We start from the raw sequence: 113609 nt of genomic DNA on the forward strand, positions 1-113609 counted from the left end.
ATATCGCGGGCACTGTCGGCCGCGTAACTGCGGCAGTCGGCACCGTGCTCGGCGCGCTGACCAGTCTGGTGATGATCATCGTGCTCGGCATCTTCATCGCCATCGAACCGCGGCTTTACGAGCGCGGTGTCGCGTGGATGCTGCCGATGAAGAGCCGCGAGAATTTCTACATCGTGACCGCGCGCATGGGATTTACCCTCCGCCGCCTGATGGCCGGCCGCCTGCTCGGCATGATTGTCGAGGGCGTGGGGACATGGCTCGCCTGCCTGGCGGTCGGCATTCCGATGGCGGCGCTGATGGGCCTGCTCACTGGCCTGCTCGCCTTCATCCCTAATATCGGCGCGATCGTGTCGGGCGTCCTGCTGGTGCTCGTCGGTTTCTCGGCGGGGACCGATGCGGGGCTATGGGCGATCGCCATCTATTTCATTGTCCAGACCGTCGACGGCTATCTGATTGTCCCGATGGTCGCGAAGCAGACCGTCGATCTGGCCCCTGCCCTCGTCCTCGGCGCGCAGATATTGTTCGGCGCGCTACTCGGCATCATGGGGCTGTTCCTTGCCGACCCGATCGTCGCGATGATCAAGGTCGCGCTGGAGCGCGAGGCCGAGCGCAATGCCGGCGCCGCCAAAACGAAAGCGGCGGCGAGCACCTAAGCCCGCCGCCGCCCGTTTCTTCAGATATACCTGGTTAAGGCTGCGGCGCCGGAACCGGGGCGCCGGGGGCACCGCCAGGCGCGCCCTGCTGCTGCATCTGTTGCTGCATCATCTGCTGCTGCTGCATTTGCATCCGCAGCTGTGCGATTTCAGCTTCTGTCTTGTAGTCGATCAATTCGACATCGAAATGCAGATTGCTCTTGGCCGGAATGGGGCCGCGCGCAGTTTCGCCATAACCGAGCTGCCATGGGATGACGATCTTGTAGCGGCCGCCCTTCTGCATGCGGGTCAACGCTTCTGAAAAGCCCGGAACAACGCCGGCGACTTCCATCGGTGTCTGTTCATTCTTGTCGAAGACAGTGCCGTCGTCGAGCCTGCCTTCATATTTGATCAAAACGACGTCGCCGAGGACGGGCTTGTTGCCCGTGCCCGCCTTGACGGTTTCGAAGCTGATACGTGGCGTGCCGGTGAACGCGAAGGCCGCGCCCGCGACGAGCAGTGCGATGAGGCCGATCCACATCAGCCAGAGGCCGCCCTTGCTGACCGGGCGCAGCGGAACCGTCGTGACGCTCATTCTCTTGTCCTTCCCCTGCCCCCGTCAAAAGATGTCCGATCGGGGCGAAAATGTCGGGCCCGCCTATAGGCGGTGCGGCGCGGGACGGTCCAGAGACAATATTCCGGCGCGAACAACGAAAAAGGGCGCCGCGTTGCCGCAGCGCCCTTTTCTCGAATCAGGATCCCGAACGGGAAACGGTCTTACTTGATACCGTCGCGCTCCATCCGCTTGCGCTCCATCTTGCGGGCGCGGCGGACAGCGGCAGCACGCTCACGTGCACGCTTTTCGCTGGGCTTCTCGTAGTGACGGCGCAGCTTCATTTCGCGATACACGCCCTCACGCTGCAGCTTCTTCTTGAGCGCGCGAAGGGCCTGGTCGACATTATTGTCGCGAACGATGATCTGCATACGCCGTGTCGTCTCCTGTTCGTCAAAACGATCCAGGCCACCGGGTGCTCCGGTTTGCCGTAAACCGCCGATATTCGGGCAATAAAAAGAGCGCCGCGATCACGCGACGTTCCGATGCGCCGCCAACTAGAGAGATTCGCCGCAAAATGCAAGCCCCTGCGCGGCGAACCGCGCCCGTCGCGCCGTGGGACCGCCTGCCCGCTCTCGGGATTGTGCCGGGGCGGTGCCTTATGGCATAGGTAGCAGGACGAAACCCATAGAGGAAGAGGACTGCCCATGGCGACCCAGCTGAAGCGTAACAGCAAATATAGCGAAGCCGAATGGACGGCGCGGCAGGAACTCGCCGCCTGCTATCGCATCTTCGCGATGATGGGGTGGGACGAGATGATCTTCAACCACATCACGGTGAAGGTGCCCGACGAGGACGGCAGCTATCTCATCAACCCCTATGGCATGCACTTCAGCGAAGTGACGGCGTCGACGCTGATCAAGATCGACATCGACGGCAACAAGGTCGACGAGGACAATCCCTGGCACGTCAACAAGGCGGGCTTCGTCCAGCACAGCCTGTTCCATCGCGTGCTGCCCGACGCGCACGCGATCATCCACACGCACACGACCGCAACCGTGTCGGTCTGCGCGCTCGAAGGCGGGCTTCAGCCGGTCAATTTCTATGCCTGCAACTTCGCGGGCCAGCTTGCCTATCATGATTTTGAGGGCGTGACGGTGCGCGAGGACGAAGGCGAGCGCCTCGTCCAGAACCTCGGCGACAAGCGCATCCTGATGCTCAAGAACCATGGCCCCGTCGTGATGGGCAAGACGCTGACCGAAGCTTTCATCAAATATTGGGCGCTGCAGCGCGCCTGCGAGATACAGCTCGCGACGATGAGCATGGGCAAGCCGATCACCGTCCCGCAAGAGGTGATTGCGGTCCACCAGCGCGACCTGTTCATGGCCTCGATCCCCGGACAGGCCGGCAAGGCCGAATTCGACGCGATGGTGCGCAAGGTCGACAAGATCGACACGAGCTGGCGTGACTAATCCTACGGGCGCGCTAACAGAGGCGGCATGACCCGTTTTTCCGTCAACGACCGCCCGGTCGAATATCGCATGGACCCGGAGACGCCCCTGCTGTGGGCGCTTCGCGACGCGTCCAATCTGACCGGCACCAAATATGGCTGCGGCACCGGCGACTGCGGCTCGTGCACCGTCGATATCGACGGCGAGGCGATCCGCAGCTGCATGGTCACTATCGCCGAGTGCGAAGGCCGTTTCGTCACGACGATCGAAGGACTGACGCGCGACCGCAGCCATCCGGTGCAGCAGGCGTGGGTCGCCGAACAGGTGCCGCAATGCGGTTTCTGCCAGTCGGGGATGATCATGGCGGCCGCCGCCCTGCTACGGAAGAACAGCAATCCCAGCGATGCGGAGATCGACGCGGCGATGACGAACATCTGCCGCTGCGGCACCTATCCTCGCATCCGCACCGCCATCCGCCGCGCCGGACGCGTTCTGCGCGGCGAGGAACGCATCGCCGCCGCCCCGCCGCCGGGCATCCGCCCGACCGACGCCGCGCGCGCGGTGCCCGCATTGAAGGCACCGCACGAGCAGTAAGCGTTCATCTAGGTGAACCGCAGGCAACAATCGGGTTCAGCCATGATGCATCTTGTCTCCGGTAACTTTCGATTCATCTTCCCGATCGGCTGGGTGCCGGATGGGACTTTGGAGAATGCCGAGATGAAAAAGATGTTCGGAGGGTTGTTGATCGCAGCGACGGTCCTGACCCCGATCGCACCCGCCGCCGCGCAGGCGAACGGTGAGCGCATCCAGATAGCGCAGCGCGAGCGCGGCGATCGTGGCGACCGCGGACCGCGCGGTCCCGAAGTGCGCCGCGGTGGCGGCGGCGACTGGAACGGTGGCGGCCAGCGCGGCCAGCGTCAGCAGCCGCAGCCGCGGACCGAACAGGTCCAGCAGCCGCAACAGCAGCGCGCGCCGCGCGGCGATACGCAGCGCCAGTGGCAAGGTCAGCGCAGCAATGACCAGGGTCAGCGTGGCGACGGTCAGCGCCAGTGGCAGGGCCAAGGCCAGCGTCAGCAGCAGGGGCAGCGTCCGACCGCACCCCAGCAGCAGCAGCGTCAGGATCAGCGCGGCGGCACCTATGATCGCAACCGCGACGGCCGGGTCGACCGTCAGTGGGATCGCAACCGCAACGGTCAGGTCGATCGCCAGTGGGACCGGAACCGCAATGGTCAGGTCGACCGGCGTTACGACCGCAATCGCAACGGCGACCTTGATCGCCGCTGGGATCGCAACAACGACAATCGCGTCGATCGCCGCTATCGCGACAATCGCGGTAACAACAACAACTGGAATCGTCAGTGGCGCAACGATCGCCGCTACGACTGGCGCGGATATCGCGATAATAACCGCAGCCACTACCGGATGCCGCGCTATTACAACCCGTATCGCGGGCGCAGCTACACGCGGTTCAGCATCGGCTTCAGCCTGAACTCGCTCTTCTATAGCCAGCGTTATTGGATCAACGATCCCTGGTATTATCGCCTGCCGCCAGCCTACGGCGACTATCGCTGGATCCGCTATTACGACGATGCCCTGCTCGTCGACGTCTACAGCGGACAGGTGGTCGACGTGATCTACGACTTCTTCTGGTAATAGCCCTTTCGGTTACCGGAAGCCAAACTGAGGGGCCGGACATCCGGCCCCTCTTTTTATGGCCTTGCCCTCCCCTGTCCGCCGCGCCACGATGGCGGTGCAACAGGGGAGATTTCATGCGTAAACTGGGTCTGGTCGCCGCCGCGACGCTCGCGCTGCTGGGCGGCACCGCTTATGCGAAAACCACCGTCATCTATGCGGGCCGGGTGATAGCCGACGCCGACAAGCCGGCGACAGGGCCATCGACCGTGACCGTCACCGACGACCGTATCGTCTCGATCGAGCCCGGCCGCGCCGCAGCGCCTGCCGGCGCAGAGGTCGTCGATCTCGGCGCGAAGACGCTGCTCCCCGGCCTGATCGACCTGCACGTCCACCTGACCGGCGATCCCGGCGGCGATTTTCGTAGCGAGGCCGTCGATCCCGACGAATGGGGCGTCGTTGTCGGCGCCAAGAATGCGCGCATCACGCTGCGCGCTGGCTTCACCACGGTGCGCGAGGCGGGATCGGCGCAATATACCGCTTTCTCGCTGCGGCGTGGGACCGCCGAGGGCCTGATCGAAGGTCCGCGCATCATCGCGGCCGGTCCCGCGCTGTCGATCATCGGCGGGCACGGCGACGTCACCGGCTTTCGCGAAGACATCCACGCGGTGCTCGATCAGGGCTATACCTGCACCGGCGCGGTCGAATGCGCCGAAAAGGTTCGCAAGGCATCGCGCGCGGGCGCCGATGTCATCAAGATCACGGCGACCGGCGGCGTGCTGTCGCAGCAGGGCCGCGGCCTCGAAGGCCATTTCACGTCGGCCGAGCTTTTGAGCATCGCCGATACCGCCCATTCGCTGGGGTTGAAGGTCATGGCGCACGCGCATGGCGCGCGCGGAGTCGAGGCGGCCGCCGCCGCCGGGATCGACAGCATCGAACATGGCACCTTCGCCGACGATGCGGCGCTGAAAGTGATGAAGGCGAAAGGCACCTATATGGTGCCGACGCTGATGGCGTTTGAGGGCGTGCGCGAGCGGCTTGGCAAGGGCATCTACACACCGACGGTCGAGGAAAAGGTCCGCATGACGATGGGCCGCGTCGGACAGGCGGTAACCCGCGCAAAGGCGCTTGGCGTTCCCGTCGCTTTCGGCACCGACGCCGGCGTGTTCGAGCATGGCCGCAACGCCGGCGAGTTTGCGCTGCTCGTCAAGGCAGGGCTGACCCCGCGCGAGGCGCTGGCCAGCGCGACGACGATCGCCGCGCGCGTCCTTTCGATGGAGGGCGAGATCGGCCGGATCGCGCCGGGCATGTCGGCCGACATGATTGCCGTCGAGGGCGATCCGCTGACCGATGTGCGCGTACTCGAAAAGGTCGACTGGGTGATGGCGCGCGGGCGCGTCGCCGACTGAAGAAGAGCCCGACTGCGCGTCAGGCGGCGCGATCACGCCAGGCGCGCGTCCGCAATATTCTGGGCGGGGCCGGCGAGCCCGCGAAGGCGGCCATGTCGACAGCCTCCGCAAAACTGACCCCGACACGATTTCCCGCCGACCAACGCGCCTCGGCATCGAGGTGGAGGTCGGGCGTGAGTTCGAGCGTCAAAGGCGTGCCTTGCGGCACGTTCCACAGACCTTCGACCAGCGCGCCCCGCGACGACATGTTGCGGATGATCGCGTCATAACGATAGCCGCCGCTGGCGATCTGGATCGTACGGAAGGTCCGCATGCGCGGCTCACGCGCGCTCTTGAAGCCTTGCGCGATAACGCGCCCCCCGCCCTCGCGCAGCAGCGCGAGCGCATCGTCAAGTTCCATAGGCTTGCCGTAGATATAGCCTTGGACATGGCTGCACCCGAGCCCGCGGATCAGCGCGAGATCGTCGTGCGTCTCGACCCCCTCCGCCGTCGTCTCCATATCGAGCGCGGTCGCGAGACCGACGATCGACGAGATGATCGCGGCGTTCATGCTGTTCGGATCGGCGGCGCCAAGTACGAAGCTCTGGTCGATCTTGATCTTGTCGAACGGCGCCTTCTTCAGATAGCCGAGCGCCGAATAGCCGGTGCCGAAATCATCGAGCGCAAGGCGGACCCCCGTGCGCTTCAACTTCTGGAACATCTCAAGATTTTCCGGGCTCTCGTCGAGGAATACCCCTTCGGTAATCTCCAACTCGAGCTGCCCGGGCTCGATGCCCGCGGCCGCCACCGCGCTCAGGATCGTCCCCGGCAGCTTTTCGTTCGCGAACTGGCGCGGTGAGACATTGACCGCGACGCGATAGCCGGGGCCAAGCCGCGCGATCGTCGCGCAGGCGGTTCGGATGATCCACTCGCCGATCGGCACGATCAGGTTCGATTCTTCGGCGATCGGGATAAACTTCGACGGACTGATGATTTCCGCCGAGTCCCGACGCCAGCGGATCAGCGCCTCGAACCCCGTAATATGTTCCTGCTTCACGTCGACGATCGGCTGATAGAGCAATTGCAGCTCGTCCTTAGCCAGCGCATCGCGCAGCGCGTCCTCGATCGCCTTTCGCTCGCTCGCCTGATTGTGCATCGCATCGGCGTAGAAGCGATAGACGCCGCGCCCCGCATCCTTGGCTGCATAGAGTGCAAGATCGGCGTTGCGAACGAGCGCCGGGACGCCCACCCCCTGCCCTTCGGACACCGCAATGCCGATCGATGATCCGATCCGCACCTGTTCGCCCTCGATCGCGAAGGGCTTGGCGAGGCTCAGAATGATCGCGTTGGCAATGCCCGCGAGCTTTTCGGGCTGGACCATCTGCGGCAACACGATCTGAAATTCATCGCCGCCGAGGCGCCCGACCTGCCCCTTGTCGCCGACGACCTGCGTGAGCCGCCCCGCAACCTGCTGGAGCAGCTGGTCACCGACGGGATGGCCCAGCGTATCGTTGACTGCCTTGAACCGGTCGAGATCCATCAGCAGCAACGCGCACGGCTGCACCTGCCCCATATGGTTCTTGAGCGCGCGTTCGAGCAGGTCGGTGATATGCAGCCGGTTCGCGAGACCGGTAAGCGTGTCATATCGCGCCAGCTGGTTGATCTCGCGTTCCGATTTCTTCTTCTCGGTCAGATCGGTCCCCGATCCCCGGAAACCCTGGAAATTGCCGAGCTCGTTGCTGATCGGATGCCCCGAGATCGACCACCAGCGTTCCTCGCCGGTAATGACGGCCTGCACCGTCAGTTCGTTGAACGGGGTGCGCGATGACAGGCTGAAGCCCAGCGTGCGCTCCTCGCTGTCATCCTGCCCGACGCGTTTGCGGATGATGTCGGTGAACGGGCGGCCGAGCAGCGCGGACTGCTCGACGCCCAGCTTCGCCGCAACGGTGGGGGAGATATAGACGAGATGGCCGTTGCGGTCGGTTTCCCAGAACCAGCCGCGCCCCGCGCGCTCGAAGTCGCGCATCAGGCCCAGCGCGCGTTGTTGCTCGCTGATCGACATCCGGCTGGCGTTGGTCGCGCGGCGCTGGTGCCGGACATCCTCACGCAGCATTGCGATCAACAGCGCGAGGAAGACCAGACCGGCAAGACCGAACGGCCAGGACGCGCTTCCGATCGCACCGCCAAGCACCATCGCGCCGGCAACCGCGAACAAGGCAGGACGGGCAATCGCGGCCGCCGACGCCGCGACGAGGACAAGCCCGAGCTTGATCGCCGGGAAGGCGAAAAAGGAAATGCGGCCATCGGGCATTGCGGTCGCGGCAAAGACCGCCGCCGAACTGAGCAGCGTTCCGGTTACCAGAAGAGCGACGCACGCCCTGACCCAGTGCCGCAGTCGCCGTCCCGTCGACGGCGGCCGAAGCCGCGATAGCTGACCGAGGACCGTCAGCGCGAGATCGCAGCCAAGGCCGACCGCCATCGCCGCCCATTCGAAGGGGCGCGACAGAAAGCCCTCGATGCCGGGAAAAAAGGCGCAGGCAAAAAAGGCCAGTGCACGCGCGATGAGCACATAGTGCCACACCTGCGCCACACGCAGCAGACGGGCCACGAATTCAGGCGTCGCGAACGGCGATTCCCCCTCAGGCAAATCCCCGGTCACTGGCCGAACGATATGTCGTTGAACCCCCAAAAATTCCGCCCGTTCCGCTTATCTGGTCGAGCCTTCTCTCTGTCGCCGGGCGGGTTACCAAATCCTTACTTTTGATTGCAGTTTGCACCCGTTCCTGTGTCAAAACGGAAGGGGTTGGGTTTCGGTTCGCAACGGGTTAGAGTGCGTCATGCCTGCCGTCCGCCTGCTACCGCCCGACCGCTTTTTCGACCGCGCCGAATGGAGCGCGATCACCTCTGCCAGCGCGTGGCGCGGAATCTGGCTGGTCGCGCACGCGTGGATTGTGAGCATCGCTGCGGTCGGCCTCGCTGCGTGGAGCGGCAATCCGGCCGCGTGGCTGCTGGCGATAACCCTTGTCGGCGGACGCCAGCTCGGCCTCGCGATCCTGATGCACGAGGCCGCGCATGGCTTGCTGCACCCCAACAGAAAAATGAATAATTTCCTCGGCCAATGGCTGACCGGCGCGGCAGTCGGATCGGACCTGATCGCTTATCGCACCTATCATCTGCAGCATCACAAATTCACGCAGCAGCCGGAAGACCCCGACCTTTCGTTGTCGAAGCCCTTCCCGACGACGCGCGCCAGCCTGTGGCGCAAAGCCGCGCGCGACCTGACCGGGCAGACCTTCTTCAAACAGCGCGCCGCCCAATTCGGATTCGCGTTCAAGGGCCTGCGGGCCATGCTGCGCGGCGAGACGGTCGACAAGGGCCGCGCCAGCACCACGGCGGGGACGCCGTTCAACAAGCAGTCTGACGACGGCATGACGTCACCGACGATCGACCTTGCTGGGACGATGGCGGTGTCGCGCGCGGTGGGCCGATTCCTGATCGTTCAGGCGGCGCTGCTGGCGGCGTCGCTGCTACTTTATGGCTGGACACCCTATCTGCTGTGGCTCGCGGGTCTCGCGACCACCTTTCAGCTCTATCTGCGCATCCGCAACATCGCCGAACATGCCTGCACGACCACCGGAAGCCAGGATCCCTTCACCCATGCGCGCACGACCTACGCGGGCTGGATCGCGCGCGCGACAGTTGCTCCATATTGGGTGAATTATCACGCCGAGCATCATTTGTTCATGGGCGTTCCCTGCTATCGCCTGCCCGCGGTTCACGCGATGCTGGGTCAGCAGGGCAAGCACGAAGCGATGACGATCGCGCCCGATTACCGTTCGGTGCTGCGTCAGGTCACCGCCAAGGGTTGACCAGCCGGCACCAGCACGCAGTCGGCGAGCCATTGCCCGAGCCAGGCTGCGAGCGTTTCCATTGCCGCCGCCTCCCCTAAAACCTCGATCATCCGGGCGCTGACGCCCGCAAAGTTCGCGCCGGCTTCGATCGCGGCGAATGTTTCGGCCTCTTCGGCGGTCAGGCTGCGGAATTGGGGCTGCAGGCCGTTCCGCCAAACCAGAACCGTCACCGGACAATCGAGCGAAGCGACCTTGGGCGGCGGCTCCGCGGCCGACAGCGCGCTCCAGATCGCCGCGCTATTGTGGTGCATCGGCAGCAATCGCGCCGAAGGATGGAGTGCCAGCGGCGCTTCGATCCATCCGTCGCCGAGCGCCCCGACCCGCTCTGCATCGAGCGGAACCGCGTCGGCCGCATCGAAGGCGTGGCGTAGCGCCCAGTCGAGCGCCGCGATCTCGGCAAGCTCGGCGTCGTTCGGAAAATGCTGCGTGAGGAAGCCGGGCAGCATATCCCCGTAGTAACGCAAATTGCGCGTCGTCGACGGATGGGCGGCGAGATAGGCCAGCGCGATAGTGTCGAACTGCTCGTCGCCGAGATACGCATGGAGCCGCTCGAAATGATCGGCGAGCACGCCGGTCAGGCTGGCGCGATAATTGTTGCGATAAATGCCGAGACGCTTCGTCGCGCCGACGCGCGGGTCGTCGACGATCAGCGCCTCGGCATCGGCATCGTCCGTCGTGACCCCGGCGAGGAAGCGCTGCTGAAGCGTACGCAGCGCCTCAGACATGCACCGGCTCCAGCACTTGCGCGGCGAGCCCGCGTGCCCGGTCGAGCTCGGCGAGCAGATCCGCGAGCGGCGGAATGTCGTCGTCGCGCTCGATCATCGTCGCGACGGGTCCGAACATGCCGATCGCGGTCGAATATAAATCCCACACGGCGTCACAGACGTCGGCGTCGTGCGTGTCGATGACATAATCGCCCATGTCGCTGTGCCCGGCGAGGTGGATCTGCTGAATGCGGTTCGCAGGCAGGCCCGCGAGATAGTCGAGCGCGTCGAACCCGTGGTTGCGCGCGCTGACGTAGATATTGTTGACGTCGAGTAGCAGCAGGCAGTCGGCGCGCTCGGCCATGTCAGCGAGGAAATCCCATTCGCTGCGATCGGAGGAGCGGAAGGTCACATAGCTCGACGGATTTTCGACAAGAATGCGGCGACCGAGATAGTCCTGCACGCGGCCGATATTGTCGACGACGCATTGCAGCGCGGGCGCATCATAGGGAAGCGGCAACAGGTCGTGGCTGTTGTGTGCGTTGATTCCGGTCCAGCAAAGATGGTCGGAGATCCACAGCGGCTCGACGCGACGTTCGAGCGCTTTCAGGGCCGCGAGATAGTCGCTGTCGAGCGGCTCGTCCGACCCGATCGACAGCGACACGCCGTGCATCACCATCGGATAGTCGGCGCGGATGCGGTCAAGCATCGCGAGCGGGCGCCCACCGGGGACCATGTAATTTTCCGAAATGATCTCCAGCCAGTCGACCGGCTGCGGCGCGGCGAGGAAATCGGGATAATGATCGGGGCGCAGGCCGAGGCCGAAACCCGGCGAGGCCGCTCTGATATCGTCTGGTCGCAAAACCCTTCTCCGTGGACGGTGCGGGCCCGGTACCGACCGGACCCGCCCGTTCGACATCAGACCGCGATCTTGCCGCCGTCGGTCAGGCATTTGCCTGCCGCCAGCTTCTTGAAGCCCTTGCCCTTGCAGCTGTTGGCGCCGGCACAGCTGTTGCCCGCAGTGCTGCAACCCGCGTCGCTGCTGCACGAGCTGGCGTCGGTCTTGCAGTCCGAGCTGCCCTTGCAGCTGTTGACGCCGTAGCATTTGACCGTGTCGCTGGCGCCGATGCGCTTGGCGTGCGGCGCCGGATCGGCCGCGATCGCGGCGCTCGACAGCGCAACGGCGGTGGCGGAGGCGGCAATGAATCCGGCGAGTTTGTTCGAGGTCATAGATCGTCCCTTCCCTTGGTTGTCCAGATAAGGTGGGGCGACGAATCGCCGCTCCCGTGCTTTTGTCACACGACCCGAAGGCCTTGTGGCATGATCTGGATCACAGGCGAAGGGGTTTCCCGCACGGCCGCTTCGACCGTGCGGGAAAGCGGCCGATCAGCCGATGTCGCCGATGACACCACCGCCGCTCAGGCACTTGGCGGCGGCGAGTGCCTTGAAACCGTGGCCCTTGCACTCGTTCTGACCCTTACACTCGTTCGAGGCGGTCTTGCAGTCGGCGGTGCCCTTGCAGGTGTTGACGCCGTAGCAATGAACGGTGTCCTTGGCGCCGACGGCGGCGCCCGAACTGCCGGCGGGAGCCGGAGCGGCCATGGCAGCGCCAGCGAGCGCGAGGGCGGTAGCCGAAGCGGCGATGGCCGCGGCGAATTTGTTGTTGCTCATATGATCCTCCGAAGACGGGATGGAAGGACAGGATGTCCGTCCATGCAGCTATATTCGGAGGCGACGGCGCAAGGTTACAGCGTCTGCAATTATCCGGCCGCGGAAACGAACCGCGCGCCCGCGCGGTCCTTCACCGTCGTTTCGGGATCGAAGATCATGCCGTTCATCGCGACATAGACGCCGGGCGGTAGCGTCTGCGCCGCCGCGAGCGCGAAGCCGACGTTGAACTCGGCGTCGCTCGCGCGCACCGACGCCGGCTGCATTGCGCCGGTCATCACGATCGTCTTGCCCGCGATTCCCGCAAGCACGCGGCCGGTAACGACCATCGTGTCGGTGCCGTGCGTCACGAGGATGCGCGACGCATCGCTCGCGGCGACCGCGGCGCGGATCGTCTCGCGATCGGTATCATCGAGTTCGAGGCTGTCCTTGCGCATCAGCTGCGTCACGCGGTGCGGCACGTGGACATTATTCTCGCGCAGCATGTCGGGGATCGCGGCGGGGCCGATCTGGAACTCCGAAAGCGCGTCGAAATAGACCTTGTCGATCGTGCCGCCGGTCGTGAAGATGTCGATCACGCCGCTCATGCCAGCGCCTCGGCGATCAGTCGCCGCGTGTTGTCGATACCGAACAGCGCGATGAAGCTGCCCATGCGCGGCCCGGCGCTCGACCCGAGCAGGGTCTCGTAAAGCGCCTTGAACCAGTCGCGCAGATTTTCAAAGCCATGGGCCTCGTTCTTGCCAATCTCGTAAACGATATTCTGGATATCGTCGGCTGAGGCATCCGCAGGCAGCGCCGCAAGCTTGTCGTCGAGTTCCCTGAGCGCCGCGCCCTCACCGCCCTGCGGCTTGCGGCGATTCAGCGTCGGCGCGACATAATCGCGGTTATAGGCCATCGCATTGTCGATCAGCCGGTCGAGTTCGGGATAGGCGTCCGCGTTGGCACCCTCGACATATTGGCCGAGGTAGCGCCAGATCTGGTCCTTCGACGCGTCGGCGCCCATTACCCCGACGAGATTGAGCAGCAACCCGAAGGTCACCGGCAGTTCGGCCGACGGCACATCCTCGCCGCGCGCGACATGGACATGATGCACGGGGTTGCCGAGCTTCTTGTCGCCTTCCTGCGCCGGATAATTGCCGCGCATCTGCAGATATTCATCAACCGCCTTCGGGATCACGCCGATGTGCAGTTGCTTCGCCGCCTTAGGCTCGCGGTACGCGAAAAAGGCGAGGCTTTCTTCGCTGCCATAAGACAGCCATTGCTCGAGGCTGAGGCCATTGCCCTTCGACTTCGAAATCTTCTCGCCCTTTTCGTCGAGGAACATTTCGTAAATCAGCCCTTCGGGCTTTTGCCCGCCGAGCGCGCGCGCAATCTTGCCCGACTGAACGCCGCTGTCGGTCAGATCCTTGCCGTACATCTCGTAGTCGACCTTGAGCGCGACCCAGCGCATCGCCCAATCGACCTTCCACTGTAACTTGGCGCCGCCGCCGAGGATAGAATGCGTGATTGTCTCGCCCTCATCCTCGAAGGAAACAAGACCTGCATCGGCATCGACGACGGTCACCGGCACCTGCAGCACGATGCCCGACTTGGGGCTGACCGGCAGGATCGGCGAATAGGTCGCGGCGCGCTCGGCGCGCAGCGTCGGCAGCATGATGTCGAGAATGTCCTGATTGTGGCGCAGGACATTCTTGAGCGCGTCGTCGAAGGCGCCCGACTTGTACCGCTCGGTCGAGCTGACGAATTCATACTGAAAGCCGAACCGGTCGAGAAACTCGCGCAGCATCGCATTGTTATGATGTGCAAAACTCTCGTACTTCCCGAACGGATCGGGAATGTCGGTCAGCGGCTTGCCGAGATGGCTCGCGAGCATGTCCTTGTTGGGAACATTGTCCGGAACCTTGCGCAGACCGTCCATATCGTCGCTGAAAGCCACGAGGCGCGTGGGCGCGCCGCCGGTCAGCGTCTCATAGGCGCGGCGGACCATCGTCGTGCGCAGCACTTCGTTGAAGGTGCCGATATGCGGCAGGCCCGATGGGCCATAGCCGGTCTCGAACAGCACCGCCTCGCCGCCGGGCTTGCCGTCGGGGTAGCGTTTCATCAGCTTGCGCGCTTCCTCGAACGGCCAGGCCTTGGACGTTTGCGCGGGTTCGCGAAGCGAAGGATGAAGGTGCAAGTCAGTCATGGCGGCGCCATAGCGCCAAGATGCGCGGATGGGAAGAAGACCGGGCGTGCCGGGACTTTGACGATCCTCCCCTCGTCGAGGAGAGGATCGCCTTCAATCACCCCGTGACTGGACCGCCGGCATGAAACTGCTCCGCCGCAGCAGCGCGGCCGATACGAGCGACACCAGCAAGGCGACCGGGAATATCTCGGTCAGCGTCAGCGCCATGCGGAAGAACGGATTTTTATACTGCTCGGCCATCGCCCCCATTTCGGACGAAAATTTCGCGATCTCGGCCGCGGATTTTCCAGCAACGCGCATATCGTCGGCCGTCTTGGCGATATATTCGGCCATGAAGGTTCCGCCCGTCTGCCACATGTAAAGCTCCCAGCCGAGAATGTAGAAGATCGAGGCGACGAACCCGATGCCGATGCCGACCCCGAAGGCTTTCCAGAAGCCGATCACGCCGCCCAGGTCGATATCGCGATATCGCTTTACTCCGACGAAAACGAACAGCAGCGCCACCAGCATCGACAGATAGCCGGCGACCATCCCCATCGTGCCATGATCCGACACGAAGCTGATATTGATAAACATGCCGATCATGACGATGACGCCTGCGATAGCGCCGTAGACCGCAATAATCCTGCCCATAGTCTGTTTTCCCCTGTGGATGAATGCCATGCGGGATGAAACGGAACAACGGCGGAAATCCATCACCCAAACGGGTGATTTAGCGCCTATCGCCCAATTTTACGGCAATATGTCGAGCGCGCGAGCCTTCTGGATCGCTTGCGTCCGGCTGGCGACCGCGAGCTTTTCATAGACCCGCGCGACATGCGTCTTCACCGTGTTTGGGGAGATATCGAGCTGGCGTGCGATCACCTTGTTGGCGTGACCCGCTGCGAGCAGTTCCAGCACTTCGCATTCGCGCGCGCTGAGCCCGAGCGCCGCGATCGCCGCATCGTTGCGCGCGAAAGCCGCGCGCGGCCGGGCGGTCAGCCGGTTCCCGGCCCATAGGCCGAGCGCGACGCAGACGACCGCGATGCAGCCAATGGTAAATTCGGTCGACCAGCGGTGTACCACATAGCGGTAGTTCAGCCACTCGAGCAGAAAGGCGGCCGCTGCCAGCGCCAGGCCATAAGGAAGGATCGAGCGGACCATCCCCCGGATAGATCATCGTCGGCGGCACCTTGCAACACCATGCCGCCAGACGGCTTATCGTTACCGGAAAATTTACCATGTCGGGCCTAGCTTCGCCCCATGACGAATTTTCGTACCCCCACGGCACGCGGCCACAAGCGAACTCCGGTCTCGATCGAGGTCATGGTCAACGGCGTCCTCAATTTTATTGACGGCCGGATCTGCGACCTGTCGGAAGGCGGCGCACGCATCGATGGCGCCAGCATGCCCGCCCGGTCGCGCTGCGAAATCCATTATGGGGGCGAGGTTACATACGCGATCGTGATGTGGTCCGAATTCGACCGCATGGGTGTTCGCTTCCCTTACGATCTGACGCACGGCGCGTTGCACAAGGCGCTTCAAAGCGCACGACAGACCGTCAGCGCAGCCACTCCGCCGCCATTTCTGACCCATCGCCCCACCATATTCGGACGCCGCGGGCTGAACTAGTTTTTCGATCCTCCCTGTGCCGAAGGCATAGGGAGGTGGCAGCGCAAAGCGCTGACGGAGGGGCTGGCGCCTATCGCGCCTCCACCATGCTGCATGGTCCCCCTCCCCACCGCTTCGCGGCAGGGAGGATCGGCATGATACCTTGCCGCGTTCGCCTTTTGTCCCTAGCGTGACACGATGCTCCCCCGCGTCGACCCCCTTGCCCTGCCCGCGCTCCATGCAAGCCATGTCGGCATCTGGATCGCGAGCGCCGATGGCCGCGTCCAGCGCGTCGGGCGCGGTGAGGCCATCGCGGCGGTCGCCGCGACGCCGCATCTGCTTCTCAACGCGACGCTGACCGGCGACCGGCTCGGCTATCCCGAATTGTCAGGCCTCGACCTGCTCGAACTTTTCGCCTTTCTCTATCCGGCGCGCTTCGCGGTGCCGACGCCGGCTGGAATCGCCGCAGCGGTCGACATCGAAGCACCAAGGGCCGAAGATGACATCGCCCTTTTCCTGCGCGAGGCAGCGGCAGCGATGCTCGCGAGCCTCGACCGGCCCGATTGGCCGGAACGCGAGGGCGCCTGGCACGGGCTGCAGTCGCTCGGCCGCCAGCGCTGGCCTTGGGCATCGCTGGTGCAGCCGCGCCTTGACCCGCCGGACAAGGCCGACCGCTGGCTCTTTGCCAGATTGCCCGAATGGGAAGAGCAGCCGCCGCGTCCGCAACCACGGCAGGTGACGGTCAATCCCGAAGACGTCCGCGCGCGGCTGGGCCGGCTGACCGGCGACGGCGCCGAACGGCGCGCGGGGCAGCAGGACTATGCCCGCGCGACCGCCGCGATCTTCGCCCCGCGCGAGCGCAAGGACATGCCGCAGATGCTTGTCGCCGAGGCGGGCACGGGCATCGGCAAGACCTTGGGCTATCTCGCACCCGCCAAGCAGTGGATCGACCAGTCGACTGGCGTCGTCTGCATCTCGACCTTCACCAAGGCGCTGCAACGGCAATTGTCGCGCGAGACCGAGAAGCTTTATCCCGACGCCGCCACACACCGCGAGAAGGTCGTGGTGCGCAAAGGGCGCGAGAATTATCTGTGCCTGCTCAATCTCGAGGACGCGTTGCAGGGCGGCTTCTCGGGCCGAGCCGCGATCCTCGCGCAGTTGGTCGCGCGCTGGGCGGCCTATACGCGCGATGGCGACATGGTCGGCGGCGACCTCCCCGGCTGGCTCCCCGCGCTGTTCCGGCGCAACGGGACGACCGCGCTCACCGACCGGCGCGGCGAGTGCATCTATGCCGGCTGCCCGCATTTCCGGAAATGCTTCATCGAGCGCTCGGCGCGCGCGGCGACGCAGGCCGATATCGTCATCGCGAACCATGCGCTGACGATGGTGCAGGCCGCGCGTCCGCGCGACGGCGGCGCGCCCGCGACGCGGCTGATCTTCGACGAAGGCCATCATCTGTGGGACGCCGCCGACAGCATGTTCGCGGCGGCGCTGACCGGACAGGAAGCGGTCGAAATCCGCCGCTGGGTCCTCGGGCCCGAGGGCAAGTCGCGCGGTCGGCGGCGCGGGCTCGCCGCGCGGCTTGCAGACGTCGCGAGCTATGACGAGGCGGGCGACAAGGCGATCCAGGCGGCGATCCACGCCGCGGGCGAACTGCCCGGCGACGGCTGGCTCGGCCGCATTGCCGAAAACGAGCCTTGGGGCGCGATCGAGCGCCTGCTCGTCGCGGTGCGTGCGATGACCTATGCTCGCAGCGTCGACACGCGTACCGGCGACAGCGGCTATGGCCTCGAGACCGAACTCGCCGATCCAGACCCCGAACTGGTCACGGCCGCCGCGAGCGCGAGCGACGCCATCGAGGCATTGCTGCGCCCGTTGCTGGCGCTCGGCAAACGGCTTGACGCGCTGGTCGAGGATCCACCCGACTGGCTTGACGGACAGGCGCGCGCGCGCGTCGACGGGGCGCGGAACAGCCTTGGCACGCGGATCGACACGCTCGGCGCGTGGCTGTCGCTGCTCGGCCGCGTTGGTGGACCCGCCGACCCTGATTTCGTCGACTGGCTCGCAGTCGATCGGTTCGACGGGCGCGAATTCGACCTCGGACTCCACCGCCACTGGCTCGACCCGGCGCGGCCGGTCGCCGACATCGTCTATCGCCCAGCGCAGGGCGTGCTGGTAACATCGGCAACGCTGCGGAACGGCGGCCATGGCCATGGCGGCTGGACCGATGCCGATATCCGCACCGGCGCGCGCCATATGGACGGCGGCGTGCAGCATTTCGCGGTGCCGAGCCCGTTCGACTATGCGCGCCAGTCCGAGGTGCTGATCGTCACCGACATTCCGCGCGGCGACTTGCCCGCGCTCGCAGGCGCCTACAGCCGGTTGATCGAGGCGGCGGGCGGCGGCGCGCTCGGGCTGTTCAGCGCGATCCGGCGACTGCGGATTGTCCATTCGCGGATCGCCGACCGGCTCGCGCGTGCCGGTCTGCCGCTCTATGCACAGCATGTCGATCCGCTCGATACCGGCACACTCGTCGATATTTTCCGCGCCGATCCGCATGCCTCGCTGCTCGGCACCGACGCGCTTCGCGACGGGGTCGATGTCCCGGGCGACTCGCTTCGGCTCGTCGTGATGGAGGGCGTGCCCTGGCCACGCCCGACGATCCTGCATGCCGCGCGGCGCGCGGCGCAGGGCGGCAGCGCCTATGACGACGGCGTCATCCGCGCGCGCATCGGCCAGGCGTTCGGCCGCCTGATCCGCCGCGCCGACGATTTCGGGCAGTTCGTGATGCTGTCGCCGAGTTTCCCTTCAAGGCTGCTCAGCGCCTTTCCCGAAGGCACCCCGATCCGCCGACTGCCGCTCGACGAGGCGGTCAATCATGTCGCGGCGGCGAATGTCCAACAGCGAAAAAGTGCCTTTCCAGCCTTTTCACCGTCATAAGTTTGCGGCAGAAGGCCCCACAACGAGGGGATATCGCGGGGAGCGATCTTGAAGACTTTGACCATATTGCGCCACGCCAAATCGGGCTGGGACGTGCAGGTCGAGCGCGATTTCGACCGCCCGATCAACGCCCGCGGCCGGCGCGGGGCCGAACTCGTCGGCCAATATGTGAAGCGACAGGCGATGCCGGTCGACCGCATCGTCGCCTCGCCGGCGGTGCGCGTGACCGAGACGCTCGACCTGTTCCAGCCCGCCGCCAACCTCGACATGATCGAACCGGTCTGGGATCGCCGCATCTATCTCGCCTCCGCCGCGACGCTGATCGACGTGCTGCGCGACACCGGCAAGGATGCCGAGAATCTGCTGATCGCCGGACATAATCCGGGGCTGGAGGATCTGGCGCTGATGCTCGTCCCCGAAGCGGGCGGCGAACTGCGCGAGCGGGTCGAGGAAAAGCTGCCGACCTCGGCGCTGGTTCGGCTGGAGCTCGACATCACTGACTGGCAGGCGCTCGACGTCAATATGGCGCGGATCGTGGACTTCATCCGCCCGCGCGACATCGATCCGGCGCTGGGCCCGGCGATGGACGACGACTGACTCCGGAGACTGATTTGGGGTGATATCCGTCACGCCGCCGTCCGTCATCGCGGCGTGAATTCCAAAGTTCAGGAACGTTCAGCCTTGTGGCACCCCCCATTTGGAGCGGGGGATGGCTAACGCCTCTCGCACACCTCGCCGCAGCCGCACCTGCAAGCAAGACGAAAACCACTTTTATCCACCGGATGAAAGAGCAGCGTGAAGGCTGACACGGCCGGATAATGTAGGAAAGGCCTATTTGAAGGCGGCGTCTGCTTTGGGGTGGGGAGCTGCCAGGCGGCTATCAGACCGCCGGACTAGCAGTTGGGACATTATTTAGTGCGCAAAAAGGATTCTTCGTAGTCTGCGATCAGCTTGGCGAACTGCCGTTTTGACCGAGCAACCCTTTGCTTATGCCAATAGGTGAATAGAAGTATCGCAACTCCAGCGACAGACGGGCCGGCGATCCCTTCAGGCTGGCGTTCACGAATGGCGAGCATAACCAAGAATGCCATCAGTGCAGCCGTGATCCATGCATATGCAGTGAAAAAGGGAACGATTTTCCACCACATGGGCGGAATAGGCCTGCCGCTTCTCGGGTCGAAGGTGATGGAATATAATGCCGCCATGCCTGTTCGTTCTCATATTTCAGTAATGTCCGCAATTGGGTCGAAAGCGGTTGCTTGCACCCTCAGGTTATAGCGGCTGCCAACCGCTGGCGCAGCGCGACCAGCGCCTCGACCGAAACACCGGATGACGCGGCCGGAACCGGCCGCGGCGCCGGGGCCGGTTCCACCCGCTGCGCACCATTCGGTTCGGACAGTGCCTTGCGCGCGCCCTCGACCGTGAAGCCCTTCACATGCAGCAAGTGATGGATGCGTTCGGCGAGCGCGACGTCGTCGGCGCGGTAATAGCGGCGGCGTCCCGACCGCTGAAGTGGGCGAAGCTGGGGAAAGCGGGTTTCCCAATAGCGCAGCACATGCGTCGGCACGCCGATGCGATCGGCAAGCTCGCCGATCGCCAGCATTGCCCCCGCCGCCTTGCCGTCACCCGCCCCGGTTTGAAAATCAGCCATGGGCCATGCCCGGACTATTTACCGGCGACGCGGGCACGCATCGTCTGGCTGGCGCGAAAGGTCATCACCCGCCGCGGCAGGATCGGCACTTCGATCCCGGTCTTCGGATTACGGCCGATCCGCTGCGCCTTGTCGCGCAGTACGAAGGTGCCGAAGCCCGAAATCTTCACATTCTGCCCGCCCGCCAGCGCGTCCGACATATGGTCCAGAATCGATTCGACGATCGCGGCCGATTCGTTGCGCGACAGGCCGATCTGCTGGTTAATTTTCGCGGCGATATCCGCCCGCGTGAGTGTCCCTGCTGTCATCTTGTTCCCTTCCCCCTCCTGAAGAGGATGCAACCAAGGTTCCCGGAAGGCCCCCACCATCACGAGTCCCGGACACATATGTAACAAAAGCGAATAAATCCTCCAAACTGAATTGGATGGAGCGAAGAGTTGATGCGGTGGATTTTGAGACAGGTTGGCCGGTACGGAAACGCCGACCGGGCGGTCAGATGCGCAGGATCGCCGCGCCCCAGGTAAAGCCGCCACCCATCGCCTCCAGCACGACCAGATCGCCGCGCTTGATCCGGCCGTCGCGGACCGCGAGGTCGAGTGCCAAAGGAACCGACGCCGCGGACGTATTGGCATGCTGATCGACAGTCAGCACGACACGTTCGGCAGGCAGCCCCAGCTTTTTGGCGGTGGCATCGATGATGCGCTTGTTCGCCTGATGCGGCACGACCCAGTCGACGTCGTCCGCCGACAGCCCCGTATCGGCGAGCACCTCGCCCAGCACCGACGCCAGATTGGTGACGGCATGGCGGAACACTTCACGCCCCTGCATGCGGACGTGGCCGACCGTGCCGGTCGTCGACGGGCCGCCATCGACATAGAGCATGTCGCAATATTTCCCCTCGGCGTGAAGCCGCGTCGCAAGGATCCCGCGGTCATCGGCGACCTCTTCAGCCGACAGTATGATCGCGCCGGCGCCGTCGCCGAACAGCACGCAGGTCGTACGGTCTTCCCAATCGAGAATGCGGCTGAAGGTCTCGCTGCCGATCACCAGCGCATGCTTGGCCGCGCCGGTCCGGAGCATCGAGTCGGCGACCGACACCGCATAGAGGAAACCCGAGCAGACCGCCGCGACGTCGAACGCAATGCAATCGGGCGCGCCGATCAGCGCCTGCACCTTGGTGGCGCTGGCGGGGAACGTATTGTCGGGGGTCGCCGTCGCGACGATGATCAGTCCGATGTCGGACGGCTCAAGGCCTGCGGCAGCGAGCGCCTGCTTCGCGGCATCGGCACCGAGCGTCGCGGTCGTCTCGTCGGGTTCGGCGATGTGGCGGAAGCGAATGCCCGTCCGCTCGACGATCCATTCATCGCTGGTGTCGACGCGCTTGGCCAGTTCGGCGTTCGAGACGCGGGTACGCGGAAGGGCCGATCCGGTGCCCGCGAGAATCGCGCGAAGCGTCATGCTGCGCCGTCTTTGCGAAAATTCGCGAGATCCTCGGTCACCTGACGCGTGATATCCTTTTCGATGAGTTCGGCGCAAAGGTGGACGCAGTTCGCGACCCCTTTCGCATCGGCGCTGCCATGGCTTTTCAGCACGACGCCGTTGAGGCCCAGGAACACCGCGCCATTGTGATTATTCGGGTCGAGATGATGCCGCAGCAGTTCGGTCGCGGGGCGCGAGATGAGGAAGCCGATCTTCGAACGCGTCGAACTGGTGAAGGCACGGCGCAGCAGGTCGGTGACGAAGCGCGCCGTTCCTTCGATCGTCTTCAGCGCGATATTGCCCGAGAAACCGTCATGGACGATCACGTCAACGTCGCCGCGCGACAATTTGTCGCCTTCGATGAACCCGGCGAACTGCATCGGCAGGCCTTGGGCATCGCGGAGCAGCGCCGCAGCATCGCGAATCTCGTCGGTGCCCTTGAGCTCTTCGGTGCCGATGTTCAGCAGCGCGACGCGCGGCTTTTCCAGCCCCATCGCGGTGCGCGCATAAGCGGCGCCCATGACCGCGAACTGGACGAGATTGTTGGCGTCGCAATCAGTGTTGGCGCCAAGGTCGAGCATCACGACGTCGTTATCGCCGAGCGTCGGCAGCAGCGCCGCCAGCGCCGGCCGGTCGATCCCCGGCATCGTGCGGAGTGCAAGCTTGGCCATCGCCATCAGCGCGCCGGTGTTGCCCGCCGAGACGGCGCCACCGGCATCGCCGCGCTTCACCGCATCGATCGCAAGCCCCATCGAGGTGCTTTTCGCTTTTCGGAGCGCCTGGCTGGGCTTGTCTTCCCCCGTCACGACACCGTCGGTGTGGATGATATCCGACGCCGCGCGCAGGTTCGGGTGGTTTTCAAGCGCAGCCTTGATCTGCCCCTCGTCGCCGACGAGGAGGAAACGCAGGCCATCATGCTTGTGGCGCGCCATAGCGGCGCCGGCGAGCATCATCCGCACGCCGACGTCACCGCCCATCGCATCGATCGCGATTCGCGGTGTAAGGCTCATTCTGGCGCCCTCCGGCTAGACTTAGGCGCCGGCCACCACTTCGCGACCGTTGTAGTGGCCGCAAGCGTTGCAAAGATTATGCGGGCGCTTCAGCTCGCCGCAATTGGGGCATTCCTGGAAGGCCTCGACCTTCAGGCTGTCGTGGCTACGACGCATGCCGCGCTTCGAGGGCGAGGTTTTTCGCTTGGGAACAGCCATTTTATTTCCTGCATTCCTAAATGTTTAATCGAATCGGCGAACCCGAACTTGTCGCTTCCGTTGCCGGAAATGACTGGCCCGCCCACCTGACCGAAGATCGGTTATCGTTGAAAAACGATCGGAAATCTTCTGCCGGAGGGTGCCTCAACGCCTGTTGGTGTCGGGTGCCGGATCGGGCGCGGCTATAGCGTTTTTGCCCGCAAAGGCAACCCCCGAGCGTCGCCGCGGCCGCCTCTTGCCGACCGGGGCCCGGAATGCCACATCTCCCGCACCGCCGGCCGGGGAAAACAGGCCGGCCAACATAATTGGGGGAAGCCATATGATTATCTTGCCGATCAGCCTGACGATTGCTGCGGGCGCCGCGCTGCTCAACCTGTGGCTCACGATGCGTGTCGGGCGTATGCGCGGACAGGAAAAGGTGTCGATCGGCGATGGAGGAAGCGAACCGCTGATCCGCCGCATGCGCGCGCACAGCAATTTCGTCGAAAACACCGCCTTCGTGCTGATCCTGCTCGCACTCGTCGAGCTCGGCGTCGGGTCGTCGGTGTGGCTGTGGGCCGTGGGCGCGCTCTATCTGGTCGGCCGCATCCTGCACGCGATCGGCATGGACGGCGCGATGTGGGGCCGCATGGCGGGAACGATCATCACGATGCTGACGCAGCTCGGCCTCGCCGGCTTCGCGATCTACGTGGTCTATGCGACGCCCGCCAGCTTCTCGTCGAAAGTGGTCGAGACCGAGGTTATCGCACCGCGCTGATCAGCCGACAACGCCGTCGGCGACATAGGGATTCGTCTGCCGTTCCTGCGCAAAGCTGCTGTGCGGGCCGTGGCCGGGGAGGAAGATCGTGTCGCCGCCGAGCGGCCACAGCTTTTGCGTGATCGAATCGAGCAATTGCTGATGATTGCCGCGGGGAAAATCGGTGCGGCCGATCGAGCCCTGAAACAGGACGTCACCGACGATCGCGAGCTTTGACGGGCCGTGATGGAAAACGACATGGCCCGGCGTATGCCCGGGGCAATGGATGACGTCGATCTCCAGATTACCGACGGTCACCTTATCGCCGTCGACGAGCCAGCGGTCAGGCTCGAAGGATTCGCCGACCATCCCGAAGCGTGCACCGTCTTCGGCGAATTGCTCGATCCAGAAGCGGTCGTCCTCGTGCGGACCTTCGATGGGCACGCCGAGTTCTTTCGCGAGCATCCCCGCCTGCCCGCAATGATCCATATGGCCGTGAGTGACGAGGATCTTCTCCACCTCGACCCCGGTCTGCTTGACTGCCGCCTTCAGCTTGTCGAGGTCGCCGCCGGGATCGACGAAGGCCGCCTTGTTGGTTTCGGTGCACCAAAGCAGGGTGCAGTTCTGCTGAAAGGCGGTGACCGGCACGATTGCGGCCTTGAGCGGAGGATTGGGAGCGTTCATGGGTCCGGATGTGGGCAAAGCGCGGCCGTTTGGCAAGTCCGCGCCTCAGCGCAGCGTCATCACATCGCCTTCGACATTCACCGCGTCGAGCTTGGCAAGGAAGCTCTGGCCGAGCAGCGAGACGCCCATGTCGGCGTCGATCACTGCCGCCTCGACCCGGCGGACCTCGATCCCCTCGACATTGACGCTGTCGAGCATGACCATCCGCATCGGAATCTGGCCGCCAGCGGTCTGCGCCATACCCCCAACCGGCAGGCTGTCTACGTCGATCCCGATCGCCTCGGCATCGGTCCGCGTCAGCGCCACCATCGAGGCGCCGCTATCGACGAGCATGCGGATCCGCCTGCCCTGCACTTCGGTCTCGGCATAGAAGTGCGAATCAGACGCGCGCCGGATCTGCACCGCACCCGGGCGCGACGCTGGCGTCCCGGTAGATGCGGCGGCAGCCTCGCGCTTCTTTGTCGTCCAGTTGTTTTCGCCGGCATAGGGATCGACCACCGGCGCTGCCGACGCCTCGGACTTTTGCCGGCCGGCGATACTCGCCATGCCGATCGAGCCCACCGCGATCATCGCGGCCAAGGTGATGAAACGCCCCAACATGGCGCGCTTGTCGCAGATCATCGTTGGAGAATGGTTAAGTCAGCCGCGCTCGATGAAGGCGCGCCAGTTCGGTGTCTCGCCGCGAATGCTGTAGGTTATGCGCGCGCAGGCATAGGGGCGCCCCGGCGCATTGTCGGCCTCCGCGGCCGTCTGAGGCCACGCCTGTTCGGGGCCGCCGGAACCCCAGCAGACGATCGCCTCGGCTTCGGGCCTCGCGGCGATGGCGGCGCGGTCGTCGGCGGTCAGTGACGCGGGCGGCTGCCACCCCAGGATCACGCGGTGCGTGAAGCCTCTCGCGAACAGGGCGTGGCGGAACGGACTGTCACGGTCGGCAAGCAGAGCCGCAACGCGGGCGCGGTCGGACGATGCGAGCCACTGTCCGCCAAGCAGCGGTGCCCACTGGCTTTCGTCGAGCGAGCGAAGCGCGGGGAGCAATTCGTCCGCCGCCGCCGCAAACCGCGCCGTCCATGGCGAGTCGGCCGAAAGCGGCACCAGCGCGGAGGGCTCGGATACCGTCTCGGCTTCGATTGGAACAAGCGGCGGCTCGGCCGCAACCGGCGTCGCGACAGCGAAAGCGGCAAACGCCGCAGCGATCAGGGAAGCGCGCATGGCAGGCAAGCTATCACGCCCGCCTGCACCTGTCATGAACTGGGATCGGGGGTCAGCGCCTCGCGCATCCATTCCGGCGCCGTCGCCGGATCGATCGCCTCTGTCCGTCGATGTTCGACCGACCAGCCGAGGTCGGGCCAGGCGATCACCTGACGCTTTTCGTCCGCCTGAGCGATCGGCACGACGACCAGACGGCGATTCACTTTTTGCCGCCAATTCATCCGCGCGGTATTTTCCTGCCCGACGTAGCAGCCCTTGGTAAAGCTGACGCCGTTCAACTCGGCAGCGTTGCATTCGAGCCACAGCGTCGTTCCGTCGCCCAGCTCTGCACGCCCCTCGGTCACGCCAAGCGACAGGCGGTGCGCTTTCCATGCCGCATCGGCGCCTTCGTCGCCGTCGGCGGGCGCTAGCCAGCGCTGGCCAAGGCCCGAGAGGCGCGGATCGACGACGCCCAAGTCGCCGCCCTCACGCGTCCAATGGACGCAAAGATCGGCCTCGCGCTCGATGGCGATCGCACGGCGCAGGCGATATAGCGTCAGCCGCCTCGCAAGGTCGCCCGCGGCGTCGCGCTCGCAGTCGATCAACAGGTCGTCACCGTCGCCCCAGATCAGAAAATCGAACAGCGCCTTGCCCTGCGGCGTCAGCAGCGCCGACCAAACCGGCAGGTTGCCCGACACATCATTGGTGACGAGGCCTTGCAGGAAGCCGCGCACATCCTCCCCCGACAGACGGATGAGTGCACGATCGACGAGGGTGGTATTGGTCATGGCGATAATCTAGGGACGCCCCAGCTAAAGCCAAGCCCCACTATCGACGAGTCTTCCGATGACCGACCGCCTGACGATCCGCCGCCCCGACGACTGGCACGTCCATCTGCGCGACGGCGCGATGCTCGATCATGTCGCGCAATATACCGCGCGTCAGTTTGCTCGGGCGATCATCATGCCGAACCTGTCTCCGCCGGTGACGACGGCGAAGGAAGGTGCGGCCTATCGCGACCGCATCCGCGCCGCGGTGCCGCGGGAGCTGGATTTCACCCCGCTGATCGTCGCCTACCTCACCGACAGCAGCGACCCCGACGAAATGGCGCGCGGCCATAATGAGGGCGTGTTCACGGCCGCCAAGCTGTATCCCGCCCATGCCACGACGGGCAGCGCGCACGGCGTCACCGACATCGCGAACATCATGCCGGTGCTGGAACGCATGGCCGAGATCGGCATGCCGCTGTTGATCCATGGCGAGGTCACCGACCATGATGTCGATATCTTCGACCGCGAAGCAGTGTTCATCGACCGCACCTTGGCGCCGCTGGTAAAAAAGCTGCCGCAGCTAAAGATCGTCTTCGAGCATATCACGACGTCCGAAGCGGTCGAGTTCGTGAAGAGCGCGCCCGCCAATGTCGGCGCGACGATTACCCCGCAGCATCTGCATATCAACCGCAACGCGATGCTCGTCGGCGGCATCCGCCCGCACGCCTACTGCCTGCCCGTCGCGAAGCGCGAGCAGCACCGCCTCGCCGTCCGCGCCGCCGCTGTGTCGGGTTCGCCGAAATTCTTCCTCGGCACCGACAGCGCGCCGCATGTCGTTCATACAAAGGAAGCCGCCTGCGGCTGCGCGGGCATCTTCAATGCCCCCTACGCCTTGGAAAGCTATGTCGCGGTGTTCGACGAGGAAGGCGCGCTCGACAAGTTCGAGGGTTTCGCCAGCGAGCATGGACCGAAATTCTATGGCCTGCCGCTGAATGGCGGAACGATTACGCTCGAGCGCGGCGAGACGGTCGTGCCCGAACGTGTCGGCGATGTCGTGCCCTTCCATGCGGGCGAGACGCTCGGCTGGAAACTCCTTTAGGCGATCTCGACGATCCGGTCGGCGCGCATCTTGCGCCACATGTCGAAGCTGAACACCGCGATACTGACCCAGATCAGCAGGAAGCAGGCGAGTTGCACGGGCTTCAGCGGCTCGTGAAAGACGAACAGGCCGAGCAGGAACTGGATCGTCGGCGCCATATATTGCACGAAGCCGAGCGCGGCATAGCTCATCCGGCGGGCCGCGGTTGCGAACAGCAAGAGCGGCACGGCGGTGACGATGCCCCCCGCCATCAGCAGCAGACTGATCGAACCGTCCGACCCGAAACCTCGCCCGTCAGCCACCCACAGATAATAGGTCGATGCTGCGAGCGCCAAGGGCATCAACAGCGTCGTCTCGATCGCGAGGCCCGGAAGCGAGCCCACGGGCACGACCTTCCGGATCAGGCCATAGAAGCCGAAGCTGAAGGCCAGCGTCAGGCTGATCCACAGCGTATCGAGCGCACCGGCGAGGAGGATCGCGACCCCGACGCCCGCGATGGCCACCGCGACCATCTGCAGCCGGCCGAGGCGCTCGCCGAGAAAGATCATCCCGAGCATCACATTGACCAGCGGGTTGAGATAATAGCCTAGGCTGGCCGCGAGGACATGGCCGGTGAAGATCGAATAGATATAGACAAGCCAGTTGACCGCGATCAGCAACGCACTCGCCAGCAGCAGCCGCAATACGCGCGGGTCGCGGAGTGCGACCAGATAATCGCCGATCTGCCGCCGGAAGAGCATGATAAGGAAGCAGAGCGGCAGCGACCAGACGATGCGCTGCGCCAGCACCTCGACCGGCGGGACGCTCGACAGCATTTTGAAGAACAGCGGGACGAAGCCCCAGATTCCATAGGCCGCGAGCGCAAAGGGCAGACCGCCCTGCTCGCTCCCCGCGGGGGCTGGTGCCTGTGCCATGATGGTCAGCCGTTCCGGATCAGATGATGCCGCCGCCGAGCATCAGGCGGATCACGCCGATGACGATGACGACGATGTTCAGATTGCGTCCGGCAGTCCGGTCGGACATCGCACCGAGCGCCAGACCGACAACCGCAATCGGAATGATCACCCAATTCGCCCAGCCCAGCAGCGGGATGAACGCGAAAACGGCGAGAATCAGAGCGATGACGCCGATGACGATCGAGGAGACGTTGAGCATAGCCTATATGTCGCATGGCGACCTCCGCCCTTCAAGACACTTTCGGTTCGTCGATGCGAACACTCGCTTCGTCTTGTTGCCTACGGTTCATGCAACGGGTCGCGGACCCGACTCGTTCTCTCCTTCGAAGTGCCCGCTCCGGCAACGGATGGAGGGCGCCGAGACCAGGAAAGGATTGAACATGCGTAATCTCACCAAAGGCCTGACGGGCCTGTTCATCGCAGCCAGCATGGTCGGCATTGCCCCGGCGCACGCGGGCATGTCGACCGCCGTCCCGACACAGGGTTATGGCAAGGCGGATACCGATGCGAACTTCTATCGCAAGAAGGACCGCCGCTACTATGCTTCGCGCGACCAGCGCGTGAACGGCAACACCCGCATCTGGCGCGGCGACGACGGCCGTTATCGCTGCAAGAAGGACAATGGCACGACCGGTCTGCTGATCGGCGGCGCGGTCGGCGGCTTGGCTGGCCACGAGATCGCGGGCAATGGCGACAAGCTGCTCGGCACGGTGCTCGGCGCCGCGGGTGGCGCACTGCTCGGCCGCGAAATCGACAAGGATAAATATCGCTGCCGCTAAGCGATAGAGACCCGTCGCGGGTGTGGGTCCGAGACCCCTCCGCCCGCACACGTGATGGCGAGGGCGCCGGCCGCGAGGTCGGCGCCCTCAATTTTTTGCGCCTTGCCCCTCCCCGGCCCCTGCCCCACAAGCGTCGGCCAATCGCGGATGGAGAGAGATATGCTGAACGGTCCCTTGCTTGTTACCGAACGGCTGATCCTGCGTCCGCCCGCAACCGAAGACTTCGACGGTTTCGCGGAGATGTGCGCCGAGGAAGAAACGATGCGCTTTATCGGCGGGGCCTGCGCGCGTTCGCAGGCCTGGCGGCTGTGGTGCACGCTGGCCGGGGCATGGCATATTCGCGGCTTTTCGATGTTTTCGGTGATCGAACGCGACACTGGCGAATGGGTCGGCCGGCTCGGCCCGTGGGAGCCCGACGGCTGGCCTGCGCCCGAGATCGCCTATGGCGTGCGAGCAAAATTCGCCGGCAAGGGCTATGCTTTCGAGGGCGCGGTCGCGGCCTGCGACTTCGCGGTCGAATTTCTCAAATGGCCCGAACTGATGCACAGCATCGATCCCGCCAACACACGGTCGCAAGCGCTCGCGAAACGGTTGGGCGCGACGAATAGCGGCCCGACGCGCCTGCCCGCTCCCTTCGAGGATGCGCCGGTCGATGCGTGGACGCAAAGTGCCGATGCCTGGCGCATCAAACGCAAGGAATTCCTGCCCTAAAAGTCCGAAATCCCGAAGCGCGGGATCCCTTGGTTGACGCCGGGCGGATCGAGCACGGTGATATCGAGGTCGATCGGCTCGCCGATCCAGTGCGCAAGGCTGGTATGATCGGCGAGATCGTCATCGGTGAGCGGATGGACGAGCGCCCGCAACCCCGTCGCCTCGATCGCCGCGACCACTGCGGCGCGATGACTGGCAAGGAAATGCACCTCATATTGCGCGACCGGATGCGGGCCGACTCCGGCATCGGTCATCGCCCCGACGAAGAGGATCGCCGGGTCGCGGCCGAAATCGTCGCGCAACGTGGCCGCAGCGGGACGCTCGGCCGGGTCGTAATAGATATGGGCGTGAAAGGGCGCGTCCGGGTTTGTCATACCCTGATATCTAGCCCCGGTTTCACCGCGCGAACACCCGTTTCAACCACGCATCGACGGTCGCGGTCGGCGCATAGGCCGGATCGCCCAGCCGCCGGTTGATTTCGGCGTGCCCTTGCAGCCCTTCGCCCGGAAAGCTGCCGAACGCGACCGCGCTGCCACCGGCCTTCAGCGCCTTGCCGAGCGCTTCGGCCTGCCGCACGCCGTCAGGACGCTGGACGTGGAGGAGCAGGAATTGCGGCGCGTTGGGCGCGGCCGCCTGCAAGGTCGGCGACAGCGTCTTCTGCCGCGCCGGATCGGTTCCGAACGCCTGCTTGTAGGTCGCCTGCATGACCTGCGGCCCGTCCGCCATCTGTGCGGGAACGTCATAAGCTGCGCCGTCGATCGGGATCACCCCTGCGATATCGGCAAAGCTCAAACCGGCAGCGCGCAGATATTTTTCGTCCGTCCCGACCAGCGCGACAAGATGCGCGCCAGCGCTATGCCCCATCAGCACGATCCGCCGCCGGTCGATGCCCAGCCCGCCGGCGCGATCAACAAGCGCCTTCACAGCGCTCGCGACGTCGGTCGCCTGCTGCTCGACCGTGGCATCCGGAACGAGGCGATAATTGATCGAGGCAAAGGCGTAGCCCTCGCCCGGATAATGGACCGGCTTGAACTGGCCGGTGGCATTGTCCTTGCTGCCGCGTTTCCACCCGCCACCATGGACGAAGACGACCAACGGGGCCGGCCCCTTCGCATCCTTCGCGCGCCAGATATCGAGATTTTGCAGCGCATGGCTGCCATAGGCGATCGTCTCGCTACCCGGCGCCTTCGCCCCTTCCTCGCCGCCGCGACGCTCGGCCAACCGCTCACGCAGGCGGTCGCGCATCTTTTCGCGCGCGTCGGCAAAGGGCGTCGTCACGCTCAAACTCGTCATCGCGAAAGCCGCGAGCGTGGCACATCCCAACCAGTTTCGTGTCGTCATTGCGTATCTCCGCTGCCCCAGCACGCCGGGTCTCGCCTGCAATTGTCGCAAAATCATCCCGCTCTGGGTTGCCTCGCCGTCCAAATCCGCTAAGGCCGCGCCGGGCCGACGCTGGTCGTTTCGGGCCTCAGTTCAGCAGGACAGTATCATGGCAAATGTCACCGTCATCGGGTCGCAATGGGGCGACGAGGGCAAGGGCAAGATCGTCGACTGGCTCGCCAGCCGGGCCGACGCGGTGGTCCGCTTCCAGGGCGGTCACAATGCCGGCCATACGCTCGTCGTTGGCGAGCAGGTCTACAAGCTGTCGCTGCTTCCCTCGGGCATCGTCACCGGCACGCTGTCGATCATCGGCAATGGTGTCGTGCTCGATCCGTGGGCGCTGCGCGACGAGATCGCCAAGCTGCGCGGCCAGGGGGTTGCCATAAACCCCGAGAATTTCGCGATCGCCGACAATTGCGCGCTGATCCTGCCGTTTCACCGCGACCTTGATGCGCTGCGCGAAACCGCGGCGGGCGCCGGCAAGATCGGCACTACCGGCCGCGGCATCGGCCCGGCCTATGAGGACAAGGTCGGTCGCCGCGCGATCCGCGTCTGCGACCTCGCGCACCTCGACAAGCTCGATCCGCAGCTCGATCGCCTGACTGCGCACCACGACGCGCTGCGCGCTGGCTTCGGCGAACCGCCGATCGACCGGGAACGCCTGATCGCCGACCTCACCGAAATCGCCGACTATGTGCTCGAATATGCGCAGCCCGTCTGGAAGCGCCTGAAGAAGGTCCGCAAGGCCGGCGCGCGCATCCTGTTCGAAGGCGCGCAGGGCGTGCTGCTCGACGTCGATCACGGCACCTATCCCTTCGTTACCAGTTCGAACACCGTCAGCGGCACCGCCGCATCGGGCTCGGGCCTTGGCCCCAGCGCCGTCGGCTTCGTGCTCGGCATCGCCAAGGCCTATACGACGCGTGTCGGCAGCGGCCCCTTCCCCACCGAGCTGGAGGATGAAATCGGCCAGCGTCTCGGCGAGCGCGGGCATGAGTTCGGCACGGTCACCGGCCGCAAGCGCCGCTGCGGCTGGTTCGACGCGGTGCTCGTGCGCCAGAGCTGCGCCGTGTCGGGCGTCACCGGCATCGCGCTGACCAAGCTCGACGTGCTCGACGGCTTCGACACGATCCGCATCTGCACGGGCTATCGCCTGCGCGGCAAGATCCTCGACTATTTCCCCGCACACGCCGCCGATCAGGCCGAGGTCGAGCCGATCTACGAGGAAATGGACGGCTGGCACGAAACCACCGCGGGCGCGCGCAGCTATGCCGACCTGCCCGCACAGGCGATCAAATATGTCCAGCGCGTGCAGGAACTGATCGAAACCCCGATCGCGCTCGTGTCGACCAGCCCCGAGCGCGAGGACACGATCCTGATCCGCGACCCGTTCAGCGACTAGTCGAGCTGCCCCTCCCCGCGCTATAGCGACGGTGTGGGAGGGCGCCGATGACGACCAGAAGAACCGGCTGGGCCGAAAACGAGCGTTTGCTGTTCGTCTTGGTCGCGGCGCTGCTCGCGATGAGCGCGATCATTGTCGCCGTCGCCGGCACGGGTATCGACGGCACGCGGATGCTGATCCGCGCGACCGCGCGCAGTTCGCTGCTGATCTTCGTCGCTGCTTTTGCCGCAAGCTCGCTGGTTCGTCTGTGGCCGACCCCGACGACGCGCTGGATGATCCGCAACCGGCGCTGGCTGGGGCTGGGCTTCGCCTTCTCGCACCTCATCCACCTGATCGCGATCCTGTGGCTGTTTGGCGTCTATAGTGGTCAGACGCCGCCACCGCCGATGCGGACGATCGTCGGGGGCGGAATCGCCTATATCTTCATTCTGTTGCTCGCCGCGACGTCCTGGAACGGCGCGGTGCGCGCGCTCGGCGCACGCAATTGGCAACGGCTGCACAAGGCCGGCGTCTGGTATATCTGGCTGATTTTCATGGTCAGCTATGGCGGTCGGGCGGCCTTAGACCCGCTCTATCTGCCGCCCGCCCTGCTATTGCTCGGCGCCGCGGCGCTGCGTTTCACAGCCGCGCACCGCCGCACTGCGTCCTAGACTTTCTGGGTCGCAACGGCGCGGATCGCCGCGACGAAACCCTCGGGATCATCCTCCTGGATGAAATGCCCGCCCTTCAGCGTCCGATGCTCCATGCCCGCGGTGCCGGGCACGCGCCCCCGGAACAACGCGTCGCCGCCGCGGGTGATGGGATCGCCGTCGGAAAAGCAGCAGAGGAAAGGCTTGTCGAAAGCCTCCAGCGCTGCCCACGCCCGTTTCTGATCGGGCACTGCGACATTGTGGCCGAGCGGAACGAAGGAGGGGTAGACACGTGCCGCGACTTTGGACGCGCGCGTCGGAAAAGGCGCGTCATAGGCGGCGATTTCCGCCTCGCTCAATTCGCGCTTTGCGCCCGCCTTCACGATCTTCCCGATCGGAAAGACCGGACTGTAGCGCGAGAAGGCCCGCCAGATCGCAAAGGCACGCGGCGCCGGCTGGCCCTCGGGCAGTCCGCCGTTGGACAGCGCGACCCCCGCAAACCGCTCGGGCATTTCGGCGACGAGCCGGAGGCCGATCAGCGAACCCCAGTCCTGGCAGGCGAGGATCATGTTCCGGAGGTCCAGCGCCTCGATCCACTGCCGCATCCAAGCGACCTGCGCGGCATAACTATAATCCGACCGGTCAAGCGGCTTGTCCGAGCGCCCGAAACCGATCAGGTCCGGCGCGACGACGCGAAAGCCCGAGTGAACGGCGGGGCCGATCATATGGCGATAGAGGTAGGACCAGGTCGGTTCGCCGTGCAGCATCAGCACCGGCTGGGCATCGGCCGCCCCCTCATCGACATAATGGACGCGCAATCCGCCCTCGATCTCCAGATATTTCGGCGCATAGGGCCAATCGGGCAGCCCCTCGAAGCGCGCGTCCGGCGTGCGATAGATCCGCATAATGTCCCCCTCTTCCCGGCGGGCAGCTTAGCGCGCGGCGACCGCTTGTCCATGCGCGGCGATCGCGTAAAGATGGCGGCATGCGCTTCGCCATCGCCCTGCCCCTGCTTTTGCTCGCCGCCTGCGGCACCGCGAATTCGCAGCCTGCCCCGCTCGCTGCGGGAACGAACGTCGACCGGTTGCTTGTCGACAAGAGCGACCGCGTGCTGATCGGCTATGCCAAGGGCCGCGAGGTGGTGCGCTATACGCACATCCGCCTCGGCGACGCGCCGGTCGGGCACAAACGTTTCGAGGGCGACGAGAAAACGCCTGAAGGCGACTATATAATCAGCGGGCGCAATCCGAAGAGCGCCTATCATCTGTCGCTCCGCATCTCCTATCCGAACGCCGCTGACCGCGCCTATGCAAAGGCGCGTGGGCGCTCGCCCGGCGGCGACATCTTCATCCACGGTCAGCCGAACGCATGGATCGGCCCGACGATCACGCGCGACTGGACCGACGGCTGCATTGCGCTGCACAATACCGAAATCAAACAGCTGTGGGACGCGGTTCCCGACGGCACGCCCATCACAATCCGACCCTAAGGAACAGATACATGCCTCGCGACATCCTCGTCTTCTACGGCAGCTACCGCCGCGACCGGCAGGGCATCAAGCTCGCGCGCTGGATCGTCGATGCGCTGGCCGCGCGCGGCGACAATGCCGAGCTGATCGACGCCAAGGTCATCGACCTGCCGATCCTCGACCGCCGCTTCAGCGATTACGCGCCGGGCGAGGCTCCGCCCGCAATGGCCGAGCTTGCCGAACGGATCGCGGCGGCCGACGGCTTCGTCTTCGTCACCGGCGAATATAATGGCGGGCTGCAGCCGGGGCTCAAGAATCTGACGGATCATTTCCTGCCCGAATATGCATGGCGCCCCGCAGCGATCGCCTCCTACTCGGCCGGCCCCTTTGCGGGAATCAAATCGGCGACCGCATGGCGCGGCACGCTGGCGGTGCTGGGAATGGTCGTGACCTCGACCGGCCTTTCGCTCGCGCGGATCGGTGGCGCGTTCGATGCCGAGGGTAAACCGGCGGGCGAGGATGGCGGGCGGCTGGAAAAGGCCTTCCCGCGCTTTGCCGACGATCTGGCATGGTGGATCGATGCCGCAAGCGCGCAGCGCGCGAAGCAGGTTACGCCCTTCTAACCCGATTTCAGCTCGGCATTCAGCCGCAGGCTGGCGCGCCAGAAGAAGAAGGCGGGAATCAGGCCAAGCCATGCGGCGCCATAAAGCACCCAGCGGACGCTCTCCTGCCCGGCGACGGGTTGCAGTGCATCGGACAAAACGCCGAACAGGAAAGGCCCGAAGCCGAGCCCGATCAGATTCTGCCCGAACAGCATGATCGAGGCGGCGACGGCCCGCGCCTGCGGCCGGACCAGTCCCTGGACGCAGGCATAGGCGGGCCCGTAATAGGCCGAATTGAGGATCGTCGGAATGATCAGCAGCGCGACCGCAACACGCCAGTCCTCCATAAAATAACCGAGGAACAGAACCGGCGCTGCGAGCGCCATGCCATAGGCGGGAAAGGTCAGGATGTGGCGTTTGTCGCGTGCCCCGAACTTGTCGGCCAGCTTGCCGCCCAGCCAAGTTCCGAACACGCCGGCGAGGCCCAGCACGACCGCCATCGACAGCCCGGCTTCGGTCGTCGAAAGCCCGTGACTGCGGATGAAGAAGCTGATCGTCCAGAGCGCCTTGCCGTAGCCGAGGAAGGCAACGACCGACGAGGCGAGGAGGATGTATACGAAGGCGCGCGAGGCGAAAATCTCGCGCATCGCTTCGCCGGTCGATAGCTGTGCAGGCTTGGCCGCCATGGCCGGTTCGGCGCGGCGCAGATGACGCGGCTCGCGCATGAAAAACAGGACGACCAACGCCAGCAGCAGCCCCGGCGCACCGACGAGCATCAGCGCGATGCGCCAGCCATAGAGGTCGTTGACGATCCCACCGATGATCAGGCCGAGCAGCGAACCGATCGGCACGCCCAGACCGTAAAAAGCGATGGCCGACGAACGCTTGGCCGGTTCGACACTGTCGGAAATCAGCGAATGCGCGGCTGGCGTGCAGCCGGCCTCGCCTATGCCGACGCCGATGCGAGCGAAGAGCAACTGGACGAAATTCTGCGCGAGCCCGCACACTGCGGTCATTGCTGACCATATGGCGAGAGAGAGAGCTATCAGGCGAACCCGGTTCGAGCCCTCCTTGTCGGCGTAACGCGCGATGGGAATACCGAGAAGGGCATAGAAAACCGCAAACGCCGGCCCCGCGAGCAGGCCCAATTCCGTGTCGCTGAGCCCGAGATCGCGTTTGATCGGCTCGGCGAGGATGTTGACGATCTGCCGGTCGAGAAAGTTGAAGATGTAAACGACGAGCAGGATCCACAGCATCGTGCGCGTATGTGCTGCGACGCTGTCGGAGGGCGGCGAGCCAATGCCGGCGGCAAGGGCAGGTTTATCCGTCATTTTTCTCTCCCGAACGACGAAGGTGCAGGTCGGGGGACAGCGTGTCAACGCCGCTGCGGCAAGTCGGAACAAGGTGCTTGCAATTGCCGCTACGGCTGCCAGCTTGCGCGCCATGCGAAAAATTTTCCTGGCGGCTTCCGCCCCGTTTCTCGTCCTCGCGCCGGCCATGGCGATGCCGCCGCCGCTGCCCGAAATCGCGGGCAAGGATGCCGTGACATTGCAGCAGGAGATGCGCGAGGGCCGGATCAACAGCGAGCTGATCACCGCGATCTACCTCGACCGCATCCTCAAGATCGACGACAACGGGCCAAAGCTCAATGCGGTGATCGCAACCTTTCCCGACGCGATGAGCGAGGCGCGGCGCCTCGACGGAGAGCGCAAGGCCGGCAAGATTCGTGGCCCGCTCCACGGTATTCCTGTGTTGCTGAAGGACAATGTCGAGGCCACCGGGCCGATCGCAACCACTGCCGGCTCGCTGGCGCTGGCGCGGAATGTCACGAACCGCGATGCGCCGCTCGTCGCGCGGTTGCGCGAAGCGGGCGCGGTCATTCTCGGCAAGACCAACCTGTCCGAATGGGCGAATATCCGGTCGGGCAATTCGACCAGCGGATGGAGCGCTGTCGGTGGGCTGACGAAGAATCCGCACGCGCTCGATCGCAACACTTGTGGCTCGTCGTCGGGCAGCGGTGCGGCAGTGGCGGCCGGCCTCGCCGCGCTCGCCATCGGCACCGAAACCGACGGATCGATCACCTGCCCCGCCGGGATCAACGGCATCGTCGGCTTCAAGCCGAGCGTCGGGCTGGTGAGCCGCAGCCTGATCGTCCCGATCAGCCACAGTCAGGACAGCGCTGGCCCGATGGCGCTGAGCGTGCGCGACGCCGCAGCGATGCTGACCGTGATCGCCGGCCGCGACCCCGCCGATCCTGCGACCGCCGAGGCCGACGCGCACAAGCGCGACTTCGCCGCCGCGCTATCGGTGGACGCGCTCAAGGGGAAACGCGTCGGGATACTCCGCGACCGCCTCGGCACCCGCGCCGACATAGCGGCGCTGGTCGATGACGCCGTGAAGGCGATGGAGGCCGCGGGCGCGACGGTGGTCGATATCAAGGACAGCAAGTCGGGGCTCGATGGCCTCGGCGGCGCCGAGCTCGAGATATTGATGACCGAGCTGAAGGCAGACATGGCTGCCTACCTCAGCTCCCTGCCTGATGCGAAAGCCCCGAAGACGCTTGCCGACCTGATCGCCTTCAACAAGGCGCATCCCGAGGAGATGCGCTGGTTCGACCAGTCGCTGTTCGAGCTTGCCGAAAGCAAGGGCGGGCTCGACAGCCCGGCCTATCTGGAAGCGAAAGCCAAGGCGATGCGGCTGGCCGGTCCCGAGGGGATCGACCGGCTGCTCAAGGACAACAAGGTCGATCTGCTCGTCGGAGTGACGAACGGCCCCTCCTGGACCAGCGACCTCGTCAACGGCGATCATTATACGGGGCCGAGCGTCAGCCAGATGCCGGCGGTCGCGGGCTATCCGCACCTCACCGTCCCGATGGGGGCCGTCGAGGGCCTTCCGGTCGGGCTGTCGTTCATCGGGACCAAGTGGAGCGATGCCGAGGTTCTGGCGGCGGGCTATGCCTATGAGCAGGTCAGCAACAAGCGTGTCACACCGACTTACAGGGTCGGAATTGCCCCCTGATCAGCGCCCGCCACGACGCTTTCGCCAGCTCATTTCTTCCAGCTCGAGCAATTCCATCGGGACGTGAATCGCGCGGACCGCGAGCCGGACCTCGACGAGGAACAGGATCAGCGAGACGAGCAGCAGCACCATCGCGACCGCGAAAGCCCATGACGCCGCGACGCCGAGGTTCAGGCCAGTAAAGGCCTGCGTAAACAACAGCGCGACGAGCACGCAGACGACGATCCCGCACGCGACGGCGGAGAGGATCGAATTGTTGATGATCCCCATCCGCCGGTCGGCAATGCGCAGCTCGGCGACGATGCGCTCATGCTCGACGCCTTCACTCTCCGCCCAACGCTCGATCAGGTTGCGCGAACGATCGACAACGCGGGCGAGCCGACCGGCGATGACGTTGAGCAGGCTGCCGGTCGCGACCAGCAGAAATACCGGCGTGACCGACAGCTGGATCGTCTGGGCAATCGCTCCGGCGTCTGGCGCCATCAGCCCGCAGCGACCGAAGGCGTGTTCACGCCATGCATCGCCAGGAATTTGCGGATGTTGCGTGCGGCCTGGCGGATGCGCTGCTCATTCTCGACCATCGCGATGCGGACATAGCCCTCTCCGTCTTCGCCGTAACCGACGCCCGGTGCGACCGCGACCTTCGCGTGGGTGAGGAGCTGCTTGGAAAACTCGAGGCTGCCCATCTCCTTGAGCGCGGGCGGCAGCGGTGCCCAGGCGAACATCGACGCCGGCGGGCTCGGAATGTCCCAGCCAGCGCGCGCGAAGCTTTCGACCATCACGTCGCGGCGCTTCTGATATAGCTCGCGGTTCTTAGCCACGATGTCCTGCGGCCCGTTGAGCGCCGCGCAGGCGGCCGCCTGAATCGGCGTGAAGGCGCCATAATCGAGGTAGGATTTAACGCGCGTCATCGCTGCGATCAGCCGCTTGTTGCCGACCGCGAAGCCCATGCGCCAGCCCGCCATCGAATAGGTTTTCGACATCGAGGTGAACTCGATCGCGACATCCTTCGCGCCCGGCACCTGCAGGATCGAAGGCGTCGGGTTACCGTCGTAATAGAGTTCGGAATAGGCAAGATCGCTGAGCACCCAGACCTTGTTCTCCTTCGCCCACGCGACGAGGCGTTCATAGAAGGCGAGATCGACCGACTCTGCGGTCGGGTTCGACGGATAGTTGACCACGAGGATCGACGGGCGCGGCACGGTGAAGGCCATCGCGCGGTCGAGCGCGCGCCAGTAATTCTCGTCGGGCGTCGTCGGCACGCTGCGGATCGTCGCCCCGGCGATGATGAAGCCGAAGGTGTGGATCGGGTAGCTCGGGTTCGGCGCCAGCACGACGTCGCCGGGACCGGTGATCGCGGTGGCGAGGCTCGCGAGCCCTTCTTTCGACCCCATCGTCACCACGACTTCGCTCTCGGGATCGAGTTCGACGTTGAAGCGGCGCGCATAATAATTGGCCTGCGCCTTGCGAAGGCCCGGAATGCCCTTCGACTGCGAATAGCCGTGCGCGTCGGGCTTCATCGCCACTTCGCAAAGCTTTTCGATCACATGCGGCGGCGGCGGCAGGTCGGGGTTGCCCATCCCCAGGTCGATGATGTCCTCTCCCGCGGCGCGGGCGGCCGCACGCATCGCATTGACTTCAGCGATGACATAAGGCGGCAGGCGCTTGATGCGATAGAATTCATCTTCGGACATGGGAAACTAGAACAACTCCTTTGCGTTAACTGTTGAATTGACGCGAGCGGCAGTCTCGCCAGCCGCATCGCGGCTTGTTATAGGCATAATATCCGCACTGACCAGCAGGAACGAGCATGAGCGACACGGGTAAGGACGACACCGCCGAAGCACCGAATCCCTTCCCTCCTTCGCCCGAAGATATCCAGCATTGGGCAAGCGTCATGGGCCGCGCGCAACAGATGATGCTCGAATATGCGCTGGGTCAGGCAAACCAGGGCAACAGTGCCGCTGCGGGCATGTTCGACCCGGCGAGCTGGCTGAAGAACCCGACAACCCAGCTCTGGGCCGAACAATCGTCGAAGATGTGGGAACAGGGCGTCGCCTTCTGGACTTCGCTCGCGACCCTCAAGCCACCCTTTGCGACCGAAGCCGACGCACCGAAGGACAAGCGCTTCGCCGATCCCGACTGGACAGCAAACCCAGCCTTCGCGCTGATCCGTCAGACCTATGGCATGCTCGCCGAACAATTGCTGACCACGACGCGCACGATGCAGGGGCTGGACGAGACTGCGCGTGCGAAGATGGAGTTCGCTGCCAAGAACATGACCGAGGCGCTGTCGCCCACCAACCTCGCGGTCACCAATCCCGAGGTGATCCGCCGCGCGGTAGAGACGCGCGGCGAAAGCCTGCTCAAGGGCCTGAAGCACATGTTGTCCGACCTGTCGCGCGGCCAGCTGAGCCATGTCGATCCCGACGCGTTTGAGGTGGGCGTCAACATCGCGACGACCCCGGGCAAGGTCGTGCACGAGACCGATCTGTACCAGCTCATCCAGTATGAGCCGACGACAAAGGACGTCCTCACCGTCCCGCTGATCATCTTCCCGCCGTGGATCAACCGCTTCTACATTCTCGACCTCAATCCCGCGAAAAGCTTCGTCGCCTGGGCGGTCGAACAGGGACTGACGGTCTTCATGGTGTCGTGGAAGTCGGCCGATGCATCGATGAGCGAGATCGTGTGGGACGATTATATTGCGGCGCAGGTCGATGCGATCGACACCGTCCGCGACCTGCTCGACGTCCCCGCCGTGCATACGATCGGCTATTGCGTCGCGGGCACAACGCTCGCCGCCACGCTGGCGATGCTCGCCGCGCGGGGCGAAGGCGACAAGGTCAGGTCGGTGACTTTCTTCACCGCGCAGATCGATTTCGAACTGGCCGGCGACCTCAAGATGTTCGTCGACGACAGCTATCTGCAGTTGCTGCAGCAACTGTCGTCGGGCGGGTTTCTCGACGGGCGCTACATGGCGGCAACCTTCAACAGCTTGCGCGGACGCGACCTCATCTGGAACTACGTCGTCAACAATTATCTGCTCGGCAACGACTATCCGCCGTTCGATCTGCTCTACTGGAACGGCGACGTTACCAACCTGCCCGCCAAGTGGCACCGGCAGTATCTGGTCGACCTCTATCGCGACAACCGCATGGTGATCCCCAACAGCCTGACGGTGATGGGCACGCCGATCGACCTCAAGAAGATCAAGACACCCGCCTATATCCAGGCGGGGCGCGAGGATCATATCGCTCCCCTCGCCAGCGTCTGGCGCCTGATGGACCATCTGTCGGGGCCGAAAACTTTCCTGCTCGCGGGCTCGGGCCATATCGCGGGGGTCGTCAATCCGCCCGCTGCAGGCAAATATCAATATTGGACCGGCGACAACAACGCCGCGACACTCGACGAGTTCATCGCAAGCGCGACCGAGACCAAGGGCAGCTGGTGGCCACACTGGATCGGCTGGATTTCGGAACAGGATAGCGCAAAGACCGCAGCAAAAGGATCGCGCATCCCCGGAAAAGGTTCTAAAAAGGCGATCGAGGATGCCCCCGGCCGCTATGTCAAACAGCGGTAATATCGGGAAATTATAAGGCCAACGCGGTCGCGGCACGGAATTTTTGTGCACTGCACAAAAATATCCTTGAAATTCTCGACCCACTCCTATATTGTGCACTGCAACATAAAGGAGTTGTTCCGATGGCTACCAAGATGGATAGTGCCGAAAAGGCTTTCGAAGCCGCGACGCTGGAAACCGCCGCCAAGCCGGTGGCAGCTCCGGTCGCGCCTGCCGTTGCCGCTCCCGCGGCACCCGTAAAAACCAAGACTGTCGCGGCGAAGGCCAAGCCGGTCCAAAAGAAAGCCGCAAAGCCGGCAGCGAAGAAGGCCGCCCCCAAGAAGGCAGCCGCGAAGACCATTGCTCCCAAGCCCGCGAAAACCGCGCCGAAGCCGGCCGCTCTCGCCACCAAAGGATTCAAGACCATGAACGACACCGTCAAGAAGTTCGCCGACGAAGCCAAGACCCGCGCCGAAGCGCTGACCGCCGACTTCCAGGAACGCTCGAAGGAAGCGCTCGCCAAGTCGAGCAAGCTCGCCGAGGAAGCCGTCGAATTCAACAAGGCGAACGTCGAAGCGCTCGTCGAAGCTGGCAAGATCGCTGCCAAGGGCATCGAAACGCTCGGCCAGGAAGGCGTTGCTTTCGCTCGCAAGAGCTTCGAAGACACCTCGGCTGCCGTGAAGGGCTACACCGCCGTCAAGTCGCCGGCTGAATTCCTGAAGCTCTATGCCGAAAACAGCAAGAAGGCGTTCGACGCCGCTGTCGCGCAGACCTCGAAGACCAGCGAGCTCGTCGTCAAGCTGACGAACGAAAGCTTCGCGCCGATCTCGAACCGCGTATCGGTCATCACTTCGAAGATGAAGGCAGCCTAAGGGCCTTCTCTTCCCGTTGGCGCGGGCATCTCTCCCCTCCTCCCCGCCTGCGCCGACAACCTCAAGACCGCTCGCTTCCCACCGGAAGCGGGCGGTTCTTGCTTTTACGGCAATTCGTAAAAAGCGGGCATGACGAACAATCGGTAAAAATGCCGCCGTCCGCCCTCTTGCGATTCCGCCCCGGCTTGCGATATTCCCACATGATGATGCTTCCCGCTTCGATCCCGCACATCGTCCGCGCCATGGCGGGCAAGGATGACGATGCTTCCGGCACCCCCGGCGTCGGCATCGCAACGCGTACGCGCGCGAAGCCCAAGAAGCCCTCGATGTACAAGGTGCTGCTGCTCAACGACGATTATACTCCGATGGAATTCGTCGTGATGGTGCTGCAGCGCTTCTTCAACATGGACATCGAACAGGCGACGCAGGTGATGTTGCACGTCCACCAGCAGGGTGTCGGCGTTTGCGGCGTGTTCAGCTATGAAGTTGCCGAGACCAAGGTCAATCAGGTGATGGAAGCCGCGCGGCAGAACCAGCACCCGCTGCAGTGCACGCTCGAGAAGGCCTGAAATTCTTCGTCATTGCGAGGAGCCGCAGGCGACGCGGCAATATGGAGCTAACGACGTCGGGCTGCGTCGGACGCTGGAGATTGCTTCGCTTCGCTGGCAATGACGGGATAATTAGCCGACCCGAGCCTCCTGCTCGGCCTTGAGCGCGGGCGAAGGCTCCCCTTTCAGATCGCCATAACGCAGCGGCTCGCCGCACCCTGGACAAACGGTCGATGTGCCGACATCGGCGCCGCAAGCGCGGTGGGTGTAGCGCATCGCCGGGCCCTCTTCGCGCTCGCCCTCCGCATAGGCCCAGCGTTCGGCCCAGTTGCGCATCGCGTACAGGACGTCGAACAGATCCTTGCCCTTCGCGGTCAGACGATATTCGTGGCGTAGCGGGCGCTCCTGATAGGCGTGGCGCTCGACCACCCCGTCCTTTTCCATCAGTTTCAGCCGCGCCGAGACGAGCTGCGGACCGAGCCCGGTGTTCGCCGCGATCGCCTCGAACCGCCGCCGCCCGAAAAACAGGTCGCGCAGGATCAGCAGCACCGCGCGGTCGCCGAGCAGTTCGGCCGACCGCCCGACGGGGCAAAAAGTATCCGACAGATCCGCGCGTTTGGGCACTTCAATCAACCCTCTCTCGTCACCCCCGCAAAGGCGGGGGTCCAGCTTGCCTTCGTCCGTACCAACTCTTCAGCTGGATCCCCTCACGGGGATGACGAAAAGAGAAATCACTTGTCACTATGATTATCATAGTTAATATCAGGCGCAAGAGGAGAGTCGTGGATGCCCAATCCCGCAGCCGTCATTATCGGAGCCGGCGACGCCACCGGCGGCGCCATTGCCCGCGCCTTTGCCGCCGAGGGCCTGACCGCCTGCGTCAACCGCCGCGAACGCAATGCCGACGCTCTCGAAGCCTTGGCGCAGTCGATCCGCGAGGGCGGCCTTCAGGCCCGCGCCTTCCCCGGCGATGCGCGAGACGAGAACGCCATGATCGCGCTGTTCGAGCAGGTCGAGGCCGAAGTCGGCCCGGTCGAGGTCGCGGTGTTCAACATCGGCGCCAATGTGAATTTCCCGATCGGCGAGACGACGGTGCGCGTCTATACGAAGGTCTGGGAAATGGCGTGCCTCGGCGGCTTCCTGATGGGCCGCGAGGCTGCGAAGCGCATGCAGCCGCGCGGCCGCGGCACGATTATCTTCACCGGTGCGACCGCGAGCCTGCGCGGCGGATCGGGCTTCTCGGCCTTTTCGGGCGCCAAGGGTGCGCTCCGCATGCTCGCACAGTCGATGGCGCGCGAACTCGGGACGCAGGGCATCCATGTCGCGCACACGATCATAGACGGCGCGATCGATACCGACTTCATCAAGGGCCGCCACCCCGATTTCGACAATGCGAAGGCGCAGGATCTGATCCTCAATCCGGACGCCATCGCCGCCAATTATGTGATGCTCCACAAGCAACCCAGAAGCGCGTGGACGCATGAACTCGACCTTCGTCCCTGGGGAGAGAAATGGTGACCAAAACGCTCGAACTGATCTTCGATTTCGGCAGTCCCAACGCCTATCTGACCCTGAAGGCGCTGCCCGAACTGCTTGATCGCACAGGCGCCGATCTGATCATCACACCCTGCCTGCTCGGTGGCATCTTCAAGGCGACAGGCAACAAGGCGCCGATGATCCAGTATGCCGACGCGCCCGCAAAGCTCGCCTATGAGCATCTCGAAATGCAGCGCTTCATCACAAAGCATGGCCTCACCAAATTCCGCCTCAACCCGCACTTCCCGGTGAACACGCTGACCATCATGCGCGGCGCGATCGTCGCGGAGGATGAAGGCCATCTCGACGACTATATCGACGCGGTGAACCGGGCGATGTGGGAAGAGGGGCTCAAGATGGACGATCCGGAGATAATCGCCGCCTTTCTGTCGGCGAATGGCTTCGACGGCCCCGCGCTGCTCGCCCGCACGCAGGAGCCCGGCATCAAGGCGAAGCTGGTCGCCAACACCGAGGCCGCCGTCGCACGCGGCGCCTTCGGCATCCCGACCTTCTTCGTCGGCGACGAGATATTTTTCGGCAAGGACAGGCTCGGTCAGGTCGAAGCGGCTCTCGCCTGACCAGTAACTCGCGGTCCCTGCCGACGCGGGGACGGTAGTTTTCTACCTGATGCCGACACTCTTTCATCGTCACCCTGAACTTGTTTCAGGGTCCATGGTCTGCCGCTTCCTCCAGCGCAGCGCTGGACGAGAGGTCCGGCCATGGATGCTGAAACAAGTTCAGCATGACGAGATACGTGGAGCAGTTCCCTACCCCAAAGCCGACGATGGCATACCTCAGCTGAAATCGAGCTGGATGATGTCGGTCGGCGTCGCGCGGCAATACATCTCGATCGACTGCGCACCGCTCGGATAGGTCGCTGTCATCGCGGCACGGATGCGCCAGCCGCCATTGCCCTGTTCGAGCGAAACGAGCTTGTCGTACGACAGCTTCGTCCCCCCGGTAGCACCGATCTGGCGCGCGGCGTCGTTCATGCAGTTCTGCACCGACGGACGCGCCGCGCTCGGCAGGCCGCCGAGGTTGGCGCTAAGCGTTGCGGAACCCGTCGATGCGGGCGGCGGCGCGCTTTCCTCGGCCGTGCCGTCGGGCTTCTTTTTCTTACTCGCGAGCAAGGCGAGCAACCCGCCCGCGACAACGATGCCGCCGATGATCAGCCCGGTGCTCGGCCCCTTGTCCTTGTCGGGTTTCGGCCCAGGCAGCGGAGCGAGATTGGCATAGCCATAACCGAATTCGGCGCGGCATCCGTTGGTGACCCAGATATAGCCGGCATCAAAGCCCCATTGCCGCCCGGCGTTGCACTTGCCGCCAAGCTTTCGGAGCAGCTCGACGCGGCCGTTCGTCTGGACGTTGCACTGTTCATAGCGGTTGCCGCGCGACTCGCAGCGCAGCGTTCCGGCATAGTCGCCGCCGGGATAAGTACCGCCGCTCGAATAACCATAGCGGAACTCGGCACGGCATCCGCCGGAGACCCAGATTTCATTGGCATCGAAACCCCAGTCGCGTCCCTTGGAGCAACGCCCGCCGATCACGCGCACCAGCTCGACGCGGTTCGCGGTCTGCACGCGGCAGCGCTGCTGGCGATTGCCATAGGATTCGCAGCGGATCGTACCGCCCCATCCCTGGTCATAACCCGGATAGGTGCTGCCCGGTGGCGGATAGGGATAGCTGGTCTGGGCAAAGGCCGGGACGGCAAACTGGCCCGCAACGAGCGAAGCGGCCGTGATGGCCGTTACGACGGGATTCCGCATAGCTATTTCTCCCCTGTTGAACTCTTTGCCCTACGTTCCTCAATTCCTTCGACTATCGATGCGAAGTGTTTCACATTTTCACACGCGCCGCCACCGCGAAAGCCGAGCACCGCCGCTTGCGCGCTTTCGCGCATGCGCTAAAGCAACGCGATGGATCAGATCGTCATTCGCGGCGGCCAGCGACTCAAGGGCCGTATCCCCATCTCCGGTGCCAAGAATGCGGCGCTCACCCTGTTGCCCTGCGCGCTGCTTACCGACGAGCCGCTGACGCTGCGCAACCTGCCGCGCCTTGCCGACGTCGACGGCTTCGGCCATCTGCTCAACCAGCTGGGTTGCTCGACGACGATCGAGGGCTCGCGTCCCGAGGATTTCGGCCGCGTGATGACTGCGCGCGCGACGACGCTGACCTCGACCGTCGCGCCCTATGACATCGTCCGCAAGATGCGCGCCTCGATCCTCGTCCTCGGCCCGCTGCTCGCACGCGCGGGTGAGGCGACCGTATCGCTTCCCGGCGGCTGTGCGATCGGCAACCGCCCGATCGACCTGCACCTGAAAGCGCTCGAAGCCTTCGGCGCCGAGATCGAACTGGCGTCGGGCTATGTGAAGGCCGTCGCCCCCGGTGGCCGCCTCAAGGGCGGCAAATTCACCTTCCCTGTCGTGTCGGTCGGCGCGACCGAAAATGCGGTGATGGCGGCGGTGCTCGCCAAGGGCACCTGCATCCTCGAAAACGCGGCGCGCGAGCCTGAAATCGTCGACCTGTGCAATTGCCTCGTCGCGATGGGCGCGCATATCGACGGCATCGGCACCGAAACGCTGACCATCGAAGGCGTCGACCGCCTCCACGGCGCCACCTATCGCGTGATGGCCGACCGGATCGAGGCGGGCAGCTACGCCTGCGCTGCGGTGATCACGCAGGGCGATGTCGAACTGGTTGGCGCCAAGGCCGACGAGATGGACGCCACGCTGGTCGCGCTTCGCGAGGCCGGCGCGACCGTCGAGGAAACCAAGAGCGGCATCCGCGTCGCAATGGATGGCCGCGCCGAACCCGTCACCCTGTCGACCGCGCCCTACCCCGGTTTCGCCACCGACATGCAGGCACAGTTCATGGCGATGGCGACGCTCGGCACTGGCGCCAGCCTGTTCACCGAAACCATCTTCGAAAACCGCTACATGCATGTGCCCGAACTGGCGCGCATGGGCTGCGACATTCAGGTCAAGGGCCGCACCGCGATCGTCCGCGGCGTTGAGAGCCTCGTCGGCGCACCGGTCATGGCAACCGATCTTCGCGCGTCGATGAGCCTGATCATCGCGGGTCTCGCCGCCGAAGGACAGACCGAAGTCAACCGCATCTATCACCTCGATCGCGGGTACGAGCGGCTCGAGGAAAAGCTGCAGGCGGTCGGCGCCGATATCGAACGGATCAGCGCGGGGTAAGATGTTCGGCGCGGCCATAGGCGCCGCGCACATCGCCCTTGATCCAGTCGCCGAGCAATTTCAGATAGCCATCGGTGATCCGCGTGACGCTGCGCGACCCGTCGGCGTTCGTCGTGAACTCGAACATGCCGTGATCGGTGTCAGGGAAAAGATACACATCGACCGGCTTACCGGCTTTCGCCAACCCCATCAGCGCGCCGCGCGTCGTTTCGATCGGCGCCTGGCGATCCTCGCCCGCCAGAACCCAGAGTAGCGGTGTATCGAGCTTCTTCAATGCCGCGACCGCGTCATAATCCCAGATCAGTTCCAGATTGTTGACGCGTGCCCGGCCGATGCGGCGCAAATCGTCACTTGGAATGCTCGCAATTTCCGGGCTATATTCTCCCTTGATCTTCGCCGCCCACGGCTTGTCCGCCATCTCGCGCCGCACCGCGTCGAGCGCGTCATAGCCGGTGCGAAAATCGGACAGCAGCAATCCCGCCGTCGCCTGCGACAGGCGGTTGACCAGCGCGACGGCATCGTCGCCCAGCCCCGCCGCGCGAACCTCCAACACCATCTGTTCGCGGTCCTCCTCTATCGGCGAAGCCACAAGGCCGAACCCGATGGCAACGAAATCGGCCTTGGTACGCGTCGCGGCGAGCGGCGCGACCCAGCCGCCCTGACTGCCGCCGAAAAAGCCGCTGCGCCCGTAATGCCCCGCCGCCATGCTGCGCGCGTGATCGAGCGCGTGCGCCGCATCCTCGGCGAGCAGTTCGAAATTCTGGGTATATTCGCCCTCGGACCCGCCGGTGCCTCGCTTGTCGTAAACAAAGACCGAAACCCCCTGCGCCGCCATCGCATAGCCATAGGCGCTGCCGATCGGCGAGGTGCGTTCGGAACCGTGCACCATGACCACGAGTGGCCGCGTCGCGTCGGGCGCGCCCGGCGGCTCGATAAGCACGCCGCTCATCTTCGTGGCGACGCTATCGAAAGTCGTCGGCGTTTCGCGGAAGGCGATGGGTTTCCACGCCTCGCCTTTGACCGTCAGGGTGTCGGAACCGCAGGTGAATGGCGTTGCCGTATCGGACGTTGCTCCGCGGCGGCCGTCCCGAAACAGGTATCGCAGCCCGGGTGCAGGAACCGCGGGGCTTTTTCCGAGGACGACAAAATCGCCGTCGGGAGAAGCGTAAGTGCCGGGCGTGCAAGCCTGCGCGAAGGCCGGAGTCGCGGGGATGGCCGCGAGCAGAAGAGCGCCAAGGAGGATTTTCACGACGCTGTATTACTAATACAATACAGTTTTGGCAACTAGCTTTCGCGATCGACCGGCACCGACACCATATTGCCACCGCTGAGCGACGGCTTTTCGGGGCGTTTCGCGACTGCGATCACCAGTCCGACGAGCGCCACCGCGCCCCCGGCAATCGACAGCGCCGCCCAGCGATAGCCCTCGAACGCGGTCGAAAATCCCATCGCGATGATCGGGATGAGCACGCTCGACCATGCCGCCTGCCCCGGTCCTACTGCCCTGATAACGTTGAAATAGAGCGGGAAGGTCACCGCGCTTGCGATGATGCCGAGATAGAGGACGCCGCCGATATAGGCGGGGGTCGCCTCGATCACCGGCGGTCCGGTCGTGATCCATGCAAAGCTGCCGTCGGCGAGAGCACCAAACAGCATCGCCCACGCGATCATCACGACCATCGATTGCGCGCGGGCGATCCTGGTCCCCTGCATCACATTGGCGGTCGACGCGCTCATCACGCCGGCCAACGTCAATGCGGTTCCCGTGAGGACTTCACCCGCACCCAGCGCCGCAGCGCGATACTCGTGCAGGATCATCATGCCGACGCCAAGGATCGCGATCCCCGCCCCGGCAAGGAAGCGTCCCTCCAATGGCGTTCGCAGAAAGACGCGCCCCATCAGCGTGTTCGGGACGATCAGCAGCGCGAACAGCACTGCGACGAGGCCCGAGGTAATATGCTGCTCGGCGCGGTAGACGAAATTGAAGTTGAAGGTGAACTGCGCAAATCCGAGCAGCGCGGCAAAGGCCATCGCGCGGGGTTCAAGCCACAGTTTCTCGCGCCGGGCGGTGGCGAAAACGAACATCGCGATCGCCGCGACCGCAAAGCGATAGGTCACCGACCAGCTCGGCGGCACGACCCCGAGTTGACCAGTGATGACGATCCACGTCGACCCCCAGATCAGGGTGACGAAGGCAAAGGGAATGAGGACGCGGGGCGACAGCAGGGTCGCCGGTTGATCGCTCATAGCCCGGCGATGGCGGCCGCCAGCGGCGCGACCGCGGCGGCATCCTGATCCCAGCTCGTGACCAGACGCGCGGCCCCTTCTCCCCAGTCATAGAAGTCGAAACCCTGCGCGCGAAGGCCGGCGGCCTCCACCGGGCTGAGACGGACGAACAGCTCGTTGGCCTCGACGGGGTGCATCAGGCGGTCGCCGCAAGCACCCGCCAGGGTTGCCGCCCCGGCATTGGCCGCACGCGCATTGGCGAGCCACAAATCGTCCTTCAACATCGCGCGGACCTGCGCCGCGACGAAGCGCCCCTTGCTGAGCAGGTGACCGCCGCGCTTCTTGAGTTCACGCACCCCCGCGCCGCCGCTGCCGCCGAAAAAGACGAGCGCCTCCGCCATCATCGCGCCGTTTTTGGTAAAACCGAACGACAGCGCATCGACCCCGGCGCGCCAGGTGACATCGGCGGGCGAGCAGCCGAGGAACGCAACCGCGTTGGCAAAGCGCGCGCCGTCCATATGCAGCTTCATGCCGTTCGCGCGCGCAATCTCGCTGATCGCGCCGACCTCGTCGGGGCGCCAGGCGAGGCCATATTCGGTGGCATTGGTAATGCTGATCGCCGCCGGCTGGACCTGATGCACGTCCTTGCGGATGCCCGCGATCCGTGCCTTCAGCGCGTCGGCGTCAATCTTCGCACCGCTGCCCGGCAGCGTCATCAACTTGGCGCCGCCGGAATAAAAGGTCGGCGCACCACATTCGTCGACCTCGATATGCGCTTCTTCATAGCAGAGAATACCCTGCCAGGGCCGGACAAAATGGGCGAGGATGATGCTGTTCGCAGCGGTGCCCGTCGAAATCCAGACGACTTCGCAGTCGGTCTCGAACAGGTCCGAAAAAGCCGCGTCGAGCGACTGGCTGAGCGCATCGCCGTCATAGGCGGTGTCCACATGGTTGGCGGCGACGAGCGCCTCCATCACGGCGGGATGCACGGTCGCGGCATTGTCCGAAAAGAAGCGGAGAGCGGTCATGGAGGCGCCCCTTAGCGCATGATCGGTAATGGCGCTAACGCATTAATTTTTTGGCGGACCGGCAGGGTCGTCGCCTTCTTCTGCCCCCGAGCCATGCACCAGACTGGCCCCGCCAGCGATACCGAGCCCACCGGCCATCCCCATGCCGCCGCCCGTGCCGTCGCCGCCACCGCGACCGCCTCCTCCGCCGCCGCTTTCACCACCGCGTCCCGAACCGCCGCCCTTTCCACCGCTCGACGGGCGCGTCGGCCCCTGCTGCGGAATAACGACGTCGGCGGGCACGGGATCGAGATCGAGCGCCTCGCGGATGAAATCGCGCAGCGCCACGACCAGGGCATGAACGTGTACCGGGCGACCGTCGGTCAGTTCCTGCGCGGCGAGGCTCGCCAGACGGACCTGATCGGCGGTGCCGAGCAGGATGACATCCGAGAGCGCAGCCTCAACAGCGTCGCGAATCCGGCGCGGCCGATCCGATTCGCTGCTACCCTCCCCGGATTCGGGTTCAACCTCCGCCTGTGCGCGGCGCAGATCGCGCAGGTGACGCGGATCGACCATCAGATCGCCGGTGAACGAGCCGCCCAGCGTCTTGTAGGCAGCAATCAGCGTGCGCAGACGTTCGTTGATCTGACGATTGATCCGCTCGCGGCGTTGCTGGATCGTCATCATGACCATCAGCCGGATGCCGACGCCGATCAGCGTCACCAGCGCCAGCCCCATCAGCGTCACGCCGACGCTCTGCCACGAGGAGAAGTCGAGCATCCGCATCCGTCAGCCTCCCGCCCGGCGAACAGGCGGGCATGGCGACAGACTGCCGTCAGTTACGGCGCGGCGCCACCGGAAAATGGCGCCGTAGAACCGCGCGCGGACGATCAGGAGGAAGGCTTGCGATAGATCCATCGCCGCAGCGACCGCGATCGGCGGACCATATAGCGGCCGGGCAGGATCAATCGCGTGTGAACGCCGTGGCTGTCCACCAGTTTGGCGAAGCGCGGGAAATATATCGAGCAGGGCTGCCAGTCATGGAGAGCCGGGTCGACGGGCGCGTTATAGGTCATTGCTTACCACCCTTTTGTGGCAGCATCCCGAAACCGTCCTCCGGTTCTTCTTATAGCGTGGCGCTGCCCGACAACAGCCTAAAAACGCGCGCCGACGCTGCAGGTTGCCGCGTCGTGGCGTATATATTCAACAGCTTGCCGAGGCGCGGCATACCGACCGGCTTTTGAGACGGTCCTAACGATCGCGCTTGGCGAGCAGCTTCAGGCGCAGCGCGTTCAGCTTGATAAAGCCCGCCGCATCCTTCTGGTCATAGGCGCCGGCATCGTCTTCGAACGTCACATGCCGTTCGCTGTAGAGGCTGTTCGGCGACTTGCGGCCGACGACACTGGCGTTGCCCTTGTAAAGCTTCAGGCGAACGGTGCCGCTGACCTTTTCCTGGCTGTGATCGATCGCCGCCTGCAACATCTCGCGTTCGGGCGCGAACCAGAAACCGTTGTAGATGAGCTCGGCATATTTCGGCATCAGCTCGTCTTTCAGATGCGCCGCGCCGCGGTCGAGCGTGATGCTTTCGATGCCCCGATGGGCGCGGGCATAGATTTCGCCGCCGGGCGTCTCGTACATGCCGCGCGACTTCATGCCGACGAAGCGGTTCTCGACCAGGTCGAGGCGGCCGATGCCATGCTTGCGGCCGAGGTCGTTGAGCGCCGCAAGCAAGGTCGCGGGCGACATCGCCTGACCGTTCAGCGCGACGCCGTCGCCGCGCTCGAAATCGATCGTGATATATTCGGGCGCGTCGGGTGCATCTTCGGGATTCACCGTGCGCGAATAGACATAATCGGGGGTCTCTTCCCACGGATCCTCGAGCACCTTGCCCTCCGACGAGGTGTGCAGCAGGTTCGCGTCGGTCGAGAACGGGCTTTCACCACGCTTGTCCTTCGGCACCGGGATCTGGTTCTTCTCAGCGAAATCGATCAGCGCGGTGCGGCTGGTCAGATCCCATTCGCGCCACGGCGCGATCACCTTGATGTCGGGGTTCAGCGCGTAGCAGGACAGCTCGAAACGCACCTGATCGTTGCCCTTGCCGGTCGCCCCATGCGCCACGGCATCAGCGCCGGTTTCCCTGGCGATCTCGACGAGGCGCTTCGAGATCAGCGGACGCGCGATCGACGTGCCGAGCAGATAATCGCCCTCATAGCGCGCGTTGGCGCGCATCATCGGGAAGACGAAGTCGCGAACGAATTCCTCGCGAACGTCATCGATATAGATGTGCTCGGGCTTGATCCCCATCAGCTCCGCCTTGGCGCGCGCGGGCTCGAGTTCCTCGCCCTGACCGAGGTCGGCGGTGAAGGTCACGACCTCGCAGCCATAGGTGACCTGCAGCCACTTCAGGATGACGCTGGTATCGAGACCGCCCGAATAGGCGAGGACGACGCGCTTGAAGGACTCGGACATGATGGCACCTTTGGCGAGGGAAAGACGCGGGCGCGGCTAGCAGTCCGCCGTTCAAGGTGCAACCGGCTTGGCGGCTGCGACAGGACAGGATAGTCATTCGCAAGGGAGACGGACGATGGGCAAGACCGAGATCAAGACCAAAGCCACCGAGGTCGCCGTCGACGATTTCATCGCCGCAGTTCCCGACGCGCGACGCCGTGACGAGGCCGCAACGATCGATGCCATGCACCGCCGCGTCACCGGTCTCGATCCCAAAATGTGGGGCCCGTCGATCATCGGCTATGGCAGCTATGACTATGTCTACGACAGCGGCCATTCGGGTACGATGTGCCGCGCGGGATTCAGCCCGCGCAAGGCCGCGATGACGCTTTATCTGATGGGCCATTACCTCGACCGGCAACCCGAGGCGGATGCCCTGCTGGCGAAGCTCGGCAAATACAAAAACGGCAAGTCCTGCCTGTATATCAACAAGCTGGCGGACGTTGATCTGGACATACTAGAACAGCTCGTCACGCTGAGCTGGGAGGTAATGAACGAACGCTACCCGGCGTAGCGCTCTTCCGCCTCGCCCATATAGTCGCGTGTCAGCGGTAACGCGTGACGGCCGCGTGCGAACTGGATCTGGTAATTGCCCATCCCGCCGCTCTCGAACGCCGCGGTCGCGCCGGCCAGATAGAAGCACCACATGCGAAAAAAGCGCGCGCCGTTCATCGCGACGATCTGGGCCTCATGCGCCAGCGTGTTCGCATACCATTGGCGCAGCGTAAGCGCGTAATGCAGCCGCAGCGTTTCGACGTCGGTGACGATCAACCGGCTCTTCTCGCTCGCCGCGACGGTTTCGCTGAGCGCGGGAATATAGCCGCCGGGGAAGATATATTTGCGCGTGAAGGCGTCGGTCGTGCCCGGCTTGCCGAAGCGTCCGATCGTGTGGATCAGCATCACCCCGTCGGCGGTCATCAGATTGGCGCAGGCGCGAAAAAAGGTGTCGAAATTGCGCGCTCCGACATGCTCGAACATCCCGACCGATACAATACGGTCGAAACTACCGGGCTCGCGGACGGCCAGATCGCGATAGTCGATCAGTTCGAATCGCACACGGTCGGCGACCCCGGCCTCCTCCGCGCGCTGACGCGCCAGCTCGAGCTGCTCGGTCGACAAGGTGATGCCGAGAATCTCGACCTTTTCCAGCTTTGCAAGTGTGATCGCCATCCCGCCCCAGCCGCAGCCGATGTCGAGGATTCGCTGTCCCGGCGCGAGCGCGAGCTTCGCGGCGATATGCGCCTTCTTCGCCGCCTGCGCCTCGTCGAGGGTCATGTCGGAGCGCCGCCAATAGGCGCAGCTATATTGCATGTCGGCGTCGAGGAAGAGCCGGTAGAGGTCGTTGCCGATGTCATAATGATGCGCGACATTAGCGCGCGACTGGCGCTGGCGGTTGATTGAACCGATCCGGGTTTTCAACCCGTCGATCCGGCGCCCGGTCCACGTCTTGTCCTTGAGCTTCGCGCCGCGGTCCCACGGCGTATTCATCCGGAGCAGGCCGATCAACGCCATGATGTCGCCTTCGACGAGCTGCATCTCGTCATCCATGAAAGCCTCGGCCGCGCCAAGCCGCGGATCGAGAATCACCCGCCGCATCGCGCGGCGGCTGGTAAAACGGACGCCCACCTCGGGGAAGCCCGGCGCGGGCTCGCCGAAATGCTCCGTCCCGCCGTCCGGATCGATGACCGTCAGTCGGCCGTGGAGTATAACGCGGGAGAGGAATTGGCTGAGTATGGACAAAAGTGCGACCTCGCTATCATTGCACCCCTGCTGCCCCCGCTACGCGTTAAATACCCGCATACCATTCATAATCAATGCGATCTTCCCAGAAGCCGCCCTTGCCCGCCCCCACGCCGTCCAGGCTGGCGACCGCTTCGATGCCGGTCAGATATTTCGCATGCTTGTACCCGAGGTGCCGCTCGATCCTGAGGCGCACCGGCGCGCCGTTCGCGATCGGCAGCAACGCGCCGTTCATCGCCCATGCCAAGATCGTCTGCGGGTGCAGCGCGTCGACCATGTCGCAGCTTTCATAATAGAGCGCGTCGGCGATCCGGTCGGCGCAGCGAAAAACGATATAGCGCGCATTGTCCCTGACCGCCGCCGCCGCGAGAATGTCGCGAAGCTGCGGCCCCGTCCATTCGCCGATCGCGCTCCATCCTTCGACGCAGTCGTGACGAGTGATCTGCGTGCGCTGCGGCATCGCACGGATGTCGGCCATCGACAGCGACAGCGGCCGCGCGACCAGCCCCGACACGGCTATGCGCCAGTCGGCGAAGTTCGCCGCGGCGTGCGCCGCATAGGCTGCGCCATCCGGAAGCTTCGTTCCGTTCGAGCGAAACACCGGTGACAGGTCGGCGCGGGTGAATTCGCGCGCCAGCCCATCGCGATCCATCAGCGCACGTTGGCTCGCGCGGTTCATCTCCTCGCCCATCGACAATATCTTGCGCACGGCGGGCGCCTCGCTGATCGCGTCGCAGCCCGACAGGATCGGCAGTGCGCCCGCCGCCGCGACGAGACCGCCGGCGCGGGCGATCAATTGGCGACGCGGAAGCACGATCCCGCTCATGCGTCGCGCTCCCTGTCGGGCGGCAGCGTGAACCAGCCGCTGATCATCGAGCGAACCTCGTTCAGCGGCCCGGCCAAAACCACCATTGCGATATGGACGAGGATGAAGGCGACGAGCAGCCATGCCGCGATGAAATGGATCGAGCGCGCCGACTGCCGCCCGCCGAAGAGGTCGAGCAGCCATGGCCATGCCGCGTCCATACCCGGCGACATGGTAAGGCCGGTGGCGATCATCAGCGGCAGCAGGATGAAGATCACGCCGATGTAGCTCAGTTTCTGCAGGATATTGTATCGCGCCGCCGCCGCGCCTTTCGGCAAACGAAGCCGCGCATGATCCTTGATGTCGTGCCAGATATGCCGCGGTGACCATTCGGCCCGGCGGACGTGGAGGTCCCTTTGGATATGCCCCCCGAAAAGGCTCCATAGCATGTAGAGGCTCAGGCCAACCGACAAGACCCATGCAAAGAACAGGTGCCAGCGCCTTCCCGCCGCGAGATCGTAGCTGGTCGGGATCGTCGCCCAGCCCGGAAAGGCCCAGGTCTGTTCTTCACCCTCGGCATCGGTCCAGCGGCCGAGCACCCCGGTCGTCTCGATTCGCGTCTCGCCGAAGCGGATATAGCCGGTGTCGGCGGTCGAGCCGATCGCGAACCACGCGCGATCGGGGTTCGCGCCATATTGGCCCCAATAAAGCCGCGGATGCGCGTTGAAGATCATCAGCCCGCTCATCAACATGACGAGCAAGGTCACCGCATTGATCCAATGCCAGATGCGCGTAGGCAGCCGGTGGCGATAGACGCGCACCGGAACGGGCGTTTCCGGCACCGGCGGCAGCGGAGCGTCGGGAGAGTCAGCTTTGGCCATATCTCTCCTTCGCTCCTTCAGCAGTTCCGGTTACACTGCCACCTCTGCCTTATATTCCTCGCGGTAGCGATTGCGCAAAGTCACCTTGTCGATCTTTTCGCTACCGAGCTTGGGCAGCGCGTCGTTCGACATCCAGATTCGGCACGGCACCTTGTAGGGCGCGAGCCGCGGACTCAGGAAGGATGTCAGGTCCTCGGCGGTCACGCTGCTGCCCGGTTTCAGCCAGACGACCGCGCCGACGCATTCGCCTAGCCGCTCGTCTGGCAGTCCGAACACCGCGCATTCATTGACCTCGGGATGTTCGTAGATCGCTGCCTCGACTTCCTGACAGCTGATATTCTCGCCGCCGCGAATGATGATGTCTTTCTTGCGATCGACGATGAACAGATATCCGTCCTCGTCGACATAACCGAGGTCGCCCGACCGGAAATAGCCGTTATCGAAGAAGGCAGCCTTGGTCGCCGCCTCATTGTTCCAATAGCCTTCGAAATTGGCGACGGAGCGGATGCACACTTCGCCAACCGCGCCCTGCGCCAGTTCGTTGCCATTGTCGTCGAGGATCGCGAGATCGACGAGCGGCTTCGATGCCGGGCCGGTCGATAGCGGCTTGGCGACATAATTTTCGTTGATGATGCCGCAGCCAACCGCGTTGGTTTCGGTGAGGCCGTAACCGAGCAGCGGCTTCGCCTCGCCCATTTCGGACGCAAGGCGCCGGACATGCTCGGGCGGACGCGGCGCGCCACCCCCGGCGTAGCTCTTGCACGTCGACAGATCGTAATTCTTGCGGTTGGGGCTGACGAGAATTTCGTAGCTCATCAGCGGAACGCCGACGAAATAATTGCACTTCTCGTCCTGGATCAGCCGCATCGCCTCATCGGCATTCCATTTGGGCATCAGCACCAGCTTGCGCCCGAGCGCGAGGCTCTGAAGGAACACCGGAATTTCGGCGGTGACATGGAACAAGGGCGTACAGATCAGCGTCGCGGGCTGGATTTCGGACATCTGCCCGTCTTCGGTCAGCAGATGCACGATGCTCGCGGTCTGCGTCACATAGTTGAAGATCGCCTGCACAACGGCTTCGTGGCGCGAATAAGCGCCCTTCGACTGACCCGTCGAACCCGAGGTGAAGAGAATCGTCGCCAGATCCTGTCCGGTGAGCGTCGGCAGCACGGTGTCCGCGCTGCCGCCGGCAGCGACGGGAGCAATGGCTTCGTCGATCGGCTTGGTGATATCCAGCGTCACGATTTTCGCGCCATGGCTTACGCCCGGCTCGGCCAGCCGCGCCGCGCGCTGCGGATCGGCGATAACCAGCTTTGCCTCGGCATCCTCGATCCCCGCGGCCAGTTCGCCACCCTGCCACCAGCCGTTGAGCAAGGTCGCGCAGCCGCCGGCGAGCAGGATGCCGAGGTAGGAAACGCACCAGGCATTGGCGTTGCGCATCGCAAGCCCGACACGGTCGCCGCGCTGCACGCCATGACCTTCGACCAGTCCTGCGGCGACCTGACGCGCCGCGGCATAGACCTGCCTGAAGCTCAGCCGCTCGTTGCCCTCGACCAGAAAGGTCGCATCGCCATGCTGAGCCGCAAAAAAGGCGACATAATCGGCCAGATTCGTCGGGGCATTCGCGATAAACGGCAATTGACGGCCGAAGCGTTCGACGGAACCGACCTGGATCGGGCCGCCCGGGCCCGTGATCAGATTATACGCGGTTTCCAGGCGCAGATCGAGCGCTGAAGGCATGGGGCATCTCTCCTCTTGGTCTCGCTTGCCATACCCCCTATGGGGGTGGCCTCTCCTGGGGAAGGACAGCGCGACTATATGTTTCTTTTTGCAACCTTAGCCGAAGCGACGCAATATGTTAACTTCCAGGATCTGATGGGAGAGCATAGCGAGATCGCCTTCAGCGTCTTCGGCCTGCCGATCCGCTGGTATGCCCTCGCCTATCTCGCCGGCATTTTCCTCGGTTACTGGTATCTGCTGAAGCTGATCGCCCAGCCGGGCGCCCCGATGGCGCGCCGCCACGCCGACGATATGATCTTCTATGCCATGCTCGGCATCATCCTCGGCGGCCGGCTCGGCTATGTCCTGTTCTACAATCTCGAGGCCTATATCAAAAAGCCGCTCGACATCTTCCGCCTGTGGGACGGCGGCATGTCGCTGCACGGCGGCGTGATCGGCGTTCTGATCGCGATCTGGTATGTGACTCGCAAGGAAAAGCTCAGCTTCTTCCGCTTCTGCGACTATATCGCCTGCGTCGTCCCGATCGGCCTCGGCCTTGGCCGCCTCGCCAATTTCGTCAACGGCGAACTCTGGGGCAAGGTCGCCTATGTTCCCTGGGCGATCATTTTCCCGCGCGGCGGCCTTGAACCGCGCCACCCGAGCCAGCTCTATGAAGCGGGACTCGAGGGGATCGTGATGATGGCGGTCCTCGCCTTCTTCTTCTGGCGCACCGACGCGCGCTACAAGCCGGGCTTCCTCTTCGGCCTCGCCGCAATCGTCTACGGCCTCAGCCGCTTCGCGGTCGAATTCGTCCGCGAACCCGACGTGCAGCGCCAGTGGGTCGTCGACATGACCGGCCTGTCGATGGGCCAGTGGCTGACCGTACCGATGATACTGATCGGCGTATGGCTTGTTGCGACCGCCAAAGGCCGCCGTCAGCGCGTCGAGCCGATCGCGGGGACGGACAGCGTTGCGTGACGGCCTGCCGACGCCCGAACAGCTGATCAGGGATATCGCCGCCGCCCGGCCGATGACGATCGCCGACTATATGGCGGCGGCGAATGCCCATTATTACGCAACGCGCGATCCACTCGGCGCCGCGGGCGATTTCACGACCGCGCCCGAAATCAGTCAGATGTTCGGCGAGCTTGTCGGCATATGGATGGCCGACCTGTGGTCGCGCGCGGGCAGCCCCGCGTTTCACTATGTCGAGTTGGGTCCTGGTCGCGGCACCCTCGCCGTCGATGCGCTGCGCGCCGCCACGCGCTTCGGTTGCGTGCCGTTGGGCATCCATCTGGTCGAGACCAGCCCTACCTTGCGCGCGGCGCAATTGGCGCGGCTGCCGGAGGCGCAGCATCATGACGAGGTCGATGCCCTGCCCGGCGATGCGCCCCTGATCATCGTCGCCAACGAGTTTTTCGACGCGTTGCCGATCCACCAATATGTCCGCACCGCCGAAGGCTGGCGCGAGCGGATGGTCGTGCGTCGCGGAGACGCACTTGCACCCGAGGCCGGCTCCGTCCCCGCCGACGACGCCATCCCCCCTGTCCTGCGCAGCAAGCCCGAGGGCACGATCGTCGAGACCACGTCCGTCTCCGCCGCGATCATGCAGCGCTGCGCCTTTCGTCTCGCGCGGCAGGGCGGCGCGATGCTGGCGATCGACTATGGCTATAGCGGACCGGCGGCGGGCGACACGTTGCAGGCGCTGAAGGAACACCGCTTCGCCGACCCCTTTGCCGACCCCGGCGAGGCCGATCTGACCGCGCATGTCGATTTCACGACGCTCGCCGACGCGGCGCGGCCGGCGAGCGTTGCGATCAGCGACCCTATGCCGCAGGGCGACTGGTTGAAGCGCCTCGGCATCGATGCACGGCTTCGTTCGCTTTCGGCCGCAGCCCCGGCACGCGCCGACGATCTCAAGGGCCAGCGCGATCGCCTGGTCGAGGCCGATGGCATGGGCGAATTGTTCAAGGCGATCGCCTTCACCGCGCCCGGCTGGCCGGAACCCGCAGGATTTTCAGGAGACCTCGAATGACCGCCATCCAGCTGGCCAGACCCGAAGACGCGGAATCGATCGCGGCCTTCGCAAATGGATCTTTCACCCACACCTTCGGCCACATCTATGACCCGGCGGACCTCTCGGCATTTCTGGCGGAGTGGAACCCTCCCGAACGCGTCCGGGCGCAGATCACCGATGCGGGCCACGACATCGCCCTCGTCCGCGACCCGGCGGGCGCAATCCTCGGCTATATCAAGATGGGTCCGGTCGACTTCGATCTGCCGGCCGATCAGCCGCAGGGCGATGCGGTCGAACTGCACCAGCTCTATGTCGCCGAAGTCGCCAAGGGCACCGGCGTCGCGGCGGCGCTTATGGATTGGGGCATCGCCTGGGCACGCGAGCGTGCATCGATCCTCTATCTTTCGGTCTTTACAGAGAACCACCGCGCACAGGCCTTTTACCGCCGCTATGGATTTTACGATGTCGGCCGCAACGCCTTCCGCGTCGGCAATCATATCGATGAAGACCGCTTCTTCCGGCTCGACCTGTGACGGTGCCATTCGTCACCGCGCCGACTCTCAACGGTATCGCGCACGGCTTTTTCGGCCGCAAAGGCGGTGTATCGAGCGGCGATCTCGCGTCGCTCAACTGCGGCCTCGGCTCGAACGACGACCCCGCGCTGATTGCCGAGAATCGCCGCCGTGTCGCCGAAACCCTGCTGCCGAGGGCAGCACTTGCGGGCCTCTATCAGGTGCATGGCGATCGCTGCGTCATCGTCGATGAAACCACCGACCTCGCCGCACGCCCCGAAGCCGACGCCCTTGCGACGCGGACACCCGGCCTTTTGCTCGGCATTCTCACCGCCGATTGCGTCCCCGTGCTCTTCGCCGACGCCAAGGCCGGCGTGATCGGCGCCGCGCACGCTGGCTGGAAAGGCGCGATCGCCGGCATCACCGACGCCACGCTCGCGGCGATGGAAAGCCTTGGCGCTGACCGCTCCAACGTCACCGTCGCAATCGGCCCGTGCATCGGCCGCGCTTCCTACGAAGTCGATGATGGCTTCGTGCAGCGCTTCGCAACCGACGATCCCGCCAACGAGCGCTTCTTCGCCGCCGGCAAGCCCGGTCATGCGATGTTCGATATCGCCGCCTATGTCGCCGCACGTCTCGCCGCGGCGGGCGTGAGCCGAATTGCCATCGGCGGACAGGATACCTATGCCGAAGAGGCGGACTATTTCAGCTATCGCCGCGCCTGCCATCGAGGCGAAAACAGCTACGGACGGCAGATATCGGCGATCGGGCTCGCGTGAGCCGAGCGAGGGAGCGGGCATGAAGGCATTGGCGATACCGCGAAAGCGGCTCGTTTCGATCATCGGCGGGTCGGCGGGCAACCTCGTCGAATGGTACGACTGGTTCGCTTACGCCGCGTTCGCCATCTACTTCGCGCCCGTCTTCTTTCCGAAAGCCGACCCCACCGCGCAGCTTCTGAGCACCGCCGCGATCTTCGCGGTCGGCTTTGTCATGCGTCCGATCGGCGCATGGGTGATGGGACGCTTTGCCGACACGCGCGGGCGCAAGGCCGGGCTGTCGCTGTCGGTCGCGCTGATGTTCAGCGGCTCGATGCTGATTGCGGTCGCGCCGACCTATGCCGTCGCGGGCCTGCTCGGTCCGGTGACCCTGCTCGTCGCGCGCATGTTGCAGGGGCTTTCGCTCGGCGGCGAATATGGCGCCAGCGCGACCTATCTGTCCGAGATGGCGCCGAAGGACCATCGCGGTTTCTGGGCAAGCTTCCAATATATGACGCTGATCGGCGGCCAGCTCTGCGCGATCTTCGTCGCGGTGATCCTGCAGGCCTTTCTGACCGAGGCCGAGCTTACCGCTTGGGGCTGGCGTATTCCGTTCGTGATCGGCGCCTTCCTCGCCCTCGCCGTCTATCTTCTCCGCCGCAATCTTGCTGAAACCCCGTCATTCGAAAATCAGGCGGTCGATCGGCCGGTTTCGACCGCACGGCTGCTGTGGAAGGAGCATCGGCGCGAGAGCATTCTTGTCGGGATGTTGTCGGCAGGGGGCGGGCTCGCCGCCTACACCTACACCAGCTATATGCAGAAATATCTGTTCAACACGGTGGGCTTCGACAAGGCCACCGCGACCTATATCATCGCGGTCGCGCTGATCTGGTTTACGCTCATGCAGCCGCTCTTCGGCGCGCTCGCCGACCGCTTCGGGCGCAAGCCGATGCTGCTGCTGTTCGGGATCGGTGGTGCGATTGTAGCCGCGCCGACCTTCCTGACGCTCGAAACCGTCACCTCGCCCATCACCGCGACGCTGCTGATCCTGATTCCGCTGACCTTCCAGGCTGGCTACACCGCGAACAATGCACTGGTGAAGGCCGAACTCTTCCCGGCGCACATCCGCGGACTCGGCGTCGCGCTGCCCTATGCGATCGGCAATGCCATCTTCGGCGGCACGGTCGAAATGATCGCGCTCGCGCTGAAAGGCGCCGGGGTCGAGTGGGTCTTCTATTTCTACGTTGCCGCGGTGATCGCTATGGCGGGGGTTGCGACGCTGTTGCTTCCCGAAACGAAAGAGCGCAGCCTGATCGTGGAAGACTAAGCGCGCAATATAGTTTCAAATGAAACCGGCGCTGCTATAGGCGGGGGCAACTTCAAAGGAGCATCCCATGGCCATGCGCGGCAAACCCAAGATGAACAGCAAGAAAATCGGCGACAAGGAGCTGAGCCCCGCAACGCTGATGATGGGGCTGGGGTACGACCCGACGCTGTCCGAAGGCTCACTGAAGCCGCCGATCTTCCTGACCTCGACCTTCGCGTTCGAAAGCGCCGCCGCTGGCAAGCGTTTCTTCGAGCATATCACCGGCAAGCGCGAAGGCCCCGCCGACGGCCTCGTCTATTCGCGCTTCAACGGCCCGAACCAGGAAATCCTTGAGGACCGCCTCGCGGTCTGGGACGGCGCCGACGACAGCCTCGTCTTTTCGAGCGGGATGTCGGCGATCGCCACCCTGCTCCTCGCGCTCGTCGGCCAGAATGACGTGATCGTCCACTCCGGCCCGCTTTACGCCGCGACCGAGACGTTGATCGCCCGCATCCTGTCGCGCTTCGGCGTCAGCTTTCTCGATTTCCCCGCCGGCGCCACGCGCGAGGAACTCGACACCATTCTGGACCGCGCCAAGACGCTCGCCGCCGAGAAGGGCGGCAAGGTGTCGCTCGTCTATCTCGAAAGCCCCGCAAACCCGACCAACGCGCTCGTCGACGTCGAAGCGGTTCGCGCTGCCCGCGACGCCGCTTTCCCCGGCGAGCAGAAGCCCGCGATCGCGATCGACAACACCTTCCTCGGCCCGCTGTGGCAGCAGCCGCTGAACCAGGGCGCCGAACTCGTCGTCTACAGCCTCACCAAATATGCCGGCGGCCACTCGGACCTCGTCGCAGGCGGCGTGTCGGGCCACCAGCATCTGATCAACGCGATCCGCCCGATGCGCAACACGATCGGCACGATCTGCGATCCAAACACGGCGTGGATGCTGCTCCGCAGCCTCGAAACGCTCGAGCTTCGCATGAGCCGCGCGGGCGAGAATGCGCTAAAGGTCTGCACCTTCCTTCGCGATCATCCGAAGGTCGAAGGATTGGGCTACCTCGGCTTCATCAGCGATCCGCGGCAGAAGGATATCTTCGACCGTCACTGCTCGGGCGCGGGATCGACCTTCTCGTTGTTCATCAAGGGCGGCGAAGCGGAAAGTTTCCGCTTCCTCGACGCGCTGAAGATCGCGAAACTGGCGGTCAGCCTTGGCGGCACCGAGACCCTCGCAAGCCATCCCGCGGCGATGACGCATCTTTCGGTTCCAGAGGAGCGCAAGAAGGCGCTCGGCATCACCGATAATCTGGTGCGCGTGTCGATCGGGATCGAGGATGCCGACGATCTTATCGCCGACTTCGCGCAGGCGCTCGACGCGGTTTGAACCGTAACTAACAACCCGCCGTGTGTCCCCGCGAAGGCGGGGACCCATCTTCGGCCGGTTCAAAATAGCGCCCGCTGGAGTTGGGCCCCCGCCTTCGCGGGGGAACATCAATATGGTTTAGCGCTTCCCCCGCCAGTCGACGACCTGCCATCCCATCGTCGGCGCCAGCAACTTCAGCTTTCGCGATGGGGTGGTCGCGACCGCCTCGTCGGCAAAATGCAGCATCGGGTGGTCCGAGACATGGTCTGAATAGGCGCGGACATGTGCCTGATCGCGCGTGATTTCATTGGCAGCGAGCCAGTCCGAAATGCGCGCGAACTTTGCCTCACCATAGCAATTGTCACCAGCGAGACGCGCGTGGACATGATCGGCACCATCAGGCTCGTCGAGTCGCGTTGCAAGAACGTCGTCTATTCCCAGCCGCCGCGCGATCGCATCGACATAAAGATGAAAGGATGCCGTGGCGAGAAGCAGGCGGTATCCTGCGGCGCGGTCGGCCGCGATCTGCTCGAGCGCCGCAGCGTGCAAACCACGTGCTATGACCTTGTCGGCATAGCTTTCGGCGAGCGGCGCAATCTCGCTGCGGCGAAAGCGTTTGCCGACGAGAAGGCGCAGATTGATCGCCTTCAGCCGCGACCGGTCGATCAGGCGCAGCGCATAGCCCGCCCCCGCCAGCCCGACGAGCGGCAGCAGAAGCAGCCGCCATTGCTGCCGGCGCCTTGCAACATGCATCAGGAAACCGCTGTAAGTTCCTGATCGCGTTATCGTCCTGTCCATGTCGTACATTGCCACGCGATGGGCATAGTCGGTGACGGTCGGGACGGTTTGCGGTTCCATGGCGCCGTTCATAAGGCCGCGCGTCGCGCGGGCCAAGGGGTGGGAATTACTTGCCGTCGCATGGCAAATAATACAATGTCCCCCGCGAGATGGTGGCCAGGGCGGATTTCGATACTAGCGACGGCGCCAACGGCGTGGCGGTTCGCTTCACCGGCCGCCTGACGCTGGCGCGGCTTGGCGATGTTCCCGCGCGGCTCGAGGAACTGGGCCCGATCGAATCCATCGACCTGTCCGAAGTCGAGCGCATCGATACGGTCGGCGCATGGATCGTGACCCGCACCGTCAACGAACATCAGGCGAAGGTTACTGGCGCCAGCCCTGAAGCACAGCGGCTGTTGGACGCGCTGAAGGACGACAAGAGCGAATATCGTGTTCATCGCGACCGCCGTTCTGCAATCGAGCGGATGCTTGAGCAAGTCGGCACCGCCAGCCTCGCCGTCTGGCGCGAACTGATCGGTATCATCGACTTTTTCGGGGCGATGATCATCGCGCTCGGTGTCCAGATTCGTGCGCGGCGCCGCCTCCGCTGGAATGCCGTCGTCACGCGCTTTCAGGCGGTCGGCGTCGATGCCCTGCCAATCATCGGCTTGATGAGTTTCCTGATCGGTATCGTCATCGCGCAGCAGGGCGCTGTGCAGCTCGAACAGTTCGGGCTGGAGGTGTTCACGATCAACCTGGTCGGCCGCGCCTCGATCCGCGAACTCGGCCTGCTGATGACCGCGATCATGGTTGCGGGGCGATCCGGTTCGGCCTTCGCTGCCCAGATCGGCACGATGAAGCTGACCGAAGAGGTCGATGCGATGCGGACGATCGGGGTCTCCCCGATGGAGGCGATCGTGCTGCCCCGCGTCGCCGCGTCGACCATCACCATGCCGCTGCTTGGGTTTTATGCCAGCATTTGCGCCATTCTCGGTGGCGGCGTCTTTTGCTGGATCGGCCTCGAGATCCCGCCTCTGACCTATATTCAGCGCCTGCGCGAAATCATTCCGATGACCGATTTCTACATCATGCTGATCAAGGCGCCGGTGTTTGGCGTCTTGATCGGCGTGACCGGCTGCTACGAAGGCATGCAGGTGCGCCAGAATGCCGAGGAAGTCGGCAAGCGCACCACCTCCGCCGTCGTCGCCGCCATCTTTCTGGTCATCGTGCTCGACGCCTTTTTCGCAGTCTTCTTTTCCTCGCTGGGATGGAACTGATGGCCGACGACATCGAGCAGCAGGAAATCAAGGACGAGCTTGCCGCCGCCGATGCCGTGCGGCCCGAGAAGTTCGAATATGCGATCCGCATTCGCGGGCTTCGCAACCAGTTCGGCGATGCGATCATCCACGACAATCTCGATCTCGATGTGCGGTCGGGGGAGATATTAGGCGTCGTCGGCGGATCGGGCACCGGCAAGTCGGTACTGATGCGCTCGATTGTCGGACTGCAGACGCCGACGGCGGGCGAGATCGAGGTCTATGGCAAGACGCTCGACACCATCACCGACGCCGAGGAGTCGCGCGATCTGCGTCGCCGCTGGGGCGTGATGTTCCAAGGGGGAGCGCTGTTCTCGACGCTCAGCGTCGCCGAGAATATCCAGGTGCCGCTGCGCGAATATTATCCGCGGCTCGATCAGCGCCTGCTCGACGAGATTGCAGCGTACAAGGTGCAGATGGTCGGCCTGCCGCCTGATGCGGGCCCCAAATATCCCGCCGAACTATCGGGCGGCATGGTCAAGCGCGCTGGTCTGGCCCGCTCGCTTGCGCTCGACCCCGCGCTGCTATTCCTCGACGAGCCGACAGCGGGCCTTGACCCGATTGGCGCGGCCAAATTCGACGAACTGATCCGCGAGCTGGCCGACACCATGGGGCTGACGGTCTTCCTGATCACCCACGATCTCGACTCGCTCTATGCAACCTGTGACCGGGTCGCGGTATTGGCAGAGAAGCATGTGATCGCGGTGGGCACGATTCCGGAACTGCTTGCCACCGAGCATCCATGGATACAGGATTATTTCAACGGGCCGCGTGGCCGCGCGGCCGCTGGCTGCAACATCGCCACCGAGCGGCAGGATAGGAAAAGCTGATGGAAACACGCTCGAACAATGTGCTCGTCGGCGCGTTCGTCCTGTTCTTCGTGGCCGCGCTGGCCGTGTTCGTCGTGTGGCTTGCCAACGACAGCGGCGGCACCAAGCGCGAATATGACATCTTCTTCAAACAGTCGGTCGACGGCCTGAACAAAGGCGCGCAGGTACAATTCTCGGGCGTTCCTGCCGGTCAGGTGCGCGAGATTGCGCTGTGGCCCGACGATCCGCAGTTCGTCCGCGTCCGCATCGAGGTGAATGAGGGCGTCCCGATCCTGCAGGGCACGACCGCCGCGCTCGAAGGCGTGGGCTTCACCGGCGTTTCGCAGATTTCGCTCGATGGCGCCGTCAAGGGGGCACCGGCGATCGCCGACAAGGGACCGGCGGGCAAGCCGGTTATCCCGACGCGCGTGGGCGGGCTGGGCGAACTGCTCAACACTGCGCCACAGCTGCTCCAGCGCCTTTCGACCTTGTCCGAACGGCTCGCCGAACTCGCCGACGACAAGAATCAGGAAAGCTTTGCGAACATCCTCAAGAATGTCGAAATGACGACCGCAACGCTCGCGCGCAACGGCCCCGCAATCGAGAAGGCGCTCGCCGACACACGGATTGCGATCCAGCAGACGGGCAATGCAGCCGAGCAGATCGGCAACCTCGCGGCCTCGGCACAGGGCACGATCGACCGCAACGTCGATCCCGCGATGGCGAATTTGCGCGATACGCTGAAGTCCGCGAATGAATCGATGAAGACTCTCGAGTCCGCGATCGCCGACGCGCGACCGGGCCTCAAGACTTTCAGCGACACCACCGTTCCCGAAGCCAATGCGCTGATCCGCGACCTTCGCCGCACCTCGGCCTCGCTGTCGAGCCTGACCGACAAGCTGGACCAGCAAGGCGCCGGCGCGGTGCTCGGCGGCAGCAAGCTTCCCGATTACAAGAAATGAGGATGCAGACCATGTCCATCTCGCTGCGAACCCTCCGCACTCCCCTGCTCGTCGCTGCGGCCGCGGTGACGCTGTCGGGCTGCATCGGGCTCGGCGGAAAGCCGCCGCCCTTTCTGCTGACGCTCGACGCCGACACCGCGCCGTCCGCCGGTGCAGCACGCACCGCCGCCGAAGCCGCGACGCTGACGATCCTGATCCCGACCGCGCCCCAGAAGCTCCGCACCCCGCGCATCCCGGTGCAGCAGGACGATTCGAGCGTGACCTATGTGAAGGACGCGCAGTGGGTGGAAGCCCCCAATCGCCTGTTCCAGCGGCTGGTCTCGGAAACCGTGGCGGCGCGGACATCGCGCGTCGTTCTCGACGAAGGGCAATATCTGACCGCGCCGGGCGAGCAACTGGCCGGACAGCTCATGGATTTCGGCGTCGATGCCCGCACGAACGAGGCGGTCGTCGTCTATCAGGCGATGCTCGTCTCGGCGGGCGGCAAGAGCGTCACGCAGCGCCGTTTCGAGGTGCGCGAACCGATCGGCGGCAAAGTCGAAGCGAAGCCGGTCGGCGAAGCGCTGACGCGCGCCGCGAACAAGGTCGCGGTCGACGTGGCTGGATGGCTGGGCGGCTGAAGAAAGCGCGGCAATGGGCGTCGTCACCGTCCTGATGCTTCTGACCCAGCCGGCGGTCGCACCGGCCGATTTCGCCGCAGGTCGCACCGCGACGATCTTCGCGACGATCGACCGGTCGGAATGGTGCCCCGCAGGCAATGTGCGCCTCGATCTCGTCACGGGCCGGTTCGCCCTGACATCGGGTGCGTCGCGGGATGTCTGTCAAACGAAGGATCTGCAGCGCCCCGTCAGGGACGGGCAGCTCGACGAGGCTCAACTTGGCGCGCTTCGAACAGCCTATTCCCACGCGCGGGAGCTGGGCCTGACCCTTTGCGCCGACGGCAAACGCCCCGACCGCATCGTGTTCAGCAATGGCGGACCGTCGATCCTGGTGCTGACCAACGGGGCACAGACCACTGCGGCGCCCGACGACCTCGCCTGCTGGACCGACGCGGCGATCGGCCTCGACCGGACGCTTCAACAGACATTCGGCACGGCGCCGCGGCGCGTGGCCCCGAAAACACCCTAACCCAACAGACTCTTCGATGCCTGTTCGGTCACATCGCGCGACAGTCCCGGCTGCGCGAGGATGCGCTGCAGTTCGGCCTTCATCATCGCCGCGCGCGCCTCGTCGAAGCGCTTCCAGCGGCCGAGCGGCGGAATCATCCGGGCCGAGGTCTGCGGGTTCTTCGGATCGAGCGCGATGACAAGGTCAGCGATCAGCCGATACCCCGCACCATCGGCCTGATGGAACGCGGCCTGATTGCCCGTCAGCGCGCCATAGAGCGAGCGAACGCGGTTCGGGTTCGACAGGGTGAAGTCGGGATGCTCCGCCAGCCCGCGCACCGCATCGACCGTATCGGCGCGCATCGACCACGCCTGCACCTGGAACCATTTGTCGAGCACGAGCGGATTGTCACGATAGCGCTGGTAGAAGATATCGAGCGCATGCGCGCGCTCGTCGCTGTCGCCGTGTGCCAGCGTCGCGAGCGCCGCCTGCCGTTCGGTCATCCCGTCGGCGTCGGAGAAGATGCCGAACGCCAGCGCGGGCACGTCGGCCAGCCCCGTCGCCGCGAGATAGGCGAGCGCGACGCCGCGCAGACGGCGGCCGCCCTTCGCCTTGCGCGACAGGATCGCCGCGGGCGGCGCGCCTTCGCCCAGAATCGCGCGCCATTCGCTTTCCAGCGCCACCCCGATCGCCGCCTGCAGCGCCAGCCGCTCGCGGCGGATCGCGTCGGGATCGACGGTGACCATCTGATCGCCGATGAAGGCCTCGCTCGGCAGTAGCACCGCCTCGGCAACGAAGGCGGGATCGGCGGCGCGGTCGTTCAGCGTCGTCGCGACCGCCTCGATCACCGCACGATGGTCGGCCGTTTCGCCCGACACCGCCGCGACCAGCGTGTCGAGCATCAACTGCTGCAACGCTTCATAGCGTGCGAACGGATCGTCATCATGCGCGGCGAGCCAGGCTAGCTCGCCCTCCTCGCGCGCGAAATCGACGATCACCGGGGCCGAAAAGCCGCGGTTGATCGAAAGCATCGGCCGGCTGCGATACTGGCCAAGCGATACCGACATTTCCGCACGGTCGAGCGGGACGAGCCGCTCCTCCTCCACGCCATGGCCGCCGTCGAGGTCGAACGCCTTGATGCGGAGCGGGATCAGCGTCGGCGCCTTTTCGGGCTGGCCGGGGGTCGCGGGGACCGACTGCACCAGATGCAGAATCCGTTCGCCGCTTGCAGGATCGGTGTCGATCCGCGCAGCGACGCGCGGGGTACCAGCCTGGCTGTACCAGAGGCGGAACTGCTGGAGGTCGACGCCCGCGCCTTCCTCGATCGCGCGGACGAAATCCTCGCACGTCGCCGCCTCGCCATCGTGGCGATCGAAATAAAGATCGGTGCCCTGCCGGAACCGCTCGGGACCGACCATCGTGTGCATCATGCGGATGATCTCGGCGCCCTTGTTATAGACGGTCGCGGTATAGAAGTTCGAGATTTCCTGATAGCTGTCGGGACGGATCGGGTGCGCAAGCGGCCCGGCATCCTCGGGGAATTGTGCAGCACGGAGCAGGCGGACATCCTCGATCCGTTTGACCGGTGGCGAGCCCATGTCGGCCGAGAAATTCTGGTCGCGAAAGACGGTGAAGCCCTCTTTCAGACTGAGCTGGAACCAGTCGCGGCAGGTAACGCGGTTGCCCGACCAGTTATGAAAATATTCATGCGCGACGACGCCCTCCACGCCGTCATAATCGAGGTCGGTCGCGGTATCGGGATCGGCGAGAATGTAGCGGGTGTTGAAGATGTTCAGCCCCTTGTTCTCCATCGCCCCCATGTTGAAGTCGCTGACCGCGACGATGTTGAACAGGTCGAGATCATATTCGCGGCCATAGACGCGCTCGTCCCACGCCATGCTGTCCTTCAGCGCCTTCATCGCGTGGCCGGTGCGGTCGACATCGCCGTCGCGGACCCAGATGCCCAGTTCGACCTTGCGCCCCGACATCGTGACGAATTCGTCGCGATTGACGACAAGATCGCCGGCGACGAGCGCGAAGAGGTAGGAGGGCTTTGGCCACGGATCTTCCCACAGCGCCCAGTGATCGCTCCCCTCCTCGCCCGAGGCGATGCAATTGCCGTTCGACAGCAGGATCGGGAAACGCGCCTTGTCGCCCGTCATCCGTACCTTGTACCGGCTGAGGACATCGGGCCGGTCGGGGTGGAAGGTGATACGACGAAATCCCTCGGCCTCGCACTGGGTGCACAGCATCCCGTTCGACGCATAGAGCCCCATCAGCTGGGTATTGGCCGCCGGATCGATCGCGGTGTCGATCTCGACCGTCGCCGCGGCGCGGTCACCCAGATCGACGATCAGGTCGGGACCGTCCATCCGCCAGTCGTTCCAGCCCTCGCCATCGACGCGCACGCCCAGCGGCGTCAGCCCGTCGCCGCGCAGCGTCAGCGGCGCCGGCGTATCGCCATGGCGGACCACCGACAACGCCGACGACACGCGCGTCTCGTCGATGCCGAGCGCGAAATCGAGCGCGATATCGGGCACCTGCCACTCGGGCGGGCGATAGTCGCCGCGGTGGATGGTGACGGGAACGGGCGGCGTGGAAGAAGCGTCGGTCATGCACTGGGGTCTAGGCGCGGCGCCGCAGGCGCGCAATAAGGCGCGCGATGGCGAAGATGCTGATTTTCGGAATGGGCTATGCGGCGGGACATCTCGCGTCGCGGCTGGGCGCGCGCGGCTGGGAGGTCACGGGCACGACGCAGGACGGGCGCGGCGACAGCCTGTCGTTCGCGGACGAAGCCGCCGTGCTCGGCGCGCTGCGCACCGCAACGCATGTCCTGTCATCGGTGCCGCCGGTGGACGGCGTCGACCCCGTCCTCGGCCGCTATGGCGACGCCGTCGCGCTCGCGCCCGCCCGGTGGGTCGGCTATCTGTCGTCAACGGGCGTCTATGGCGACAGCGGCGGCGCGTGGGTCGACGAGAGCGCGCCCGTCAAAGGGCGCCGTCCCGACCGCAACGCCGCCGACGCAGCGTGGCAGGCGCTTAGGGGCGACGTGCGCGTCTTTCGCCTGCCCGGCATCTACGGCCCCGGCCGCTCGATCCTCGATCGCATCCGGGAAGGCCGCGCACACCGGATCGACCTGCCCGGACAGGTGTTCAGCCGCGTCCATGTCGACGATATCGCGGGCGGCGTCATCGCCTCTTTCCGCAGCCCTGCCGGGGTCTACAATCTCGCGGACGACGAGCCCTGTCATCAGAACCGGCTCGTCGAATGGGGATGCTCGATGCTGGACCTCCCCCTGCCCCCGCTTCAGACGCTCGACGAGGCCGGGCTTTCGCCTGCCGCGCGCGCCTTTTATGCCGAGAACCGCCGCGTCGTGAACGGCAAGGCGAAGCGGCTGCTGCAATGGACCCCGCGCTACCCGACGTTTCGCGAAGGCCTCGCCAGCCTGTAGCTAGATCAGGATATCGACGGTGTGGATCAGCACGCCCACCAGCCCGCCGACCAGCGTGCCGTTGATGCGGATATATTGCAGGTCGTCACCCACCGCACTTTCCAGCCGGTCGGTGATCGTCTTGGCATCCCAGCCGCGGATCGTGTCCGACACCAGTTTCAGCGCGGTCTCGCCATAGCTGTCGACCATGCCGACCACGGCGCGGCGCGCGTAGCGGTTGAGCGTCCGCTTGATACCCTCATCCTCGCCCAGCATGGCGCCGAACTGGGTGACCAGCTCGCCAAGCTGGCCCGCCAGCATCGTTTCGGGATCGCGTGCAGCCTTGAGAAGCGCGCTGCGGCCCTGTTCCCACAGGCCGTCGAGCCAGCGCTTGACCGCCTTGTTCTCGAGCAGCTCGTCGCGGACCTTCGCGACCTTGGCCTTGACCTCCGGGTCGTGCTGCAGGTCGAGCGCCATCTTGGCGAGCCCTTCCTCGACACGCAGGCGGAGCGGGTGCGTCTCGTCGACCGCCATTTCGCTCAGCAGCTTGCTCAGCCCCGCGACGATTCGGTTCGAAATACTCTCGTCCAGCCCGGTAAAGCGCACGATCGCGTTGCTGTTATCGTGGACCATCTGGTGGATCAGATGCTCGTTGAGTTCGAGCGTCTTCGATCCCCATTTCACCATCGCGTCGAGCAGCGGCTGGTGCCGCCCCTCGGACAGCGCGGCCTGCAAGGCCTGCCCCAGCAGCGGCGCGACATCGAGTTCGCGCAGGCGGTCGGCGATCGCCGATTTGACCATGCCGCCGAGCCGCTGCTGGTCGAGGGCGCCAAGCGCGTCGGCGATGATACGCGAGGCACCGAGCTTGAGCCGCCCTCCACCCTCGGCCGGCTGTGCCAGGAATTTGCCGACCGCGCCCGCAACGTCGAGCGTCTGCATCTTGCGCGCGATCAGGCGCGGCAGCAGGAAGTTGGTGAGCAGGAAGCGTGCGAGCGTATCGCCGATGCGGTTCTTGTTGCGCGGTACGATCGCGGTATGCGGGATCGGCAGCCCCATCGGATGGCGGAACAGCGCAGTGACCGCAAACCAGTCGGCGAGCCCGCCGACCATCGCGGCCTCGGCAAAGGCGCGGACGAAGCCAACCGCAGGGTGGACGTCCTGATAATATTTCGCCGCGACGAAGACCGCAGCCATCACGACCAGCAGTCCGGTCGCCACGACGCGGATATTGAGCCCGCCAGTCGGAACGGAAACGCCCATCGGCCGCGAGAATGCTTGGTCGGTCATGCGAATCAAATGGCGAAGGTCGCCAAAGGTTGCAACCGGCGCGGCATGGCGCCGCACCGGTTGCGTATCATTTTCACTCTGCGGGCTCGGGCGTCGGCGCCGCGTGCGGCTTGGTGTCGTCGCCCTTGCGATAGGTCAGCAGGTTCCGTGAGAAGAAGCCGCCCAAGCGCTTTTCGATGCTGTCGGCCAGGCTGAAGCCCGCGGGCACGATCAGCAGCGTCAGCATCGTCGACAGGATCAGGCCGCCGATCACGACGACGCCCATCGGCGCACGCCACGCCCCGTCGCCCGACAGCGAGATGGCGGTCGGCACCATGCCCGCAACCATCGCGATCGTGGTCATGACGATCGGCTGCGCGCGCTTGCGCCCGGCGTCGATCAGCGCCGCATTCTTTTCGATCCCATGGTCCATTTCCTCGATCGCGAAATCGACGAGCAGGATCGAGTTTTTCGCGACGATCCCGAGCAGCATCAATATGCCGATATAGACGGGCATCGAGATTTCCATGCCGGTGATCCACAGGCCGAGCAAACCGCCCAGCGGCGCGAGCAGCAGCGAGGACATGTTCACCGCGGGCGACAGGAAGCGGCGATAGAGCAGCACGAGCGTCGAGAAAACGAGCGCCAGCCCCGCCAGAACCGCGATCACAAAGTTGGTGATCAGTTCTTCCATGAACTTCTGCTGGCCTTGGACGATCTTGCGGATGCCCTGCGGCATATTCTTGACCGAGGGCAGCGCGTCGATCTTGGTCTGCGCATCGCTGGTCACCAGCCCCTTCACCAGATCGGCGCCAATCACGATGCGGCGGGTCTGGTTGTAGCGGCGGAGCTCGGTCGGTCCGGCGCCGAAGCTGATCTCGGCCACCGACTTCAGCGGCACGGTCGTGCCGCGCGTCGTCGGCACCGGCAGGTTTTCCAGCGTCGCGAGGCTGCGACGCGAATCTTCGGACAATAGGACGCGGATCGGGATCTGGCGGTCCGACAGCGAGAATTTCGCTGCATTCTGGTCGATGTCGCCCAGCGTCGCGATACGGATCGTCTGGCTGAGCGAGGCCGTCGTCACGCCAAGATCGGCGGCGAGGTCCATGCGCGGGTTGACGATAATCTCGGGCCGCGGAATGTCGCCCTCGATCCGCACCGCGCGCAGTTCCTTGAGCGCGCTCATTTCCTTGACGATCTGCAGCGCATGCTTCTCGAGCGCGACCGGGTTGTCGCCGCCGATGATGAAGCTGATGTCGCGGCCCGAAAAGCCGCCCGCCTGACTCTGGAACGACACGCGCGCATCGGGAATCGCCGCCATCTTGGGCTGCAACGTGCGCTCCCAGTCGACGCTGCTCGTCTCGCGCGCCTTCTTCAGCGTGATATAGACGCCGCCGCCGCCGACATTGACGTCGTAAAAGGCGTTTTCGACATTCTTGTCTGCCATCAGGATCGTATTGATCTGGTTCGAGATCACCTCGCTCTGCGCCAGCGTCGAGCCGGGCGGCAGTTCATAGGTGATCTGGCTGTAATCGCTGTTGATCGTCGGCTGGAACTGGCTGGGGAGCACCGTGAACATGAAGCCGGTCCACACGAGCGCTACCACGCCGATCCCGACGATCCACACGCGGTGGTCGAACAGGCGGGCGCGCGCGCGCTGCGCCATCGACATAGCCCAATGGGAAAAAGTCCAATTGGACATGCCAAGCATGCCGAAGGCCCAGGATATAATTCCAAACGCGACCGCGAAGGCGACTGCACCTGCCCATGCAATCAGTACCGTTGTGATCGGGGTCAAGACGCCGACCAACCACAACAGCGCCACCAACACTGCCGCAATCGCAGCAAACCGCGCATAGCCAACCGCGATTGAACCCAGCGTTTCACGGCGAGTCCAAACCGTCATGGCGCCCAAGGCGATCTGGAATATCGAGACCAGCAAAAAGGTAACAATGACAGCCAGCGGCGTGAACAGCAGAAAATGCAGCGCCGCGTTCGGCGCATCTTGGCCGACCTGAACAGGCTGAAAATACTGCCAAACCATCACCACCGCAGCCACAGCGGCGAAGATCAGAGGCAGAATCTGAAAGATCAGCCGCGTGCCGGTCAGATCATAACCGGTGCGCTTCAACTTATGCTTGCTGTCGTCGAGCGTCCAGCGCAGCAGATTTTCATAGCGATCGACCCACGGACCCGAGGCATGATCCTGCTCGCCCTGTGCAGACAGGAAATAGGCCGCGATCATCGGCGTGATCATGCGCGCGACCGCGAGGCTGACGAGCACGGCAAAGACGATTGTCATGCCGAACTGGATGAAGAATTGCCCCGACACGCCGGGCATCAGCGCAACGGGCAGGAACACCGCGACGATCGACATCGTCGTCGCGACCACTGCGAGGCCGATTTCATCGGCGGCGTCGATCGACGCCTGATAGGCGGTCTTGCCCATACGCATATGCCGGACGATATTCTCGATCTCGACGATCGCATCGTCGACGAGCACCCCCGCAACCAGGCTGAGCGCGAGCAGCGACAGGCCGTTCAGCGAAAAGCCCATCATGTCCATGAACCAGAAGGTCGGGATCGCCGACAGCGGGATAGCCAGCGCCGAGATCAAGGTTGCGCGCCAGTCGCGCAGGAACAGGAAGACCACGACGACCGCCAGAATCGCGCCTTCGATCATCGCGAGCATCGAGCTGCGATACTGCTCCTTGGTATATTCGGTGCGCGTGAAGAGGATCTTGAAATTGACCTTGGGGTTGTTTTTCTTGATCTCGGCGAGCTTCTTCATTGCCTCGTCATGGACGGTGACGTCCGACGAGCCCTTGGCCTTTTCGATCGAGAAGGACAGCACTTGCCGTCCCTCGATCTTGGCGAGGTTTCGCTGTTCGGCATAGCCGTCGGTCACCGTCGCGACGTCGCTGAGGCGGATCGTGCGGCCGTTGCCGAGCGAAATCTGATAGTCACCCAGTTGGTTCGCCGACCCGGCGTTGCCGAGCACGCGCACCGCCTGTTCGGAGCCGGCGATCTCGGTACGGCCGCCTGCGGCGTTGACGTTGACCTGGCGCAGCTGCTGGTTGATCTGGCTCGCGGTGACGCCGTAGCTCTGCATCCGCGCCGGATCGAGAATGACCCGTATCTCGCGATCGACGCCGCCCGAGCGGCTGACGCGCGCCATGCCGGGAATCGAAAGCAGATCCTTGGCCACCGTGTTGTCGACGAACCAAGACAGCTGTTCGAGCGTCATGTCGGTCGCTTCGACCGCAAAATAGGTGATCGGCCCGCCCGCGAAATCGACACGCACGACCTGCGGCTCGAGGATCCCGTCTGGCAGGTCGCTGCGGATCTGCTGCACCGCCTGGTTGACGTCGTTATAGGCGCGGTCGATCGGCGTACCGATCGCGAATTGCACCATCGTGCGGCTATTGCCCTCGCCGACATAGGAGGACATGTCCTCTACGCCGCTGACCGCGCGCACCGCGGCCTCGACCCGCTGCGTCACCTGCGTCTCAAGCTCGGTCGGCGCGGCGCCCGGCTGCGAAACGACAATCTGAACCGCTGGAAATTCGACGTCGGGATTGTCGTTGACATCCATCCGGTTGAAACTGACGATACCCGCGAGGAGCAGCAGCGCGAACAGCACGATCGGCGGCACCGGATTGCGGATGCACCAGGCGGAAATGTTGCGAAAGCTCATGATTCAAACGCCCTTTTGTGCGCGTGCTGCCTGGATGCGGTTCGTTACTGCGACGACTTTTGCACCACCGGCTTGACCTTGTCGCCGGGGTTGAGGAAGGCGCCGGCCAGAACGATGACGCGTTCGTTTCCGGTCAGCCCCGACGCAATCGCGACGCCCGCATCGGATACCGAACCAACCTTGACGGGGCGCCGTTCGACCATGTCGTTCTTACCGACGATCAGCACGAAGCTGCCCTCGGGTCCGCTCTGCACTGCGCTTTCGGGAAGCAGCGGGGCCTCCGCCGTGCCCGAAACCAGCCGTGCGTCGGCAAAGCCGCCCGGGCGTAGCGCGGCGCTATAGGGAACGGCGATGCGGACCGTGCCCTGACGGGTGTCCATGTTGACGATCGGCGAGACCTGCCACACCTGTCCTGCGATCTGCAGGCTGGTGCCCACGGGCGTAATCGTCGCGCGGGTGCCGACCTTGATCCGCTGCAGATCGGCTTCGGCCATCTGCGCGAGCATTTCCATCTCGCCGCCCTTTGCCATGCGGAACAGCACGCCGCTGCCCGCGCCGACCACCTGTCCGGGTTCGACCTGACGCGTCAACACAAGGCCTGCTTCGGGCGCGACGATATTGAGACGGCCGTTGCGCGCGACAGCCTCCTGATACTGTGCCTGCGCAACGCGGACGCGCGCATTGGCGGAATCGCGGGTTGCGCGCTTGCGATCGAGATCGGCCTTCGAGATGAAGCCGCGACCGACGAGCGCCTGCGCGCGGTCGAGTTCGGCCTGCGCAAGGCTCGCGTCGGCCTGAGCCACCTTGATCGAGGCGGAAAGACTGGCGGCCTGCTGGGACTGAACCGAGCGGTCAATCACCGCAAGCGTCTGGCCTGCGCCGACCCACTGGCCCGGCTCGACAAGGACGCGGACGACCTGACCGCCCTCGCCCGCCACCCCGACCGGCATCTCGCGGCGGGCCGCAATCGTACCATTCGCAGCGATCGCCGCCTGCACCGACACGCGGCCGGGAACCATGACGGTGACGTGGGGAATATTCTGCGCGCCCTGCCCGTCGGCTGTCGCGGCGCCGTCGCTCCGGCCATGGGTGAAGGCGTACCACACGCCGATCAGCACCACCGCGATCAACGCCACCGCGGCGATCGTCAGCATCCGCTTGCGACGGTTTTCCGCCTCTTCGTAAAAGCTTTGCGTCCCCGCCAGGCTGTCCATCGAATCCACTTTCCGTTCGTAGTTCACACCACATCCCCTCCGCCATCGGCAGTCGCCGTAGCCCGTCGCCCAAAGCAACACGCCCGGCCCGTCAAGGCAGGATCATCCCTTTGAAGGTGTATTACCCTATTATATCACCACGTGCAAGAGGCGAAACGTTGCCGCCCTCGCCCCCCGCGGGCCGCGCCTCATAGGGAAGTTGTTCGCCGATATCCAGTGGTTGGCGCACGAAAATGGGGCGGCCGAACCAGGTCGACCGCCCCCATTTTCACACCACGGTCCGGATCGGACCGCATCGCCGATGATCGGTTAGCGAACCCTGCCGCGCCGGATCAGATTGACGATGGCAAGCAGGATGATTGCGCCGATAAACGCTGTTACCAGCGTCCGCCAGTCGAATGCATCGCCACGCAAATGGCCACCGCCAAGGAAACCGCCGAGCAGCAACCGGCCGAGAATCGAGCCGATGCAACCGACAATGATGTTCAGGAAGATGCCTTGCTGGGCATCGGTTCGCATCACGATGCTGGCAAGCCAGCCAATGATACCGCCCATGACAATTGCGATAATGAAATCAATCATATTGTGACCCCCTACGATCATTCTGGCGCCTGACGGGCAGGCCACCGGTTGGTAACCTAAATATTTGCAATCGCCTAGCGAAATGGCTGCGATCAGAGAAGCACCCCAGCAACACAACCGGGCGCGGCCCAATCGTTCGACGATAGTCCAGAAATGCGAGAGAGCGCCAAAAGGTTCCCGGCCGCGATCCGTGGGCCGCAGCCGGGAGAGGAGGATCAGTTCCGGTCGGGGAACTGCTCCGGGTCGCAGGGACGGCATAAGCAGCCTGCCTTGACGGTGGTGTGACGATCGTCACAGGGGAAGGAATTATTTGCATGACGGCAAGCGCCCGCGCGCAGGAGCCTCGAAAGGGCGCATGCGAAATGGGGGCCGACATCGCTGCCAACCCCCACTATCCGGTTTTATCCCTCGCACCGCACTCCGCACCTTCCCGACCTGCCATCCTTTCGAACGGCGAGCCGCGAACGATCCGTCGCAGCGGGCGCCGGAACAATCCGGCGACGGTTTGGTCGGCCCCCTTTCGGGGGCCGGCCTCACCTGAAAGACCCTTCATCATCTTGTCCGTGCCTCTGCCGAAACAGCTGCGCTTTCAGAGCGATGGACTGTCTTTCATGTACCCGATCTGGTTCGCCTCAACTCGTGGGAATCGCTGCGTTCCGTGATCAAGCTATCGATAGATTTCCTCGTAAATCCAGTCCGTTATCTTCTGGCCAGTCTTGCAACTACCCTTCATGTCCCGGCGGCTTTTCGTCTCCGTCTTCCGATGATTTGAAGCTGTCACGAACCGATTTCGTCGCCAACAAAAAATGCGCGGGAAAGCCGTTTCGGAGCCCCGCGCTTGTGGATAACTCCGGCATTAGCAACAAGCGAATTCGCTGCAGCATTTTTGTAACAAGAGTGCAGCATTTTCGGATTCAATTGCCGCGCCGCAGCAATCGAATCGCGGGGACGGCCCGGCCCGAATCGCGTCGCGACTCAGGCGCGGCCGAGGTCGCCCTTGCCCACGGTCCCCGACGCCATTTCGAGCATCCGGTCGAGGCTCTTCTTCGCGCCGAGACGCAGTTCCTCGTCCATCTCGATCCGCGGCTGCAGGTCGCGCAGCGCAAGATACAGCTTCTCGATCGTGTTCAGCGCCATGTACGGGCAGATGTTGCAGTTGCAGTTACCGTCGGCGCCGGGCGCGCCGATGAAGGTCTTCTCCGGCAGCGCACGTTCCATCTGGTGGATGATATGCGGTTCGGTCGCGACGATCAGCGTGTCGCCGGGGAAGCTCTTGGCGAACTGCAGGATGCCGCTGGTCGATCCGACATAGTCGGCATGGTCGACGATGTGCGGCGGGCATTCGGGATGCGCCGCGACGGGCGCGCCGGGGTGCTGCGCCTTCAGCTTCAGCAGTTCGGTTTCGCTGAACGCCTCATGGACGATGCACACGCCCGGCCACAGCAGCATGTCGCGGCCGAACTTGCGGTTGAGATAACCGCCAAGATGACGGTCGGGGCCGAAGATGATCTTCTGCTCGGGCGGAATCTGGGCGAGGATCGTCTCAGCGCTCGAAGACGTGACGATAATGTCGCTGAGCGCCTTCACCTCGGTCGAACAGTTGATGTAGGTCAGCGCGATATGATCGGGGTGTGCGGCGCGAAAACGCGCGAACTGTTCGGGTGGACAGCTATCCTCCAGGCTGCAACCCGCGTCCATGTCGGGCAGGATCACCGTCTTTTGGGGCGACAGGATCTTCGCGGTCTCGGCCATGAATTTCACACCGCAAAAGGCGATGACGTCGGCGTCGGTATCCGCTGCCTTGCGCGACAGTTCCAGGCTGTCCCCGACGAAATCGGCGAGATCCTGAATCTCGGGCTTCTGATAATAATGCGCAAGGATGACGGCATTGCGTTCCTTGCGGAGGCGTTCGATTTCGGCGCGCAGGTCTAGGCCCGAGAGATTCTCGCGGATGGGAGCAGTCATGGCTTTATCCTTATGTGGCTTTGCCTTGCGCGCCCTGTACACGGCCCCGCAGGACAGGGCAATCAGCCACCAGTCAACTTCGCGGCAAGCGCCGCAACCGGCGGTGCCAGCCCCAGCAGAAAGATGGATAGCCGCACCACAACGACAATGGCGGCTAGCGCTTTCGTCGCCGGATGCACCCTACCCAGCGTCCGCCGGTCGTGAAGCGCGATGACGCCGACGACGGCGAGCTGGATCAGCCCGACCGGAATGTCGGCCCAACCGATCATCAACGGCATCGGGAGCAATCGCCCGAGCGCGGGTTCCAATATGACGATCGTCGCGCCGATCATCAGCCGACGATGCCATTGGGTGTCGCCGCGCCAGCGGATCGCCGCCATCACCATCCAACCGAAGACGATCGCCTCGACGATCGTCAGCGCCAGAAAATGCGCAGGCGTAAAGAAAGGCGGAAAGCGATGCAGCACCAGCGACGCCAGCCCGGCGAAAATCCCGAGAGCGGTGATCAGCGTCGCAAGCGCCGCGCCCGCCCAGCCGAGCCGCCGGTGCAGGCCCATGTGACCGCGCGCCTCCAGCGTCGGCTGAGCAATCAACAGCCCGAGCCACGCGAGCATCGCGACCCCGTGCAGATGCACCCACCAAGGCGCCTTCGCCGGATCGACGAAACCGCGCAGCGCGAACTGCAGAAAACCCAATATGATGAAGGCAGCGAGGCCGATCGCCATTCGTTGCCAGAACCGTTCGGCGCGGGCCGCGCCTTCCGCTATCGTCGCCATGCCGCACCCCCGCTTGGCTGGAAATCGCCGCGGGTCTTAGCATGAAGCTGTGAAAACGGGAACCGGCAGCTATTCGCCGGCGAAGCGAGCGCTCACCTTTGCGTCGATCCCCGCCGCCTTCAGCGGCATGGCGAAGCTCTGTTCGACCGCCGTCCGCGCAGCGCCTTGAGCAAGCCGCATCGGGGTCGTGCCCTTCGCCTGCTTGATCAATTCTTCCTGCGCGGCCTTGCGGTTCGCCGCGTCGAGCGTCTTTTCGGCATCGGTCAGCGTCAGCAGGATTACGCCGTCGCGAAACTCGCTGATCGCGTCGATGTCGATCTCCGGCCCTGCAAGCCGCAGCGGCGGCAGAGTCACGGTCAGCGCCTTGGTGGCACCGTCCCAGTCGAGGTCGGACTGCTTCAGGCGGCCGAGGTCGAGTTCATAGCGGACGGTACCCGGCATGATCAGCGTCTTTTTCGCCTCCAGCCCGAGCCGCGTCTGCGTCGAGGTCACCACCGCGACATAGCGCGCAGTGAAGGGCACGAGGACATTCTGTTCCTGCAGCCCTTGCAGGCTCGCCGCGACGACGGTCTCGGGATCATAGCCGCGCTGCCAGTCGCGCCAGGCGGAGAACGCCCACCAGGCGGCCAACGCGATAAGCGCGGCAGCGGCCAGCAGAATGAGGCGCGGCAGAAGGCGCGGCGCTGGAGAACTGTCGGTCATGGCGTTGTATAGTCCGAGCAATCGGGTGCCGGCTGATCCATGTCATAGCGCGACGTCGCGGGGTTATAGCGGAGCACGCGGTCATAGGTGCAGGCGGGATCCCTCGCGCGGACCAGATCGGCCCGCTTCAACTTGCCTTCGCTATTGTCATTCGACCGGCGCGACGTCCGCGGAAAGGCTGTCGCCACGGCGCGATAGCTGAGCGTCGGAAAGATCGCCTTGCCCAAGGGCGCGGCAACAAGCGTCGCGCCGAAATCATAGCTGTCGTGACACGCCTCCAGCCGGTCCTTCATATCGGCCTCGGAAAAGCAGGCGCGGATCAGCAGCGACCCGCTCCACGGCACTTCAAGCGCTTCCTCGCCGAGCCGGGCAGTGCCCGCCGCCGTATCGAGTTCGATCAGGTGGAGCTGCGAAGCCGACCCGCCACCGCCCGAATACATGCTCGTCTGGCCGGTCAGGATACCGAAGAGATAGCGGTTCGCGCCGCCCTCGCCTCCGGCCCGGATCAGCCTGGGCCAGAGTTCGATCGATTGCGCTTCGGCGAACTCGGGAAGCGTCAAAGAAACGGGCGCGCTGCCGGACGAAGCGACGCGCAGCACCGCACCGGTCGTATCGCCGTCTTCGGTCGGCGGCACTTCAAGGCACAGGCTGCGGTCGGGCAGGCACTGGCTCGCACCCTCGCCCGCGACCAGCGTCACGAGCGGGCCCGATGCGGGCACAGCGGTGCCGGCGGCCGCGGCCGCGAGGATCAGCGACAGCGTCATGCCAGTTCCCATGCTTCCTGCCCGGGCTCATGATCCGCGCGAACGCGAACCAGGCCGCGCGCTTTCAGGTCAAGCAGATGCGCGAGGACCGAACGGCCTGCAGCTCCCGTCAGGCGCGGGTCGAGGCCTTTATACATGTGACTGACCATGACGGGGATCACCGCCGTGCCCTTTTCAAGCTCGCGCAATATCTGCCGCTCGCGCTGCTTGCGGTGGCCGAGCATGCCACGGACGAGCTGCCTCGGCTTGGCAACGGCAGGGCCGTGCGCCGGATAATAGACGCGGTCATCGCGATCATAGAGCTTCGACAGGCTCGCCATATAGGCCGCCATGTCGCCGTCGGGCGGGCTCACGACGCTGGTCGACCAAGCCATCACATGGTCGCCGGTAAACAGCGCGCGGCTTTCGACGAGCCCGAAACATAGATGGTTCGACGTGTGCCCCGGCGTCGCGACCGCCTCCAGCGTCCAGCCGTCGCCCGAAATGCGCTCGCCATCGGTCAGCACGCGGTCGGGGGCATAGTCGGTGTCGAACGCCGAATCCGCGCGCGGCCCGTCGTCGGACAGCGCCAGCGGCGCGCAGCCGATGATCGGCGCGCCCGTCGCCGCCTTCAGCGGCGCGGCGGCGGGGCTGTGGTCGCGGTGCGTGTGCGTGCAGACGATCGCGGCGATGCGCTGGCCCTGAGTGGCCCGCAGGATCGCATCGACATGGCCGACGCCGTTGATGTCGGCGGGGTCGCCGATGCTGAGCCCCGATCCGGTCGGGCCGGGATCGATCACCGCGACGTCGCTTCCCGCTCCCACGATCCACGTCTGCGTGCCGGTAAAGGTATAGGGGGACGGATTGGGCGCGAGCACGCGGCGCACCAGCGGTTCATGCCGTTCGCATTCGCCGGCACGGATCGTGTCGGGCCAGGGCCTGTCTTCGCTCATGCATCCCATGTGGCACCGGGTCCGCCAAAGGAAAAGGGCGCAGGCATGAAAAAGCGGCGGACGAGAGAAAGGGAGCGGGACGGACCGCTCCCTTTCCCCGCCCCTGACGCCGGTCTTACCGGGGACGAAGACCGGCGTCGAAGCTCACGGCCGGCGGGGTCCTGACTCCCCGCCGGCACGCGTTTTCCGGAAGTCTATTTGTCGGCTTTCTCGATGTCGGCGATCGCCTTGTCGAGATCGGCTGCGACCTTCGCGCGCATCTCGGTCGACAGGCCGCGGGCGCGTTCGCCCTCGGCGAAGGCTTCGCGCGCTTTCTTGAGCGCAGTCAGCCGTGCGGCGCGGCCTTCGGGGCCGTCGTTGCAGGCATACATGACGACGCGGCTGCGCTTGTTGCCGTCGGATTCGTCGCGGTTCACGATTGGCGGCGTCTTGCCGCCTTCGCCGCAGCGCAGGATCATCGCCTGCCCCTGAACCGGCGCCCATGCGGGCATGGCGGGCATCGGAGGCAGCGGAGCCATGGGCGGCATCGGTGCCATAGCGGTGCGGAGACGTTCCTTGCGCTTCGTCTCCAGCTTGTCGGCGATCGCGTCGGCCTTGGCCCCGGTAATGCCCTGCTCTTTCAGCGTCGCGAGCACATCGTCGCGCGACAGGCTGCCGGGCATGCGAATTTCGACGCGCTTGAACTGACCGTCGGCGGGCGCGAACATCATCGCCGGATGGCCCTCGCCCCCGCTGCCCTCGCCATCGCGGCGGATGACGATGCGGTGGACTTCGCGTTTCTTGCCGTCCTTGTCCGCGGTATCGCCGTCATGTTGTTCGGTGAAGATCATCACGCCCGGCGCCGCGGGCGCAGCCGGGGCTTCGGGTGGGGTCGGCGCATCGGGTGCGTCGGGCGCGGCCAGCGGCGGAGGCGGTTCAGGCACGTCGGCGGGATGCGCGATGGCGATGCCGGCCGGAACCAGCGTCGCGGTCGTCGCGAGCACGGCAAGCGTGGCGCCGCCAACGAGCAGCTTGCCGATCAGGCCGCGCTGCTTCGAAATATCCTCCCTCGTAAGCATCGTAAGTCTCTCCTGCAGATTGTCGTGGACTGCCATCGGCGCCGCCAGCGAAAGCCGCGACCCGACCGCCGCCTTGGCGATGGCGGTGGCGTAGCGGGCGGTGCGCAAATTACGCGGCGCCTCGTCGGCCCCGGAGCCCTTCATCGTCAGGACGCGGGCGTCGCACGCTGCCTCCTGATCGAAGCGGAAGGCGCGGATCGCGCGCCAGGCGAAAGGGTTGAACCATTGCGCCGCGAGGAGCAGCAATGCTGCGGCGTTCGCCCACAGATCGCCGTGGCGATGGTGCGCCAGTTCGTGATCAATCGCGAGCGCGCGCTCCTCGGCAATATAGCGCCCAAAGAAATCGTTCGGAACCGCGACGAACCGGCGCCAGAGGCCAAAGGCAACGGGGCCGTCGACCGCATCGGTCATGATCAGCCGGATCTTGCCGAGCGATTCGAGCTCGACCCCGCCGCCGAGCACATCCTCGCGGAAGCGCCGGTGCGCGACCCACGCCGACACCAGCACGAAAACGACTCCCGCGACCCACAGCGCAAAGAGATAGGGCACGGCATCGGCAAGGCCCCACGCCGGCGCGGCCGATGTGACCGGTGCGGCAGCTGCTCCGGCCCCTTCGGCGATGTCGACCAGCACGACGTCGGCGGGCACTACTGGCGTCGCCGCCACCATTACGGGCTCGGCGAAGGGCAGCGGCGGCAGAAAGAGCCGCAGCGCTGGAACGAGCCAGAGCATATAGGTGAGCTGCGGACCGAAATGGCGCGCAAAGGGCTTGCGGATCAAGAGGATCGCAAGGACGAGGACGGCCGTGGTGATCATCGTGTCACCCCAGACCTGAAGGATCGTTTCGGCGCTCATGACTTGAGCTTCCGCAGCAAGGCTTCGATCTCGGCAATGTCGGTGTCAGTCAGCGCCTCGCGCTCGGCGAGATGCGCGATCATAGGACTGACGCGGCCACCGAAGAGGCGGTCGACGAAGCGCTGTGATTCCTCGCCGACCGCCTCGGCGCGGTCGATCGCGGGGCGATAGAGATAGCGGCGGCCGTCGGCCTCCGCCGTCACCGCGCCCTTCTGGACCAGCCGCGCAAGCAACGTCTTGACCGTTGCCTGTGTCCAGCCGTTGATCTTGCCGATGCGTTGGGTCAGGTCGGCGGCGGTCTGCGGGGCTTTGTCCCACAGCGCCGACAGCACCTGCATCTCCGACTCGCTCGCTCGCTCCGCCATATCGGAACCCCTCCCTTACTGGCGCTGACCTGCTATGCGACTACAAATGTAGTCAATCGGCTGAATACTTCCTGAACGAAGCTGAACGGCCCCTGCTCTGTTCATGTGTCGGAATTTTTGACAGGCTCCGGGGCCGGTAAGGAATCGCTAACCAGCGTCTGCCGCCGAAATCCGCGATGGCCGCAAATTGGCACGCGGCTTGTATAGTATAAGTCGTTCCCGAGTGTTCCGCTCAATGGAGCGGTGGGGGACATCGGTCTGGTCCCTGATGTCCCCTGCCCCCACTCTGGAAATCCCCACTTGCCCCCGATGCAAACGGGGGGCGGAGCGGCCGAAAGGCCCCGCCCCCCGGATGCTTTTTGCACCATCCTCGATTATCCAGGCTTGGAACGGTGGCAATCGACCGATTGCGGACGTTTGAGGCTCAGACTTGATCTGTCTGATTAGCCAACAGCTCCAACTGGTCACATGCTTTACGTAAGGAAGCATCGGAAATCTGCGCCGCACGGAGCATGACACTGTCGAGTATGTCCGTAGCTAAATCGGGATCTCCGGAGCGTGAGGCAAAATCCGCAATACCTCCGAGAATGTCAGCACCCCAGATTTGTTGCAGGCGCCGTGTGCCAAGTAGCTCCCAAGCTTTCTCATATTGAGCAATGGCGCCTCGATAATCTGATCGGTTCAATCCGAGGTAATCACCTTCAGAGAGAAAATGGCCCAAAGCTTCCCACTTTTCGGGGCCAAGATCTTCCCTCATTCGAGCGCATTCATCGTTTGGATTTGGGTTAGACATGGCGCCTTTTTACTGTGCAAGACAGATGTGCGCTACCACCCCATTTGCGCCGTCGTTCGCCGAAAGGGTGCGGTGACAGCAATCAACCGGTTGCAGACGTAGGCGGTGTGGCGGGGCCAAGGCTCACGCATAGGTTTAACGTAAGCGGTGCCCAAGACCCTGGGCGCGGTCAGCTTTCGCCTCTGGTCCCCTTGCGGGGCTCCTCTTCCCCCCGCCACAATGTCACATTTAGCGCGATTGCCGCCCGCCTCCCACCCCGTTTTCGCCGTTCGGTTCATTTCGGAAGGACATGGCCGCTAGCGACCGGTTGCGGTCGTTCTTAATCCCTCTAAGTTTGTTGGATGCGAATCCTCTTTATTTCGTTGTGCATGTTGCTTCCTGCATGCAGTCCATCGGCCATCAAATCTGCCGATTGTGCGAACTTCCCTGTTCTCGGAAATCAAACCATCAGCAAAATTTATGATCTTCCAGATGCCGATCAAACGCTGCCCTCGATAATTTCTGCAAAGCAGGCGATTGGAAGATGCTATCCTAAGATGTCCCATGAAATGGCGATTTACGAGCTGAACCAGAAGGATGTTAAGGCGGACGAGACCGACAATAGCTATATACTGACATATTGGCTCGCCGGAGTGTCGGACGTTGCAATTGCATTCCGGGTAGATCGCAGTGGCCATGTCATTGAGGCGTTTGAGTATAGCACGATGTAGGTAGAGCGATCAGAGCCCGCTCACCGCAATATTGGCGGACGGCGACGTCCGCTTCCCACACCTAAGCCGACAAACAAAAAGCCCGCCGACGCCTACGCGCCGACGGGCTTCTGTTATCGATCCGCGCCGCTCTTATTCGGCGCGCGCCGGAATTCCCGTCACGAGCGCGTGAAGCTCGCCGGCTTCCCACATCTCCATCATGATGTCGCTGCCGCCGACGAACTCGCCCTTCACATAAAGCTGGGGGATCGTCGGCCAGTCGGAGAATTCCTTGATCCCTTGGCGGACTTCCATGTCCTGCAGCACGTCGACGGTGTCATATTCAATACCGAGACGGTCGAGCATCGCGATCGCGCGCGATGAAAAGCCGCACTGCGGAAACAGCGGCGTGCCCTTCATGAAAAGCAGCACGGGGTGATCGGCGACCAGCTTGGCAATGCGGTCGCCAATGGTCTGCTGAGGGATGGCGGGGTCGCTCATGTCATGTCTCCGGTGGCGCGGCGCGCCGAAAAAAATTGCGTCTAGCCCTTATGAAGGAACGGCAGTGGTCAATTGCAAGGCATGAAGTTCACCGCCCATGCGCCCGCCGAGCGCCGCGTAGACCGCCTTGTGCTGCGCGACCCGGGTCAGACCGCGAAAAGATTCGCTGACGACATGCGCCGCATAATGGTCGTTGTCGCCCGCCAGATCGGTGATCGTGACGACGGCGTCCGGAAACGCCGCCGCGATCATCGCCTTCAGATCGTCTTCGCGCATGCCCATCGCTGCGGCCTCAGCCCTGGCTGTCCATGAACTGACGGCGCGCCTCGGCGGTCTTGTCGTTCAGCACCGAACGAATCTCCGCGTCGCTGATTTCGACCTGCGCGGCGGTCAGGTCGCCCGCGAGCTTGCGGATGACATCCTCGTCGCCGGCTTCCTCGAAATCGGCCTGTACGACCGCCTTCGCATAGGCGTCGGTTTCCTCGGGGGTCAGGCCCATGCGCTCGGCGGCCCATTCGCCGACAAGCCGGTTGCGACGCGCGGTGATGCGGAACTGCACTTCCTGGTCGCGCGCGAATTTCGTTTCAAAGGCCCGTTCACGATCGTCGAAAGCGCTCATCATCATCCTCGCTGAAATAGGTTCTAGGTCCAGATAGGTCGGCGGGCCAAACCACGCAAGGCAAGTGTGCCGCAGATCACTTCCCTTTTTCATACGATGGGTTTAGGGGTTGCGGCGACGGGAATGGGTCGTACCGCAGCATCGAAGACTGCGCCTTGCCGCCACCATCGCTGGCACGGTGCCTTCAAGCTTGGCTTTGGGGGATTGGTAATGACCGCTCGACGTCCGCAATTTATGCCGATTCTGGCAGCGCTGGCGCTATCCTTGCCCGGCGCCGCGTCGGCGCAGACCAGCGATCCAACGCTGCGCGACAGCTTTTCGATTGGCGATCAGGGCGGCGCGCTGTGCGAGGTGCAGGCGACTGTTCGCGATTCTGTGATCAAGGGCATGTTCGACCGCGCCTGGCTGATCGTCTGCCGCGATGCGAGCCAACCCGTCGGCTATGTCCGCATGCTGCGCACGACCGCAGACGATGCCCGCGCAAGGATTGAGGCTGGCCGCAGCGGCACGATCAGTTGCACTGGTCGCGACTCCTGCACGGTCAAGGACAGCAATGTCGGCTGGACGACGCAGATCGAGGCCGATGGCAATACCGCCTACGCCGTCGAAGGCTTCACCGCCTATGGCGACGCTCTGACCATCGCGCTTGAATCGATCCGCCAGAAAAAGGTCGTGCCCGGCAAGATCAACGTCGCGACCACCTCGGTCGGCGGCGGTGACGGGTTCGCCCGCACGCTCGCCGGGACCATCGACGTCGATAAAGCGCTGGCCGAGGGATACCGCCGCAACCACAGCGGCGACTATGCCGAGGCCGCCGAATTTTTCGAGGCGCTCTCGCGCCGCACCGAAGGCGAAGCGTCCGCGGCCGACATCGACCCCACCGAATTCACGCTGAACCGCGCCCTCCAGCGCTCGAACCTTGGCGAGTTCGCCGAGGCCGACCGGCTGTTCGGCGAAGTCGAGGCAATCCCGACCAGCGACCCGGTCCAGCTGCGCCTGCGCCGCAACTTCCGCGCCATCCACGCGCTCAACCAGCGCGATTACGACGGCGCGGCGGCGCTGCTCCAGACGCCGATCCCGCCGCTCACCAATGCGGTCGCAGTCAGCGGCGACGCGGTGACACTGACGCCCGAGATCGTTGCGGGGGTCAACAGCGGCGCCAATGCGCGCGCGGTGCGCCAGACCGGCGACCGCGAGCGGCTGACCCCGCTCGAGCGCGCCCAGATCATCGATGCGCAGGCCGTCCACCTGCTCGGCACCGTCGAGCGGCTGCGCGGCAATGCGCAGGCGGCAAAGGCCGCCCAGCTCAAGGGCCTCACCGATGCGCTCGCGGTGCGCGAGGGCCGCGTGACCTCAATCGTCCGCCTGCGCTCGCAGATGCTCGGCGAACTGGCGCTGGCCGAAGAGGCGCTGGGCGACAATGGCGCCGCCGACGCGCGCTTCCAGGAATCGATCAACGCGCTCGCGATCGAATATCCCGAAACCAACGCGCTCGCTTCGGCGCGGGCGCGCTATGCCTCCTTCCTCACCCGCCATGGCGAGGACGACAAGGCGCTTGTCATCTATCACGATGTGGTGACGGCACTCGCGAACTCGCAGCGCTCGACCACCGGCATGGCGAACATGATGGCGCCCTATTACCGGTTGCTCGCCGCGCGCTCGGCGACCGACGCCAAGGCGGCCGGCGAATTCTTTGTCGCCAGCCAGCTTCAGGTTCGCCCGGGCGTTGCCGATACCCAGGCCGTCCTCGCACGCGAGCTGTCGGCGGGCAGCAACGAGGGCGCACGCCTGTTCCGTCAGGCGACGACGCTGAACCGCGACGTCGAACGCGCGCGCATCGAGGATGCCCGCCTCGCGCAGTTGCCGGTGACCCCCGAGGTCAACGCGCTACGCGCCGACCTCAAGACCCAGCTCGACAATCTGTCGTTCCAGCAGGCCGAGACCGTCGCCAAGCTGTCGGCCTTCCCGCAATATCGCGTCGTTGCGCCGGGCAAGCTCGACCTTGCCGAGCTGCAGCAGGCACTGCGTCCCGACGAAGCCTATTTGAAAATGCTCGTCGTCGGCGATGCCGTCTATGGCATGCTGATCGGACAGGGCGACACACAGCTCTGGCGCAGCGACATCAGCGCGCAGGGGCTGGAAAATGCGGTCGATACGATCCGTTCGACCATCTCGATCGTCGAGAATGGCAAGCGCGTCACCTATCCTTTCGATGCGGTCACCGCACGCAAGCTTTACACACAGCTTTTCGCGCCAGTCGCCGACCGGCTACCCGCGATCCAGCACCTGATCTTTGAACCCGACGGCGCGATGCTGCGGCTGCCGATCAACCTGCTGATCACGTCGGACGCCGGGCTTGCCGACTATGAGCAGCGGATCAATGACCCCAACGCCGATGCCTTCGATATGCGGAACATCGCCTGGCTCGGCCGGTCGACGCGGCCCAGCACCGCGGTGTCGGCGCTGTCGTTCCGCAACGCGCGGCAGGCTGCACCGTCGAGCGCCGCGCGCGAATATTTCGGGCTTGGCGAGAATCTGCCGGTTCGCGGCGGCATTCTGCCCTCGCTCGGAACGCGTGGCGCCGCGGGAGGCAGCGTCGACGGCAGCTGCCAGTGGGACGTCAGCCAGTGGAGCCGCCCGATCTCCGCCTCCGAACTCGTCACGGCCAGCAGCACGATGGATCGCGGCGCAACGACGCTGCTGACCCGCGGTGCCTTTACCGACACGGCGGTCAAGGAACGCGGCGACCTTTCGGATTACCGCATCATCCACTTCGCCACGCACGGGCTCGTCACCGCGCCGCGGCCGTCATGCCCTGCACGCCCCGCGCTTGTCACCTCGTTCGGCGATAAGGATTCGGATGGTCTGCTGACCTTCCAGGAAATCTTCGATCTCAAGATCAACGCCGATCTGGTCATCCTGTCGGCGTGCGACACCGCGGGCGCGGCAACGGTCGCGGCGACGCGCGAAGCGGGTGTCGCGAGCGGCGGCGGCAACGCGCTCGACGGGCTGGTTCGCAGCTTCATCGGTGCCGGCGGACGGTCGGTGATCGCAAGCCATTGGCCGGCGCCTGACGATTTCGATGCGACCAAGCGACTGATCGGCGGGCTGTTCGCGGCGCAACAGGGCGAGAGCATCGCCGACGCGCTGTGGGCGAGTGAAAAGCAACTGATGGACGACAAGCGGACGTCGCACCCCTATTATTGGGCAGGGTTCGCAATCATCGGCGACGGCGGTCAGGCGCTGCTTCACGGCAACACCGCGACGGCGCAAAAGGGGGACGCGGGGCACTCGGCCCTCTGATCTGATGGCAAGCGAGGCGATCGAAACACCGGCGGCGGAGGGGCCGCCAGCCGCGGTTCCGCTGCGCAAGCGTGTCCGGCGGCTGATCATGCAGCTCGGCCCGTCGCGCATGGCAGCGACGATCCTGTTCCTGATCATCGCGACGCTGTTCGCGCGGCTGAGCTGGCAGATGCCGCTGATCGGCGATGCCGAACGCGCGCTCTACGATGCGCGCGCGACGCTGATGGCGCCGCATGTCGGACAGGACAAGCGCATCGTCATGGTCACCTATGACGACGAAACCCTGTTCAACACCGGCATCCGGTCGCCGCTCGACCGCACCTATCTGGCGAATGCGCTGGCCAATCTCGACGAGATGGGCCCGAACGCGATCGGCATCGATATCGTCTTCGACTCGCCGCGCCCCGACGACGCCCTGCTGAAGGCACAGCTCCGCGCCATGAAGACGCCGACCTGGCTTGCCTATGCCGAGCATGAGAGCAATCCGAACACGATCTTCTACGAACAGCAGAAATATCTCGAATCCTATCTCGCCGAAGTCACGACGGCGAGGACGAGACCGACGAGCGTATTGTTCCGGACCGACAGTGACGGCGTGATCCGCAATTGGCCCGACAGGCCGAAAAATCTGCCGCCGCTGATGGCGAACGCGCTCGCGCCGGTCGATGCCGCGCACGCCAATTACCAGGGCAATATCCGCTTTCTCGCGCCGGCGCGCGTAGCCAAGGGTCAGGAAGAGGAAGTATTCTCCAAAATCCCGATCGACACTTTCGCTGCCCCTATGGATGCCGATACCCGCGCCGCCTTTTCAGAGATGATCAAGGGACGCTACGTTCTGATCGGCGGCAACATCATCGACAACGACCAGTTCAATACGCCCTTCAGTCGCTTCACCGATCAGGTTACCGACCAACACGAGACGATGATCGGGCTGGAGGTTCACGCGCACATGCTGGCGCAGCAGCTCGACAGAGCCTGGTCGAACCCGCTTCCCGGCCCGGCGTTGTGGGTGCTCGCGGTGCTTGTCGTGCTGGCCGGCGGGCTTACCAGCCTCATCGATGTGCGTGCGCGCTGGGTTGCGATCGCCTTCCTCGGCCAGATGGCCTTTTTCGTCGCCTTCCCTTTCTGGCTGCAGGGGCATGGGGTCGACACCACCACCCTTCCCGCCTTCGGCTGGGCGGTCGGCTGGCTGTTCGGCTACGCCGCCGTCGGCACCGCCGCGCGCACGATCGGGGCGCGTCAGCGTGCCTTCGCGCAATCGGCGCTCGGCAAATATCTGCCGGCCGACGTTGCGGCGCAGATCATGCGCGACCCCGATCAACTCTCGCTGCACGGCGAACGGCGCAACATCTTCTGTGTCTTCACCGACCTTGAGGGTTTCACGAAGCTCAGCCACGCGACGACCCCGGAAACCGTCGCGCGCCTGCTCAACGAATATCTCGACCGCCTGTCCGACGTCGTGCTCGAACATGGCGGCACGATCGACAAGTTCGTCGGCGACGCGATCGTTGCCTTCTGGGGCGCGCCGCTCAGCCGCCCCGACGACGGGCAGCGCGCCGCCGCCGCCGCCATCGCGATGAACGAAGTCGGCGAACAGTTCCGCATCGATCTGGCGGCCGAGGATGTGCCGCCGATCGGCATGACGCGCGTCGGCCTGCACGTCGGGGACGCGATCGTCGGCAATTTCGGGGGCGAGGATCGCATCCAGTATACCGCGCTCGGCGACAGCATGAACACCGCCTCGCGGCTGGAATCGGCGAACAAGAGCCTGAAGACCGGCGTGCTCATCTCCGCCGAGGCCGCCGCGCGCGCCGGGCGCGACGATCTGATGCCGATGGGCCGCGTGACCCTGCGCGGCCGCGCGCAGCCGGTCGATGCCTTCACGGTGCGGCCCGACCTGACGCCCGAGCAGCGCGCGCGCATCGCCGAACTGGTTACCGCGCACGGCGCGGGAAATAAAAAGACCTATGTGACCGCCGCCACAGCGCTGGCCCGAGACTTTAGTCAGGATCCAGCCATAATGTTCCTGATAGAACGCCTGAACGAGACCGAAAGTGGAGAAAGCTATGTCCTTTCCTGATATCTCGATGCGCCGCCTCGGCCTGACGGCAGCTGCCGCCATCGCTGTCGTCGCCTTCGCCGGCACCGCCGCCGCCCAGTCGATGGTCGTCCGCTCGACCGGACCGTCCGCAGGCAAATATCCGACCGGAACCAAGCTCAAGTCGACCGACAAGCTGACGCTCGCCGCGGGCGACAAGATCGTGCTGATGCAGGCAGGCAAGACGCGCACCCTGTCGGGCCCGGGCACGTTCGGCGCCACCGGCCAGATCCAGGCCAACCAGAATATGGGCGCCACGGTCACCCGGATGCTTTCGACCGGCCCGACCATGCGCTCGCGTGGCGGGTTCAGCCGCGGCCCGAACGATCCGGCGCCAATCTATGCCCGCGCGCCCAATCTGTGGCTGCTCGACTATCGCGAAGGCGGCACCTTCTGCGTTGTCGATCCCGCAACGTTGTTGCTGTGGCGTCCCAACATGGACACCGACGAGTTGCTCAGCATCGAACATGGCGGAAAAACCGAAAAGGTCGCGCTGGTGGAGCTCTCGAATTTCCGGAAATGGCCGACCGACCTGATGCCCGTCGAATATGGCACCGATTATCGCCTGTCAGGCGCAGGGCTTGCGGCGCCGGTTACCGTCCGCTTCACCAAGATGGACGCGATCCCCGACACGGTTGAGGGATCGGTCGACCTGTTGATGGCCAAGGGCTGCGGCCCGCAGCTCAACCGGCTCGTCGATGCGATGTCGGAAAGCGAGACATCGGGTGGTTAACGGCGCAGGGCGGCATTGAACCCGCCCTGCCCATCTGATAACAGTTGCAAAAGACTGCCAAAGAAGCAGCAAAGTCCTTTCCTTGGGTCGAAAATTCGCCACTGCCGGTAAACGGCGGGGCATGATGAATTGGTGCGTCCGCGCGATAGCGGATGCACAGACACACAAGGGGTGGTGATGGTCGGTTTTGGGGATTTGGACGCAGGCGGAATCGCGCATAAAGAGCGCGGCGTAGTCCGCAAGGCATTGGCCTGCTCGACGGCTGTTCTGGCCCTGTCGCTGCCGGTGGTTGCCCAGGCGCAGATCGCGCCGTCGGTGCCCACCCGCGAGGAAATTCAACGTCCCACCCTGCCGCCGTCGGCGCCGCCCGGCGAACAGGTGGTATCTGCCGACGACAGTATCGAGCGCGCACCCTGCCCGCTCGCCAATCCCGAATTTTCCAATGTCCGCGTCACCGTGCGCGACGTCCAGTTCTCGCCGGTCGAGGGGATCGACACCTCGATGCTTGGCGCAAGCTGGCGTGACAAGGTCGGGCAGGATCTGCCCATCGCGGTGGTCTGCGACATTCGCGACCGCGCCGCTACGATGCTGCGTGCCAAAGGCTATCTCGCCGCCGTGCGCGTGCCGCCGCAGACGATCGACGGCGGCGTCATCAAGCTCGACATATTGTCGGCACGCATGTCGCGGATCGAGGTGCGCGGCGATGCCGGCGCGAACGAGAAGCTGCTGCAGCGCTATCTGTCGCGGCTCGACGATCAGCCGGTCTTCAACATCACCGAGGCCGAGCGCTATCTGCTGCTCGCGCGCGACATTCCCGGCCTCGACGCCCGCCTGACGCTGCGCCCCGGCGCGGTTCCGGGCGAGGTGGTCGGCGAGGTCACGGTGGCGCGCACGCCTGCGATCTTCGACTTCAGCGCGCAGAATTTCGGATCGCGCGACGTCGGCCGCTGGGGCGGCATCGCCCGCGCCCGCGTCGCCGGCCTGACCGGCATGGGCGACCTCACCACGGTCAGCTTCTATTCGACCCCCGATTTCGACGAGCAGAATGTCGTGCAGGCCGCGCATGAATTCCGTGTCGGCGGTGAAGGACTGCGCTTCGGCGCCAGTTACACTTACGCCTGGACGCGCCCGGACATCGCCAATTTCCCGATCAAGTCGAACACCCAGATCATCAGCCTCTTCACCTCCTATCCGCTGGTGCTGACGCAGGCCCGGCGCGTGACGATCGGCGGCGGGCTCGACATCATCGATCAGGACATCAAGCTCGCCACCATCCCGATCAACCGTGACCGCGTTCGCGTGTTCAACCTGCGCGCCGACGCGGCATGGGTCGATCCCGCTTCGATCGCGGGCAAGGGCGGCTACAGCCCCTCCGAACCGCGCTGGTCGCTCGGCGCCTCGATCGAAGCGCGGCAGGGCGTGAATTTCCTCGGCGCGAGCGGCGATTGCGGTCCCGGAGGCGCGACCTGCTTCCTGCCGGGCGCGGCCCCGCTGACGCGCATCGAGGCCAAGCCCGACGCCTTTCTGCTTCGCGCCAGTGCGCAGGCCGAATGGCGGCCCACCAAGACGTTCACGCTGGCGGTATCGCCGCGCGCGCAATGGGCAAGCGATCCGTTGGTCGCCTATGAGGAGTTTTCGGGCGGCAACTTTACCGTCGGACGCGGCTTCGACCCCGGCACGGTGATCGGCGACAGCGGCGTCGCCGTATCGACCGAGGCCCGTTATGGCTCGTTCGTTCCAGCCAATACCGCCAGCTTCGCGTTCCAGCCCTTCGCCTTCTTCGATGCAGCGTGGGTGTGGAACAAGGACAGCGCCTTCAACGGCCTCAATCCGCAGAAACTCTATTCGGCGGGTGGCGGCGTCCGGGTCGCTTATGGCGATGTCGGACGGCTCGACATGACGCTGGCCGTGCCGCTCAACAAGGGCGGCTTCCTGCCCGCCAAGCCCGATCCGCGTTTCTTGGTGTCGTTCACCACCCAGTTCGGCGTGAAGGCGCGCTGACCCATGACTTCTGCAGCAAGGACCACCGCCATGCGTGCCAACCCGAACCTCTCGCCCATCCGTAACGGCAAGCGGCGCCTGCTTGAAAGCTGCGCGATTGCCGCCGGGATCGCTGCGCTCGCTTATGGCGGACCGGCGATGGCGCAGGTCGCGGGGACGGGTTCTGTCGTCAGCGGCAGCGCGACCATCTCGCCGCCCGGCCCGGGACCAACCACCGTCGCCACGGGCGGCGCGCAAACTGTTATCAACTGGACCCCCACAGACACCGCCCCGACCGGCGGCGCGATCGATTTCCTGCCCATCGGCAACACGTTGAATTTCAGCGGCAGCGGAAATTATGTGGTGCTCAACCGCTTCGTGAACGGCGGTGGCGGATCACTGAGCCGTCAGATCGCGCTCAACGGCACCGTTAACAGCACTGTCGGCGCCGTATCAGGCTCGCAGGGCGGCAGCATCTGGTTCTATAACGCGGGCGGCATTCTGATCGGCAACGACAGCGTGATCAATGTCGGCAGCCTCGTGCTGACGACCAACGACATCGACCGCACGGGCGGCCTGTTCGGCCCCGGCGGCGAAATCCGCTTCCGCGGCGCGTCGGGCAGCACGGCAGGCATCACCGTCAACGGAGAGATCAACGCGAACCAGGCGCTGACCCCCGGCAGCAGCTATGTCGCACTGGTCGCGCCGCGCATCGTACAGAGCGGGCTTGTCGATGTTTATGGATCGGCCGCCTATGTCGCGGCCGAACAGGCCGATATCCGGATCAACAGCGGCCTCTTCGACATCAATGTCCTCGTCGGGGCAGAGGGCGGAAACGTCATCACCCACACCGGCATCACGCGCGGCCCGGAACAGCAGGCGACCGGCCCGGCGCAGGGCATCTATATGGTCGCGATCCCCAAGAACGACGCGGTGACGATGCTCGTCTCCGGTCAGGTCGGCTATCAGGACGCGCTGTCGGCAACGCAGACCGATTCCGAAGGCCGTATCGTGCTGTCGGCCGGCTATAATGTGACGAACGGCGTAATCGACGTGGCGCCCGTGAACGCGACGGCCGCGAACCTGACGGTCAACGACATCGTCTTTCGCAGCGATGTTACCGGCCACGCCAGCGGCGCCTTCGTCGGACAACCCGTTGGCATGGTCCCGACCGGAGCGCTGCCTTTCGTACCCCCGCCCAATCAGGGTCGTTTCTCGATCCAGGGCAGCGGCACCTTTACCGGCGACGCCAGCGCTACGCTGAATATCAACGCCGGCCGCGCCGGGTTCGTTACAGGAGACCTGACCGTCCGGTCGGACGGCACAGCGACCGCGCCGGGCAGCGCGGCGATCAATATCAACGGCGGCGGGCTGCTGGTCCAGGGCCAGACCTCGATCCTCGCGCCCAGCGTCGTCAATGCGGCGACCGGCAATGCGCAGGGTGGCAATGCCAGCCTCACCATCTCCGCTGGCGGGCTGTTGGTCGCGACCGGGGGGCTTGAGGTGTCGGCCGACGGCTATGGCGGCCTTGACGGCACCGGCCAGGCAAGCGGCGACGGACGCGGCGGCACCGCGACGGTCACCGTCACCGGCACGAACGCCACGGGCGGACGCAGTACGCTGAGCGGCGGCGACGTCTATGTTCACGCCAATGGCTATGGCGCCATTCCCGACCCGTCGGGTACCGACAATGCCACAAACGGCGGCGCAGGCTTCGGCGGCAACGCGACGATCCGGGTCGAAAATGGCGGCAATCTGACGACGACCGGGGATGTTACCGCAGAAGCGAACGGCCAAGGCGGCTTCGGCATAGCCAGCCACGGCGACGGAACCGGCGGTACCTCGCTGGTCGAGGTCGCCGGCCCGGGCGCTACGCTGCAGGCCGGCACAACCAGCATCCGCGCCAGCGGCAGCGGCGACGGGGGCTTCTCTTTCGATCCCCTGACCGGCACGACCATCGCCACGCAGGCGGGCGGCAATGCGCGCGGCGGAAACGCGACGCTCCGCGTCAGCACCGACACCACCTCGATCTCCAACTTTGGCGATGTGAACGTCGATGCCTCGGCCACCGCCGGGACGGCGGGCGGATCCTTCGTTCCCAGCGGCGAGAATGCAACTGGCGGCAATGCGACCGGCGGCACCGCGACCGTCGAGATACTCGGCGGCACAGTCAGCATGAGCTCGCTGCGCGTCGATGCCTTTGGCCAGAGCGGCGGGGCCTATACCGGCAGCGGCACGACGGGTCAGGGCGGCGATGCGCAGGGCGGGACGATCGTCCTTTCGGCCGCCAATGCGGGCTCGACGCTCAACTTCGGCGGCAGCGGCAGCGCATTCCTCGATGCCAGCGGCACCGCATCCTCGGCCGGCCGCGAAAATGCCGGCAGCGGCACCGGCGGCCAGATCACGGTTTCGGCAACCTCGGGCGGGACCATAAGCGGCGCGGCCGGCCTGTTGGCCACCGCGTTCGGGGGCAGCGAGGATATCGCCGGGCTGATCAGCGCGGGAACCGGCACGGGCGGCACCATCGATTTCCGGGCGGACAGCGGCGGTACAATCTCCGCCCTCTTCTATCAGGCGCGAGCGCGCGGCGGCGTCGTCAATACGATCGGCAACAATGGCAATGCGCGCGGCGGCAATATCACGCTGACGGCGCAAAGCGGCGGCAGCATCATCGCCACCGCCGACGGGACGTCATCATTCGACGTCAGCGCTGTTGATGGTGTGAGTGCCGACGGCAGTGCCGCCGACGGCGGGAACATCACGCTGACCGCAGACGGCGGAACGATCAGCATGCTCGGCCTGTCGCTCAGCGCGGACGCGCTGTCGGGTAGCGACGACACGGGGAGCACGTCGCAGGCGAACGGCGGCTTCATAACCATTACCACCGGGACTGATCCCGACAGCCTGATTGCGGTCGATTTCATCGATGCCACGGCCAATGCCCTTGCAGGGGCCAACTACGACGGCTTCTTCTCGACCCCCGGCGAGGCACGGGGCGGCATCATCACCGTTAACATCCAGGGCGGAAGCCTGACGACGGGGGTAAGCTCGCTGTCCGGAATCACGCTGGCAGCCGATGGCACCGGCGGCATTGGCAATGCTGGCACCGGTGGGACGATCGACTTCACCCAGACCGGCGGCACCGTCGATGTCAGCAATCTGATGATCCATGCGAACGGCCAGGGCGGCCGCGGTGGCGACGGCTTCGGCGGCTTTACGACCCTGACCCTTAGCGATGGAACCTTTACTGCGGGCACCGCCTCGCTCTCGGCGAACGGCTTTGGCGGCCAAGGCCTCAACGGCAATGATTTCGATCCGTCCTCCCCTGTCAGCGCCGGAAACGGCGGCAATGGCTATGGTGGCAACGCCACGATCCAGATCGAGGGAACAGCGGTGATCAATACCGCGCTCCTTGATGCCTATGCGGCGGGCAACGGCGGGCGCGGCGGCGATTATGACAGCTATGGCAATGTCACGGGTGCGGGTGGCAATGGCGGTTTCGGCCAGGGCGGCATAGCAACGATCAACCTGGTTTCGGGCGACCTGACCAGCGACGCGGTGGTTGCCGATAGCGGCGGCCTCGGAGGATCGGGCGGCAACGTCTTCACCTCTTTCAGCGGCGGTCCGTCGACCGGTCGCGGCGTCGGCGGCAACGCCGGCGATGGGCTAGGCGGCACATCGACCCTGAATCTTCGCGGTGCGACGCTGACGATCGGCGAAAGCCTGACCAGCCAGTCGGTCGGCGAAGGCGGCAGCGGCGGCTATGGCACGACCGGCGGCGCCGGCGGCCGCGGCTTCGGCGGGATCGCGCAGTCGATCGTCGATAATTATGACGCCGGCGCGCTGCCGCTGTTCCTCGACAGTTCGGCCGTAGGTGGAGCCGGCGGCACCGGATTCGATGGCTCGGGCGGCAACGGCGGCGACGCCCAAGGCGGCACGTCGCGGGCTGTGGCCAATGGCGCCAATGGCGCGATGATCGTCTCGCAAGGCAATTTCCGGACCGACGCGACGGGCGGCCTCGGCGGCTCGGCCTTCACCGACTTCTCTTCCACGCCCGCAACCGCGGGCCGCGGCGGCGATGGCGGTTTCGGCTATGGCGGAACGATCGAAGTCGTCGCCAACGACGGCGCAACGGTCACGCTCGGTACCGGTAGCACCGGCGGCGACGAATTCAGCAGCACCGGCACGGGAGGTGACGGCGGCCGCGGTGCCGACAATCCGAACACGATCACCCTGCCCGGCCCCGACGGGATTCTCGGCACCGCCGACGATATCACCCAGGGTCTGGTCGGCGGCGACGGCGGCTTCGGTGGCGGGGGCATCGGCGGAACAGTACGCCTGCTCGCCAACGGCGGCACGATCACCTCGAACGGCGCTCCTGTAACGATCACGGTGGGCGGCGTATCGGGCGTCGGCGGCGACGGCGGCGTCGGATCGGGCGGCAATGGATCTTGCTGCTCGATCGCTTTTGGCGATCAGGGCGGCCGCGTCATTTTCGAGGCGCTGGCAAACGCCACCGGGCCCGGGCAGATCAGCCTTGGCGATACGGTCATCCAGGCGAACGGCGGCCTCGCGGGCCGTATCGAGATGCGAACCGATAGCCAGATTACGATGACCAGCCTCGACGCGCAGGCCTATGGCTTTGCCCAGCCGACGAATAACGACACGGACACGACACCCGCCGGGATATTCCTGGCGGCCACAGGCGGTTCGATCCGCACGACGGGCGACATGGTGCTCCGCACCGACAGCTCGGTTGGCGCCTATGCTCAGGCGAGCGGTCAGGTCAGCGCAAGCGGCAATCTGACCATCGAGGCCGGCGATCAGGTCGACCTGCGTCACGAATTCCGCGCCGAGGACGAAACTCCCACACTCTTCGCGGCCGGCGACCTCTCGATCACCGCGGGCACGAGCATCAGCGGCGCCCCCGGCACGCTGATCGAGTCGGACGGCAATATGTCCCTGACCGCAGGCTCCATCGGCCTGGATCGCGTTGGAAGCTTCGCGTCGCTTTCCGCCATAGCGACGACCGGCGGCGTCACGATCAACAATGCCGAGATCGAAGGCAATATCGGAATCTTCGCGCAGGGCGACATCACCGGCAATTACAGCGCCGGCGGAGACGCGTTCCTCAGCTCGGGTCGCAACATCGTCGCATCGGTGAATGCTGCGGGCGGCTTCCCCGAGCCGACGAACAGCGACGTCCGTACCGCCGGCAACGTTTATATCGACGCGGCGGGCAATGTGACGCTAAACGACAGCAGCGCCACCGGCATGTTCGGCGTCAACGCCCAGTCGGTCGCGTTGACCAACGTTACCGCGGGCGAAGACATGCTCGTGCTGGCGCAAGGCACCGCCAACCTGTCGGGCATCACGGTCGGCGACGATCTCGACGTTCGCGCGACGGGAGCGATCACCGCGACCAATGTCAGCGCCACGGGGCTTGGCCCCGACGGCTTCTTCCTCGACTATTCGCCGTCGGGCGGCTTCACCATCAGCCAGGGCGAAGGCCAGTCGGCGCTCGACGGTTCGGACATCGATCTTCAGTCCTCGACCGCCTCGATCGACGCCACGAACCTTTCGGCGGGCGACGATATCTTCCTGAATGCCTTGACGACGATCGCGCTCAACGGCGCGACGACGCTTGGCCTCGGCACCACCGGCGGCGACAGCAGCATTCGCACCACCGGCGGCGACACGACGCTGGCGGGCCTCAATGCCTTCAGCAACGTCGTCGTCGGCGCCGACGGTACGGCGAATGTCACCGGCACGGTCCGGGCAGGCAACGACGTCACCATCAACGCCAATGCCGTCACGCTCGCCGATATTCCGACCAGCGGCGCCCCGATCGACACGATCACGGCCGGCCGCGACATCGCGATCACATCGGTCGCGGACATTTCGGGCGGCGGCATCCTGACTGCGGGACGCAGCCTGACGCTCGATGCGGGCGGCGCGATCGACATCACCCAGGGCGAAAGCGGCGACGATGGCGAGATGACCCTGACCGGCGTTACCGGGATTCAGGCCGATCAGCTCTACAGCCGCGGCCTGACGACGCTGACCGCCGACAATGGCGATATCCGCGTCGGCAACCTCGGTTCGCTTGGCGAGGTCAGCATCAGCGCGAACAGCCTCGACATCGGGACCAACGGGCCGATCACCTTCGCGAACATCGATACCGATGCCGGCGACGCGACGATCCGGTCGAACAACCGGATGATCGTCAACAACGCCACGATCGCGGGCACCGCGCGCTTCAGCAACAGCGGCGAACATCTGATCGTCAACAGCCTCACCGCCAACGCGGCGGAGTTCAACGCGAACGAGATGCTGTCGATGACCAGTGTCAGCGTGGCGACCAGCCTGATTGCGGACGCTGGAACGACGATCGCCATCGACGGTGTCGTCACCGGGCGCGACATTTCGCTGGCGTCGGCGGACATCGACATCACGTCGACCGGCCGGGTCGGAACGGAAGGGGTGACGCAAAGCCTGACGCTCGAAAACAACGACGACGAGCAGCAGACCTTTGTGGGCGGGACCGGAAGCCGGAACGGCTATCATGTCGATACCGCCGAACTGACCCGCCTGTTCGGACGCGACATCGAAATCTTCGCCCCCGAGGTCGATACCGTGGGTCAGGATTCGATCGGCAGTGCGGCGCCGCCCGACGTCATCGTCGACACCTTCACGATGACCGGCGGCACATCGGGATCGAACCTCGGCACCAACGGCTCGCTGACGATCACGACCCCGGGCAAGATGCGCGTGATCGGCAATGTCCAGCTGACCGGCCTGTCGAACGACAATGCGCTCAACCTGAACGCCGACGACGCGCTCGAGGTCATTCTGGGTCAGGGCACGATCCGCCTGCTCGGTGCGAACAATGCACCGGGCGGCCAGCTCAACATGGCGTCGGACGACATCATCGTTGCGACGGCAGCGGCGATCACCGATGTCGGCAATGCGACGACGACCGATGCGATCAACACCCGCCTTGGCCAGAACGACGGGATCGTGCTCGACGAGGGCGCGCTGTTCGCCCGCGGCATCCGCTTCAGCGTCAGCGGCGGCGTCTATGTCCAGAACAGCGGTGCCGGGACCGACTTCGGCCAGCGCCGCGGCCTGACCTTCGGCGACGGCGGGCTGAGCATCACGCCCAGCGGATCGCCCCGCGTCGTCATCAACGGCGTCCAGATCGGCCCGAACGGGCAGATCACGGGCCTCGACGTCATCCCGGCGCTGTCGATCACCCCGAATGCAGCGGGCATTCCCGGAACGATCGATCCGCGATCGACCTTCAACGGCTGCCTCATCGCCAACACCGGAAGCTGCACGATGGTCTCCTTCGAGCCCACCAATCTCTTCCCCGTCCAGGACGTGGTCGAGGATGAGGATGGCAACGGCGACAGCGGGGACGGCACCAGTCTGCCGACCGCGCTGATCACGATGCGCGACCTCGATCCGCTGACCGGCGAGCCGTTGCTCGACGATCCGGTGACCGGCGCAGGCAACGACGATCTGTGGACGCCGACGACCGACAGCCAGCAGCCGTAAGCCTTTCGGTTGACGGAACACCCCGGAGCGGGGCAAGGGCGCGATCATGACCGACGCCCCTGCCCCCTTGCGGCTGTTCAACAGCCTGACGCGCAGCCTGGAAGAATTCCAGCCCGTCCACTCCGGCGAAGCGCGCGTCTATTCGTGCGGGCCGACAGTCTATAATTTCCAGCATATCGGCAATATGCGCGCCTATGTCTTCGCCGACACGCTCGGCCGGACGCTGGCGTTCAAGGGCTATGCGCTGCGCCATATCATCAACATCACCGATGTCGGTCATCTGACCTCCGATTCCGATGCCGGCGACGACAAGATGGAAAAGGCGGCAGCATCGCAGGGAAAGACCGCATGGGACATCGCGGCTTTCTACACCGCCGAATTCAAGCGCGACCTGTCATGGCTGAATGTGCGCGATCCCGCCAAATGGACGGTGGCGACCGACTATGTGCCGCGGATGATCGACTTCGCGAAAAGCATCGCCTCTCGCCATTGCTACGAACTCGATAGCGGCCTCTATTTCGACGTCTCGACCGTGGCCGACTATGGCCGGCTCGCGCGCGCCGTCACCGACGATGGCGAGGGCCGTATCGAAGAGGTCGAAGGCAAGCGCCATGCGGCGGACTTTGCGATCTGGCGCAAGACGCCCGACGGCGAGACGCGCCAGATGGAATGGGATTCGCCCTGGGGCCGCGGCGCTCCCGGCTGGCACCTCGAATGTTCGGTAATGGGCGAAGCCGAACTCGGCATGCCCTTCGACATTCACACCGGCGGCATCGATCACCGCGAAATTCATCACCCGAACGAGATCGCCCAGAATCAGGCGTATCGCGGCTGCGGCAGCCTCGATTGCGCCGAGCATTCAGGCGCCCGGATGTGGATGCACAATAATTTCCTGATTGACCGCGGCGGCAAGATGTCAAAGTCCACCGGGGAATTCTTGCGGCTGCAACTGCTTGTCGATCGTGGCTACCACCCGCTCGCCTATCGTCTGATGTGCCTGCAGGCGCATTATCGCAGCGAGCTGGAATTCAGCTGGGACGGCCTCGGCGCGGCGCTCACGCGCCTCAAGCGGCTGGTGATGGCCGCCGCGCCGACGCGCGAGGCCGAAACGGCCGAGCTCACGGATCGCCGCCTTGTCGATCTGCTCGCCAAATTCGACGCCGCGATATCCGACGATCTCAATACAGCCGTCGCGCTCACCCTGATCGAAGAGGCTGTGGCGCTCAAAAAGATCGACGCCGGTCAGAAGCGTGCAGCCCTCGCCGTGATGGACGACGTCCTGGGGCTGCAACTCCTGACGCTGTCTCGCGCCGATCTCCGCGTGCGCCCGAAGGCCGCGACGATCGGCGAGGATGACATCGAAGCCACGCTTGCGCGCCGCAAGGAAGCCCGCGCCGCCAGGGATTTCGCGGCATCGGACACGCTTCGCGACGAGCTTGTCGCCGCAGGGGTCGAAGTGATGGACGGCGACCCGCTCGGCTGGGACTGGCGCCTCGCCAATTAGAGGCTTGTCGCCGCCCGGCGCGCTGCTAGCTTCGTTGCATGTCGCAACCGATCTGCTGGCTTCTTGTCGGACTTGTCCATCTGATCCCGGCGCTGGCGCTGTTCCGGCCCGGTCTGATCACGCGGCTTTATGGCGTCCAGCCGGGCAGCCCGGTCTTCTTGCTGATGCATCACCGCGCGGCGCTGTTCTTCGCCGTTCTCGTCGCCTGCCTATGGGCGGCCTTCGACGCCGACGGGCGCAAGCTTGCAACCGTCGTCGCGGCGATCAGCATGCTCAGCTTCCTGTTTCTCTATCAGATGCGCGGCCGCCCGGCCGCGCTTGGCACCATCGCCCTCGTCGACCTGATCGGCCTTGTCCCGCTGGGATGGGCCGGCTGGCACGCCTTTCAGCAGTAGGAAGAATATGACCAAGACCGTCACCGTCCTGTCGAGCCTGATCCGGCCGCTTGTCGAGAACCGCCTGCCCGACTGGGTCGAGCCGCGCTTTTTCATGACCAAGGAAGAGGCGCTGGAACTGGCGCCCGACGCCGAAATCGGCTGGTTCGACATGCACGACAAGAAGGACATGGCCGCGATCATCACCGCCGCCACGCAGCTCAAGTGGCTGAACTCGATCTATGCCGGCGTCGACGGCATGCCGCTCGACCTGCTCCGGACGCGCGGCACGGTGCTGACCAACGGCGCGGGGATCAACGCGATCACCATCGCCGAATATGTCGTGATGGGCATGCTCACCGTCGCCAAAGGCTATCGCGAGGTCGTGCGCGCGCAGGATCGGCGCGAATGGCTGACGGATTCGCCCGGCAAGGTCGAACTGTTCGGATCGAAGGCGCTGCTGCTCGGCTATGGTGCAATCGGCAAGCTGATCGAGGAACGGCTGAAAGCCTTTGCGGTCGACGTCACAATCGTCCGCCGTTCGGCCGGCCCGAACACGCTGACGCCCGACCAGTGGCGGGCCAAGCTCGGCGATTTCGACTGGGTGATCCTTGCGGTCCCCGCGACGGCAGAAACCGACGGCATGATCGGCGCCGCCGAACTCGCGGCCATGAAGCCCACCGCAACGCTGATCAACATCGCACGCGGCAGCGTCGTCGATCAGGACGCGCTGGTCGCCGCGCTCGATGCGCAGCAGATCGCTGCCGCCTTTCTCGACGTGACGACGCCCGAACCGCTGCCTGCCGACGATGCGCTGTGGAGCCTCGACAACGCGCATGTCACGATGCACTTGTCCGGCCGCGCGCAGGACAAGATGTTCGTCCGCTCGGCGCAGCGCTTCCTCGAAAATCTGGATCGCTGGAAAAAGGGCGAGGCCGTCGAACCGCGCGTCGATTTGTCGCTCGGCTACTGACCCGGCCGTTCGGCCTTCAATTCGCGCACCAGCGGCTGCAACCGCTCGTCATATTTGGCGAGCATCGTGTGTGCGCCGGCATGGTCGTAGAAGCTGACGAGTTCGCGCCCGTTCCAGCGATGCAGCGCGTAGGCGGGGTCTTCGGCGACGATCATCGGGCGGTCGTCGGGCTTGTTCTCGTCGATCGGGCGAAGGTCGAGCGACACCTGCGGCGCGGTCGACGAGCAGATCGCGACCGTCCGGCCTTCCCACGCCACGGTAACGCTGCGATGCAGATGGCCGCAGATCAGCCCGCGCACCTGCGGATGGCGCCGGACCACGTCGGTGAAGGTCGCGACCCACGGTTCGTCGGGGTCGGTGTTCATCCACTCGATACCGCTCTCGACCGGCGGATGGTGCATGACGATATAGGTCGGCTTGGCGGGGTCTTTCGACAGCTCGGCGTCGAGCCATGCCGCGCGCTGCTCGCAAAAGGCGCCGCCGTGACGCCCTTCCTCCAGCGTATCGATCGTCACCAGACGCAGCTCGGGAAGCTCGATCGTGTACTGGATGAAGCCATTGCCGTCACCGAAGCCCGGGAAATGCGTGTGGAAGCTGTCGCGCAAATCATGGTTGCCGACACTGGGCCAGACCGGAAACGGACAGCGCGAAAAGGCGGTGACGAGGCGGCGATAGCTGTCGGGATCGCCGCGGTCGGTAATATCGCCCGTCGCGAGCAGCAGATCCGGACGGTTCGGCCCCTCGATCAGCACGTCGAGCACGTCGTCGAGCCGCTTGCGGTTATACTCCGCCGGATTGTCGGGATCGAACCCGATATGGATATCGGTGATCTGCGCGATCAGCATATCCGTCCCCTGCTCCCCGCCGGTCGACCCCGGACCAAATCCTAGCCGCCCCGCCTTGCCCCGTGCAGGGCGGGTGTGCGCCAGGTCACATCATAGAGTCCCCGCCCCGGCGAGCCTGTGACCATGCTCACACCATAGATAGCCCGAAGAGGTTTATTTGTGATTGCCGCGCTGTTTACCTTACGTTGGCGTGCAGGCATCCACGGTTTGCCACCATCCGAATGATATTCGTGACACATCGCGCACGGCGATTCGGTCGCGGTCTCGACCTTTACCAGCCGCGCCCCGGTTTCACCGACATGGCAGTCGCGACATTGACGAAGCCCGGGAATGAGCAGGTCGGTCGCGGCCTTCGATCCGGGCGCGGCGGTGTGGCAATCGGCGCATTCGGTTTCCTTGTGCGCGTCATGGTCGAACCAGCCCTTGGCCAGATAGCGTTGCGTCTGATCGACTGGTACCACGCGCCAGTTGTTGCCCGAAGCCGGCGGAACGATCGTGTGGCAATCGTAGCAGGCGCCGCCCTTCGAGAAGACGGCGCGCACCGCATCCTCGGCGCGGTTCGGCCGCACCGCGACTTCGCGGAAATAGATGTTGTAGACCTGTCCCTCGGCATAGGCGCCGGGCCGGCGGCGCTCCATCCCGCCGAGTTGCAGCGGCCGTGTCGGCGGCGTCGAGCGATAATAAGCGAAGAGGTCGGCGACGACCTGATCGGGCTCGCCGTGGCGGAGCGTGCGGGTCACCCCACCGACGGTCTCGAACGCCAGACTGTGGCACATCGCGCAGTCGCGTTCCATCTCGACCGGCTTGATCCGCACGCCGTCGGCCTCGGGCCGGTGGCAATTCTGGCACTCCAGCTTCTTGCCGAAATCATAGCGGCCCCGGAAACTGGCCGCCATGCGCGCCACCCCGCCGGTCGCCTGCAGGTGCACGTCATGCGGGAATTTCAAACCGTCGTGATCGACCGGCTTGCTGCCCGGCATCGCGCGCACCGGCTTTGCGCCGGGCGCCGTGCGGACGAGCGGGCGGAATTCGGGATGGCTCGTCCCGAAGTCAGCCGCATCGGCGACCGTCGGCTTGAAGCCCGCGTTGATCAGCCGCGCCTTCATCCCATCATGACAGTCGGCGCAGAATTTCTGGGGTGTCGCGGGCATCGGCCCGGCACCCTCATGCTCGGTATGGCAATCGACGCAGCGCCCCTGCGGCCGGTTGAACGTATCGGCGAAGCCCTTGAGAATGCGCTCGCCGACACCCGGTGGATGCCGCGCGGCGAGCAGCATCGCGGTCGGCGCATTGGCGTGCGCCATGCTCATCGCCTTGTGCTCGCCCGTGTGGCAGCCGACGCACGCCTTGTCGGTCACCGCGACGAACGGCTCGACGTGACACGACTGGCAGTCGTTCTTGAGGCTGGCGTGTGCGCTCGACAGCGGCCCCGACGACCAGGCGGTATCGGCGTGATAGCCCTGCGGCCGCTCGTCGACGCCCTTGAAGCTGTGCCACGCCCAGATCGGCCCGATCAGGAAGGCGAGCAGGACGAGGATGCCGAATGTCCACGCCCCCATGCGCTTGCCCGGCATGACCCCGGCGAGCGAGAAAGCCTTTACCTCGTCGACGTCCTTCGACGATTGCGACAGCTCGTCGATCCGCTCGACGAGCAGGATGATGGCCTCGCCCTCGCGCGCGATCGTCAGGCGGTGGCCGCCGAAGCGCAGTTCGGCGCCCGCGGCGCTGTCGATGTCGGCCGCATCGACCGTGCGGCCGTTGAAATCGAACCCCAGCCCCTCGCTCGCCTGCACGCGAACGTGGCGACCGTCGCCGCTGCTGATCGTCGCATGCTGCGGGTTCACCGCAAGGTCGGCGATATGGATGATGTTGGTGCCGTCGCGGCCGAGCGTGATCGTGTCGCCCGGCAGCGCCTGGTCGCGAATGATCTGCTTGCCCGTTTTCGTCGTCGAAATGCGGCGCAGGATGAAGCTCATGATCCCCCTCCCCGCCTTACCAATAGAAGAAGACGCTGATGATGTGCGCCGACAGCGCTGCGATCAGCGCAAAGGTCAGCGGCACATGCACATAAAGCCAGATTTCGAGCAGCGCCCGGATACGAAGGTGCTGGCGCAGCCGCGCAAGCGCGGCCTCTTTCTGCGAGAGCAGCCCGATCACCTTCGTGCGCGCTTCGGCATCGCTGCTCCGCGACTGGCCGAGCGTGCGCAGCGCCGCAGCGGTCGCGCAGCGTGGATAACGCCCCGACAGGCGCGCGCCGATGCTGCCTGCGAATGGATCTTCGTCGAGCGCCGCGAGCACCGGCGCCGTATCCTCGGGCGTCAGCGGCTGCGCGGCGGCGTGAAGCTGACGATCGAAGGCACGGATCGCCTCGAGCATCTGCATCTGCGTCATTTCGTCGCGATTGTTCGAGAGCGCGGCGGGCAGTGTCGAATACACGATGACGCCGTAAAGCCCCGACAGGATCACCAGCATCATCAGCACCCAGGCGAGCGTATGAACGTTCCAGCCAAGCTGGAAGCCTGTGTGCCAGGTGCCGACGACGATCAGGCTGAGACCAAGATAGACGTGCGCCGACGTCCACGCCTTCAGCGACCAGTGGTCGCTCGTCATCCGGCGTTTACGATATCCGAGAGCGGTGAGCCAGAGGATCAACAAGGCCCCGATCGTGCCGAGCGTATAACCGTACCAGCTTCCGCCACTGTGGCGCGGCGTGACGTCGACCAGCGCGTAGGAGACGATGATGAGCAGACAGAGCCCGCCCGAAATCTTGGCCCAGCGGAACCCGGCATAGCGCAGGAACCCCTCGTGCCGCCGCTCGCGAACGCGCTCGGTCTGGGTCGCCTTGCTGCGACGCCGCTGAAAGAGTGACGCCATCAGCCCGCGTCCTCTTCAAGCCGCGCGATCGAGAGGAACTCTTCCGGGGAGACGCGGATCGCGGCGCCGGTCGGACAGGCGCGAACGCAGGCGGGGCCGCCCGAAATGCCTTTGCACATGTCGCATTTGACCGCGATCTTCTTGGGCTTTTCCTCGCCCAATTGCTTCTTGGTCCATTTGGGCGAGGGCTCGCCCGGGCCGGGTCCGAAACCGGTCAGCAGCCAGCGCAGCAGGCTCGGCTTCTGCGGCGGCGCCGCCTCCATGCGGATCACGCCATAGGGGCAGTTGCGCATGCAGTTGCCGCAGCCGATGCACCCCGGCTCCATGAACACTTCGCCATCGGGGCCGCGGTGAATGACGTTCGGCGGGCAGTCGGCCATGCAATGCGGATGCTCGCAGTGGCGGCAACTGGTCGGCACGTGCAGATGCGCAAAGGTCTTGCCCGCCTCGCGGTCGAGCCGCGACAGCCCTTCGTGGCTGTCGGCGCAGGCCTTTTCGCAATTGTCGCAGCCGACGCAGAGATTTTCGTCGATCAGCAGCGCGTCGGTTGCCTCGCCCAGACCTTCCTTCATGATGAAGCTGGCCGTGTCCGAATAGAGATCGACCGCGTTCGAATAGCTGGCCTTGCGCGATTCGATGAAACTGTTCATCTGTGCGCGCTCGGCGACAGCCGCCTCGGTCGCCTCGCGCACCTGCGGACGCTTGGCGAGCATTTCCTTGAACTGCTGCCCCTTGAGCCGGATGACTTCGCTCGCGACGGCCGCCTTGACGGTCGCGTTGCGCGGCGCCCCGCTCAGGACCGCCATTTCGCCGAAAAAGCTGCCGGCGGGAAGGTAACGGAGGAAGATCGGCTTGCCGCCGATGTCCTTCTCGACGACCATCGATCCCGAACGAATGACATAGACGTCGTCGCCCTCATCTCCCTCCGCCAGCACGACCTTGCCCGCCGGGAAGCGCTCGATCGCGGGATCTTCGACGATCGGCTGGAGATCCTCGACGGTCAGCCCGCCCTTGAAGATCTGGAGCAGCTGGCGTTCGAGCGAGATGCGGTTGATCACGCGCTTGGCGCCCGGAACCGCGGCCATCAGCTTGAGCGCCGCGGTGCGCGAGACCTCGACGAAGATGCTGTCAGCGCCGGCACGGATCGTTGCGCCGCGCTTGCGGCCGGAAATCAGGCCAACCTCGCCAAAGATCGATCCCTGCTCGATCGGCACGGTAAAG

At 64.7% G+C, this 113609-nt stretch carries 108 protein-coding genes (2 of these 108 running past the window's edge); 46 read left to right on the forward strand and 62 right to left on the reverse strand.

The window, feature by feature from the left end:
- Positions 1–653: the 3' portion of an AI-2E family transporter gene (locus ACQY80_RS01150; protein WP_428682804.1), read on the forward strand. The gene continues 481 nt to the left of window position 1, outside the view; only the last 653 of its 1134 coding nucleotides appear in the window; its start codon lies beyond the left edge, outside the window; the stop codon is at positions 651–653.
- A 34-nt stretch (positions 654–687) separates the two neighbouring features.
- On the opposite strand, the gene ACQY80_RS01155 is transcribed toward ACQY80_RS01150, so the two are convergent.
- Positions 688–1227: an FKBP-type peptidyl-prolyl cis-trans isomerase gene (locus ACQY80_RS01155; RefSeq protein ID WP_428682806.1), complete on the reverse strand. Its 540-nt coding sequence runs from the start codon at positions 1225–1227 to the stop codon at positions 688–690.
- Between the two features lie 182 nt (positions 1228–1409).
- Complete coding sequence (rpsU, locus tag ACQY80_RS01160; RefSeq protein ID WP_003047635.1) at positions 1410–1616, reverse strand: 30S ribosomal protein S21; 207 nt, start codon at positions 1614–1616, stop codon at positions 1410–1412.
- A gap of 276 nt (positions 1617–1892) precedes the next feature.
- Between rpsU and ACQY80_RS01165 the strand changes: the two genes are divergently transcribed.
- The 4 genes from ACQY80_RS01165 (at position 1893) to ACQY80_RS01180 (ending at position 5677) form a co-directional block, all read left to right on the forward strand.
- On the forward strand, positions 1893–2657 hold the full coding sequence (locus ACQY80_RS01165) for a class II aldolase/adducin family protein (protein WP_428682809.1): 765 nt from the start codon (positions 1893–1895) through the stop codon (positions 2655–2657).
- Positions 2658–2684: 27 nt separating this feature from the next.
- Positions 2685–3230: a (2Fe-2S)-binding protein gene (locus ACQY80_RS01170; protein WP_428682811.1), complete on the forward strand. Its 546-nt coding sequence runs from the start codon at positions 2685–2687 to the stop codon at positions 3228–3230.
- 123 nt (positions 3231–3353) lie between these two features.
- A complete protein-coding gene (locus ACQY80_RS01175; protein ID WP_428682813.1) occupies positions 3354–4289 on the forward strand; it encodes an RcnB family protein in 936 nt (311 codons plus the stop codon).
- A gap of 116 nt (positions 4290–4405) precedes the next feature.
- Positions 4406–5677, forward strand: coding sequence for an amidohydrolase family protein (locus tag ACQY80_RS01180; RefSeq protein ID WP_428682815.1), 1272 nt, complete (start codon positions 4406–4408; stop codon positions 5675–5677).
- 19 nt (positions 5678–5696) lie between these two features.
- Here ACQY80_RS01180 and ACQY80_RS01185 read toward each other — a convergent pair whose 3' ends face one another.
- Positions 5697–8264, reverse strand: coding sequence for an EAL domain-containing protein (locus ACQY80_RS01185; protein ID WP_428682817.1), 2568 nt, complete (start codon positions 8262–8264; stop codon positions 5697–5699).
- Between the two features lie 229 nt (positions 8265–8493).
- Here ACQY80_RS01185 and ACQY80_RS01190 point away from each other — a divergent pair, with 229 nt between their 5' ends.
- Positions 8494–9525: a fatty acid desaturase family protein gene (locus ACQY80_RS01190; RefSeq protein ID WP_428682819.1), complete on the forward strand. Its 1032-nt coding sequence runs from the start codon at positions 8494–8496 to the stop codon at positions 9523–9525.
- On the opposite strand, the gene ACQY80_RS01195 is transcribed toward ACQY80_RS01190, so the two are convergent.
- The 8 genes from ACQY80_RS01195 to ACQY80_RS01230 form a co-directional block, all read right to left on the reverse strand.
- The gene (locus tag ACQY80_RS01195; RefSeq protein ID WP_428682820.1) at positions 9504–10292 is read right to left on the reverse strand and encodes a DNA-binding domain-containing protein; all 789 of its coding nucleotides are present in this window, start codon (positions 10290–10292) and stop codon (positions 9504–9506) included. The two genes, ACQY80_RS01190 and ACQY80_RS01195, sit on opposite strands and share 22 nt — an antisense overlap.
- Positions 10285–11133, reverse strand: a complete 849-nt coding sequence (locus ACQY80_RS01200; RefSeq protein WP_428682822.1) for a DUF692 domain-containing protein — start codon at positions 11131–11133, stop codon at positions 10285–10287. The genes ACQY80_RS01195 and ACQY80_RS01200 overlap by 8 nt, the downstream gene beginning before the upstream one ends.
- Before the next feature lie 56 nt (positions 11134–11189).
- Positions 11190–11501, reverse strand: coding sequence for a hypothetical protein (locus tag ACQY80_RS01205; protein ID WP_428682824.1), 312 nt, complete (start codon positions 11499–11501; stop codon positions 11190–11192).
- Between the two features lie 156 nt (positions 11502–11657).
- Complete coding sequence (locus ACQY80_RS01210; protein WP_428682826.1) at positions 11658–11942, reverse strand: hypothetical protein; 285 nt, start codon at positions 11940–11942, stop codon at positions 11658–11660.
- Between the two features lie 89 nt (positions 11943–12031).
- The gene (locus ACQY80_RS01215) at positions 12032–12517 is read right to left on the reverse strand and encodes an asparaginase domain-containing protein (RefSeq protein WP_428685711.1); all 486 of its coding nucleotides are present in this window, start codon (positions 12515–12517) and stop codon (positions 12032–12034) included.
- Positions 12518–12522: 5 nt separating this feature from the next.
- Complete coding sequence (locus tag ACQY80_RS01220) at positions 12523–14124, reverse strand: lysine--tRNA ligase (RefSeq protein ID WP_428682828.1); 1602 nt, start codon at positions 14122–14124, stop codon at positions 12523–12525.
- A 93-nt stretch (positions 14125–14217) separates the two neighbouring features.
- The gene (locus ACQY80_RS01225; RefSeq protein WP_428682830.1) at positions 14218–14757 is read right to left on the reverse strand and encodes a DUF4199 domain-containing protein; all 540 of its coding nucleotides are present in this window, start codon (positions 14755–14757) and stop codon (positions 14218–14220) included.
- Positions 14758–14856: 99 nt separating this feature from the next.
- Positions 14857–15267, reverse strand: coding sequence for a helix-turn-helix domain-containing protein (locus tag ACQY80_RS01230; RefSeq protein ID WP_428682832.1), 411 nt, complete (start codon positions 15265–15267; stop codon positions 14857–14859).
- Between the two features lie 99 nt (positions 15268–15366).
- Here ACQY80_RS01230 and ACQY80_RS01235 point away from each other — a divergent pair, with 99 nt between their 5' ends.
- The 3 genes from ACQY80_RS01235 to ACQY80_RS01245 all read left to right on the forward strand — a co-directional run bounded on the left by ACQY80_RS01235 (position 15367) and on the right by ACQY80_RS01245 (position 19251).
- Positions 15367–15735 (forward strand): PilZ domain-containing protein, encoded by a 369-nt coding sequence (locus tag ACQY80_RS01235; protein ID WP_428682834.1) that lies wholly within the window; start codon positions 15367–15369, stop codon positions 15733–15735.
- A 177-nt stretch (positions 15736–15912) separates the two neighbouring features.
- Positions 15913–18654 carry an ATP-dependent DNA helicase gene (locus ACQY80_RS01240; protein WP_428682836.1) on the forward strand — a complete coding sequence of 914 codons (2742 nt, stop codon included), beginning with the start codon at positions 15913–15915 and terminating at the stop codon, positions 18652–18654.
- 48 nt (positions 18655–18702) lie between these two features.
- On the forward strand, positions 18703–19251 hold the full coding sequence (locus tag ACQY80_RS01245; RefSeq protein WP_428682838.1) for a SixA phosphatase family protein: 549 nt from the start codon (positions 18703–18705) through the stop codon (positions 19249–19251).
- 311 nt (positions 19252–19562) lie between these two features.
- Here the strand turns inward: ACQY80_RS01245 and ACQY80_RS01250 are convergent, their stop codons facing one another.
- The 6 genes from ACQY80_RS01250 to rpmF form a co-directional block, all read right to left on the reverse strand.
- Positions 19563–19859: a hypothetical protein gene (locus tag ACQY80_RS01250; protein ID WP_428682840.1), complete on the reverse strand. Its 297-nt coding sequence runs from the start codon at positions 19857–19859 to the stop codon at positions 19563–19565.
- Between the two features lie 62 nt (positions 19860–19921).
- Positions 19922–20305, reverse strand: a complete 384-nt coding sequence (locus tag ACQY80_RS01255; protein ID WP_428682842.1) for a MerR family transcriptional regulator — start codon at positions 20303–20305, stop codon at positions 19922–19924.
- Positions 20306–20319: 14 nt separating this feature from the next.
- Positions 20320–20613: an integration host factor subunit alpha gene (locus tag ACQY80_RS01260; RefSeq protein ID WP_058454537.1), complete on the reverse strand. Its 294-nt coding sequence runs from the start codon at positions 20611–20613 to the stop codon at positions 20320–20322.
- Between the two features lie 184 nt (positions 20614–20797).
- On the reverse strand, positions 20798–21763 hold the full coding sequence (locus tag ACQY80_RS01265) for a beta-ketoacyl-ACP synthase III (protein ID WP_428682844.1): 966 nt from the start codon (positions 21761–21763) through the stop codon (positions 20798–20800).
- Positions 21760–22794 (reverse strand): phosphate acyltransferase PlsX, encoded by a 1035-nt coding sequence (gene plsX, locus ACQY80_RS01270; protein ID WP_428682846.1) that lies wholly within the window; start codon positions 22792–22794, stop codon positions 21760–21762. The genes ACQY80_RS01265 and plsX overlap by 4 nt, the downstream gene beginning before the upstream one ends.
- Before the next feature lie 21 nt (positions 22795–22815).
- Complete coding sequence (gene rpmF, locus ACQY80_RS01275) at positions 22816–22992, reverse strand: 50S ribosomal protein L32 (protein WP_053553947.1); 177 nt, start codon at positions 22990–22992, stop codon at positions 22816–22818.
- A gap of 319 nt (positions 22993–23311) precedes the next feature.
- Here rpmF and ACQY80_RS01280 point away from each other — a divergent pair, with 319 nt between their 5' ends.
- Positions 23312–23749, forward strand: a complete 438-nt coding sequence (locus ACQY80_RS01280; RefSeq protein WP_428682848.1) for an MAPEG family protein — start codon at positions 23312–23314, stop codon at positions 23747–23749.
- Here the strand turns inward: ACQY80_RS01280 and ACQY80_RS01285 are convergent, their stop codons facing one another.
- The 4 genes from ACQY80_RS01285 to ACQY80_RS01300 are packed head-to-tail and all read right to left on the reverse strand — an operon-like array spanning position 23750 to position 26388.
- A complete protein-coding gene (locus tag ACQY80_RS01285) occupies positions 23750–24412 on the reverse strand; it encodes an MBL fold metallo-hydrolase (RefSeq protein WP_428682850.1) in 663 nt (220 codons plus the stop codon).
- A 45-nt stretch (positions 24413–24457) separates the two neighbouring features.
- On the reverse strand, positions 24458–25012 hold the full coding sequence (locus ACQY80_RS01290) for a retropepsin-like aspartic protease family protein (protein ID WP_428682852.1): 555 nt from the start codon (positions 25010–25012) through the stop codon (positions 24458–24460).
- Positions 25013–25051: 39 nt separating this feature from the next.
- Positions 25052–25621 carry a hypothetical protein gene (locus tag ACQY80_RS01295; protein WP_428682854.1) on the reverse strand — a complete coding sequence of 190 codons (570 nt, stop codon included), beginning with the start codon at positions 25619–25621 and terminating at the stop codon, positions 25052–25054.
- A 32-nt stretch (positions 25622–25653) separates the two neighbouring features.
- Positions 25654–26388 (reverse strand): YgfZ/GcvT domain-containing protein, encoded by a 735-nt coding sequence (locus tag ACQY80_RS01300; RefSeq protein WP_428682856.1) that lies wholly within the window; start codon positions 26386–26388, stop codon positions 25654–25656.
- Between the two features lie 58 nt (positions 26389–26446).
- On the opposite strand from ACQY80_RS01300, the gene pyrC reads away from it, so the two are divergent.
- On the forward strand, positions 26447–27469 hold the full coding sequence (pyrC, locus tag ACQY80_RS01305; protein WP_428682858.1) for a dihydroorotase: 1023 nt from the start codon (positions 26447–26449) through the stop codon (positions 27467–27469).
- Here the strand turns inward: pyrC and rarD are convergent.
- Together rarD and ACQY80_RS01315 are read right to left on the reverse strand one after the other, a co-directional pair.
- The gene (gene rarD, locus ACQY80_RS01310; RefSeq protein WP_428682860.1) at positions 27466–28383 is read right to left on the reverse strand and encodes an EamA family transporter RarD; all 918 of its coding nucleotides are present in this window, start codon (positions 28381–28383) and stop codon (positions 27466–27468) included. The two genes, pyrC and rarD, sit on opposite strands and share 4 nt — an antisense overlap.
- Before the next feature lie 19 nt (positions 28384–28402).
- Positions 28403–28624, reverse strand: a complete 222-nt coding sequence (locus ACQY80_RS01315) for a hypothetical protein (protein ID WP_428682862.1) — start codon at positions 28622–28624, stop codon at positions 28403–28405.
- A gap of 181 nt (positions 28625–28805) precedes the next feature.
- Between ACQY80_RS01315 and ACQY80_RS01320 the strand changes: the two genes are divergently transcribed.
- Positions 28806–29204, forward strand: coding sequence for a glycine zipper 2TM domain-containing protein (locus ACQY80_RS01320; RefSeq protein ID WP_428682864.1), 399 nt, complete (start codon positions 28806–28808; stop codon positions 29202–29204).
- A gap of 159 nt (positions 29205–29363) precedes the next feature.
- Positions 29364–29915: a GNAT family N-acetyltransferase gene (locus tag ACQY80_RS01325; RefSeq protein WP_428682866.1), complete on the forward strand. Its 552-nt coding sequence runs from the start codon at positions 29364–29366 to the stop codon at positions 29913–29915.
- Here the strand turns inward: ACQY80_RS01325 and ACQY80_RS01330 are convergent.
- Positions 29912–30289, reverse strand: a complete 378-nt coding sequence (locus ACQY80_RS01330) for a DOPA 4,5-dioxygenase family protein (protein ID WP_428682868.1) — start codon at positions 30287–30289, stop codon at positions 29912–29914. The genes ACQY80_RS01325 and ACQY80_RS01330 overlap by 4 nt on opposite strands.
- Positions 30290–30311: 22 nt before the next feature.
- The gene (locus ACQY80_RS01335) at positions 30312–31208 is read right to left on the reverse strand and encodes an alpha/beta hydrolase (protein ID WP_428682870.1); all 897 of its coding nucleotides are present in this window, start codon (positions 31206–31208) and stop codon (positions 30312–30314) included.
- Between the two features lie 196 nt (positions 31209–31404).
- On the opposite strand from ACQY80_RS01335, the gene ACQY80_RS01340 reads away from it, so the two are divergent.
- Entirely contained in the window at positions 31405–32694 is a 1290-nt protein-coding gene (locus tag ACQY80_RS01340; RefSeq protein ID WP_428682872.1) for an adenylosuccinate synthase, read from the forward strand.
- Positions 32695–32741: 47 nt separating this feature from the next.
- Positions 32742–33344 (forward strand): hypothetical protein, encoded by a 603-nt coding sequence (locus tag ACQY80_RS01345; protein ID WP_428682874.1) that lies wholly within the window; start codon positions 32742–32744, stop codon positions 33342–33344.
- Here ACQY80_RS01345 and ACQY80_RS01350 read toward each other — a convergent pair.
- A complete protein-coding gene (locus tag ACQY80_RS01350; protein ID WP_428682876.1) occupies positions 33341–34228 on the reverse strand; it encodes a haloalkane dehalogenase in 888 nt (295 codons plus the stop codon). The genes ACQY80_RS01345 and ACQY80_RS01350 overlap by 4 nt on opposite strands.
- An 80-nt stretch (positions 34229–34308) precedes the next feature.
- Between ACQY80_RS01350 and ACQY80_RS01355 the strand changes: the two genes are divergently transcribed.
- Together ACQY80_RS01355 and ACQY80_RS01360 are read left to right on the forward strand one after the other, a co-directional pair.
- Complete coding sequence (locus ACQY80_RS01355; RefSeq protein ID WP_428682878.1) at positions 34309–34812, forward strand: L,D-transpeptidase family protein; 504 nt, start codon at positions 34309–34311, stop codon at positions 34810–34812.
- An 11-nt stretch (positions 34813–34823) separates the two neighbouring features.
- Positions 34824–35414 (forward strand): NADPH-dependent FMN reductase, encoded by a 591-nt coding sequence (locus ACQY80_RS01360; protein ID WP_428682880.1) that lies wholly within the window; start codon positions 34824–34826, stop codon positions 35412–35414.
- Here the strand turns inward: ACQY80_RS01360 and ACQY80_RS01365 are convergent.
- Entirely contained in the window at positions 35411–36724 is a 1314-nt protein-coding gene (locus tag ACQY80_RS01365) for a spinster family MFS transporter (protein ID WP_428682882.1), read from the reverse strand. The genes ACQY80_RS01360 and ACQY80_RS01365 overlap by 4 nt on opposite strands.
- Before the next feature lie 112 nt (positions 36725–36836).
- Between ACQY80_RS01365 and ACQY80_RS01370 the strand changes: the two genes are divergently transcribed.
- Complete coding sequence (locus ACQY80_RS01370; protein WP_428682884.1) at positions 36837–38411, forward strand: amidase; 1575 nt, start codon at positions 36837–36839, stop codon at positions 38409–38411.
- Here ACQY80_RS01370 and ACQY80_RS01375 read toward each other — a convergent pair whose 3' ends face one another.
- Both ACQY80_RS01375 and ACQY80_RS01380 read right to left on the reverse strand, forming a co-directional pair.
- A complete protein-coding gene (locus ACQY80_RS01375; protein WP_428682886.1) occupies positions 38412–38894 on the reverse strand; it encodes a DUF2721 domain-containing protein in 483 nt (160 codons plus the stop codon). It abuts the gene before it with no gap.
- Positions 38894–40105 carry an LL-diaminopimelate aminotransferase gene (locus ACQY80_RS01380; RefSeq protein WP_428682888.1) on the reverse strand — a complete coding sequence of 404 codons (1212 nt, stop codon included), beginning with the start codon at positions 40103–40105 and terminating at the stop codon, positions 38894–38896. The genes ACQY80_RS01375 and ACQY80_RS01380 overlap by 1 nt, the downstream gene beginning before the upstream one ends.
- 116 nt (positions 40106–40221) lie before the next feature.
- Between ACQY80_RS01380 and ACQY80_RS01385 the strand changes: the two genes are divergently transcribed.
- From ACQY80_RS01385 to clpS, 3 genes are all read left to right on the forward strand, one after another.
- Positions 40222–41994 (forward strand): PHA/PHB synthase family protein, encoded by a 1773-nt coding sequence (locus tag ACQY80_RS01385; protein WP_428682890.1) that lies wholly within the window; start codon positions 40222–40224, stop codon positions 41992–41994.
- Positions 41995–42116: 122 nt separating this feature from the next.
- Complete coding sequence (locus tag ACQY80_RS01390) at positions 42117–42845, forward strand: phasin family protein (protein ID WP_428682892.1); 729 nt, start codon at positions 42117–42119, stop codon at positions 42843–42845.
- A gap of 203 nt (positions 42846–43048) precedes the next feature.
- Entirely contained in the window at positions 43049–43414 is a 366-nt protein-coding gene (gene clpS / locus ACQY80_RS01395; RefSeq protein WP_428685713.1) for an ATP-dependent Clp protease adapter ClpS, read from the forward strand.
- A 111-nt stretch (positions 43415–43525) separates the two neighbouring features.
- On the opposite strand, the gene ACQY80_RS01400 is transcribed toward clpS, so the two are convergent.
- Positions 43526–44017: a winged helix-turn-helix transcriptional regulator gene (locus ACQY80_RS01400; protein ID WP_428682894.1), complete on the reverse strand. Its 492-nt coding sequence runs from the start codon at positions 44015–44017 to the stop codon at positions 43526–43528.
- Between the two features lie 162 nt (positions 44018–44179).
- Between ACQY80_RS01400 and ACQY80_RS01405 the strand changes: the two genes are divergently transcribed.
- On the forward strand, positions 44180–44911 hold the full coding sequence (locus ACQY80_RS01405; RefSeq protein ID WP_428682896.1) for an SDR family oxidoreductase: 732 nt from the start codon (positions 44180–44182) through the stop codon (positions 44909–44911).
- Positions 44905–45507 (forward strand): 2-hydroxychromene-2-carboxylate isomerase, encoded by a 603-nt coding sequence (locus tag ACQY80_RS01410; protein WP_428682898.1) that lies wholly within the window; start codon positions 44905–44907, stop codon positions 45505–45507. Before ACQY80_RS01405 ends, ACQY80_RS01410 begins: the two co-directional genes overlap by 7 nt.
- Positions 45508–45723: 216 nt before the next feature.
- Here ACQY80_RS01410 and ACQY80_RS01415 read toward each other — a convergent pair whose 3' ends face one another.
- Entirely contained in the window at positions 45724–46695 is a 972-nt protein-coding gene (locus tag ACQY80_RS01415) for a DUF3011 domain-containing protein (RefSeq protein WP_428682900.1), read from the reverse strand.
- A gap of 150 nt (positions 46696–46845) precedes the next feature.
- On the opposite strand from ACQY80_RS01415, the gene murA reads away from it, so the two are divergent.
- Positions 46846–48129, forward strand: coding sequence for a UDP-N-acetylglucosamine 1-carboxyvinyltransferase (murA, locus tag ACQY80_RS01420; protein WP_428682902.1), 1284 nt, complete (start codon positions 46846–46848; stop codon positions 48127–48129).
- On the opposite strand, the gene ACQY80_RS01425 is transcribed toward murA, so the two are convergent.
- The 6 genes from ACQY80_RS01425 to ACQY80_RS01450 form a co-directional block, all read right to left on the reverse strand.
- A complete protein-coding gene (locus ACQY80_RS01425) occupies positions 48116–49378 on the reverse strand; it encodes an alpha/beta hydrolase family protein (protein WP_428682904.1) in 1263 nt (420 codons plus the stop codon). The genes murA and ACQY80_RS01425 overlap by 14 nt on opposite strands.
- Positions 49379–49413: 35 nt before the next feature.
- The gene (locus ACQY80_RS01430) at positions 49414–50376 is read right to left on the reverse strand and encodes a DMT family transporter (protein ID WP_428682906.1); all 963 of its coding nucleotides are present in this window, start codon (positions 50374–50376) and stop codon (positions 49414–49416) included.
- The gene (locus ACQY80_RS01435; RefSeq protein WP_428682908.1) at positions 50373–51383 is read right to left on the reverse strand and encodes a threonine aldolase family protein; all 1011 of its coding nucleotides are present in this window, start codon (positions 51381–51383) and stop codon (positions 50373–50375) included. Before ACQY80_RS01435 ends, ACQY80_RS01430 begins: the two co-directional genes overlap by 4 nt.
- Positions 51384–51425: 42 nt before the next feature.
- Positions 51426–52148, reverse strand: coding sequence for a hypothetical protein (locus tag ACQY80_RS01440; RefSeq protein ID WP_428682910.1), 723 nt, complete (start codon positions 52146–52148; stop codon positions 51426–51428).
- A gap of 104 nt (positions 52149–52252) precedes the next feature.
- A complete protein-coding gene (locus tag ACQY80_RS01445; protein ID WP_428682912.1) occupies positions 52253–52438 on the reverse strand; it encodes a hypothetical protein in 186 nt (61 codons plus the stop codon).
- A gap of 175 nt (positions 52439–52613) precedes the next feature.
- Positions 52614–53831 carry an argininosuccinate synthase gene (locus ACQY80_RS01450; RefSeq protein ID WP_428682914.1) on the reverse strand — a complete coding sequence of 406 codons (1218 nt, stop codon included), beginning with the start codon at positions 53829–53831 and terminating at the stop codon, positions 52614–52616.
- A 115-nt stretch (positions 53832–53946) separates the two neighbouring features.
- On the opposite strand from ACQY80_RS01450, the gene ACQY80_RS01455 reads away from it, so the two are divergent.
- On the forward strand, positions 53947–54384 hold the full coding sequence (locus ACQY80_RS01455; protein WP_428682916.1) for a DUF1801 domain-containing protein: 438 nt from the start codon (positions 53947–53949) through the stop codon (positions 54382–54384).
- On the opposite strand, the gene ACQY80_RS01460 is transcribed toward ACQY80_RS01455, so the two are convergent.
- Genes ACQY80_RS01460 through ACQY80_RS01475 form a run of 4 tightly spaced genes read right to left on the reverse strand, consistent with a single transcriptional unit; the run spans position 54372 to position 59036 of the window.
- On the reverse strand, positions 54372–55610 hold the full coding sequence (locus ACQY80_RS01460; protein ID WP_428682918.1) for a class I SAM-dependent methyltransferase: 1239 nt from the start codon (positions 55608–55610) through the stop codon (positions 54372–54374). The genes ACQY80_RS01455 and ACQY80_RS01460 overlap by 13 nt on opposite strands.
- 46 nt (positions 55611–55656) lie before the next feature.
- A complete protein-coding gene (locus tag ACQY80_RS01465) occupies positions 55657–56436 on the reverse strand; it encodes a molybdopterin-dependent oxidoreductase (protein WP_428682920.1) in 780 nt (259 codons plus the stop codon).
- Positions 56433–57296: a cytochrome b/b6 domain-containing protein gene (locus ACQY80_RS01470; protein WP_428682922.1), complete on the reverse strand. Its 864-nt coding sequence runs from the start codon at positions 57294–57296 to the stop codon at positions 56433–56435. The genes ACQY80_RS01465 and ACQY80_RS01470 overlap by 4 nt, the downstream gene beginning before the upstream one ends.
- Before the next feature lie 30 nt (positions 57297–57326).
- Positions 57327–59036, reverse strand: coding sequence for a class I adenylate-forming enzyme family protein (locus ACQY80_RS01475; RefSeq protein ID WP_428682924.1), 1710 nt, complete (start codon positions 59034–59036; stop codon positions 57327–57329).
- Between the two features lie 78 nt (positions 59037–59114).
- On the opposite strand from ACQY80_RS01475, the gene lgt reads away from it, so the two are divergent.
- From lgt to ACQY80_RS01505, 6 genes are all read left to right on the forward strand, one after another.
- Positions 59115–59993 carry a prolipoprotein diacylglyceryl transferase gene (gene lgt, locus ACQY80_RS01480; RefSeq protein ID WP_428682926.1) on the forward strand — a complete coding sequence of 293 codons (879 nt, stop codon included), beginning with the start codon at positions 59115–59117 and terminating at the stop codon, positions 59991–59993.
- Between the two features lie 52 nt (positions 59994–60045).
- Complete coding sequence (locus ACQY80_RS01485) at positions 60046–61050, forward strand: class I SAM-dependent methyltransferase (RefSeq protein WP_428685715.1); 1005 nt, start codon at positions 60046–60048, stop codon at positions 61048–61050.
- The gene (locus ACQY80_RS01490) at positions 61047–61565 is read left to right on the forward strand and encodes an N-acetyltransferase family protein (protein WP_428682928.1); all 519 of its coding nucleotides are present in this window, start codon (positions 61047–61049) and stop codon (positions 61563–61565) included. Before ACQY80_RS01485 ends, ACQY80_RS01490 begins: the two co-directional genes overlap by 4 nt.
- Positions 61562–62323 carry a peptidoglycan editing factor PgeF gene (gene pgeF / locus ACQY80_RS01495; RefSeq protein WP_428682930.1) on the forward strand — a complete coding sequence of 254 codons (762 nt, stop codon included), beginning with the start codon at positions 61562–61564 and terminating at the stop codon, positions 62321–62323. Before ACQY80_RS01490 ends, pgeF begins: the two co-directional genes overlap by 4 nt.
- A 19-nt stretch (positions 62324–62342) precedes the next feature.
- Positions 62343–63626: an MFS transporter gene (locus ACQY80_RS01500; protein WP_428682932.1), complete on the forward strand. Its 1284-nt coding sequence runs from the start codon at positions 62343–62345 to the stop codon at positions 63624–63626.
- Between the two features lie 67 nt (positions 63627–63693).
- Complete coding sequence (locus ACQY80_RS01505) at positions 63694–64986, forward strand: cystathionine gamma-synthase family protein (protein ID WP_428682934.1); 1293 nt, start codon at positions 63694–63696, stop codon at positions 64984–64986.
- Positions 64987–65103: 117 nt separating this feature from the next.
- On the opposite strand, the gene ACQY80_RS01510 is transcribed toward ACQY80_RS01505, so the two are convergent.
- Positions 65104–65823, reverse strand: coding sequence for an HAD family hydrolase (locus tag ACQY80_RS01510; protein WP_428682936.1), 720 nt, complete (start codon positions 65821–65823; stop codon positions 65104–65106).
- Between the two features lie 89 nt (positions 65824–65912).
- On the opposite strand from ACQY80_RS01510, the gene ACQY80_RS01515 reads away from it, so the two are divergent.
- The 5 genes from ACQY80_RS01515 to ACQY80_RS01535 are packed head-to-tail and all read left to right on the forward strand — an operon-like array spanning position 65913 to position 69957.
- Positions 65913–67019 carry an ABC transporter permease gene (locus tag ACQY80_RS01515; RefSeq protein WP_428682938.1) on the forward strand — a complete coding sequence of 369 codons (1107 nt, stop codon included), beginning with the start codon at positions 65913–65915 and terminating at the stop codon, positions 67017–67019.
- Positions 67019–67888: an ABC transporter ATP-binding protein gene (locus ACQY80_RS01520; protein ID WP_428682940.1), complete on the forward strand. Its 870-nt coding sequence runs from the start codon at positions 67019–67021 to the stop codon at positions 67886–67888. Before ACQY80_RS01515 ends, ACQY80_RS01520 begins: the two co-directional genes overlap by 1 nt.
- Positions 67888–68829, forward strand: coding sequence for an MlaD family protein (locus ACQY80_RS01525; protein WP_428682942.1), 942 nt, complete (start codon positions 67888–67890; stop codon positions 68827–68829). Before ACQY80_RS01520 ends, ACQY80_RS01525 begins: the two co-directional genes overlap by 1 nt.
- A 2-nt stretch (positions 68830–68831) precedes the next feature.
- Positions 68832–69449 (forward strand): ABC-type transport auxiliary lipoprotein family protein, encoded by a 618-nt coding sequence (locus tag ACQY80_RS01530; RefSeq protein WP_428682944.1) that lies wholly within the window; start codon positions 68832–68834, stop codon positions 69447–69449.
- Positions 69450–69462: 13 nt separating this feature from the next.
- Positions 69463–69957, forward strand: a complete 495-nt coding sequence (locus ACQY80_RS01535) for a hypothetical protein (protein WP_428682946.1) — start codon at positions 69463–69465, stop codon at positions 69955–69957.
- Here the strand turns inward: ACQY80_RS01535 and pepN are convergent.
- Positions 69954–72551 (reverse strand): aminopeptidase N, encoded by a 2598-nt coding sequence (gene pepN / locus ACQY80_RS01540; RefSeq protein WP_428682948.1) that lies wholly within the window; start codon positions 72549–72551, stop codon positions 69954–69956. The genes ACQY80_RS01535 and pepN overlap by 4 nt on opposite strands.
- A gap of 47 nt (positions 72552–72598) precedes the next feature.
- On the opposite strand from pepN, the gene ACQY80_RS01545 reads away from it, so the two are divergent.
- Positions 72599–73387 carry an SDR family NAD(P)-dependent oxidoreductase gene (locus tag ACQY80_RS01545; RefSeq protein WP_428682950.1) on the forward strand — a complete coding sequence of 263 codons (789 nt, stop codon included), beginning with the start codon at positions 72599–72601 and terminating at the stop codon, positions 73385–73387.
- Here the strand turns inward: ACQY80_RS01545 and ACQY80_RS01550 are convergent, their stop codons facing one another.
- From ACQY80_RS01550 to ACQY80_RS01605, 12 genes are all read right to left on the reverse strand, one after another.
- Positions 73388–74653: a DUF445 domain-containing protein gene (locus ACQY80_RS01550; RefSeq protein WP_428682952.1), complete on the reverse strand. Its 1266-nt coding sequence runs from the start codon at positions 74651–74653 to the stop codon at positions 73388–73390.
- 73 nt (positions 74654–74726) lie between these two features.
- Positions 74727–78329 carry an efflux RND transporter permease subunit gene (locus ACQY80_RS01555; protein ID WP_428682954.1) on the reverse strand — a complete coding sequence of 1201 codons (3603 nt, stop codon included), beginning with the start codon at positions 78327–78329 and terminating at the stop codon, positions 74727–74729.
- A gap of 44 nt (positions 78330–78373) precedes the next feature.
- Positions 78374–79543 (reverse strand): efflux RND transporter periplasmic adaptor subunit, encoded by a 1170-nt coding sequence (locus ACQY80_RS01560; protein WP_428682956.1) that lies wholly within the window; start codon positions 79541–79543, stop codon positions 78374–78376.
- 309 nt (positions 79544–79852) lie between these two features.
- Positions 79853–80125 (reverse strand): GlsB/YeaQ/YmgE family stress response membrane protein, encoded by a 273-nt coding sequence (locus tag ACQY80_RS01565; RefSeq protein ID WP_428682958.1) that lies wholly within the window; start codon positions 80123–80125, stop codon positions 79853–79855.
- 975 nt (positions 80126–81100) lie between these two features.
- Positions 81101–82090: a quinolinate synthase NadA gene (gene nadA / locus ACQY80_RS01570; protein WP_428682960.1), complete on the reverse strand. Its 990-nt coding sequence runs from the start codon at positions 82088–82090 to the stop codon at positions 81101–81103.
- Positions 82091–82152: 62 nt separating this feature from the next.
- Positions 82153–82866, reverse strand: a complete 714-nt coding sequence (locus ACQY80_RS01575; RefSeq protein ID WP_428682962.1) for an adenylate cyclase — start codon at positions 82864–82866, stop codon at positions 82153–82155.
- 69 nt (positions 82867–82935) lie between these two features.
- The gene (locus tag ACQY80_RS01580) at positions 82936–83568 is read right to left on the reverse strand and encodes a DUF4230 domain-containing protein (RefSeq protein ID WP_428682964.1); all 633 of its coding nucleotides are present in this window, start codon (positions 83566–83568) and stop codon (positions 82936–82938) included.
- Entirely contained in the window at positions 83565–84332 is a 768-nt protein-coding gene (locus tag ACQY80_RS01585; RefSeq protein WP_428682966.1) for a hypothetical protein, read from the reverse strand. The genes ACQY80_RS01580 and ACQY80_RS01585 overlap by 4 nt, the downstream gene beginning before the upstream one ends.
- Positions 84329–85264 (reverse strand): MBL fold metallo-hydrolase, encoded by a 936-nt coding sequence (locus tag ACQY80_RS01590; RefSeq protein WP_428682968.1) that lies wholly within the window; start codon positions 85262–85264, stop codon positions 84329–84331. Before ACQY80_RS01590 ends, ACQY80_RS01585 begins: the two co-directional genes overlap by 4 nt.
- 194 nt (positions 85265–85458) lie before the next feature.
- Positions 85459–87177, reverse strand: a complete 1719-nt coding sequence (locus tag ACQY80_RS01595) for a M56 family metallopeptidase (protein WP_428682970.1) — start codon at positions 87175–87177, stop codon at positions 85459–85461.
- Positions 87174–87542 (reverse strand): BlaI/MecI/CopY family transcriptional regulator, encoded by a 369-nt coding sequence (locus ACQY80_RS01600; protein ID WP_428682972.1) that lies wholly within the window; start codon positions 87540–87542, stop codon positions 87174–87176. The genes ACQY80_RS01595 and ACQY80_RS01600 overlap by 4 nt, the downstream gene beginning before the upstream one ends.
- A 424-nt stretch (positions 87543–87966) precedes the next feature.
- Positions 87967–88299: a hypothetical protein gene (locus ACQY80_RS01605; protein ID WP_428682974.1), complete on the reverse strand. Its 333-nt coding sequence runs from the start codon at positions 88297–88299 to the stop codon at positions 87967–87969.
- A gap of 377 nt (positions 88300–88676) precedes the next feature.
- Here ACQY80_RS01605 and ACQY80_RS01610 point away from each other — a divergent pair, with 377 nt between their 5' ends.
- Positions 88677–89045, forward strand: coding sequence for a hypothetical protein (locus tag ACQY80_RS01610; RefSeq protein ID WP_428682976.1), 369 nt, complete (start codon positions 88677–88679; stop codon positions 89043–89045).
- Between the two features lie 132 nt (positions 89046–89177).
- Here the strand turns inward: ACQY80_RS01610 and grxD are convergent, their stop codons facing one another.
- The 3 genes from grxD to ACQY80_RS01625 are packed head-to-tail and all read right to left on the reverse strand — an operon-like array spanning position 89178 to position 90144.
- A complete protein-coding gene (gene grxD, locus ACQY80_RS01615) occupies positions 89178–89525 on the reverse strand; it encodes a Grx4 family monothiol glutaredoxin (protein WP_428682978.1) in 348 nt (115 codons plus the stop codon).
- A gap of 48 nt (positions 89526–89573) precedes the next feature.
- Positions 89574–89807 carry a BolA/IbaG family iron-sulfur metabolism protein gene (locus tag ACQY80_RS01620; protein ID WP_428682980.1) on the reverse strand — a complete coding sequence of 78 codons (234 nt, stop codon included), beginning with the start codon at positions 89805–89807 and terminating at the stop codon, positions 89574–89576.
- 10 nt (positions 89808–89817) lie between these two features.
- The gene (locus tag ACQY80_RS01625) at positions 89818–90144 is read right to left on the reverse strand and encodes a DUF1476 domain-containing protein (RefSeq protein ID WP_428682982.1); all 327 of its coding nucleotides are present in this window, start codon (positions 90142–90144) and stop codon (positions 89818–89820) included.
- Between the two features lie 210 nt (positions 90145–90354).
- Here ACQY80_RS01625 and ACQY80_RS01630 point away from each other — a divergent pair, with 210 nt between their 5' ends.
- The 8 genes from ACQY80_RS01630 (at position 90355) to ACQY80_RS01665 (ending at position 108669) form a co-directional block, all read left to right on the forward strand.
- The gene (locus ACQY80_RS01630; protein ID WP_428682984.1) at positions 90355–93447 is read left to right on the forward strand and encodes a CHAT domain-containing protein; all 3093 of its coding nucleotides are present in this window, start codon (positions 90355–90357) and stop codon (positions 93445–93447) included.
- A 4-nt stretch (positions 93448–93451) separates the two neighbouring features.
- Entirely contained in the window at positions 93452–95527 is a 2076-nt protein-coding gene (locus tag ACQY80_RS01635; protein WP_428682986.1) for a CHASE2 domain-containing protein, read from the forward strand.
- Complete coding sequence (locus tag ACQY80_RS01640; RefSeq protein WP_428682988.1) at positions 95514–96278, forward strand: hypothetical protein; 765 nt, start codon at positions 95514–95516, stop codon at positions 96276–96278. The genes ACQY80_RS01635 and ACQY80_RS01640 overlap by 14 nt, the downstream gene beginning before the upstream one ends.
- A gap of 177 nt (positions 96279–96455) precedes the next feature.
- Positions 96456–98279 carry a ShlB/FhaC/HecB family hemolysin secretion/activation protein gene (locus ACQY80_RS01645; protein ID WP_428682990.1) on the forward strand — a complete coding sequence of 608 codons (1824 nt, stop codon included), beginning with the start codon at positions 96456–96458 and terminating at the stop codon, positions 98277–98279.
- A 30-nt stretch (positions 98280–98309) separates the two neighbouring features.
- Positions 98310–105818 (forward strand): hypothetical protein, encoded by a 7509-nt coding sequence (locus tag ACQY80_RS01650; protein WP_428682992.1) that lies wholly within the window; start codon positions 98310–98312, stop codon positions 105816–105818.
- Between the two features lie 46 nt (positions 105819–105864).
- Positions 105865–107322: a cysteine--tRNA ligase gene (gene cysS / locus ACQY80_RS01655; RefSeq protein ID WP_428682994.1), complete on the forward strand. Its 1458-nt coding sequence runs from the start codon at positions 105865–105867 to the stop codon at positions 107320–107322.
- Positions 107323–107360: 38 nt separating this feature from the next.
- Positions 107361–107717 carry a hypothetical protein gene (locus ACQY80_RS01660; RefSeq protein ID WP_428682996.1) on the forward strand — a complete coding sequence of 119 codons (357 nt, stop codon included), beginning with the start codon at positions 107361–107363 and terminating at the stop codon, positions 107715–107717.
- A 7-nt stretch (positions 107718–107724) separates the two neighbouring features.
- The gene (locus tag ACQY80_RS01665) at positions 107725–108669 is read left to right on the forward strand and encodes a D-2-hydroxyacid dehydrogenase (protein WP_428682998.1); all 945 of its coding nucleotides are present in this window, start codon (positions 107725–107727) and stop codon (positions 108667–108669) included.
- On the opposite strand, the gene ACQY80_RS01670 is transcribed toward ACQY80_RS01665, so the two are convergent.
- The 4 genes in view from ACQY80_RS01670 to ACQY80_RS01685 are tightly spaced (at most 41 nt apart) and all read right to left on the reverse strand, a layout consistent with a single transcriptional unit that may run on beyond the window.
- Positions 108663–109514: a metallophosphoesterase gene (locus tag ACQY80_RS01670; protein ID WP_428683000.1), complete on the reverse strand. Its 852-nt coding sequence runs from the start codon at positions 109512–109514 to the stop codon at positions 108663–108665. The two genes, ACQY80_RS01665 and ACQY80_RS01670, sit on opposite strands and share 7 nt — an antisense overlap.
- A 41-nt stretch (positions 109515–109555) precedes the next feature.
- Entirely contained in the window at positions 109556–111490 is a 1935-nt protein-coding gene (locus ACQY80_RS01675; RefSeq protein WP_428683002.1) for a cytochrome c3 family protein, read from the reverse strand.
- A 16-nt stretch (positions 111491–111506) separates the two neighbouring features.
- A complete protein-coding gene (locus tag ACQY80_RS01680) occupies positions 111507–112388 on the reverse strand; it encodes a hypothetical protein (protein ID WP_428683004.1) in 882 nt (293 codons plus the stop codon).
- Positions 112388–113609, reverse strand: the 3' portion of a protein-coding gene (locus tag ACQY80_RS01685; protein WP_428683006.1) for a cyclic nucleotide-binding domain-containing protein. Its footprint extends 1214 nt past the window's final position; 1222 of the gene's 2436 nt are visible here — the last part of the coding sequence; its start codon lies beyond the right edge, outside the window — the gene reads right to left on this strand; the stop codon is at positions 112388–112390. Before ACQY80_RS01685 ends, ACQY80_RS01680 begins: the two co-directional genes overlap by 1 nt.

Origin of the sequence: Sphingopyxis sp. (assembly GCF_965279755.1) — a bacterium.
Classification (GTDB): Bacteria; Pseudomonadota; Alphaproteobacteria; order Sphingomonadales; family Sphingomonadaceae; genus Sphingopyxis.

Bases quoted from the DNA above. Each gene is read 5' to 3' on its own strand.
- ACQY80_RS01155 (WP_428682806.1), bottom strand. From the start codon at position 1,227: ATGAGCGTCACGACGGTTCCGCTGCGCCCGGTCAGCAAGGGCGGCCTC.
- rpsU (WP_003047635.1), bottom strand. From the start codon at position 1,616: ATGCAGATCATCGTTCGCGACAATAATGTCGACCAGGCCCTTCGCGCG.
- ACQY80_RS01165 (WP_428682809.1), top strand. From the start codon at position 1,893: ATGGCGACCCAGCTGAAGCGTAACAGCAAATATAGCGAAGCCGAATGG.
- ACQY80_RS01170 (WP_428682811.1), top strand. From the start codon at position 2,685: ATGACCCGTTTTTCCGTCAACGACCGCCCGGTCGAATATCGCATGGAC.
- ACQY80_RS01175 (WP_428682813.1), top strand. From the start codon at position 3,354: ATGAAAAAGATGTTCGGAGGGTTGTTGATCGCAGCGACGGTCCTGACC.
- ACQY80_RS01180 (WP_428682815.1), top strand. From the start codon at position 4,406: ATGCGTAAACTGGGTCTGGTCGCCGCCGCGACGCTCGCGCTGCTGGGC.
- ACQY80_RS01190 (WP_428682819.1), top strand. From the start codon at position 8,494: ATGCCTGCCGTCCGCCTGCTACCGCCCGACCGCTTTTTCGACCGCGCC.
- ACQY80_RS01195 (WP_428682820.1), bottom strand. From the start codon at position 10,292: ATGTCTGAGGCGCTGCGTACGCTTCAGCAGCGCTTCCTCGCCGGGGTC.
- ACQY80_RS01205 (WP_428682824.1), bottom strand. From the start codon at position 11,501: ATGACCTCGAACAAACTCGCCGGATTCATTGCCGCCTCCGCCACCGCC.
- ACQY80_RS01210 (WP_428682826.1), bottom strand. From the start codon at position 11,942: ATGAGCAACAACAAATTCGCCGCGGCCATCGCCGCTTCGGCTACCGCC.
- ACQY80_RS01220 (WP_428682828.1), bottom strand. From the start codon at position 14,124: ATGACTGACTTGCACCTTCATCCTTCGCTTCGCGAACCCGCGCAAACG.
- ACQY80_RS01225 (WP_428682830.1), bottom strand. From the start codon at position 14,757: ATGGGCAGGATTATTGCGGTCTACGGCGCTATCGCAGGCGTCATCGTC.
- ACQY80_RS01230 (WP_428682832.1), bottom strand. From the start codon at position 15,267: ATGGTCCGCTCGATCCTTCCTTATGGCCTGGCGCTGGCAGCGGCCGCC.
- ACQY80_RS01235 (WP_428682834.1), top strand. From the start codon at position 15,367: ATGACGAATTTTCGTACCCCCACGGCACGCGGCCACAAGCGAACTCCG.
- ACQY80_RS01240 (WP_428682836.1), top strand. From the start codon at position 15,913: ATGCTCCCCCGCGTCGACCCCCTTGCCCTGCCCGCGCTCCATGCAAGC.
- ACQY80_RS01250 (WP_428682840.1), bottom strand. From the start codon at position 19,859: ATGGCGGCATTATATTCCATCACCTTCGACCCGAGAAGCGGCAGGCCT.
- ACQY80_RS01255 (WP_428682842.1), bottom strand. From the start codon at position 20,305: ATGGCTGATTTTCAAACCGGGGCGGGTGACGGCAAGGCGGCGGGGGCA.
- ACQY80_RS01260 (WP_058454537.1), bottom strand. From the start codon at position 20,613: ATGACAGCAGGGACACTCACGCGGGCGGATATCGCCGCGAAAATTAAC.
- ACQY80_RS01265 (WP_428682844.1), bottom strand. From the start codon at position 21,763: ATGACGCTTCGCGCGATTCTCGCGGGCACCGGATCGGCCCTTCCGCGT.
- plsX (WP_428682846.1), bottom strand. From the start codon at position 22,794: ATGAGCCTTACACCGCGAATCGCGATCGATGCGATGGGCGGTGACGTC.
- rpmF (WP_053553947.1), bottom strand. From the start codon at position 22,992: ATGGCTGTTCCCAAGCGAAAAACCTCGCCCTCGAAGCGCGGCATGCGT.
- ACQY80_RS01280 (WP_428682848.1), top strand. From the start codon at position 23,312: ATGATTATCTTGCCGATCAGCCTGACGATTGCTGCGGGCGCCGCGCTG.
- ACQY80_RS01285 (WP_428682850.1), bottom strand. From the start codon at position 24,412: ATGAACGCTCCCAATCCTCCGCTCAAGGCCGCAATCGTGCCGGTCACC.
- ACQY80_RS01290 (WP_428682852.1), bottom strand. From the start codon at position 25,012: ATGTTGGGGCGTTTCATCACCTTGGCCGCGATGATCGCGGTGGGCTCG.
- ACQY80_RS01295 (WP_428682854.1), bottom strand. From the start codon at position 25,621: ATGCGCGCTTCCCTGATCGCTGCGGCGTTTGCCGCTTTCGCTGTCGCG.
- ACQY80_RS01300 (WP_428682856.1), bottom strand. From the start codon at position 26,388: ATGACCAATACCACCCTCGTCGATCGTGCACTCATCCGTCTGTCGGGG.
- pyrC (WP_428682858.1), top strand. From the start codon at position 26,447: ATGACCGACCGCCTGACGATCCGCCGCCCCGACGACTGGCACGTCCAT.
- rarD (WP_428682860.1), bottom strand. From the start codon at position 28,383: ATGGCACAGGCACCAGCCCCCGCGGGGAGCGAGCAGGGCGGTCTGCCC.
- ACQY80_RS01315 (WP_428682862.1), bottom strand. From the start codon at position 28,624: ATGCTCAACGTCTCCTCGATCGTCATCGGCGTCATCGCTCTGATTCTC.
- ACQY80_RS01320 (WP_428682864.1), top strand. From the start codon at position 28,806: ATGCGTAATCTCACCAAAGGCCTGACGGGCCTGTTCATCGCAGCCAGC.
- ACQY80_RS01325 (WP_428682866.1), top strand. From the start codon at position 29,364: ATGCTGAACGGTCCCTTGCTTGTTACCGAACGGCTGATCCTGCGTCCG.
- ACQY80_RS01330 (WP_428682868.1), bottom strand. From the start codon at position 30,289: ATGACAAACCCGGACGCGCCCTTTCACGCCCATATCTATTACGACCCG.
- ACQY80_RS01335 (WP_428682870.1), bottom strand. From the start codon at position 31,208: ATGACGAGTTTGAGCGTGACGACGCCCTTTGCCGACGCGCGCGAAAAG.
- ACQY80_RS01340 (WP_428682872.1), top strand. From the start codon at position 31,405: ATGGCAAATGTCACCGTCATCGGGTCGCAATGGGGCGACGAGGGCAAG.
- ACQY80_RS01345 (WP_428682874.1), top strand. From the start codon at position 32,742: ATGACGACCAGAAGAACCGGCTGGGCCGAAAACGAGCGTTTGCTGTTC.
- ACQY80_RS01350 (WP_428682876.1), bottom strand. From the start codon at position 34,228: ATGCGGATCTATCGCACGCCGGACGCGCGCTTCGAGGGGCTGCCCGAT.
- ACQY80_RS01355 (WP_428682878.1), top strand. From the start codon at position 34,309: ATGCGCTTCGCCATCGCCCTGCCCCTGCTTTTGCTCGCCGCCTGCGGC.
- ACQY80_RS01360 (WP_428682880.1), top strand. From the start codon at position 34,824: ATGCCTCGCGACATCCTCGTCTTCTACGGCAGCTACCGCCGCGACCGG.
- ACQY80_RS01365 (WP_428682882.1), bottom strand. From the start codon at position 36,724: ATGACGGATAAACCTGCCCTTGCCGCCGGCATTGGCTCGCCGCCCTCC.
- ACQY80_RS01370 (WP_428682884.1), top strand. From the start codon at position 36,837: ATGCGAAAAATTTTCCTGGCGGCTTCCGCCCCGTTTCTCGTCCTCGCG.
- ACQY80_RS01375 (WP_428682886.1), bottom strand. From the start codon at position 38,894: ATGGCGCCAGACGCCGGAGCGATTGCCCAGACGATCCAGCTGTCGGTC.
- ACQY80_RS01380 (WP_428682888.1), bottom strand. From the start codon at position 40,105: ATGTCCGAAGATGAATTCTATCGCATCAAGCGCCTGCCGCCTTATGTC.
- ACQY80_RS01385 (WP_428682890.1), top strand. From the start codon at position 40,222: ATGAGCGACACGGGTAAGGACGACACCGCCGAAGCACCGAATCCCTTC.
- ACQY80_RS01390 (WP_428682892.1), top strand. From the start codon at position 42,117: ATGGCTACCAAGATGGATAGTGCCGAAAAGGCTTTCGAAGCCGCGACG.
- clpS (WP_428685713.1), top strand. From the start codon at position 43,049: ATGATGCTTCCCGCTTCGATCCCGCACATCGTCCGCGCCATGGCGGGC.
- ACQY80_RS01405 (WP_428682896.1), top strand. From the start codon at position 44,180: ATGCCCAATCCCGCAGCCGTCATTATCGGAGCCGGCGACGCCACCGGC.
- ACQY80_RS01410 (WP_428682898.1), top strand. From the start codon at position 44,905: ATGGTGACCAAAACGCTCGAACTGATCTTCGATTTCGGCAGTCCCAAC.
- ACQY80_RS01415 (WP_428682900.1), bottom strand. From the start codon at position 46,695: ATGCGGAATCCCGTCGTAACGGCCATCACGGCCGCTTCGCTCGTTGCG.
- murA (WP_428682902.1), top strand. From the start codon at position 46,846: ATGGATCAGATCGTCATTCGCGGCGGCCAGCGACTCAAGGGCCGTATC.
- ACQY80_RS01430 (WP_428682906.1), bottom strand. From the start codon at position 50,376: ATGAGCGATCAACCGGCGACCCTGCTGTCGCCCCGCGTCCTCATTCCC.
- ACQY80_RS01435 (WP_428682908.1), bottom strand. From the start codon at position 51,383: ATGACCGCTCTCCGCTTCTTTTCGGACAATGCCGCGACCGTGCATCCC.
- ACQY80_RS01440 (WP_428682910.1), bottom strand. From the start codon at position 52,148: ATGCGGATGCTCGACTTCTCCTCGTGGCAGAGCGTCGGCGTGACGCTG.
- ACQY80_RS01445 (WP_428682912.1), bottom strand. From the start codon at position 52,438: ATGACCTATAACGCGCCCGTCGACCCGGCTCTCCATGACTGGCAGCCC.
- ACQY80_RS01450 (WP_428682914.1), bottom strand. From the start codon at position 53,831: ATGTCCGAGTCCTTCAAGCGCGTCGTCCTCGCCTATTCGGGCGGTCTC.
- ACQY80_RS01455 (WP_428682916.1), top strand. From the start codon at position 53,947: ATGGGCAAGACCGAGATCAAGACCAAAGCCACCGAGGTCGCCGTCGAC.
- ACQY80_RS01465 (WP_428682920.1), bottom strand. From the start codon at position 56,436: ATGAGCGGGATCGTGCTTCCGCGTCGCCAATTGATCGCCCGCGCCGGC.
- ACQY80_RS01470 (WP_428682922.1), bottom strand. From the start codon at position 57,296: ATGGCCAAAGCTGACTCTCCCGACGCTCCGCTGCCGCCGGTGCCGGAA.
- ACQY80_RS01475 (WP_428682924.1), bottom strand. From the start codon at position 59,036: ATGCCTTCAGCGCTCGATCTGCGCCTGGAAACCGCGTATAATCTGATC.
- lgt (WP_428682926.1), top strand. From the start codon at position 59,115: ATGTTTCTTTTTGCAACCTTAGCCGAAGCGACGCAATATGTTAACTTC.
- ACQY80_RS01485 (WP_428685715.1), top strand. From the start codon at position 60,046: ATGACGATCGCCGACTATATGGCGGCGGCGAATGCCCATTATTACGCA.
- ACQY80_RS01490 (WP_428682928.1), top strand. From the start codon at position 61,047: ATGACCGCCATCCAGCTGGCCAGACCCGAAGACGCGGAATCGATCGCG.
- ACQY80_RS01500 (WP_428682932.1), top strand. From the start codon at position 62,343: ATGAAGGCATTGGCGATACCGCGAAAGCGGCTCGTTTCGATCATCGGC.
- ACQY80_RS01505 (WP_428682934.1), top strand. From the start codon at position 63,694: ATGGCCATGCGCGGCAAACCCAAGATGAACAGCAAGAAAATCGGCGAC.
- ACQY80_RS01510 (WP_428682936.1), bottom strand. From the start codon at position 65,823: ATGGAACCGCAAACCGTCCCGACCGTCACCGACTATGCCCATCGCGTG.
- ACQY80_RS01515 (WP_428682938.1), top strand. From the start codon at position 65,913: ATGGTGGCCAGGGCGGATTTCGATACTAGCGACGGCGCCAACGGCGTG.
- ACQY80_RS01520 (WP_428682940.1), top strand. From the start codon at position 67,019: ATGGCCGACGACATCGAGCAGCAGGAAATCAAGGACGAGCTTGCCGCC.
- ACQY80_RS01525 (WP_428682942.1), top strand. From the start codon at position 67,888: ATGGAAACACGCTCGAACAATGTGCTCGTCGGCGCGTTCGTCCTGTTC.
- ACQY80_RS01530 (WP_428682944.1), top strand. From the start codon at position 68,832: ATGCAGACCATGTCCATCTCGCTGCGAACCCTCCGCACTCCCCTGCTC.
- ACQY80_RS01535 (WP_428682946.1), top strand. From the start codon at position 69,463: ATGGGCGTCGTCACCGTCCTGATGCTTCTGACCCAGCCGGCGGTCGCA.
- pepN (WP_428682948.1), bottom strand. From the start codon at position 72,551: ATGACCGACGCTTCTTCCACGCCGCCCGTTCCCGTCACCATCCACCGC.
- ACQY80_RS01545 (WP_428682950.1), top strand. From the start codon at position 72,599: ATGGCGAAGATGCTGATTTTCGGAATGGGCTATGCGGCGGGACATCTC.
- ACQY80_RS01550 (WP_428682952.1), bottom strand. From the start codon at position 74,653: ATGACCGACCAAGCATTCTCGCGGCCGATGGGCGTTTCCGTTCCGACT.
- ACQY80_RS01555 (WP_428682954.1), bottom strand. From the start codon at position 78,329: ATGAGCTTTCGCAACATTTCCGCCTGGTGCATCCGCAATCCGGTGCCG.
- ACQY80_RS01560 (WP_428682956.1), bottom strand. From the start codon at position 79,543: ATGGACAGCCTGGCGGGGACGCAAAGCTTTTACGAAGAGGCGGAAAAC.
- ACQY80_RS01565 (WP_428682958.1), bottom strand. From the start codon at position 80,125: ATGATTGATTTCATTATCGCAATTGTCATGGGCGGTATCATTGGCTGG.
- nadA (WP_428682960.1), bottom strand. From the start codon at position 82,090: ATGACTGCTCCCATCCGCGAGAATCTCTCGGGCCTAGACCTGCGCGCC.
- ACQY80_RS01575 (WP_428682962.1), bottom strand. From the start codon at position 82,866: ATGGCGACGATAGCGGAAGGCGCGGCCCGCGCCGAACGGTTCTGGCAA.
- ACQY80_RS01580 (WP_428682964.1), bottom strand. From the start codon at position 83,568: ATGACCGACAGTTCTCCAGCGCCGCGCCTTCTGCCGCGCCTCATTCTG.
- ACQY80_RS01585 (WP_428682966.1), bottom strand. From the start codon at position 84,332: ATGACGCTGTCGCTGATCCTCGCGGCCGCGGCCGCCGGCACCGCTGTG.
- ACQY80_RS01590 (WP_428682968.1), bottom strand. From the start codon at position 85,264: ATGAGCGAAGACAGGCCCTGGCCCGACACGATCCGTGCCGGCGAATGC.
- ACQY80_RS01595 (WP_428682970.1), bottom strand. From the start codon at position 87,177: ATGAGCGCCGAAACGATCCTTCAGGTCTGGGGTGACACGATGATCACC.
- ACQY80_RS01600 (WP_428682972.1), bottom strand. From the start codon at position 87,542: ATGGCGGAGCGAGCGAGCGAGTCGGAGATGCAGGTGCTGTCGGCGCTG.
- ACQY80_RS01605 (WP_428682974.1), bottom strand. From the start codon at position 88,299: ATGAGGGAAGATCTTGGCCCCGAAAAGTGGGAAGCTTTGGGCCATTTT.
- ACQY80_RS01610 (WP_428682976.1), top strand. From the start codon at position 88,677: ATGCGAATCCTCTTTATTTCGTTGTGCATGTTGCTTCCTGCATGCAGT.
- grxD (WP_428682978.1), bottom strand. From the start codon at position 89,525: ATGAGCGACCCCGCCATCCCTCAGCAGACCATTGGCGACCGCATTGCC.
- ACQY80_RS01620 (WP_428682980.1), bottom strand. From the start codon at position 89,807: ATGGGCATGCGCGAAGACGATCTGAAGGCGATGATCGCGGCGGCGTTT.
- ACQY80_RS01625 (WP_428682982.1), bottom strand. From the start codon at position 90,144: ATGAGCGCTTTCGACGATCGTGAACGGGCCTTTGAAACGAAATTCGCG.
- ACQY80_RS01630 (WP_428682984.1), top strand. From the start codon at position 90,355: ATGACCGCTCGACGTCCGCAATTTATGCCGATTCTGGCAGCGCTGGCG.
- ACQY80_RS01635 (WP_428682986.1), top strand. From the start codon at position 93,452: ATGGCAAGCGAGGCGATCGAAACACCGGCGGCGGAGGGGCCGCCAGCC.
- ACQY80_RS01640 (WP_428682988.1), top strand. From the start codon at position 95,514: ATGTCCTTTCCTGATATCTCGATGCGCCGCCTCGGCCTGACGGCAGCT.
- ACQY80_RS01645 (WP_428682990.1), top strand. From the start codon at position 96,456: ATGGTCGGTTTTGGGGATTTGGACGCAGGCGGAATCGCGCATAAAGAG.
- ACQY80_RS01650 (WP_428682992.1), top strand. From the start codon at position 98,310: ATGCGTGCCAACCCGAACCTCTCGCCCATCCGTAACGGCAAGCGGCGC.
- cysS (WP_428682994.1), top strand. From the start codon at position 105,865: ATGACCGACGCCCCTGCCCCCTTGCGGCTGTTCAACAGCCTGACGCGC.
- ACQY80_RS01660 (WP_428682996.1), top strand. From the start codon at position 107,361: ATGTCGCAACCGATCTGCTGGCTTCTTGTCGGACTTGTCCATCTGATC.
- ACQY80_RS01665 (WP_428682998.1), top strand. From the start codon at position 107,725: ATGACCAAGACCGTCACCGTCCTGTCGAGCCTGATCCGGCCGCTTGTC.
- ACQY80_RS01670 (WP_428683000.1), bottom strand. From the start codon at position 109,514: ATGCTGATCGCGCAGATCACCGATATCCATATCGGGTTCGATCCCGAC.
- ACQY80_RS01675 (WP_428683002.1), bottom strand. From the start codon at position 111,490: ATGAGCTTCATCCTGCGCCGCATTTCGACGACGAAAACGGGCAAGCAG.
- ACQY80_RS01680 (WP_428683004.1), bottom strand. From the start codon at position 112,388: ATGGCGTCACTCTTTCAGCGGCGTCGCAGCAAGGCGACCCAGACCGAG.